General features: G+C 70.1%; 112 protein-coding genes, 1 tRNA gene and 2 pseudogenes (1 of these 115 running past the window's edge). 52 read left to right on the top strand and 63 right to left on the bottom strand.

Going from position 1 to position 112,658, the window contains the following annotated elements:
• The coding region (locus OU415_RS10710; RefSeq protein ID WP_270948487.1) for a DUF2537 domain-containing protein at positions 1-326 on the top strand (326 nt) is incomplete at its 5' end.
• Positions 327-578: 252 nt separating this feature from the next.
• On the opposite strand, the gene sepH is transcribed toward OU415_RS10710, so the two are convergent.
• The 4 genes from sepH to OU415_RS10730 all read right to left on the bottom strand — a co-directional run bounded on the left by sepH (position 579) and on the right by OU415_RS10730 (position 5,294).
• On the bottom strand, positions 579-1,556 hold the full coding sequence (gene sepH, locus OU415_RS10715; RefSeq protein ID WP_270948488.1) for a septation protein SepH: 978 nt from the start codon (positions 1,554-1,556) through the stop codon (positions 579-581).
• A 266-nt stretch (positions 1,557-1,822) separates the two neighbouring features.
• Complete coding sequence (gene serC, locus OU415_RS10720) at positions 1,823-2,965, bottom strand: phosphoserine transaminase (RefSeq protein ID WP_270948489.1); 1,143 nt, start codon at positions 2,963-2,965, stop codon at positions 1,823-1,825.
• Between the two features lie 199 nt (positions 2,966-3,164).
• Positions 3,165-4,073 carry a YecA family protein gene (locus OU415_RS10725; RefSeq protein ID WP_270948490.1) on the bottom strand — a complete coding sequence of 303 codons (909 nt, stop codon included), beginning with the start codon at positions 4,071-4,073 and terminating at the stop codon, positions 3,165-3,167.
• Between the two features lie 93 nt (positions 4,074-4,166).
• On the bottom strand, positions 4,167-5,294 hold the full coding sequence (locus OU415_RS10730; RefSeq protein ID WP_270948491.1) for a citrate synthase 2: 1,128 nt from the start codon (positions 5,292-5,294) through the stop codon (positions 4,167-4,169).
• A 275-nt stretch (positions 5,295-5,569) separates the two neighbouring features.
• Here OU415_RS10730 and OU415_RS10735 point away from each other — a divergent pair, with 275 nt between their 5' ends.
• The 11 genes from OU415_RS10735 (at position 5,570) to OU415_RS10785 (ending at position 16,218) form a co-directional block, all read left to right on the top strand.
• Positions 5,570-5,872, top strand: coding sequence for an urease subunit gamma (locus tag OU415_RS10735; protein ID WP_270948492.1), 303 nt, complete (start codon positions 5,570-5,572; stop codon positions 5,870-5,872).
• 82 nt (positions 5,873-5,954) lie between these two features.
• On the top strand, positions 5,955-6,338 hold the full coding sequence (locus tag OU415_RS10740; protein WP_270948493.1) for an urease subunit beta: 384 nt from the start codon (positions 5,955-5,957) through the stop codon (positions 6,336-6,338).
• Positions 6,319-8,046: an urease subunit alpha gene (locus OU415_RS10745; protein ID WP_270948494.1), complete on the top strand. Its 1,728-nt coding sequence runs from the start codon at positions 6,319-6,321 to the stop codon at positions 8,044-8,046. The genes OU415_RS10740 and OU415_RS10745 overlap by 20 nt, the downstream gene beginning before the upstream one ends.
• Positions 8,047-8,205: 159 nt before the next feature.
• Positions 8,206-8,898, top strand: coding sequence for an urease accessory protein UreF (locus tag OU415_RS10750; RefSeq protein ID WP_270948495.1), 693 nt, complete (start codon positions 8,206-8,208; stop codon positions 8,896-8,898).
• The gene (gene ureG / locus OU415_RS10755) at positions 8,888-9,604 is read left to right on the top strand and encodes an urease accessory protein UreG (protein ID WP_270948496.1); all 717 of its coding nucleotides are present in this window, start codon (positions 8,888-8,890) and stop codon (positions 9,602-9,604) included. Before OU415_RS10750 ends, ureG begins: the two co-directional genes overlap by 11 nt.
• Positions 9,605-9,685: 81 nt before the next feature.
• Positions 9,686-10,453, top strand: coding sequence for an urease accessory protein UreD (locus tag OU415_RS10760; RefSeq protein WP_270948497.1), 768 nt, complete (start codon positions 9,686-9,688; stop codon positions 10,451-10,453).
• On the top strand, positions 10,450-11,349 hold the full coding sequence (locus OU415_RS10765) for an urea transporter (RefSeq protein ID WP_270948498.1): 900 nt from the start codon (positions 10,450-10,452) through the stop codon (positions 11,347-11,349). Before OU415_RS10760 ends, OU415_RS10765 begins: the two co-directional genes overlap by 4 nt.
• Before the next feature lie 274 nt (positions 11,350-11,623).
• Positions 11,624-12,277, top strand: a complete 654-nt coding sequence (pdxH, locus tag OU415_RS10770) for a pyridoxamine 5'-phosphate oxidase (protein ID WP_270948499.1) — start codon at positions 11,624-11,626, stop codon at positions 12,275-12,277.
• 186 nt (positions 12,278-12,463) lie between these two features.
• Entirely contained in the window at positions 12,464-13,708 is a 1,245-nt protein-coding gene (locus OU415_RS10775; protein WP_270948500.1) for an MFS transporter, read from the top strand.
• A 115-nt stretch (positions 13,709-13,823) separates the two neighbouring features.
• Positions 13,824-15,215, top strand: coding sequence for an APC family permease (locus OU415_RS10780; RefSeq protein WP_270948501.1), 1,392 nt, complete (start codon positions 13,824-13,826; stop codon positions 15,213-15,215).
• A gap of 82 nt (positions 15,216-15,297) precedes the next feature.
• Complete coding sequence (locus OU415_RS10785) at positions 15,298-16,218, top strand: aldose 1-epimerase family protein (RefSeq protein ID WP_270948502.1); 921 nt, start codon at positions 15,298-15,300, stop codon at positions 16,216-16,218.
• An 80-nt stretch (positions 16,219-16,298) separates the two neighbouring features.
• Here OU415_RS10785 and OU415_RS10790 read toward each other — a convergent pair whose 3' ends face one another.
• Positions 16,299-17,438 (bottom strand): acyl-CoA dehydrogenase family protein, encoded by a 1,140-nt coding sequence (locus OU415_RS10790; protein WP_270948503.1) that lies wholly within the window; start codon positions 17,436-17,438, stop codon positions 16,299-16,301.
• A 142-nt stretch (positions 17,439-17,580) separates the two neighbouring features.
• Here OU415_RS10790 and OU415_RS10795 point away from each other — a divergent pair, with 142 nt between their 5' ends.
• From OU415_RS10795 to OU415_RS10805, 3 genes are all read left to right on the top strand, one after another.
• Positions 17,581-18,192: a TetR/AcrR family transcriptional regulator gene (locus OU415_RS10795; protein WP_270948504.1), complete on the top strand. Its 612-nt coding sequence runs from the start codon at positions 17,581-17,583 to the stop codon at positions 18,190-18,192.
• Positions 18,189-19,121 carry a carbohydrate kinase family protein gene (locus OU415_RS10800; RefSeq protein WP_270948505.1) on the top strand — a complete coding sequence of 311 codons (933 nt, stop codon included), beginning with the start codon at positions 18,189-18,191 and terminating at the stop codon, positions 19,119-19,121. Before OU415_RS10795 ends, OU415_RS10800 begins: the two co-directional genes overlap by 4 nt.
• Before the next feature lie 377 nt (positions 19,122-19,498).
• Positions 19,499-20,803: a citrate synthase gene (locus tag OU415_RS10805; protein ID WP_270948506.1), complete on the top strand. Its 1,305-nt coding sequence runs from the start codon at positions 19,499-19,501 to the stop codon at positions 20,801-20,803.
• Positions 20,804-21,099: 296 nt separating this feature from the next.
• Here the strand turns inward: OU415_RS10805 and OU415_RS10810 are convergent, their stop codons facing one another.
• From OU415_RS10810 to OU415_RS10825, 4 genes are all read right to left on the bottom strand, one after another.
• Positions 21,100-22,275 carry an ABC transporter permease gene (locus OU415_RS10810; RefSeq protein ID WP_270948507.1) on the bottom strand — a complete coding sequence of 392 codons (1,176 nt, stop codon included), beginning with the start codon at positions 22,273-22,275 and terminating at the stop codon, positions 21,100-21,102.
• Positions 22,272-23,186, bottom strand: a complete 915-nt coding sequence (locus tag OU415_RS10815) for an ABC transporter ATP-binding protein (protein WP_270948508.1) — start codon at positions 23,184-23,186, stop codon at positions 22,272-22,274. The genes OU415_RS10810 and OU415_RS10815 overlap by 4 nt, the downstream gene beginning before the upstream one ends.
• A gap of 34 nt (positions 23,187-23,220) precedes the next feature.
• Complete coding sequence (locus OU415_RS10820; RefSeq protein ID WP_270948509.1) at positions 23,221-24,795, bottom strand: glycerol-3-phosphate dehydrogenase/oxidase; 1,575 nt, start codon at positions 24,793-24,795, stop codon at positions 23,221-23,223.
• A gap of 96 nt (positions 24,796-24,891) precedes the next feature.
• On the bottom strand, positions 24,892-25,515 hold the full coding sequence (locus OU415_RS10825; protein ID WP_270948510.1) for a TetR/AcrR family transcriptional regulator: 624 nt from the start codon (positions 25,513-25,515) through the stop codon (positions 24,892-24,894).
• A 16-nt stretch (positions 25,516-25,531) separates the two neighbouring features.
• Here OU415_RS10825 and OU415_RS10830 point away from each other — a divergent pair, with 16 nt between their 5' ends.
• On the top strand, positions 25,532-27,175 hold the full coding sequence (locus tag OU415_RS10830; protein WP_270948511.1) for an FAD-binding oxidoreductase: 1,644 nt from the start codon (positions 25,532-25,534) through the stop codon (positions 27,173-27,175).
• On the opposite strand, the gene OU415_RS10835 is transcribed toward OU415_RS10830, so the two are convergent.
• The 3 genes from OU415_RS10835 to OU415_RS10845 all read right to left on the bottom strand — a co-directional run bounded on the left by OU415_RS10835 (position 27,156) and on the right by OU415_RS10845 (position 30,445).
• On the bottom strand, positions 27,156-27,893 hold the full coding sequence (locus OU415_RS10835; protein WP_270948512.1) for a GNAT family N-acetyltransferase: 738 nt from the start codon (positions 27,891-27,893) through the stop codon (positions 27,156-27,158). The genes OU415_RS10830 and OU415_RS10835 overlap by 20 nt on opposite strands.
• Positions 27,894-28,115: 222 nt before the next feature.
• Positions 28,116-29,276 (bottom strand): MFS transporter, encoded by a 1,161-nt coding sequence (locus OU415_RS10840; RefSeq protein WP_270948513.1) that lies wholly within the window; start codon positions 29,274-29,276, stop codon positions 28,116-28,118.
• Entirely contained in the window at positions 29,273-30,445 is a 1,173-nt protein-coding gene (locus tag OU415_RS10845) for an MFS transporter (RefSeq protein ID WP_270948514.1), read from the bottom strand. Before OU415_RS10845 ends, OU415_RS10840 begins: the two co-directional genes overlap by 4 nt.
• A gap of 91 nt (positions 30,446-30,536) precedes the next feature.
• Here OU415_RS10845 and OU415_RS10850 point away from each other — a divergent pair, with 91 nt between their 5' ends.
• Both OU415_RS10850 and rox read left to right on the top strand, forming a co-directional pair.
• Positions 30,537-31,079 carry a TetR/AcrR family transcriptional regulator gene (locus OU415_RS10850; RefSeq protein WP_270948515.1) on the top strand — a complete coding sequence of 181 codons (543 nt, stop codon included), beginning with the start codon at positions 30,537-30,539 and terminating at the stop codon, positions 31,077-31,079.
• A gap of 216 nt (positions 31,080-31,295) precedes the next feature.
• Positions 31,296-32,714: a rifampin monooxygenase gene (gene rox, locus OU415_RS10855; RefSeq protein WP_270948516.1), complete on the top strand. Its 1,419-nt coding sequence runs from the start codon at positions 31,296-31,298 to the stop codon at positions 32,712-32,714.
• A gap of 234 nt (positions 32,715-32,948) precedes the next feature.
• Here rox and OU415_RS10860 read toward each other — a convergent pair whose 3' ends face one another.
• The 8 genes from OU415_RS10860 to OU415_RS10895 form a co-directional block, all read right to left on the bottom strand.
• Positions 32,949-33,341: a hypothetical protein gene (locus OU415_RS10860; RefSeq protein ID WP_270948517.1), complete on the bottom strand. Its 393-nt coding sequence runs from the start codon at positions 33,339-33,341 to the stop codon at positions 32,949-32,951.
• Positions 33,334-36,150 (bottom strand): FtsK/SpoIIIE domain-containing protein, encoded by a 2,817-nt coding sequence (locus OU415_RS10865; RefSeq protein ID WP_270948518.1) that lies wholly within the window; start codon positions 36,148-36,150, stop codon positions 33,334-33,336. The genes OU415_RS10860 and OU415_RS10865 overlap by 8 nt, the downstream gene beginning before the upstream one ends.
• 136 nt (positions 36,151-36,286) lie before the next feature.
• Positions 36,287-36,538, bottom strand: a complete 252-nt coding sequence (locus OU415_RS10870) for a hypothetical protein (protein ID WP_270948519.1) — start codon at positions 36,536-36,538, stop codon at positions 36,287-36,289.
• A 4-nt stretch (positions 36,539-36,542) separates the two neighbouring features.
• A complete protein-coding gene (locus OU415_RS10875; protein WP_270948520.1) occupies positions 36,543-36,803 on the bottom strand; it encodes a hypothetical protein in 261 nt (86 codons plus the stop codon).
• A gap of 338 nt (positions 36,804-37,141) precedes the next feature.
• Complete coding sequence (locus OU415_RS10880) at positions 37,142-37,957, bottom strand: hypothetical protein (protein ID WP_270948521.1); 816 nt, start codon at positions 37,955-37,957, stop codon at positions 37,142-37,144.
• A gap of 53 nt (positions 37,958-38,010) precedes the next feature.
• Entirely contained in the window at positions 38,011-38,358 is a 348-nt protein-coding gene (locus OU415_RS10885; protein WP_270948522.1) for a PRC-barrel domain-containing protein, read from the bottom strand.
• Positions 38,359-38,538: 180 nt separating this feature from the next.
• Positions 38,539-39,342, bottom strand: coding sequence for an alpha/beta hydrolase (locus OU415_RS10890; RefSeq protein ID WP_270948523.1), 804 nt, complete (start codon positions 39,340-39,342; stop codon positions 38,539-38,541).
• Between the two features lie 173 nt (positions 39,343-39,515).
• Positions 39,516-40,223, bottom strand: a complete 708-nt coding sequence (locus OU415_RS10895; protein ID WP_270948524.1) for a DUF4232 domain-containing protein — start codon at positions 40,221-40,223, stop codon at positions 39,516-39,518.
• Between the two features lie 367 nt (positions 40,224-40,590).
• Here OU415_RS10895 and OU415_RS10900 point away from each other — a divergent pair, with 367 nt between their 5' ends.
• Together OU415_RS10900 and OU415_RS10905 are read left to right on the top strand one after the other, a co-directional pair.
• The gene (locus OU415_RS10900; protein ID WP_270948525.1) at positions 40,591-41,379 is read left to right on the top strand and encodes a GH25 family lysozyme; all 789 of its coding nucleotides are present in this window, start codon (positions 40,591-40,593) and stop codon (positions 41,377-41,379) included.
• 119 nt (positions 41,380-41,498) lie between these two features.
• On the top strand, positions 41,499-42,638 hold the full coding sequence (locus OU415_RS10905) for a hypothetical protein (protein WP_270948526.1): 1,140 nt from the start codon (positions 41,499-41,501) through the stop codon (positions 42,636-42,638).
• Here OU415_RS10905 and OU415_RS10910 read toward each other — a convergent pair.
• Entirely contained in the window at positions 42,593-43,675 is a 1,083-nt protein-coding gene (locus OU415_RS10910; RefSeq protein ID WP_270948527.1) for a copper resistance D family protein, read from the bottom strand. The genes OU415_RS10905 and OU415_RS10910 overlap by 46 nt on opposite strands.
• Before the next feature lie 946 nt (positions 43,676-44,621).
• On the opposite strand from OU415_RS10910, the gene OU415_RS10915 reads away from it, so the two are divergent.
• The 4 genes from OU415_RS10915 to OU415_RS10930 are packed head-to-tail and all read left to right on the top strand — an operon-like array spanning position 44,622 to position 48,846.
• Positions 44,622-45,563 carry a DMT family protein gene (locus OU415_RS10915; protein WP_270948528.1) on the top strand — a complete coding sequence of 314 codons (942 nt, stop codon included), beginning with the start codon at positions 44,622-44,624 and terminating at the stop codon, positions 45,561-45,563.
• Complete coding sequence (locus tag OU415_RS10920) at positions 45,560-46,789, top strand: glycosyltransferase (protein WP_270948529.1); 1,230 nt, start codon at positions 45,560-45,562, stop codon at positions 46,787-46,789. The genes OU415_RS10915 and OU415_RS10920 overlap by 4 nt, the downstream gene beginning before the upstream one ends.
• A gap of 6 nt (positions 46,790-46,795) precedes the next feature.
• The gene (locus tag OU415_RS10925) at positions 46,796-47,698 is read left to right on the top strand and encodes an alpha/beta fold hydrolase (RefSeq protein ID WP_270948530.1); all 903 of its coding nucleotides are present in this window, start codon (positions 46,796-46,798) and stop codon (positions 47,696-47,698) included.
• Positions 47,699-47,748: 50 nt separating this feature from the next.
• Positions 47,749-48,846 (top strand): glycosyltransferase family 4 protein, encoded by a 1,098-nt coding sequence (locus OU415_RS10930; RefSeq protein ID WP_270948531.1) that lies wholly within the window; start codon positions 47,749-47,751, stop codon positions 48,844-48,846.
• 262 nt (positions 48,847-49,108) lie between these two features.
• Here the strand turns inward: OU415_RS10930 and OU415_RS10935 are convergent, their stop codons facing one another.
• Positions 49,109-49,531 carry a peptidase inhibitor family I36 protein gene (locus OU415_RS10935; RefSeq protein WP_270948532.1) on the bottom strand — a complete coding sequence of 141 codons (423 nt, stop codon included), beginning with the start codon at positions 49,529-49,531 and terminating at the stop codon, positions 49,109-49,111.
• Positions 49,532-49,788: 257 nt separating this feature from the next.
• Here OU415_RS10935 and OU415_RS10940 point away from each other — a divergent pair, with 257 nt between their 5' ends.
• The gene (locus OU415_RS10940) at positions 49,789-50,022 is read left to right on the top strand and encodes a YrhK family protein (protein ID WP_408641834.1); all 234 of its coding nucleotides are present in this window, start codon (positions 49,789-49,791) and stop codon (positions 50,020-50,022) included.
• 145 nt (positions 50,023-50,167) lie between these two features.
• Here OU415_RS10940 and OU415_RS10945 read toward each other — a convergent pair whose 3' ends face one another.
• From OU415_RS10945 to OU415_RS10955, 3 genes are all read right to left on the bottom strand, one after another.
• The gene (locus OU415_RS10945; protein ID WP_270948533.1) at positions 50,168-50,524 is read right to left on the bottom strand and encodes a hypothetical protein; all 357 of its coding nucleotides are present in this window, start codon (positions 50,522-50,524) and stop codon (positions 50,168-50,170) included.
• Positions 50,525-50,818: 294 nt separating this feature from the next.
• Entirely contained in the window at positions 50,819-52,414 is a 1,596-nt protein-coding gene (locus OU415_RS10950) for a solute symporter family protein (RefSeq protein ID WP_270948534.1), read from the bottom strand.
• Positions 52,411-52,938: a DUF485 domain-containing protein gene (locus OU415_RS10955; RefSeq protein WP_270948535.1), complete on the bottom strand. Its 528-nt coding sequence runs from the start codon at positions 52,936-52,938 to the stop codon at positions 52,411-52,413. The genes OU415_RS10950 and OU415_RS10955 overlap by 4 nt, the downstream gene beginning before the upstream one ends.
• Before the next feature lie 607 nt (positions 52,939-53,545).
• On the opposite strand from OU415_RS10955, the gene OU415_RS10960 reads away from it, so the two are divergent.
• Genes OU415_RS10960 through OU415_RS10975 form a run of 4 tightly spaced genes read left to right on the top strand, consistent with a single transcriptional unit; the run spans position 53,546 to position 58,029 of the window.
• Complete coding sequence (locus OU415_RS10960; RefSeq protein WP_270948536.1) at positions 53,546-56,383, top strand: sensor histidine kinase; 2,838 nt, start codon at positions 53,546-53,548, stop codon at positions 56,381-56,383.
• A gap of 54 nt (positions 56,384-56,437) precedes the next feature.
• Positions 56,438-56,863 (top strand): roadblock/LC7 domain-containing protein, encoded by a 426-nt coding sequence (locus OU415_RS10965; protein ID WP_270948537.1) that lies wholly within the window; start codon positions 56,438-56,440, stop codon positions 56,861-56,863.
• 7 nt (positions 56,864-56,870) lie between these two features.
• On the top strand, positions 56,871-57,422 hold the full coding sequence (locus OU415_RS10970; RefSeq protein WP_270948538.1) for a DUF742 domain-containing protein: 552 nt from the start codon (positions 56,871-56,873) through the stop codon (positions 57,420-57,422).
• Positions 57,403-58,029, top strand: a complete 627-nt coding sequence (locus OU415_RS10975; protein WP_270948539.1) for a GTP-binding protein — start codon at positions 57,403-57,405, stop codon at positions 58,027-58,029. Before OU415_RS10970 ends, OU415_RS10975 begins: the two co-directional genes overlap by 20 nt.
• A 146-nt stretch (positions 58,030-58,175) precedes the next feature.
• Here OU415_RS10975 and OU415_RS10980 read toward each other — a convergent pair whose 3' ends face one another.
• The 3 genes from OU415_RS10980 to OU415_RS10990 form a co-directional block, all read right to left on the bottom strand.
• Complete coding sequence (locus OU415_RS10980; RefSeq protein WP_333777506.1) at positions 58,176-58,427, bottom strand: NADPH-dependent FMN reductase; 252 nt, start codon at positions 58,425-58,427, stop codon at positions 58,176-58,178.
• Positions 58,428-58,452: 25 nt separating this feature from the next.
• Positions 58,453-59,268: an SAM-dependent methyltransferase gene (locus OU415_RS10985; RefSeq protein WP_270948540.1), complete on the bottom strand. Its 816-nt coding sequence runs from the start codon at positions 59,266-59,268 to the stop codon at positions 58,453-58,455.
• A gap of 77 nt (positions 59,269-59,345) precedes the next feature.
• On the bottom strand, positions 59,346-60,449 hold the full coding sequence (locus OU415_RS10990; RefSeq protein ID WP_270948541.1) for a winged helix DNA-binding domain-containing protein: 1,104 nt from the start codon (positions 60,447-60,449) through the stop codon (positions 59,346-59,348).
• Positions 60,450-60,516: 67 nt separating this feature from the next.
• Here OU415_RS10990 and OU415_RS10995 point away from each other — a divergent pair, with 67 nt between their 5' ends.
• A complete protein-coding gene (locus OU415_RS10995; RefSeq protein WP_270948542.1) occupies positions 60,517-61,260 on the top strand; it encodes a decaprenylphospho-beta-D-erythro-pentofuranosid-2-ulose 2-reductase in 744 nt (247 codons plus the stop codon).
• 246 nt (positions 61,261-61,506) lie between these two features.
• Here OU415_RS10995 and OU415_RS11000 read toward each other — a convergent pair whose 3' ends face one another.
• Positions 61,507-62,211, bottom strand: coding sequence for an ArsR/SmtB family transcription factor (locus OU415_RS11000; RefSeq protein ID WP_270948543.1), 705 nt, complete (start codon positions 62,209-62,211; stop codon positions 61,507-61,509).
• Positions 62,212-62,275: 64 nt separating this feature from the next.
• Between OU415_RS11000 and OU415_RS11005 the strand changes: the two genes are divergently transcribed.
• Positions 62,276-63,046 (top strand): isocitrate lyase/PEP mutase family protein, encoded by a 771-nt coding sequence (locus tag OU415_RS11005; RefSeq protein ID WP_270948544.1) that lies wholly within the window; start codon positions 62,276-62,278, stop codon positions 63,044-63,046.
• On the opposite strand, the gene OU415_RS11010 is transcribed toward OU415_RS11005, so the two are convergent.
• The 12 genes from OU415_RS11010 to OU415_RS11065 all read right to left on the bottom strand — a co-directional run bounded on the left by OU415_RS11010 (position 63,001) and on the right by OU415_RS11065 (position 77,841).
• Positions 63,001-63,744 carry a dienelactone hydrolase family protein gene (locus OU415_RS11010; protein ID WP_270948545.1) on the bottom strand — a complete coding sequence of 248 codons (744 nt, stop codon included), beginning with the start codon at positions 63,742-63,744 and terminating at the stop codon, positions 63,001-63,003. The genes OU415_RS11005 and OU415_RS11010 overlap by 46 nt on opposite strands.
• 364 nt (positions 63,745-64,108) lie before the next feature.
• Entirely contained in the window at positions 64,109-65,152 is a 1,044-nt protein-coding gene (locus tag OU415_RS11015; protein ID WP_270948546.1) for a peroxidase-related enzyme, read from the bottom strand.
• Between the two features lie 102 nt (positions 65,153-65,254).
• Positions 65,255-66,760 carry a PucR family transcriptional regulator gene (locus OU415_RS11020; protein WP_270948547.1) on the bottom strand — a complete coding sequence of 502 codons (1,506 nt, stop codon included), beginning with the start codon at positions 66,758-66,760 and terminating at the stop codon, positions 65,255-65,257.
• Positions 66,757-67,806: a DUF917 domain-containing protein gene (locus OU415_RS11025; protein WP_270948548.1), complete on the bottom strand. Its 1,050-nt coding sequence runs from the start codon at positions 67,804-67,806 to the stop codon at positions 66,757-66,759. The genes OU415_RS11020 and OU415_RS11025 overlap by 4 nt, the downstream gene beginning before the upstream one ends.
• 43 nt (positions 67,807-67,849) lie before the next feature.
• Complete coding sequence (locus tag OU415_RS11030; RefSeq protein WP_270948549.1) at positions 67,850-69,088, bottom strand: MFS transporter; 1,239 nt, start codon at positions 69,086-69,088, stop codon at positions 67,850-67,852.
• On the bottom strand, positions 69,085-70,398 hold the full coding sequence (locus OU415_RS11035) for a GH1 family beta-glucosidase (protein ID WP_270948550.1): 1,314 nt from the start codon (positions 70,396-70,398) through the stop codon (positions 69,085-69,087). Before OU415_RS11035 ends, OU415_RS11030 begins: the two co-directional genes overlap by 4 nt.
• Positions 70,399-70,551: 153 nt before the next feature.
• Positions 70,552-71,652, bottom strand: a complete 1,101-nt coding sequence (locus tag OU415_RS11040) for a DUF917 domain-containing protein (protein WP_270948551.1) — start codon at positions 71,650-71,652, stop codon at positions 70,552-70,554.
• Positions 71,649-72,719, bottom strand: a complete 1,071-nt coding sequence (locus OU415_RS11045; RefSeq protein WP_270948552.1) for a DUF917 domain-containing protein — start codon at positions 72,717-72,719, stop codon at positions 71,649-71,651. Before OU415_RS11045 ends, OU415_RS11040 begins: the two co-directional genes overlap by 4 nt.
• Before the next feature lie 2 nt (positions 72,720-72,721).
• A complete protein-coding gene (locus OU415_RS11050) occupies positions 72,722-74,266 on the bottom strand; it encodes a hydantoinase/oxoprolinase family protein (RefSeq protein WP_270948553.1) in 1,545 nt (514 codons plus the stop codon).
• A gap of 50 nt (positions 74,267-74,316) precedes the next feature.
• On the bottom strand, positions 74,317-75,645 hold the full coding sequence (locus OU415_RS11055) for a purine-cytosine permease family protein (RefSeq protein WP_270948554.1): 1,329 nt from the start codon (positions 75,643-75,645) through the stop codon (positions 74,317-74,319).
• A gap of 172 nt (positions 75,646-75,817) precedes the next feature.
• The gene (locus OU415_RS11060; protein ID WP_270948555.1) at positions 75,818-77,269 is read right to left on the bottom strand and encodes an MFS transporter; all 1,452 of its coding nucleotides are present in this window, start codon (positions 77,267-77,269) and stop codon (positions 75,818-75,820) included.
• Positions 77,270-77,283: 14 nt separating this feature from the next.
• On the bottom strand, positions 77,284-77,841 hold the full coding sequence (locus OU415_RS11065; protein WP_270948556.1) for an NADPH-dependent FMN reductase: 558 nt from the start codon (positions 77,839-77,841) through the stop codon (positions 77,284-77,286).
• 103 nt (positions 77,842-77,944) lie between these two features.
• Here OU415_RS11065 and OU415_RS11070 point away from each other — a divergent pair, with 103 nt between their 5' ends.
• Both OU415_RS11070 and OU415_RS11075 read left to right on the top strand, forming a co-directional pair.
• On the top strand, positions 77,945-78,580 hold the full coding sequence (locus OU415_RS11070; protein ID WP_270948557.1) for a TetR/AcrR family transcriptional regulator: 636 nt from the start codon (positions 77,945-77,947) through the stop codon (positions 78,578-78,580).
• A gap of 58 nt (positions 78,581-78,638) precedes the next feature.
• Positions 78,639-79,952, top strand: a complete 1,314-nt coding sequence (locus tag OU415_RS11075; protein ID WP_270948558.1) for a hypothetical protein — start codon at positions 78,639-78,641, stop codon at positions 79,950-79,952.
• Between the two features lie 43 nt (positions 79,953-79,995).
• Here the strand turns inward: OU415_RS11075 and OU415_RS11080 are convergent, their stop codons facing one another.
• The 4 genes from OU415_RS11080 to OU415_RS11095 form a co-directional block, all read right to left on the bottom strand.
• Entirely contained in the window at positions 79,996-80,655 is a 660-nt protein-coding gene (locus OU415_RS11080; RefSeq protein WP_270948559.1) for an alpha/beta fold hydrolase, read from the bottom strand.
• Positions 80,656-80,739: 84 nt separating this feature from the next.
• Positions 80,740-81,477 carry a GntR family transcriptional regulator gene (locus tag OU415_RS11085; protein WP_270948560.1) on the bottom strand — a complete coding sequence of 246 codons (738 nt, stop codon included), beginning with the start codon at positions 81,475-81,477 and terminating at the stop codon, positions 80,740-80,742.
• An 82-nt stretch (positions 81,478-81,559) separates the two neighbouring features.
• Complete coding sequence (gene deoC / locus OU415_RS11090; RefSeq protein ID WP_270948561.1) at positions 81,560-82,249, bottom strand: deoxyribose-phosphate aldolase; 690 nt, start codon at positions 82,247-82,249, stop codon at positions 81,560-81,562.
• Between the two features lie 5 nt (positions 82,250-82,254).
• A complete protein-coding gene (locus OU415_RS11095) occupies positions 82,255-83,148 on the bottom strand; it encodes a ribokinase (protein WP_270948562.1) in 894 nt (297 codons plus the stop codon).
• A 164-nt stretch (positions 83,149-83,312) separates the two neighbouring features.
• On the opposite strand from OU415_RS11095, the gene OU415_RS11100 reads away from it, so the two are divergent.
• From OU415_RS11100 to OU415_RS38335, 4 genes and pseudogenes are all read left to right on the top strand, one after another.
• Positions 83,313-84,278, top strand: a complete 966-nt coding sequence (locus tag OU415_RS11100; RefSeq protein WP_270948563.1) for a nucleoside hydrolase — start codon at positions 83,313-83,315, stop codon at positions 84,276-84,278.
• Positions 84,275-85,675, top strand: coding sequence for an MFS transporter (locus OU415_RS11105; protein WP_270948564.1), 1,401 nt, complete (start codon positions 84,275-84,277; stop codon positions 85,673-85,675). Before OU415_RS11100 ends, OU415_RS11105 begins: the two co-directional genes overlap by 4 nt.
• Before the next feature lie 56 nt (positions 85,676-85,731).
• Positions 85,732-87,405, top strand: coding sequence for an HNH endonuclease (locus OU415_RS11110; RefSeq protein WP_270948641.1), 1,674 nt, complete (start codon positions 85,732-85,734; stop codon positions 87,403-87,405).
• 85 nt (positions 87,406-87,490) lie between these two features.
• Positions 87,491-87,589: pseudogene (locus tag OU415_RS38335) on the top strand (DUF397 domain-containing protein); the annotation flags it as partial.
• Between the two features lie 15 nt (positions 87,590-87,604).
• On the opposite strand, the gene OU415_RS11115 reads toward OU415_RS38335, so the two are convergent.
• Positions 87,605-87,730 (bottom strand): LuxR C-terminal-related transcriptional regulator, encoded by a 126-nt coding sequence (locus OU415_RS11115; protein ID WP_333777543.1) that lies wholly within the window; start codon positions 87,728-87,730, stop codon positions 87,605-87,607.
• A gap of 55 nt (positions 87,731-87,785) precedes the next feature.
• Positions 87,786-88,358 carry a TIGR03086 family metal-binding protein gene (locus OU415_RS11120; protein ID WP_270948565.1) on the bottom strand — a complete coding sequence of 191 codons (573 nt, stop codon included), beginning with the start codon at positions 88,356-88,358 and terminating at the stop codon, positions 87,786-87,788.
• Positions 88,359-88,420: 62 nt separating this feature from the next.
• Between OU415_RS11120 and OU415_RS11125 the strand changes: the two genes are divergently transcribed.
• Positions 88,421-89,161: a helix-turn-helix domain-containing protein gene (locus OU415_RS11125; protein WP_270948566.1), complete on the top strand. Its 741-nt coding sequence runs from the start codon at positions 88,421-88,423 to the stop codon at positions 89,159-89,161.
• Here the strand turns inward: OU415_RS11125 and OU415_RS11130 are convergent.
• Positions 89,155-89,580, bottom strand: a complete 426-nt coding sequence (locus OU415_RS11130) for a MerR family transcriptional regulator (RefSeq protein ID WP_270948567.1) — start codon at positions 89,578-89,580, stop codon at positions 89,155-89,157. The two genes, OU415_RS11125 and OU415_RS11130, sit on opposite strands and share 7 nt — an antisense overlap.
• Before the next feature lie 45 nt (positions 89,581-89,625).
• Between OU415_RS11130 and OU415_RS11135 the strand changes: the two genes are divergently transcribed.
• Positions 89,626-90,219, top strand: coding sequence for a class I SAM-dependent methyltransferase (locus OU415_RS11135; protein ID WP_270948568.1), 594 nt, complete (start codon positions 89,626-89,628; stop codon positions 90,217-90,219).
• Between the two features lie 52 nt (positions 90,220-90,271).
• Here the strand turns inward: OU415_RS11135 and OU415_RS11140 are convergent, their stop codons facing one another.
• From OU415_RS11140 to OU415_RS11165, 6 genes are all read right to left on the bottom strand, one after another.
• Positions 90,272-90,766 carry a Pycsar system effector family protein gene (locus OU415_RS11140; RefSeq protein WP_270948569.1) on the bottom strand — a complete coding sequence of 165 codons (495 nt, stop codon included), beginning with the start codon at positions 90,764-90,766 and terminating at the stop codon, positions 90,272-90,274.
• A gap of 58 nt (positions 90,767-90,824) precedes the next feature.
• Positions 90,825-91,661 carry an SAM-dependent methyltransferase gene (locus OU415_RS11145; RefSeq protein ID WP_270948570.1) on the bottom strand — a complete coding sequence of 279 codons (837 nt, stop codon included), beginning with the start codon at positions 91,659-91,661 and terminating at the stop codon, positions 90,825-90,827.
• Between the two features lie 73 nt (positions 91,662-91,734).
• On the bottom strand, positions 91,735-92,157 hold the full coding sequence (locus OU415_RS11150) for an SRPBCC family protein (RefSeq protein WP_270948571.1): 423 nt from the start codon (positions 92,155-92,157) through the stop codon (positions 91,735-91,737).
• Positions 92,158-92,272: 115 nt separating this feature from the next.
• The gene (locus OU415_RS11155; protein WP_270948572.1) at positions 92,273-92,689 is read right to left on the bottom strand and encodes a YeeE/YedE thiosulfate transporter family protein; all 417 of its coding nucleotides are present in this window, start codon (positions 92,687-92,689) and stop codon (positions 92,273-92,275) included.
• Positions 92,689-93,345 (bottom strand): YeeE/YedE thiosulfate transporter family protein, encoded by a 657-nt coding sequence (locus OU415_RS11160; RefSeq protein ID WP_270948573.1) that lies wholly within the window; start codon positions 93,343-93,345, stop codon positions 92,689-92,691. Before OU415_RS11160 ends, OU415_RS11155 begins: the two co-directional genes overlap by 1 nt.
• Positions 93,346-94,842: 1,497 nt before the next feature.
• Positions 94,843-94,915 (bottom strand) — tRNA-Arg (locus OU415_RS11165).
• 127 nt (positions 94,916-95,042) lie between these two features.
• Here OU415_RS11165 and OU415_RS11170 point away from each other — a divergent pair.
• Complete coding sequence (locus OU415_RS11170; protein ID WP_270948575.1) at positions 95,043-97,085, top strand: tetratricopeptide repeat protein; 2,043 nt, start codon at positions 95,043-95,045, stop codon at positions 97,083-97,085.
• On the opposite strand, the gene OU415_RS11175 is transcribed toward OU415_RS11170, so the two are convergent.
• From OU415_RS11175 to rpmB, 7 genes are all read right to left on the bottom strand, one after another.
• Positions 97,072-98,220, bottom strand: coding sequence for a hypothetical protein (locus tag OU415_RS11175; RefSeq protein WP_270948576.1), 1,149 nt, complete (start codon positions 98,218-98,220; stop codon positions 97,072-97,074). The genes OU415_RS11170 and OU415_RS11175 overlap by 14 nt on opposite strands.
• A 212-nt stretch (positions 98,221-98,432) precedes the next feature.
• Positions 98,433-99,938, bottom strand: coding sequence for a GGDEF domain-containing protein (locus tag OU415_RS11180; protein WP_333777519.1), 1,506 nt, complete (start codon positions 99,936-99,938; stop codon positions 98,433-98,435).
• A 66-nt stretch (positions 99,939-100,004) separates the two neighbouring features.
• Positions 100,005-100,682, bottom strand: a complete 678-nt coding sequence (gene bluB / locus OU415_RS11185) for a 5,6-dimethylbenzimidazole synthase (RefSeq protein WP_270948577.1) — start codon at positions 100,680-100,682, stop codon at positions 100,005-100,007.
• Between the two features lie 78 nt (positions 100,683-100,760).
• Positions 100,761-100,997 carry a 30S ribosomal protein S18 gene (gene rpsR / locus OU415_RS11190; protein ID WP_270948578.1) on the bottom strand — a complete coding sequence of 79 codons (237 nt, stop codon included), beginning with the start codon at positions 100,995-100,997 and terminating at the stop codon, positions 100,761-100,763.
• A 3-nt stretch (positions 100,998-101,000) separates the two neighbouring features.
• Entirely contained in the window at positions 101,001-101,306 is a 306-nt protein-coding gene (gene rpsN / locus OU415_RS11195; RefSeq protein WP_270948579.1) for a 30S ribosomal protein S14, read from the bottom strand.
• A gap of 83 nt (positions 101,307-101,389) precedes the next feature.
• Complete coding sequence (gene rpmG, locus OU415_RS11200; RefSeq protein ID WP_270948580.1) at positions 101,390-101,557, bottom strand: 50S ribosomal protein L33; 168 nt, start codon at positions 101,555-101,557, stop codon at positions 101,390-101,392.
• Entirely contained in the window at positions 101,557-101,793 is a 237-nt protein-coding gene (gene rpmB / locus OU415_RS11205) for a 50S ribosomal protein L28 (RefSeq protein WP_270948581.1), read from the bottom strand. Before rpmB ends, rpmG begins: the two co-directional genes overlap by 1 nt.
• Before the next feature lie 97 nt (positions 101,794-101,890).
• On the opposite strand from rpmB, the pseudogene mrf reads away from it, so the two are divergent.
• The 10 genes and pseudogenes from mrf to OU415_RS11255 all read left to right on the top strand — a co-directional run.
• Positions 101,891-103,120 (top strand): annotated as a pseudogene (gene mrf, locus OU415_RS11210) (ribosome hibernation factor-recruiting GTPase MRF); the annotation flags it as partial.
• 103 nt (positions 103,121-103,223) lie between these two features.
• Entirely contained in the window at positions 103,224-103,475 is a 252-nt protein-coding gene (locus OU415_RS11215; RefSeq protein ID WP_270948644.1) for a type B 50S ribosomal protein L31, read from the top strand.
• A 219-nt stretch (positions 103,476-103,694) separates the two neighbouring features.
• Entirely contained in the window at positions 103,695-103,847 is a 153-nt protein-coding gene (gene rpmF / locus OU415_RS11220; protein ID WP_270948582.1) for a 50S ribosomal protein L32, read from the top strand.
• Positions 103,848-103,975: 128 nt separating this feature from the next.
• A complete protein-coding gene (locus tag OU415_RS11225; RefSeq protein ID WP_270948583.1) occupies positions 103,976-104,671 on the top strand; it encodes a response regulator transcription factor in 696 nt (231 codons plus the stop codon).
• Positions 104,668-106,098 (top strand): HAMP domain-containing sensor histidine kinase, encoded by a 1,431-nt coding sequence (locus tag OU415_RS11230; RefSeq protein ID WP_270948584.1) that lies wholly within the window; start codon positions 104,668-104,670, stop codon positions 106,096-106,098. Before OU415_RS11225 ends, OU415_RS11230 begins: the two co-directional genes overlap by 4 nt.
• Before the next feature lie 101 nt (positions 106,099-106,199).
• The gene (locus tag OU415_RS11235) at positions 106,200-107,018 is read left to right on the top strand and encodes a DeoR/GlpR family DNA-binding transcription regulator (protein ID WP_270948585.1); all 819 of its coding nucleotides are present in this window, start codon (positions 106,200-106,202) and stop codon (positions 107,016-107,018) included.
• The gene (galT, locus tag OU415_RS11240; RefSeq protein ID WP_270948586.1) at positions 107,015-108,091 is read left to right on the top strand and encodes a galactose-1-phosphate uridylyltransferase; all 1,077 of its coding nucleotides are present in this window, start codon (positions 107,015-107,017) and stop codon (positions 108,089-108,091) included. Before OU415_RS11235 ends, galT begins: the two co-directional genes overlap by 4 nt.
• A gap of 66 nt (positions 108,092-108,157) precedes the next feature.
• A complete protein-coding gene (locus tag OU415_RS11245; RefSeq protein WP_270948587.1) occupies positions 108,158-108,505 on the top strand; it encodes a VOC family protein in 348 nt (115 codons plus the stop codon).
• 125 nt (positions 108,506-108,630) lie between these two features.
• On the top strand, positions 108,631-110,100 hold the full coding sequence (locus OU415_RS11250; RefSeq protein ID WP_270948588.1) for a S1C family serine protease: 1,470 nt from the start codon (positions 108,631-108,633) through the stop codon (positions 110,098-110,100).
• Between the two features lie 549 nt (positions 110,101-110,649).
• A complete protein-coding gene (locus OU415_RS11255; protein WP_270948589.1) occupies positions 110,650-111,150 on the top strand; it encodes a MogA/MoaB family molybdenum cofactor biosynthesis protein in 501 nt (166 codons plus the stop codon).
• A gap of 117 nt (positions 111,151-111,267) precedes the next feature.
• Here OU415_RS11255 and OU415_RS11260 read toward each other — a convergent pair whose 3' ends face one another.
• Positions 111,268-111,600 carry a hypothetical protein gene (locus OU415_RS11260; protein ID WP_270948590.1) on the bottom strand — a complete coding sequence of 111 codons (333 nt, stop codon included), beginning with the start codon at positions 111,598-111,600 and terminating at the stop codon, positions 111,268-111,270.
• A 48-nt stretch (positions 111,601-111,648) separates the two neighbouring features.
• Between OU415_RS11260 and OU415_RS38340 the strand changes: the two genes are divergently transcribed.
• Both OU415_RS38340 and OU415_RS11270 read left to right on the top strand, forming a co-directional pair.
• Positions 111,649-112,050: a DddA-like double-stranded DNA deaminase toxin gene (locus OU415_RS38340; protein ID WP_408641835.1), complete on the top strand. Its 402-nt coding sequence runs from the start codon at positions 111,649-111,651 to the stop codon at positions 112,048-112,050.
• On the top strand, positions 112,047-112,553 hold the full coding sequence (locus OU415_RS11270; RefSeq protein ID WP_270948592.1) for an Imm1 family immunity protein: 507 nt from the start codon (positions 112,047-112,049) through the stop codon (positions 112,551-112,553). Before OU415_RS38340 ends, OU415_RS11270 begins: the two co-directional genes overlap by 4 nt.
• Positions 112,554-112,614: 61 nt before the next feature.
• Here OU415_RS11270 and OU415_RS11275 read toward each other — a convergent pair whose 3' ends face one another.
• Positions 112,615-112,658: the end of an antitoxin gene (locus OU415_RS11275; protein WP_270948593.1), read on the bottom strand. The gene runs 232 nt beyond the window's last position; only the last 44 of its 276 coding nucleotides appear in the window; the start codon falls outside the window, past its right edge — the gene reads right to left on this strand; the stop codon is at positions 112,615-112,617.

Here is a 112,658-nt window from a genome sequence, read left to right on the forward strand (position 1 = left end):
CGGCCCGCCCGACCCCGCACCGCCACCCGGTCCCGGCTCCCGCCGACGAACCAGCGCCGTGGGGCCCGGGCCTGTTCGTCAGCGCGATCATCGCGGCGATCACCACGGTCATCCTGGTGGTGGTGACCCGAGGCCTGGCGGACGTCAGCGCAATCCTGGCGACGGTGGTCAACCTGGCGGTAGCGGCGGGCTTCGCCCCCTCGATCTGGCTGGGTCGCCGAATCGCGGTATGGCGCTGGGTCGCCTACGGCACAGCAGCAGGAATCGTCCTCGCCTGGCTAGCCCTCCTCCTCAGTCTCCTCGGAGACCCACCCCCACCCCTCTGACCGAGGTTGTCCATCCTCGTCTTGCGTGGCGGTGCAGGCGGCGGAACCACAGACGCTGCGCGTGGTGTTCGGGCATCGCGGCTGCGGTCCCGGCCGGAATCAAAATTCCATTGAAATGGGATGTCCAATTTCAATGGAATTTGCGGAAGTCGTCCCCGGGCTGGGGTAGGTGTCGCCAGTTGTCGGGGTGTGAACAGGAGAAGGCCGGGGTGAGCTGGTGCTCGCCCCGGCCTTCTGCCGTCTTCGTTCGGTTTAGCGGTGGGAGCGGACTCCGAGGAGGACGTCTTCCCAGGACGGGACGATCGGGTGGCTCTTCCGCCCCCTCCGCGGCTCCGCCGCGTCCGGTGCCTCAGTCCCCTCGGCGGTCGCGCCTTCGGCGCTCTCCGCCGCGGGCTCCGCTTCCGGGGCTCCCGGCTCCGCCGGTCGCTCCGGCGCTCCGGTGTCCAGGTCCAGCGTCGGCGCCTCCGCCAGCGGCGCTGCCGCCGGCTTCGGCGCCTCCGTCAGCACCGATGCTTCCGTCAGCAGCGGGGCCGGCGCCTCCGGCACCGGTGGTGCCGTCGGCTCCTCGGGGCGTTCCTGGCTCTGCTGGTCGAGCTGGAGCGCTTCGCGGGCCAGCTCGGTGACCGGGCGGACCGTGCGCAGCGGACGGTTGGGCGACGGGTCGAGCAGGTCGGCCGCGTGGTCGTCGAGGGGTGCCACGGTGCCGCCGTGCGCGCCGGGGTGGAACACCCAGTGCGCGAGGTTCTCGGAGCGGCCTGCCTGCCAGGTCAGCTGGATGACCCACTTGCCGTCCTCGCCGCGCCAGGAGCCCCAGTCGGCCTCGGCGTACTCGTGGCCGCGCATGCCGAAGGTGTGCGCGACGACCTCGCCGAGGGTCTGCACGTCCGGGCCGTCCTCGCGGACCGGGTGCGCGCGCTGGGCCATCTCGGCGATCTGGCGGCGTTCCAGCAGGACCGGGTAGGCGTAGCGCTCGATGCGGTGCTCGGGGATGCCGGAGGCCTCGGCGATCTGCTCGACGGACGCGCCGGAGCGGATGCGGGCCTGGATCTCGCGCGGCCGCATCTGGGCTTCCATCTCGATCTGGACCTGGCCGAGCCTGGTGAGGTCACCGCGGGCCGCGGCGCGCAGTCGCTCGTCGGCGGGCACGGTGAAACGCTCGCCGTTCTCCGGGTCCTCGCAGATGACGGATTCACCGTCCTCGTCGAGCCCGACCACTCGCAGCGCTCGCATACGCGTGCCTCCCACCGACCTACATGTCACCAAGCTGTGACGGTAACCCGGCGCGCCGCCTTGACGCGGGAGGCACGCCGGGCACGTCGTGTCGCTGTTGGTCGCTCTCCCGGCATCGATCTTGCCGGAAAGGTGCCGCCTCGGCGAACGAGTAAAACCACTCAGGTTTGCTGAGCAATACCCGGAGTGGTTGATTTTTCACTCGGTGTAGTGAGGATTGGGGCAAAACTGCCGGGGCCCGAGCGGACCCCGGCAGCGCTGCGTCGTCAGGAGAGCTGCGAAACCACCCAGTCGATGGACTTCGTCAGCGAGGTGACGTCATCCGGCTCGATCGCCGGGAACATGCCGATGCGCAGCTGGTTGCGGCCCAGCTTGCGGTACGGCTCGGTGTCCACGATGCCGTTGGCGCGCAACGCCTTCGCGACCGCGGCGGCGTCCACCGAGTCGGCGAAGTCGATGGTGCCGACCACCTGCGAGCGCTTCGCCGGGTCGGTGACGAACGGCGTGGCGTACTCCGAGGCCTCGGCCCACTGGTACAGGCGCTGCGAGGACTCGCGGGTGCGCTGCGAGCACCAGTCCAGGCCGCCCTGGCCGTTCATCCACTCGATCTGGTCGGCCAGCAGGAACAGGGTGGCCAGCGCCGGGGTGTTGTAGGTCTGGTCCTTGCGCGAGTTGTCCAGCGCGGTCGGCAGCGACAGGAACTCCGGCACCCAGCGGCCCGAGGCGCCGATCTCGCCGATCCGCTCGATCGCGGCCGGGCTCATCGCGGCCAGCCACAGCCCGCCGTCGGCGGCGAAGCACTTCTGCGGCGCGAAGTAGTAGACGTCGACGTCGGCGGCGTCGAAGGGCAGGCCGCCCGCGCCGGAGGTCGCGTCCACCGCGATCAGCGCGTTCTCGGAGCCCTCGGGGCGGGTCGGCGCGAGCATCACGCCGGTCGAGGTCTCGTTGTGCGCCCAGCCGATCAGGTCGACGCCCGGGTCCGACACCGGCTCCGGGGCGTCACCCGGCTCGGCCGAGACGACCACCGGGTCGCCCAGGAACGGGGCGGTCTTGGCGGCCTTGGCGAACTTCGAGGAGAACTCGCCGTAGGTCAGGTGCAGCGAGCGCTCGCGGATCAGGCCGAAGGTCGCCGCGTCCCAGAACGCCGTGGTACCACCGACGCCGAGCACGATCTCGTAGCCGTCCGGCAGCGAGAACAGCTCCCGCAGTCCCTCGCGCACCTGGCCCACCAAGGACTTCACCGGCTTCTGGCGGTGCGAGGTGCCCATCACGGCAGCGCCCTCGCTGGCCAGCCGGGACAGCTGCTCGCTGCGCACCTTGGACGGTCCGCAGCCGAACCGGCCGTCGGCGGGCTTGAACTCTTCGGGCAGCTTCAAGGTCGTCGGGTCGATGGTCTCGGCCTGCGTCATGCCGGCGCCTCCGGGCGTTGTCGTGGTGATCGAGCAGGGGGCGGGACCGCGCCTCCCCGCGCGCCAGTGGCCTGCTGACCGGCGCCGTTGCCGGTTCGGCTCAAGTGTTGCAGCAGGGTTGACGGCAGGTGAAGCCGAGTCCGCTGCGAACAGCCGCACCGCAACTTACTGCGACCCGAGCTAGATGGCCAGCACTGCATCAGGCGAAGCCAGGGGCGCCGCAGCACTTCTTGTACTTGCGTTCTGAACCGCACCAGCAGGGATCGTTGCGGCCGGGCGGCCACGGGGTGGGTCGGGCTGCCTCGGCGATGAACTCCGCGCGGGTCGACAGCTCCTCCGGCGGGAGATCGAGAGACTCGGCGAAGGCGACCAGCGCGTCGAGGGATCCGGTGGCCAGCAGCGAGTTCGGCTGCTCCGCCAGCGTTCGCTGGACTTCGCGGCGGTGCTGGAGGTGGGTGCGGTCCGGGTGCCAGTCCGGGTACCTGCGCTGGACCTCGGCGAACTCCGCTTCCGGCCAGTAGAGGACCGCGGTCGGGGCCTGCCGGTGGCTGATCTCCTCGATCTGCTCGAAGAACTGGTGGGCGCGCTCCTCGAGGCGGGCGTGCAGCTCGTCGTACTGGTCCGCGGGCAGCCCCAGCTCGCGGCGCAGCACGGCGCGCTGCCGCAGCACCCCGGATCCGGGATCGCCCTGCTCCAGCTCGGCGTCGAGGTCCGGGACGAAGCGGGTGACGCCGACGTTGAGCCACCGCAGCGCCTCCTGCTGCGCGCCGATCGCTTCGTAGCCCGCGGCGGCTTCGGCGTAGGCCCACTCGCAGTCCGAGCCGTCGCGCAGCAGCTGCGCCAAGAGCTGCTCGCCTTCCTCGTGGCGCCCGTGGGTCAGCAGGAAGGTGGCGTAGGAGGCGTGGCCGCTGAGCACGTTGCCGCCGTCGTCGACCTCGGCCGCGGCTGCCAGTGCGCGCTCCTCGCGCTCGTGGTCGCCGGCCATGTGCCAGTAGCCGCCCGCTTCGACGAGGTCGTCGCAGCGCTGGTCGCTGTCCTCGGCGTCCTCTTCCAGCGCTTCGGCGTACTGGACGTAGAGCTCGCGCTGCTCGTCGGTAGGTAATGCCACTTCCCCACGCTACCGCTGTTCCCGGCACACCCGGACATGTCGGGCACTGCCCGGGGTGGGGTGCCGGCCGCAGGCACCCCACCCCGGTGCGCATCAGATCGGGGCGACGAGCTGGCCGAGGTCGTGCCAGCCCTCGACGTCCTGCGGGGAGCGGGGGTCGGGGCCGATGTACTGGGCCGACGGGCGGATCAGCCGGCCGGTGCGCTTCTCCTCCAGGATGTGCGCCGACCAGCCCGCGAGGCGGGCGCAGGTGAACATCGCGGGCATCATCGCGGTGGGCACCGCCGCGAAGTCGAGCACGACGGCGGCCCAGAACTCGACGTTCGTCTCGATCTGCCGGTCCGGACGCCGCTCCCGCAGCACCGCCAGCGCCGCCTGCTCCAGCTCGCGGGCCACCTCGAAGCGCGGCGCGCCGAGCTGGTCGCAGGTGTTGCGCAGGACCCGGGCGCGCGGGTCCTCGGCGCGGTAGACGCGGTGGCCGAAGCCCATCAGCCGATCGCCGCGGTCCAGGATCGACTCCACCACGCGGCGCGCGTCGCCGGTGCGCTCGGCCTCCTCGATCATCGGCAGCACGCGGGCCGGGGCACCGCCGTGCAGCGGCCCGGACATCGCGCCCACCGCTCCGGACAGGCAGGCCGAGACGTCAGCGCCGGTGGAAGCGATCACCCGGGCGGTGAAGGTGGAGGCGTTCAAGCCGTGCTCGGCGGCCGACACCCAGTACGCGTCGAGGGCCCGGACGTGCACGGGGTCGGGTTCGCCGCGCCAGCGGGTGAGGAACTGCTCGGTGGCCGTGGTGGCCTCCTCGACCCGGGACTGCGGGACCGCGGGCAGGTCGCCGCGCGCGGACTGCGCGACGAAGGACAGCCCGAGCGCGCAGGCGCGTGCGAGCTGATCCCGGGCCTGCGCCTCGTCGACGTCGAGCAGCGGGGCGAAACCGTAAGCGGGCGCGAGCATCGCCAGGGACGCCTGCGCGTCGGCGCGCACGTCGCCGGTGCGGACCGGCAGTGGGGTGCCGTCGGCGACCGGGAGGCCGTTGCCGAACTCGCCGTCCACCAGCAGCGCCCACACGTCGCCGAAGGAGGCGGTGCCCACGAGGTCTTCGATGTCGACGCCGCGGTAGCGCAGCGCACCGCCATCGCGGTCGGGCTCGGCGATCTCGGTGCGGAAGGCGACAACGCCCTCCAGGCCGGGGCGGAACTCGGGCTGACCTGCACTGCTCATGGCTACCTCGCCTCCTCGCTGGTCGCGTGCGCGCGGATGCGCGGACGCGGGGAGTGGCGGGGTGAAGGCGTCTGGACCACAGTGCACCCGCCGGGCTCGGCGCACAATCCCGGTGCGCGGAAAAAAATCACATGGTGACCCAAGTCACCCGATGTGCCGAAAATTCCGTTAGCGATGTAAAAGTCCGGAAAAATGGTTGGGAAGGGGCAATTATGCGGTATTAAACCCGCAGGACGCGGCGGGCATGGCTTTTTTCCGCGTGTTAAACAAGTTTCATGCATCTTGCTCCTCATGAGCGCGACAAGTTGCTCGTCTACGTGGCGGCTCGATTGGCGCGCGAACGGCTGGATCGCGGGCTGAAGCTGAACTACCCGGAAGCGGTCGCGCTGATCACCGACCACGTCGTCGAAGGAGCTCGGGACGGCCGGACCGTCGCCGAACTCATGCAGAGCGGTCGTCAGGTCCTGCGCGCCGACCAGGTCCTGGACGGCATCCCCGAGATGATCCACGACGTGCAGGTCGAGGCGACCTTCCCGGACGGCACCAAGTTGGTCACCGTCCACGACCCCATCACCTGAGCGCGAATCTCCGCCCGGGGCCCGGTTTCGGCTGCGGGCCCGATTCGTCCACGTCTCGACACACATCGCTAGGGAGTTGCCCATGCGGCCCGGGGAGATCATCACCGCGGAGAACCACATCCCGCTGAATCCGGGGCGGGACCGGATCCGCCTCACCGTCGTCAACCGCGCCGACCGCGCCGTGCAGGTCGGCTCGCACTACCACTTCGCCGCGGTCAACCCCGGTCTCGAGTTCGACCGGGCCCAGGCCTGGGGCCACCGGCTGGACGTGCCCTCGGGTACCGCCGTGCGGTTCGAGCCGGGCGTGGCGCGCGAGGTCGACCTGGTGCCGGTCGGCGGCAGCCGGCTGGTGCGCGGCCTGCGCCTGGAGTACGCGGGCGAGCTCGACGCCCGCGACCACGAACCCACCCCGTTCACCTACGGCGAGAAAGGCGAGGGACACCACGGTGAGCACATCGTCCATTGACCGGTCCCAGTACGTCGAGCTGTTCGGCCCGACCACCGGCGACCGCATCCGGTTGGCCGACACCGACCTGCTGATCGAGGTCACCGAGGACCGCAGCCAGGGCCCCACCGGCTCCGGCGACGAGGTCGTCTTCGGCGGCGGCAAGGTCATCCGCGAGTCGATGGGCCAGTCCGCCGCCATCCGCGCCGAGGGCACGCCCGACGTGGTCATCACCGGTGCGGTGATCCTGGACCACTGGGGCGTCATCAAGGCCGACGTCGGCATCCGCGACGGCCGCATCGTGGGCATCGGCAAGGCCGGCAACCCCAGCGCCAACAACGACGTGGACCACTCGCTGGTGATCGGTCCGTCGACCGAGGTCATCGCCGGCAACGGCAAGATCCTCACGGCCGGCGGCATCGACTCGCACGTGCACTTCATCTGCCCGCAGGAGGTCGACACCGCGCTCGCCTCCGGGCTGACCACGCTGATCGGCGGCGGCACCGGACCGGGCGAGGGCAGCAAGGCCACCACGGTCACGCCCGGCGCCTGGAACCTGCGGATGATCATGCAGTCCGTGGACACCATGCCGGTCAACGTGCTGCTGCTCGGCAAGGGCAGCACCATGCGCGGCGAAGCGCTGTGGGAGCAGCTGCGCGCCGGTGCGGGCGGGTTCAAGATCCACGAGGACTGGGGCGCGACCCCGGCGGTGCTGGACAGCGCGCTGCGCGTCGCCGAGGAGTCCGGCGTCCAGGTCGCCCTGCACGCCGACACCCTCAACGAGGCCGGGTTCTACGAGTCCACGCTGGAAGCGATCAACGGCCGCTCGATCAGCGCGTTCCACGTCGAAGGCGCCGGTGGCGGGCACGCCCCGGACATCATCCGGCTCGCCTCGCACGGCAACGTGCTGCCCTCGTCGACCAACCCGACGCGGCCGCACACGGTGAACACCATCGACGAGCACCTCGACATGGTGATGGTTTGCCACCACCTGAACCCGTCGGTGCCCGAGGACCTGGCGTTCGCCGAGAGCCGCATCCGGCCGTCGACCATCGCCGCCGAGGACTTCCTGCACGACCTCGGGGCCATCTCGATGATGAGCTCGGACGCGCAGGCGATGGGCCGCATCGGCGAGGTCATCATGCGCACCTGGCAGACCGCGCACGTGATGAAGCGCCGCCGCGGCTCGCTGCCCGGCGACGGGCGCGCGGACAACAACCGGGCGCAGCGCTACGTCGCGAAGTACACGATCAACCCGGCGGTCGCGCACGGCATCTCGCACCACGTCGGATCGGTGGAGGTCGGCAAGATGGCCGACCTGGTGCTGTGGGACCCGAAGTTCTTCGGCGTCCGCCCGCACATCGTGCTCAAGGGCGGGTTCGCGGCGTGGGCGGCGATGGGCGACGCGAACGCGTCGATCCCGACCCCGCAGCCCTACATCGCGCGGCCGAGCTTCGGTGCGCAGCCGCGCGCGGCGGCGGCGAGCAGCGTGTTCTTCGTCGCGCCGGTGGCACTGGACGCGAACCTGCCCGAGCAGCTGCAATTGAGCTCGCGGATGGTTGCCGTGGACAGCACGCGGGACGTCGGCAAGGCGGACATGCGGCACAACGACGCGACGCCGGACATCCAGGTCGACCCGGACAGCTTCGCCGTCCACATCGACGGCGAGCTCGTCGAGCCGGCGCCGGTCTCCGAGGTCCCGATGGCTCAGCGGTACTTCCTGTTCTGAGCCGGTCGTGCGCGGCGGTGGTGGTCCCCACCACCATCGCCGCTCACGGCACCTGATCAGTGCGATTTCAATGGAAATCGGCCCTCTGATTTCCATTGAAATTGCGGACATGTCGCTGGAACGGGTGAGGATTTTCGCTCGTTCGGAAAGGGGAGAGCGGTGCGAGCCGGTCTCGCGGTGCTTGCACTCGCCGATTCCCGGTTCCCCGGCGGGGGACACGTGCACTCCGGCGGCGTCGAGGAGGCGGCCGCCCGGGGACTGATCACGGGAATCGCCGATCTGCGCGAATTCCTGCACGGGCGCCTGCGCGCCGCAGGTGCCCTGCAAGCGGTGTTCGCCGCCGCCGCGGCGCACGCCGCCACCCGCCGGGTCCGAAGTGGACACTGGCGGGAGCTGGACGTCGAACTCGACGCCCGAACCCCGTCCCCGGCGCAGCGGGAGGCCTCGCGCGCCCAGGGGAAGGGGATGATCCGCGCCGGCAAGGCGGCTTGGCCGTCGCCGGTGCGAGCCGAACTGGGGGCCGCGAGCCCGCGGCCACACCACCCGATCGTGCTCGGCGTGCTGGCTGCGACAGCCGGTGCCGGGCCGCAGGAAGCGGCGCTGATCGCCGGGTACCTGTCCGTCAGCGGGCCGTCCTCCGCGGTGGTCCGGCTGCTCGGGATGGATCCCTTCGCGGCCAACGCCGTGGTCGCCGAGATGTCCGACGAGCTGGACCGGATCGTCGCCGAAGCAGCGGCCACCGCCGGGCTGGACCCGGCCGACCTGCCCGCGCCCGGCGCTCCGGTGCTGGACCTGCTCGCCGAATCGCACGATCGACATCACCGGGAAGAGGTGCGTCTCTTTGCTTCCTGAACACGGCCACGGACACGGTCACGGGCACACGCATCCGGTCAACTTCGACCCGACGGCGACCGAACCCGACCCGTTCTCCGCCGAACCCCAGCACGGGCGGCCGTTCCGCCTCGGCATCGGCGGGCCGGTCGGCAGCGGGAAGACGGCGCTGACCGCCGCGCTGTGCCGGGCGCTGGGCCAGGAGATCAACCTCGCCGTCGTGACCAACGACATCTACACCACCGAGGACGCCGACTTCCTGCGCAGGGCCGGGGTGCTCGACACCGACCGGATCGAGGCGGTGCAGACCGGCGCGTGCCCGCACACCGCGATCCGCGACGACATCACCGCCAACCTCGACGCGGTCGACCGGCTCACCGAGCGCCACCCCGGCCTCGAGCTGGTCATCGTGGAGAGCGGCGGGGACAACCTGACCGCGGTGTTCAGCCGCGGCCTGGCCGACAGCCAGATCTTCGTGGTCGACGTCGCCGGTGGCGACAAGGTGCCGCGCAAGGGCGGGCCGGGCGTGACCACCGCGGACCTGCTGGTGATCAACAAGATCGACCTGGCCGAGCTGGTCGGGGCCGACATGGAGGTCATGGTGTCCGACGCGCACCGGATGCGCGGCGAGCTGCCGGTGATCACCCAGTCCCTGACCCGGACCCCCAACGCGCCCGACGTGTCGGCGTGGGTCCGCGAGCAGCTCAAGGTCGGCATCAGTGCGTGAGCGATCCGGTCGTGAGTGCGTAACAGTGTTCGAACACTGTTACGCACTCACGACCCCCGCGCAGGCGGAAGGTGGTGCGGCGTGCGCGCTAGTGCGCTGCTGAGGGTCGAGCTCGGGCACGGCGGGCGGAGCGTCGTCCGGGAGCTGCGGTCACAGTCCCCGATGACGATGGTGCCCCGCCGGGCCGCCACCACCAGCGCCGACGGCACCGCCGTCGTGCACCTCGTCGGTTCGGCGGCCACCCCGGTCGGCGGCGACGTCGTCGACCTGCACGTCCACGTCGGCCCCGGTGCCCGGCTGCTGCTGCGCGGCACCGCCGCGACCGTGGCGCTGCCTGGGCAGCACAGCGGGCACAGCCGGTCCACCGTGCACATCGAGGTCGCCGACGGCGGGACGGTCGAGTACCTGCCCGAGGCGACCGTGATCAGCTCGCGGGCCGACCACCAGGCGGAGATGACCATCGCGCTCGGCGAGGGCGCGCGGGCGCGCTGCCGGGAGACGCTGGTGCTCGGCCGGTACGGCGAGCGGTCCGGTCGGTTGGCCACCACGACGCACGTGCTGCGCGGCGGCACTCCGCTGCTGCGGCAGCGGCTGGACATCGGTGACGAGCGGTTGACCGCGAGCGTCGGCTACCTGGCGGGCGCGCGGGTGCTGGCCACCGAAACCGTCGTGTGGGAGCACGATCCGGTCGTGCCGAGCAGCGGCGACTGGTGGTCGTTGGCGCCGCTGGCCGCGGGCGGGGCGATGGCCACCGCCGTCGGCGACGACGCCGTGATCGCCGAGCGGCGGCTCGCCGAAGCCGTTTCGCACCACCCGGATGCGAAGGAACTAGAGGTGCGGAGCTGGTGAACGACACCGCTGCGGAGAAGTCGCCCCCGGTGCGGCACGGCGCGCTGGACCTGCTGCGCGCCGTGCCCACGGGCGTCTCGCAGGTGTACTTGCAGGAGAGCGTGCCGGCCGGGATCGTCTTCCTGGTCGCGCTCGCGCTGGCCGGGCCGGAATTCGCGCTCGCCGGTCTGGTCGGCAGCGCGGTCGGGATGCTCACCGCGACCGCGCTGCGGGTGCCGCGGGAGCGGATATCCCAAGGCCTGTTCGGCTTCAACTCCACGCTGGTGGTGCTGGGGACGGTGGCGTCCTTCCAGCCGTTCGGCGCGGCGTTGCTGGTCGGAATCGCGGGGGCGGTCGTCGCGACGCTGCTGGCGCGCGTCGCGGACCTCCTCCTCGCGGTTCCTGCCCGCACCGCCCCGTTCGTGTTCACCTACTGGCTGATCGTCCACACCGGACACCACTTCGGCTGGGCCGAGGCCGCGTCCAGCTCGCCGTCGCCGGTGCTCGGGCTCGACGGCGACTACCTGAGCCTGTTCAGCTCGGAGGCCGAGGTCTTCCTGTCGAACGGCTGGCTGCCGGGCCTGGTCATGCTGATCGGCCTGGCGATCGTGCAGTTCCGGCTGGCCGTCGGCGCGTTCTGCGGTGCGGCGGTGGCACTGGTGGCGGTCGAGCTGCTGCCGGACACGCCGCTGGACGTCAGCGACGGGGTGTACGGCTTCAACGCCGCGCTGGTCGTCGTGGGGCTGCTGACCACCGGGCGCACCTGGCGGTCCTGCCTGATCGCCGTCCCCGCGGTGGTGCTGCTGCAGGGCGGGATCGAGTTCCTGGGGCTGGTGCCGACGACGTTCCCGTTCGTCCTGGCGATGTGGACCGCGGACCTGGTCCGGGTGCACCGCACCGGCTCCGCGCAGCCGTAGCCCGCGGTGCCGGAACTTTTGTCCCGTTCAGGCGTTTTCACTGCAAAGAGTGGTTCTCGCCGGTCCGATCGGGTGTAAGAACGATCACTGCATCGGTTGCGGAATCGATCGTGAAGCACCGCCGATTCGGCGTCCGTTCGGATCGCGTTTACCGTCGTACGTGGTTGGCGCCACCTGGTCCTGTCGCGCCAGCCGGTCCAACCCGTACCGTCCGGCTGCGCAGCCGGAGAAGTTCGAGTCGTGCCGCTGTCGGGCGAGTCAGGGAGGAATAGGGATGTCGGAGGCCAACGTCGCATTGCCGTCGATGCGGGTGTCGTACGAGGCCGGAGCGCTGGACGAGTCCTCGCTCGCCGCGACCTGGCACGAGCAGCTCCAGCTCTGGTTCGACGAGGCGGTGCAGGCCGAGCTGGTCGAGCCGAACGCGATGGTGCTGGCCACCGCCAACGCCGAGGGCATCCCGTCCTCGCGCACGGTGCTGTGCAAGGGCTTCGACGAGCGGGGCGTGGTGTTCTTCACCAACTACACCTCGGCCAAGAGCCACGACCTGAAGTCCACGCGAGTAGCCGCCGCGACCTTCCCGTGGCTGGGCCTGCAGCGCCAGGTCAACGTGCGCGGCACGGTGGAGAAGGTGGACGCCGCCGAGACCGCCGAGTACTGGGGCGTGCGCCCGCGCGGCTCGCAGCTCGGCGCTTGGGCGTCGCCGCAGTCGCGGGTCGTCGCCAACCGCGAGGCGCTGAAGTCGTCGCTGAACGGCATCGAGCGCCGCTTCGCCGACGCGGAGAAGGTCCCGGTGCCGCCGCACTGGGGTGGCTGGCGGATCCGCCCGGACGTGGTGGAGTTCTGGCAGGGCCGCCCGGACCGGCTCCACGACCGGCTCCGCTTCCGCCGCACGGACACCACCTGGACGGTCGAGCGCCTCGCTCCGTGACCACCAGCCGAAACCGAACGCCCAGCCCCCGCCGGGGCTGGGCGTTTTCGCTGTTCGGCACGGGTCGTTTCGGTCACACGGCGTGGAAATTCGAGTGCTGTTAGACCCGCTAACGGCTAGGCTTCGGCTCTCGTGCAGCCCAGCAGCGGAACCGAGACAGCGAACCGTCGATCCCTCAAGTCCCTGGTGGGGAAGGTCCTCCTCGACACCAGGCCGCTGAAGTACCCGGCCTACCGCCGGTTGTGGCTGTCCAACATCGTCACCGCCGTCGGCGCGCAGTTCGCCGCCGTGGCGGTTCCCAAGCAGCTTTACGACATCACCGGTTCTTCCGCCTACGTCGGCATCGCCGGGCTCTTCGGCCTGGTTCCGCTGCTGGTGTTCGGCCTGTGGGGCGGTGCGATCGCCGACACCGTCGACCGCAGGCGGCTGCTGCTGGTCACCAACACCGGCCTGGCGGTCACCTCGGTCCTGCTGTGGTTGGTCGCCGCCTCCGACATCCGCTCGGTGTGGCTGGTGCTGGTGCTCTTCGCCGGGCAGCAGACGTTCTTCGCGATCAACATGCCCGCCCGCGGCGCCGCCATCGCCCGGCTGATCCCCGTGCATCTGCTGCCGTCCGCGCAGGCGCTGGGCGCCACCGTGTTCCAGCTCGGGTCGATCGCCGGTCCGCTGCTGGCGGGCGTGCTGCTGCCGGTGGCCGGGCTCCAGACGCTGTACCTGGTCGACGCGGTGGCGCTGTGCGCGGCGCTCTGGGCGGTGTTCCGGTTGCCGCCGCTGCCGCCGCAGGAAGGCGCGCCGAAGAAGGCCGGGCTGCGCGCTGTGCTGGACGGCTTCCGGTACCTGGCGCTGCACTCGGTGCTGCTGGCGTCGTTCCTGCTGGACATCATCGCGATGGTGTTCGGCATGCCGCGCGCGCTGTTCCCGGAGATGGCCGAGCGGACCTTCGGCGATCCGCCCGGCGGCGGGGCCGCGCTGGGCTGGCTGTTCGCCGCGATCCCGCTGGGCGCGTTCCTCTGCGGCGTGCTCTCCGGATGGCTGCACCGATTCAGCCGCCACGGCGTGGGCGTCACCATCGGCGTGGTCGCCTGGGGCTTCGCGGTGATCGGCTTCGGACTGGCGGACTCGCTCTGGCTGGCGGTGGTCTTCCTGGCGATCGGCGGTGGGGCCGACCTGGTGAGCATGGTCTACCGCGGTTCGATCATGCAGGCGGCGGCGACCGACGAGATGCGCGGGCGCATCCAGGGCGTGTTCACCGTCGTGGTCGCCGGCGGGCCGAGGCTGGCCGACACCGTGCACGGTTTGTCCGGTGCCGCGGTGGGGACGTCGACCGCGATCGCCGTCGGCGGGGTGCTCGTGATCGTCGGCGCGGTGATCTCCGCAGCCCTGCTGCCCGCCTTCTGGCGCTACCGGGCACCCGTCTCTGACGAGGGATGATTCCTCCCGGCGACGCGTGGTTGTGCAGTTCGCCACGTCTGATGCATTCGTCGCAGTGCAATTCGACCAGGGGTGGGCATCGAGGCCGATAGGGGAGGTTGCACACTTTCCAGCTATGGCCAACGAGACGACCGTGAACGACGCTGCGCCCGGCGGTGCGCAAGGCCCAGGCCTCAAGAAGGCGATGGGGCCCAAACTGCTGCTCTTCTTCGTGGTCGGCGACATCATCGGCACCACGATCTACGCCCTGACCGGGAAGATCGCCGGCAAGGTGGGTGGGGCGCTGTGGGTCCCGTTCGTGGTCGCCTTCGTGGTCGCCTTCCTGACCGCGTTCAGCTATCTGGAGCTGGTGGGCAAGTACCCGAAGGCCGGTGGCGCGCCGCTGTACATCCACAAGGCGTTCGGCGTGAACTTCCTGACCTTCATGGTCGCCTTCGCCGTCATGTGCTCCGGGATCACCTCGGCCTCTTCCGGAGCGCAGGCCTTCAGCGGTGAGTACCTCCAGGAGATCGTCCCGGGCGCTCCGTCGTGGCTGGTGGCGATCGCCTTCATCGTGCTCATCGCGGCGGTCAACTTCCGCGGCGTGGGCGAGTCGGCCAAGCTGAACCTGCTGCTGACGATCGCGGTGATGGCGGGTCTGGCGATCGTGATCGTCTTCGGCGGCTACGCGGTCTTCGCGGGCGTCAGCGACCCGACGTTCACCCCGGACCCGAGCCGGCTGCTGCAGTTCAACACCGACACCACGCCGCTGATCGCGGTCACCTCGGCGACGGCGCTCGCGTTCTTCGCGATGATCGGCTTCGAGGACACCGTGAACATGGCCGAGGAGACCGAGGACCCGGCCAAGACCTTCCCCCGCGCGGTGCTGATGGGCATGGCGATCACCGCAGGCATCTACCTGGTCATCGCGCTGATCACCACGGTCCTGATCCCCACCGACATCCTCAGCGACTCCACCGGCCCGCTGCTGCTGGTCGTCCAGGTCGCCGCGCCGTGGTTCCCGCCGATCGTGTTCGCCTTCATCGCGCTGTTCGCGCTGAGCAACACCGCGTTGATCAACATGATGATGGCCAGCCGCCTGCTCTACGGCATGTCGAACGAGGGCATCATCCCGAAGCAGTTCGGCTTGGTGCACCAGGCGCGGCAGACGCCGTGGGTGTCGATCCTGTTCACCAGCGTCCTCGCGATCGTGCTGGTGAGCTCGCTGAAGATCGAGAACCTCGGCGGCACCACCTCGCTGCTGCTGCTGATCGTGTTCGCCATCGTCAACGTGGCCTGCTTGGTCCTGCGCAAGGACAAGGTCGAGCACAAGCACTTCAAGGCGCCCACCTGGGTTCCGGTCGCCGGTGCGATCACCTGCGCGTTCTTCGCCAGCCCGCTGACCGGCCGCCCGCTGCTCGAGTACGGGATCGTCGGGATCCTGCTCGGCCTCGGCGTGATCTTCTGGGGCATCAACTACCTGGTCCACGGCCGCCGGGAGTTCGACGCCGAGAAGCTGGGCAAGTGATCACCTAGTCGGCACCGCATTCCGGTGGGCCTCCCGGACCGTTCGAGCGGTCCGGGAGGCCCGCTTTTATTAGGGTGGCCAGGTGAATGAACCCGTTCCTGCGACCGGGCGGCAGTTCGAGATCGCGTCCGGTCCGATGCGCGCCGTGGTCACCGAAGTCGGTGCCGGGTTGCGCGCTTTCGACGTCGACGGAGTGCCCCACGTCGAGACCTACGGGGCGGACCAGCTGCCGCCGGGCGGTGCCGGTGCGGTGCTGGTGCCCTGGCCGAACCGGGTGGCCGACGGCCGGTGGGTGCTCGACGGGGAACCGCAGCAGCTCGCGCTGAGCGAACCCGCGCGGCACAACGCGATCCACGGCCTGCTGCGGCACACCGCGTGGAGCGTCGTCGAGCACGCCGAGTCCACTGTGGTCCTGCAGGCGATGGTGGCGGCGCAGCCGGGATGGCCGGTGCCGCTGCTGACCTCGGTCGGCTACTCCGTCGGCCCGGACGGGCTGACCGTCACGCACACGATGGAGAACCTGGGATCGCGCGCGACGCCCTTCGGCGTCGGCGTGCACCCGTACCCGCGCGCGGGCAACGCCGCGACGGACGACTGCGCGCTGCGGCTGTCCGCGTCGAGCCTGCTGCCGGTGGACGCCGAGCGGATGGTTCCGGTGCGCCCGCCCCGCGAGCTGCAGGGCGACGAGCTCGACTTCCGCACCGGGCGTCCGCTGGCCGGGTTGCTGCTGGACACCGCCTTCGGCGGGGCGGCACCGGCGCCGGGCGACGAGTTCGTCCGGCACTCGCTGACCGGTCCGGACGGGCGCGGCGTGCAGCTGTGGGCGGATCCGGTGTTCAAGTGGGTGCAGGTCTACACGCCGGACGACTTCCCCGGACGCGGCCGGGCGGTCGCGATCGAACCGATGACCTGCCCGCCGAACGCCCTCAACACCGGCACCGACCTGCTGACCCTCCAACCCGGCGAGACCTGGATCGCCCACTGGGGCCTGACCCCGTTCTGACCAGGTCGTTCCGCGCCCGTGAGCACTTTGGGCTGCTATAGCGACCCAAAGTGCTCACGGGACCACCGCGGGAGGTGCGCTCACTTCAGGCCGCGGGCGATGAGCATGCGCTGGATCTGGTTGGTGCCCTCGAAGATCTGCAGGACCTTGGCCTCGCGCATGTAGCGCTCCGCCGGGAAGTCGCGGGTGTAGCCCGCGCCGCCGAGGACCTGGACCGCGTCGGTGGTCACCTTCATCGCCGCGTCCGTGGCCACCAGCTTCGCCACCGAGGCCTGCTGCCCGAAGGGCATCCCGGCATCGCGGCGGCGCGCTCCGTCGAGGTAGCTCGCGCGCGCCGACTGCACCGCGGCGGCCATGTCGGCCAGCAGGAACTCCAGCCCCTGGAACTCGATGATCGGCCGCCCGAACTGGGTGCGCTGCTTGGCGTAGTCCACCGCCAGGTCCAGGGCGGCCTGCGCCAGCCCGACCGCGCAGGCGGCGATGCCCAGCCGGCCGGAGTCCAGCGCGGCCAGCGCGATCTTCAGCCCGTCGCCCTCCTCGCCGACGAGCCGCTCCGCGGGCACCCGCGCGTCCTCGAAGTACAGCGGAGTCGTGGGCGATCCGGTCAGGCCCATCTTGTGCTCGGGCGGTCCCGCCGAGAGACCGGCGGTCGACCCGTCGACCAGGAAGCAGCTGATGCCGCGCGGCCCGTCGTCGGAGGTGCGGGCCATGAGCGTGTAGAAGTCCGCGACGCCGCCGTGCGTGATCCACGCCTTGGCGCCGGTGATCCCGTACTCGTCGTCCTGGCGCACGGCCCGCGTGCTCAGCGACGCCGCGTCGGAGCCCGCGTGCGGTTCGGACAGCGCGTACCCGCCGAGCAGGTCGCCGCCGAGCATGTCCGGCAGCCAGCGGGAACGCTGCTCGTCGGTGCCGAAGTGGGCCAGCGGGAAGCAGCTCATGGTGTGCACCGACAGGCCGACGCCGACGGTCATCCACGCGCTGCTGAGCTCCTCCAGCACCTGGAGGTAGACCTCGTACGGCTGGGCCCCGCCACCGTGCTCCTCGGCGTAGGGCAGCCCGAGGAATCCGGACTCGCCGAGCAGGCGGAAGGCGTCGCGCGGGAACTTCTCGGCCACCTCGTCGCCGGCGGCCCGCCCGGCGAGCTCATCGCGGGCGATCTCCCTGGTCAGCGCGAGCAGATCGGTGGCTTCGGAGGTGGGAAGCAGGCGTTGGACGGGCATGGCGGTTCGCGCTCCTGGTGCCGGTGTGACAACTGCCGGTAGTACTGATGCCAGTACTGTAGGGCGAACTCCAGTACTGTGGAAGTGCTCGCGGGGGAGAACCCGCGAAGTCCTCCGACAGTGCTGTGGCAGGCTTCCAGCGATGACCACCTCCCAAAGCCGCCGACCGGCGAACGCCCGCCGGGCCGAGCTGCTGGACCAGCTGCGCGACCTCTTCCTCGCGGAAGGGTTCGCGCACTTCACGCTGGACGACCTGGTGGCCCGGCTGCACTGCTCGAAATCGACGCTGTACACGCTGGCGGGCAGCAAGGAGCAGCTCGCGGTCCGCGTGGTCGCGCACTACTTCAAGTGCGCCACGCAGAGCGTCGAGCGGCGAGTCGAGGCGGTCCAGGACGTGCGGGAGAAGGTCCGGGTCTACCTGGACGCCGCGGCCGAAGCGCTGCGCCCGGCGTCCCGGGAGTTCATCGACGACATGGCCGCGAACCTCTCCACCCGCGCCACCTACGAGGCCAACGCGCGCGCCGCCACCGACCGCATCCGCGCCTTCATCGGCGAGGGCGTGCAGCAAGGGGTGTTCCGCGAGGTGCATGCGGGGTTCGTCGGCGAAATGGTCGGGCACGCCATCGCGGGCATCCAGCGGGGCGAGATCGGCGAGCGCACCGGGCTTTCGGACGCGGCCGCGTTCGACGCGCTCTCGCAGTTCCTGCTCGGCGGGCTGGCCCCGGCCGAAGAAGCACAAGGAGGACAGAAGTGATCGTCATCGGCGGTGAGGCCCTGGTCGACCTCGTCCCGGACCCCGCCACGGGTGAGGGCGAGCTAGGGCCGCTGCACCCGTTGTTGGGCGGCGGGCCGTACAACGTGGCCATCGCCCTCGGACGGCTCGGCGTCCCGGCCGCGTTCTACGCCCGGCTGTCCACCGACCAGTTCGGGGACGAGCTGTTCGAGCGGCTGCGGGCATCCAATGTGGATGTCGAGCTGGTGCAGCGCGGCCCGGAGCCGACGACGCTCGCCGTGGTGGGGCTCGCCGAGGACGGTTCGGCGCGCTACAGCTTCCACACCGAGGGCACCGCGACCCGGTTCGTCACCGACCAGGAGCTGCCAGAGCGCGCCACCGCGCTCTGCCTCGGCACCCTCGGGATGGTGCTGGAACCCGGTGCTTCGGTGTACGAGCGGGTGCTGTTCCGGGAAGCCGAGCGCGGCCGGTTCGTCGCGCTGGACCCGAACATCCGCGCCGGTCTGATCGCCGATGCCGACGCCTACCGCGCCCGGTTCCGCTCCTGGCTGCCGTCGGTGGGACTGCTGAAGGTCTCCGACGACGACGCCGAATGGCTCGCGGACGGCGGGGACGTGCTCGCCGCGGCTCGCGAGTGGCAGCGCCAAGGACCGGCCGCGGTGGTGCTGACCCGAGGTGCGGACGGCCTGACCGCGGTGACCGCCGACGGCGAGTTCACCGTTCCGGGGGAGAAGGTCGACGTCGCCGACACCATCGGCGCCGGCGACACCGTGCAGGCCGCGCTGCTGGCGTGGTTGCACCGCAACGACGCGCTTTCAGCGGAGGGCGTGCGCGCTCTCGACGGGACCGGGTGGGAGCGCGCGCTGCGGTTCGCGGCGGCCGCTGCGGCCGTCACCGTCTCGCGTCCGGGTGCCGAACCGCCGTGGTCCGAGGAGCTGCACACCGACTGAACTGGGCGGACGTGCTCGACGACACCCTGTGAGCTCAACCGCCCGAGATCCGGTTGGCGCAGTCGGCGCTGCGCCGTCCGGATGGCCCGGTTGGTCACTATGACCGGCCCAGATGGTTCCGGAGCGTCGAAAAATCTCCGGCGAAAGCCGCCCGATGTGATGTGATCGTGGTCCCACCTGCCAAAAAGGCGAAACGCGATTGCTGCGCGGGGGGCCCACTGCGGTCTAGCGTGACTACTGACAGGACCCCAACGGGGTGGTGCTGCGGCGGTTCGGACACCCCGGGCCGCGCGCGGGCGACAACGCAGCCCAGGCCGGTCGGCCGGGCACCCGCGGTCGTCACCACACGCACCCCGACGAGCGCGAGAGGTTCCCGAATGCCCGACGACGTGACCGCCAAACGTACCGTCGCGCTGCGCTATGACGCCGGCGAGCACGAGATGCAGGTGACTGAGCCGACCGAGGGTGCGCCTGGCGTGGACCTCGGCAAGTTGTTGGCCAAGACCGGTTTGGTGACGTTGGACCCGGGCTTCGTCAACACGGCGGCCTGCGAGTCCGACATCACCTACATCGACGGTGACGCCGGCATCCTCCGCTACCGCGGCTACCCGATCGAGGAGCTGGCGGCCAAGTCGAACTTCATCGAGGTCAGCTACCTGCTGATCTACGGCGAGCTGCCGACCCAGCAGCAGTACGACGAGTTCGCCTCCCGGATCCAGCGGCACACCCTGCTGCACGAAGACCTCAAGCAGTTCTTCGACGGCTTCCCGCGCGACGCGCACCCGATGCCGGTGCTGTCCTCCGCGGTGTCCGCGCTGTCCACCTTCTACCAGGACAGCCTCAACCCCTTCGACAAGGACCAGGTGGAGCTGTCCACCGTCCGGCTGCTGGCCAAGCTGCCCACCATCGCGGCCTACGCCTACAAGAAGTCGGTCGGCCAGCCCTTCCTGTACCCGGACAACTCGCTGGGCCTGGTGGAGAACTTCCTCCGGATGACCTTCGGCTTCCCCGCCGAGCCCTACGAGGTCGACCCCACGCTGGCCCGCGCCCTGGACCTGCTGTTCATCCTGCACGCCGACCACGAGCAGAACTGCTCCACCTCGACCGTGCGGATGGTGGGCTCGGCCGAGACCAACCTGTTCGCCAGCGTTTCCGCGGGCATCAACGCCCTGTTCGGCCCGCTGCACGGTGGTGCGAACAGCGCGGTGCTGGAGATGCTCGAGGGCATCCACGCCAACGGCGGCGACGTCGACTCGTTCGTCGAGCGCGTGAAGAACAAGGAGCCCGGCGTCCGGCTGATGGGCTTCGGCCACCGGGTCTACAAGAACTACGACCCGCGCGCGGCGATCATCAAGAAGACCGCCGACGAGGTGCTCAGCAAGCTGGGTGCGAACGACCCGCTGCTGGACATCGCGATGAAGCTCGAGGAGAAGGCGCTCGCCGACGACTACTTCATCGAGCGCAAGCTGTACCCGAACGTCGACTTCTACACCGGCCTGATCTACAAGGCCATGGGCTTCCCGACGAAGTACTTCACCGTCCTGTTCGCGCTCGGCCGGCTGCCCGGCTGGATCGCGCACTGGCGGGAGATGCTGGAGGACCCGGCCCGCAAGATCAGCCGTCCGCGCCAGATCTACACCGGCTCGCCGGAGCGCGCGTACAAGTCGATCAACGAGCGCTGAATCGAAACCTGAATCCTGTCGGCTGCCACGGCAACCGGCCCACAAACGGCCCCGGACACCCATGGTGCCCGGGGCCGACCCGTCTCTCGCGGAGGCTCGTTCCGCTCACCGTGACCGCAGTTTCAATTGAAACTGTGATCCGCCGTGCCTGGGTTTTGCAGTTTCAATTGAAACTGCACACCCGGGCGTGTCGGGACCCCGGCGTGTCGGGACCTGCGGACAAGTCGTGCTGGCTGTGGAGAACTTCCGCAAATTCAATGGAAATCGGAGGTCTGATTTCCATTGAATTTGCGGGATCAGGCTGCGCGGAGGGCGTCGCGGAGCTTCACGCGGGAGCCGGTTCGGAGGATCGCGTTGGAGTAGACGCGGCCGCCGAGGCGGAGGAGCAGGGCGAAGGCCAGGGCGCTGAGGACCAGCGAGACCGCGATCTCCCACGGGGCTGCGACGCCGAGGGCGATGCGCATCGGCATCAGCGTCGGGGAGAAGCCCGGGACCAGCGACAGGACCGCCGCCATGCTGTTGTCCGGCGAGCTGGGGAGCACCGAGACACCGATGATGAACGGCACCACCAGCAGCATGATCACCGGGCTGATCACGTTCTGCAGCTCCTCCTGGCGGGACACCAGCGAGGACGCCGCGGCGAGGACCGTCGCGTAGGTGAAGAAGCCGAGCAGGAACCACACCAGCGCCCAGACCAGCGTGCTCGCCAGCGCCGCGGACGGCAGCGTCAGCATGCCGCTGGCTCCGGTCGCGAGCAGCGCGGTCCCGGCGATCAGCACCAGCTGGAGCAGGCTCGTCAGGCCGATGCCGACCACCTTCCCGGCGAGCAGCTGGTGCGGCTTGATGGTGGACAGCAGCAGCTCGACGACGCGGCTGGACTTCTCCTCCACGACGCCCTGCGCGATCATCTGACCACCCATGATCAGGAACATGTAGAGCGCGATGCCCGCGGCGATGGCCATCCCGATCCGCTCCCCGCGGTGCGGGTCGTTGGTCTCCAGGCTCGTCACGGCGACGTGCGCGTTCTCGGTCGCTGCGCGGACCGCGGCCGGATCCACCTCGTAGCGCCCGAGTTCGACGTCCATCGCCCGCTGCTGCGCGATCGCGTTCAGCGCGGACTCGACCGAGCTGTCCGGCGTCTGCTTGACGACCAGGCGCGGCTCGTCGGCGGTCCCGGTGATCAGCGCGTCCAGGTCGCCGTCGCGCACCTGCTGCTCGCCCGCCGGGCCCGGGACGGTGCTGATCTGGAACGTCTTGCCGTACGCCGCGCCGGAGGCCTGCAACGGCTGGCTGATGGCCGCGGCTTCCGGGACGACACCGACCTTGGTGGTGCCGACCTGGTTCCCGATGAACGCCATCAGCCCGGCGTACCCGCCCATGAGCGCGATGACGGCGAGGGTGCCGATGATGAAGCCGCGGGTGCGCACGCGGGTGCGGATCTCGCGGCGGGCGACCAACCAGACTGGGCTCATTCGGCCGCCTCCTCGGTGACGACGTTGCGGAACAGCTCGGTGAGGCTCGGCCGGTTGCGGGTGAACTCCCGGACCGGACCGGTGACCAGCGCGGCCTTGAGCACCGCCTGGTCGTCGGCGTCGTCGTCCAGCCGAAGCGTGGTGCGGCTGCCGTCGACCGACACGACCTGCGCGCCGGGCACGTCGTCGGCCCAGCCGGGCGCGGCGTCGGGGGCGTCGACGACCAGCGTCACCGGTCCCTGATCACGCAGCTCGGCGACCGGACCGGCGGCCACCATCTGTCCACTGCGGACGATTCCTACGCGGTCGCACAGCCGCTGCACCAGGTCGAGCTGGTGGCTGGAGAACACCACCGGAACCCCGGAATCGCACTTCTCCCGCAGCACCGCGCTCATCACGTCGACCGCCACCGGGTCCAGCCCGGAGAACGGCTCGTCGAGGATGAGCACCTCCGGGTCGTGCACCAGCGCGGCGGCCAGCTGCACGCGCTGCTGGTTGCCGAGGCTGAGCTTCTGCACTTCCTCGTCGCGGCGTTCGGTCAGCCCCAGCCGCTCGGTCCAGCGCGCGGCGGCGGCCTGCGCGTCGGCGCTCGACATGCCGTGCAGCTCACCGAGGTAGGCGAGCTGTTCGGAGACCTTCATCTTCGGGTAGAGGCCGCGCTCTTCGGGCATGTAGCCGATGCGGCGGCGGGTGGTGAGGTCCAGCGGCGCGCCGTTCCAGCGCACCTGACCGGAATCCGCGGCCAGCACGCCGAGCGCGATCCGCATCGTGGTCGTCTTCCCGGCGCCGTTGCTGCCGACGAAGCCGAACATCTCGCCGGCCCGGACGCTGAACGTCATCTCCTTCAGCGCAGTGACATCCCCGTAGCGCTTGCTGATCCGGTCGATCTCCAGCACGCGATCAGTCACCATCGCCCCCTTCTGCGGTGTAGATCCCCCTGGTGGATCAGTCCACCACACCTTCGAGTGCTCGGCTGACGAGTTCGGTGACAACGGGTTCCGCGGCGGCGCGATCGGCGGGGTTCAGGCCGGTGCGGCTGCGCCGGTCGAGGACGTCGTCGGCGTCGAGCGCGCCTTCGTGCCGCACCGCCCACAGCACTTCCGCTGCGGTGAGCGGAACGCTCGGTGCGACCGGTTCCGCCAGCTCCGGGTCGAAGTCGGCGAGGGCGGCGATGCGCCCGGCTTCGGTGCCGTACTTGGCGATCAGCCGGGCCGGGGCTTCGACGTCGGCGAGGTGGCGGCGGGGCGCGGCGCCGACCAGCGCGACGGCGGTGGTCCGGGACGGGCCCGCGGACAGCCCGCCTGCTTTCACCGCGGCGTCGACGGCTTCGGCGGCCATCTTCCGGTAGGTGGTGAGCTTGCCGCCGACCACCGTCACCACGCCTTCCGTCGAGGTCAGCACGGCGTGCTTGCGGGACAGGTCGGACGATTCCTTGCGCTGGGTCTGCTCCAGCAGCGGACGCAGCCCGGCGAAGGAGCCGAGCACGTGCTCGCGTCCCAGCGGTTTCCCGAGGACGTCGCGGATACCGGCCAGCAGGAAGTCCACATCGGACTCCGGGACCTCCGGTACCGAGGGGATGGGCCCGGGGACCGGCTCGTCGGTGAGGCCGAGGTACGCGCGGCCGTCGGGTTGCGGCAGCAGCAGGAGGAACCGGCCGGAGGTGCCCGGCATCGGCGCGACCAGGGCGGTTCCGGCGATGCCCGCGGCGTCGGCGTCGATCACCAGGTGCGAACCGCGCGACGGCCGCAGCTTGACGTCGGGCGAGAGCTCCCCGGCCCAGACCCCGGCCGCGTTGACCACCGAACGCGCGCGGATCCGCAACGCCTCGCCGGTGCGCTGGTCCACGACGTCGGCGCCGTTGCTGTGCAGCTGCTTCGCGCGCACGTGCGTGAGGATGCGCGCGCCGAAACCCGCCGCAGTGCGCGCCAGCGCGACGACGAGCCGTGCGTCGTCGATCAGCTGGCCGTCGTAGCCGAGCAGACCGCCGCGCAGGCCGGAGGCGCGCAGGCCCGGCACCAGGGCGAGCGCTTCGGCGGCGGGGATGCGCCGGGGCGGCGGGAGCACGTCGGACGGCGTGCGAGCGGCGCGGCGGAGCGCGTCGCCTGCGTGCAGGCCCGCGTTGAGCACCAGCTCGGAGCGGCGGGAGATGGTGCGGTGCAACGGGATCACCTGCGGCATCGTGCGCACCAGGTGCGGAGCGGTCCTGGTCATCAGCACGTTTCGCTCGACGGCGCTCTCGTGCGCCAGGGCCACGTCGCCGTGCGCCAGGTAGCGGAGGCCGCCGTGCACGAGCTTGCTGGACCAGCGGGACGTTCCCCAGGCGAGGTCTTCGGCCTCGACCAGTGCGACGGACAGCCCGCGGGCTGCCGCGTCGAGGGCGGCTCCGGCGCCGGTGACCCCGCCGCCGACCACCAGCAGGTCGATCTCGGACTCGGAGACTTCGGACAGGTCGGTTGCGCGGCGCGCGGCGTTCAGCGAGGTCGCACGCAGCGAACCGGCGGGCAACGGCGTGGTGGTCATCGCAACTCCGGGTGAATCGTCGGGTCGCAGTTTCCATTGAAACTGTGGATCCCCGTGGGGGGACGCCGCAGTTTCCATTGAAACTGTGGTCTGGGGTCAGGCTTCCGGGGGAAGTGGGCGTAGTGCTCCGTCGAGGAGTTGGGTGAGTTCTGCGGCGAGGGCGTCGGGGTCGACGTCGGTGGTCGCTGGCCCGGCGGTGACGACGAACGACTGCACGAGCAGCAGCAGCGACCGGGCCTGGACCGACGGGTCGCCGGGGCGGATGGAGCCGTCGGCGTGGCCCGCGACGAGGTACTCGCGGAGGAACCCCTCGGCGGCCAGCTGGGTGCTGCCCAAGCGCTGCACCAGGTAGGGGAGCAGCAGCTCGGCGTCGGCTTCCAGGACGCGCTGGAGCAGCGGCGCGGTCTGCAGCAGCCGCACGCCGTGGACGGTCGCGCTGACGAGCCGCTGGCGGACGTTGCCGGTCCGCTCGGCCTCGCGCGCCAGGTTCAGGATCTCGCCGAACTCGACGGTCATCAGCGCGGTGACCAGGCTGTTGACGTCGGGGAACCGGCGGTAGAGGGTCATCCGGCTGACCCCGGCGCGGCGGGCGATCTCGGTCAGCGTGGTCCGCCGGACGCCGTTGGCGAGCACGCACTCCCGGGCCGCTCGCAGCAGCTCGGCATCGCCCACCCGGTTCGGTGCGGATCGCGATCGAGTGCTGTGACATTGCGACGGCATGTGTAACACTGTACTGGTGAGCGGGCTGATCGAACACACCCTTCGCGGAACCTGGACCCCTTCGGGGGGCTCGGCCGCGCCCTTGACCCCTCGAGCTCTGCGCTGGTTGCGGCAGCGCATCGGGCTCGCCGAGACCACGACCCCGGCCGTTCCGGCATCGCTGCTGGACGTCCCGGAGAGCGCGCTGCCGGAGGCGGCCCGCGAGGAGCTCGTGTCGCTGATCGGTGAGCAGCACGTGCTGACCGATCCGACCGAGCGGCTGGGTCGCGCGGGCGGCATGTCCTACTCCGACCTGATGCGCCGCCGCAGCGCCTCGGAGCTCGCGGTGCCGGACGCCGTGCTGCTCCCGGCGGACCCGGACGCGGTGCAGGCCGTGCTGGAGGTCTGCGTCCGGCACGACGTCGCGGTGGTCCCGTTCGGCGGCGGGACGTCGGTGGTCGGCGGTGTCGATGCGCTGCGCGGATCCAAGTCCGCGGTGGTGGCGCTCGACCTCGCGCGCCTCGACCAGCTGGTCTCGCTCGACCCGACCTCGCGGATCGCCGTGCTGCAGGCCGGGATGCGCGCCGTCGAAGCGGAAGCTCTGCTGGGTGCGCAAGGTTTCACCCTGGGCCACTTCCCGCAGTCCTACGAGCGGGCCACCATCGGCGGCTTCGCCGCGACCCGCTCCGCTGGTCAGGCGTCGTCCGGCTACGGCCGCTTCGAGGACATGGTCGCCGGCGTCCGGCTGGCCACCCCGGCCGGTGAGTGGCGCCTCGGCGTTGCCCCGGCGTCGGCGGCGGGCCCCGACCTGCGCCACCTCGCGGTCGGCAGCGAGGGCGCGCTAGGCGTGATCACCGAGGTCGCCGTGCGGGTCCGGCCGGTCCCGGTGCGCAAGCGCTACGAGGCCTTCGTGGTGGACGGTTGGGCGGGCGGAGTCGACGCCGTGCAGACGCTCGCGCAGAACCGCGTGCTGGCCGACGTCACCCGTCTGTCCGATGTGGACGAGACCGAGGTGCAGTTCGAGCTCGCCGGGGCGCTGAAGGTCAAGGCCCTGCAGTTCCTGCTGCGCAGCAGGGGGATCCGCCAGCCCTGCCTGCTGGTCCTCGGCTGGGAAGCGGGTTCGAAGCAGGAGCTCTCGCGGCGTCGCGAGGCGAGCCTGCAGGCGCTGAAGAAGACGCGGGCGATCCGGCTCGGCCGCGCGGTCGGCGAGTCCTGGCGATCGCACCGGTTCTCCGGTCCGCGCCAGCGCGACGCCCTGCTGGACCGCGGGGTGTGCGTGGAGACGCTGGAAACCGCGACGCACTGGACCGGCATCAGCGAGCTGCGCTCCGCGGTGCGCAACGCGCTGGTGCGCAGCCTGCGGACCGGCGGCAAGAAGCCGATCGTCATGTGCCACATCTCGCACGCCTACGAGACCGGTGCGTCGCTGTACTTCACGGTGCTCGCGACGCGCGACGAGCAGGACCCGCTCGGTCAGTGGCAGCGGGCCAAGCAGGCGGCGGGCGACGCGATCGCCGGGCGCGGCACGATCTCCCACCACCACGCCGTCGGCGCCGACCACCTGCCGTGGCTGGTCGAGGAGATCGGCGAGGTCGGGGAGAAGGTGCTGTCGGCGGCCAAGCAGGCCGTGGACCCGACCGGAATCCTCAACCCCGGCAAGCTCATCCGGCCAGCGCGCTGATCGAGTGGTAGCGGAAGCCGAGCCTGCGGTACACCTTGAGCGCGGGCTCGTTGTCCGCGTCCGCCATCAGCGCCACGGTCCCCTCGCGGGCCAGTTCCCGGGTCAGGAACGTGCAGACCTGCGTGGACAGGCCCGCGCCGCGGTGATCGGGGTGGGTGGCGACGCCGGACAGGTAGCGCACGCCCGGCGCCGGCCAGCAGTCGCCGCCCACCGAGAGCACCGTCCCGTCGGCCCCGCGGACGCCCGCCCAGCGGCGCGCCCCGGGGTCGTCCGGGAAGAGGTACGAGCGCGGATTCGCCTTGCGCAGCAGGCTTTCGACGGCCTGGGTGTCGTCGGCGGTCAGCCACTCGACGTCGGGTGTCGGGGCGGTGGGCGCCTCGGCGGCCAGCTCCATCCAGCCGAACGTCGCCAGGACCTCCAGCTCCAGCCGCTTGGCGACCTGGTGCGCGAGCGCCGTCCGGCCCAGCGGGCGCAGCTTCTCGCCCTCCAACGTCGGCAGCACCTCGGCGAGCAGCTCGACGCAGTCGTCGGCTGAACCGGTGAAGACCACGCGGTCGACCTGGTTCAGCTTCGGCGCGTGCACCACGACAGCGCTCCCGTGCTGCCAAGCGGCACCGGCTTCGTGCGGGTAACCCGGGGTCAGCACCTGTGCGGCCCAACAAACGAGCAGGTCATCGGTGCCCTCAGCGACCTCAGCGGCAGAACGCAGCTCTCGCATGCCCCAATCGTCCCCCGCCGCCCCGCATCGCCGGAAGTGAATTTCCCGTGACATGAACCCCACCCCGGAGCGGCCGACTCAACCTCACCCCGGAGCGGCCGACTCCGCGAGGAACCGGACCAGCCGGGCTCCGGGATCCGCAAATTCAATGGAAATCGGATGTCCGATTTCCATTGAATTTGCGGAACTCCGCAGGGACCCGGGCCACGCGAAGTCGGCAGCTCAGCGGCTCCGGGTGGACAGGAGGAGGGCGACGGCCGCCAGGGCCGCCGCGATCGGGCCGAGGAGTTGCGGCCCGGACCAGGCGATTCCCGCTGCTCCGAGGATTCCCGACAGCGCGATCGCCAGGTACAGGATCGCGGCGTTGAGGGACACCAGGACCGGTGCCGACTCGGGGGACAGCGTGATCAGCCGGTGCTGCTGCGGGGTCGTGATCGCGAACGCCGCGATGCCGTAGAACGCGATCTCGGCCGTCGCCAGCCCGAAGTTCTCCGTGGTCAGCGGCAGCACCAGCAGGCTGACGACCAGCCAGACCAGCGCGGATGCCACCACCCGGCTGCTGCCGAACCGGTCGGCGAGCATCCCGGCGAGGTAGTTGCCGACGGTGCCGATGACCCCCAGCAGGAACATCAGCACCGCCAGCCGAACCCCGCTGCCACCGGTCGCCGGGCCGAACACCGCCCCGATGTAGGTGTAGGGCAGGTAGACCGCGGTGAACGCGATGAGCGTGGTCGCCAGCACCACCAGCACCCGCCGGTCGCCCAGCGGAGCCAGCCGCTGGCGCAGCCCCTCCACCGCCGGCGTCGCCACCTCGGCCGGCACCAGCCGCAGCACGCCGAGCAGCCCCAACACGGCCAACCCGGCGACGAACCACATCGTCACCCGCCAACCGAAGAACGCGCCCAGCGCGGTCCCCAGCGGAGCGCCCATCGCCGTCGCAGCGGTGAAACCCGTTGTCACAGCAGCGATGGCGCGTCCACGACGATCCTCCGGAACCAGTGCGGAAGCGGTGACCGCAGCGGTCGGCACGAACAGCCCGGCGCCTGCTGCGGCGACCACCTGCGCAGCGATCACCAGCGGGAACGACGGCGCGAGCGCGGTCGCGACGTTGCCCACCAGGTAGACGCCCGTCGCGAGCACCAGCACCCGGCGCCGCTGCCAGCTCGCGGTCGCCGTGGCCAGCACCGGCGCGAGCAGGGCGCAGGTGAGCGCAAACGCGGTGACCACCTGGCCCGCGGCGCCGATCGACACACCCAGAGTGCTGCTGAGCTGCGGCAACAGCCCGGCGAGCACGAACTCGCAGGTGCCCACGGCGAAGGTGCCGAACCCGAGCACCGGCACCGCCCACCGGCTCGGCGCTGCGGTGTCCACTGTGGAGGTCATGAGCGTGCTCCGATCCGCTGGGCCAGTTCCGACGCAGCCAGGCCGAGGGCGATGAAAACCGCCGCCGCGAAGGGCAACGAGGTGGGCGAGAACTCCAGGACCGCAGCGCCGAGCGCCCCGGACAACGACACCGCGAGATAAGTGCTGGAGGCGTTCAGGGAGATGACGAACGACGTCGCGGCGGGCGCGGCCTCGATCAGCCGGTGCTGCTGCGGCACCGTCACCGACCAGGCCGTCAGCCCGAAGACCACCACCGCGATCCCGGCGCCGATCAGGGTGCTGGTGGAGAACGGCAGCAGCAGGAAGTTGACCAGTGCGACCACCATCGCGACCGCGATCACCCGCCGGGCGCCGAACTTGTCGGTCCACCCGCCGCTGACCAGGTTGCCGATCGTGCCCGCGGTGCCGGACAGGAACAGCAGCACCGCCAGCAGCGCGCCGCTGCCGCCGGTGGCGGGCTCGACGATCACGCTGATGTAGGTGTTCACGATGTAGATGCCGACGAACAGCGCGACCGTGGTCAGCAGGACCAGCACGATCTTCGCGTTGCGCAGCGGCGCGAGGCGTTCGCGCAGACCCGCGGGTGGTGGTGCCGGGATCGTCGGGAGCAGCACGGCGATACCGAGTCCGGCGGCTGCGCCGAGCGCGGCGACGAACCACATCGTGCCGCGCCAGGTCGTGACCGATCCGAGCAGCGTGCCCAGCGGAACGCCGAGCGCCGTCGAGGTCGTCAGGCCCAGCGTGACCAGCGAAATCGCCCGGGCCCGTTGGGATTCCGGCGCGAGCGCGGCGGCGGCTGCCCCGGAGATCGGGGTGACCATCGCAGCGCCGGCGGCGGCGATGACGCGCGTCGCCAGCACTGCGGCGTAGGTCGGTGCGAGCGCGGTGGCGACGTTGCCGAGCACGAAGACCGCGAGCGCGGTGAGCAGGACCTGGCGGCGCGGCCAGGTGCCGGTGAGCGTCGCGAGGATCGGCGAGAGCACGGCGTAGGCGATGGCGAAGACGGTCACCAGCTGGCCCGCCTGAGCGATCCCGATCCCCAGGTCGGTCGAGATCTCCGGCAGCACACCGGCGACGACGAACGCGTCGGTGCCCACCGCGAAGGTGCCCAGCGCCAGCACCGCCACCCGGAACGGGACGCGCGCGACGGGTTCAGCGGTCGTGGTCAACGGGACTCCCCAAAACGGTACCGATCGTTTCCATGTTGGCAGACGGTACCGATCGTTTCCGTTTTCGCGCAAGGTGGGATATCGTGCGGACATGGCGACACGAGCACGAGAGCGCCTGGTCGAGGCCGCGGAGCAGCTCTTCTACAGCGAGGGGATCCGGGCGGTCGGCGTCGAACGGCTGGTCGCCGTCTCCGGAGTGGGCCGCGCCTCGTTCTACCGGCACTTCGCCGGCAAGGACGACCTCGTGGTGACCATGCTGCGCGGCTACGACGAGCGCTTCCGGGCCTGGCTGGCCGAAGCGGTCGAGGCCCTCGGTGGCGGACCGCTAGCGGTGTTCGACGCCCTGGCCGCCAGCTTCGAAGCCGAGGGCTTCCGAGGCTGCGCCTCGATCAACGCGATGGTCGAGATGGCCGACGCGGACAGCGCGGCCCACCAGGTCGCGGCCGAGCACAAGACCAAGGTCATCGACTACCTGGACTCGCTGCTGATCGCGGCCGGTCAACCTCGCCACCGGGACCTCGCGGAGCAGTTCATGCTCCTGTTCGACGGCGCCATCGTCACGGCGCTGCGCGAACGCACCGCAGAACCCGCCCACCGGGCCAAGGCCATCGCGGAATCCCTGCTGAGGGCCTGACCGGGGAGATCGTCCAACGTGGACGGAAGAAGCGGGGAACGCGTTCTCCCCGCCTGTTTCAAGGTATAGCGCACCAGGGGGCTTGCGGCAAGACCCGGGTCGTGCCGCAGAATCGTCGTCCGAAGCCAGGACCAGCGAAAACCGGTGTCCTCGACAGCGCGAGCGCATTCGAGGACCGGTACCTGCTGGCCACTCTCCTCGGACGGGGCGTTGCGAATGATCGACGTGATCGTGGTCGGTGCTGGACCGACCGGTTTGATGCTGGCCGCCGAACTGCGGCTGCACGACGTGAACGTGGTCGTGCTGGAGCGGGATCTGGAGCCGACCGAGGTCGTCCGCGCGGGCGGCCTGCACGTGCGCAGCATCGAGCTGATGGACCAGCGCGGCCTGCTGGATCGCTTCCTCGCGCTGGGCAGGAAGCACGAGACAGGTGGCTTCTTCGCCGGAATCGACAAGCCGTGGCCAGGCCAGATGGACACGGCGCACGGCTACGTCCTCGGCATCCCGCAGCCGGTCATCGACCGCCTGCTGGCCGAGCACGCCACCGAGCTCGGCGCCGAGATCCGGCGCGGCTGCGAGCTGATCGGGCTGAGCCAGGACGACGACGGCGTGACCGCCGAACTGGCCGACGGCACGCAGCTGCGCTCGCGCTACCTCGTCGGCTGCGACGGAGGCCGCAGCTCGGTGCGCAAGCTGCTCGGCGTCGACTTCCCCGGCGAGCCCAGCAAGATCGAGACATTGCTGGGAGAGGTGGAGCTGACCACACCGCCGGAGGAGCTGATGGCGGTGGTGACCGAGGTCCGCAAGACCCAGAAGAGATTCGGCGCCATTCCCCTGGAAAGCGGCGGATACCGCGTGATCGTGCCCGCTGCGGGGCTGACCGAGGACCGCGCTGTCCCACCGACCCTGGACGAGCTGAAGCAGCAGCTGGTGGCGATCGCGGGCACCGACTTCGGCGCGCATTCACCGCGCTGGCTGTCCCGCTTCGGCGACGCCACCCGGCAGGCCGAGCGCTACCGCGTCGGCCGGGCGCTGCTGGCCGGCGACGCGGCGCACATCCACCCGCCGACGGGCGGCCAGGGCCTCAACCTCGGTGTCCAGGACGCGGCCAACCTGGGCTGGAAGCTGGCCGCCGAGATCCGCGGCTGGGCCCCGGAATGGCTGCTGGACAGCTACCACGCCGAACGACACCCGGTGGCCGCCGACGTGCTGACCAACACCCGCGCGCAGATCGAGCTGATGTCCCTGGACCCGGGCCCGCAGGCCGTGCGCCGCCTGCTGTCCGAGCTGATGGACTTCGAAGAGGTCAACCGCTACCTGATCGAGAAGATCACCGCGATCGGTGTCCGCTACGACTTCGGCGAAGGCCACGACTTGCTCGGCCGCCGCCTGCGAGACGTCGAGCTGAAGCACGGACGCCTCTACGAGCTGATGCACCGAGGCCACGGCCTCCTCCTCGACCAGACCGGCCAGCTCTCGACGGAAGGCTGGGCGGACCGCGTCGACCACGTCGTGGACGTCAGCGAAGAACTCGACGTCCCGGCCGTCCTGCTCCGCCCGGACGGCCACGTGGCATGGGTCGGCGAAGACCAGCAAACCCTGCGCGTACATCTGGAAAAGTGGTTCGGCCGCTGAAGCCCTGATAGTTCCGCGAAGACCCGTGAGTCTTTTGAGCTCCTACAACAGCCCAAAAGACTCACGGACCCGCGACACCACAGCTCGAAGCGACCAGCCTTGATAGCGCTGAGGGAGCTCGACCACTGCTGGCGGTCGGAGACGAAGTAACCGGCAGCGCGGTCCTGCAGAGCTCCGGGCACGGTCGTCCGAGCGGTCGTGAGTACTTCGGGGTGCCATAGCGCCCCGAAGTACTCACGAGGACTTCTTGCGGCGGTTGAGGATTCCGGCGCCGAAGCGGGGTTTTTCCAGGGCGGCGAGGAGCGCTAGGAACGCGTCGTGGACTTCTCGGCGGGAGTCGTCCGGGGTTGCCGGGGGTGCCGTCAGGTCGGGGTCGGGCATGCCCTTGACCTGCATCCAGCGCTCGTCCCACAGCGCTTCCATCGCGGCGTTCCAGCGCTTCCGGACGTCTTCGACGACCTGGTCGCGCTGTTCGGCCGCTGCGTCCTTGCGCTGCTGGCCCTCCGCGACCGCTTCGCCGAGCTCGGTCGCCCGGGCGCGTTCGTGCTTGCGGAGGTCCTGCGCTGCGGTGGACGCCAGCGCGGTGAGCTCCTTGTACCGGATCGACGCCGGAACCAGGTCAGTCACCAGCTTCCTCCCAGACCTCGATCTCCTCGGCCGCTCGCTGCACCGGCACCTGCGGGGTGTCCGGGGTGCCGAGGTCGAACGGCAGGATCACCTCGGGGCGCGAATGCACCGCCCGGTCGAAGAAGAGGCCGCGCCGGGCTCGCGGCGACCAGCTGACCACCTGGCCGGCCGCGAAGGTCGCCAGCTCCTGGCCGTGCACGTCGAAGGCGACCCACGCGCCGATGTCGTCCACCGGGCCCATGCCGAGGGTGTTCTTCACCCGGTTCGCGCTGCGCCACCAGCCGATCACGTGCACCCGGGATTCCGGGCCCTGCTTGAGGATCTTCCGCAGGTGGTCCAGGCCGCTGACCCTGGTGGTCGGGTCCTTGCGCTCCAGGGTCGTCTGCGCCGCGTCCGCCGCGTACAGCACCAGGCAGTGCGGCACGTCCGCGCCGGAGCGGCCGTCGATCGAGTCCGCCGTGGCGGCCATCGCCGCCTCGATGCCGTCGAGGCCGACCAGGTCGACGTCGTGCCCGGCGGCGCGCAGCTCGTCGACGACCCGGTGCACGTCGTCGTCGACGTCGTCCAGCAGACCGGCGATGGTGAACTTGATTCCGCCGGGGAGGTGTTGCCGCGCCAGGGAAAGCGTCGCCGCGCCGAGCACGCTGACCGCGTCCACCCGGACCGAGCCGATCACCGCGATGTTGCGCCCCGGCGAGCGGCTCAGCCGGACCGAGGCAGCGGTGCCGTCCACGTCGATGATCTGGCCGAGCAGCACCTCGGGCGTGCCCACCGGCGCCGACAACTGCCGGTAGTCGTCCAAAGTGGACAGCGCGGGCAGGTTGGAGCCGTCGAACAGCCTCGGCGGCACGGCGGAGTCGTCGAGCTGCTTCCACAGCTCCAGCTGCAGCGCGTCGAAGGTGTTGCGGGCGGTGGCGTCCGGGATCCGGGCGATCTCGTTGCCGTGCTTGACGCCGGACTCGTGGTTGACCACCGCGTGCCAGCGCGGCAGCTCCATCGCGGCGTTGTTCTGCTCGCCCAGCACCCGGCGCGCCTTGGGCAGCGCGATCCGCAGGATGAACTGCTCGAAGATCGCCGGCTTGCCCCAGAACGCCTCGATGCCGGACACGTCCTGGCTGGCCAGCACGAGGTGGATGCCCTGCGAACGGCCGCGCCGCGCAACGTCTTCCAGCAGCGCGGTGGCCTGCGCGGTCACGTTGTCCCGGTCGGCGAACAGGTACTGGAACTCGTCGATCACCGCGACGATCCGCGGCCACCGGCCGTTCGGGTCCTCGGCGCGCAGCTCCTCGAGCTTGGTGACCTCGTGCTCCTTCGCCGCCTCCGCGCGCCGCCGCATCTCGTCGGCCAGGAACCGCAGCAGCGCCAGGCCGAACTCGCGGTCGGTGTTGACGTTCACCCCGACCAGCTGCGCGTGCGGCAGCCAGCTCGGATCCCGCTTGCCCGGGGTGAACTGGGCGAACGACACGCCTTCCTTGAAGTCCAGCAGGTAGAGCTCCAGCTCGTCCGGCGAGTACCGGGCGGCGAGCCCGCCGAGCATGCCGTACAGGAAGTTCGTCTTGCCCGAACCGCTCGGCCCGCCGATCAGGGTGTGCGGGCTGCTGTCGCCGAGCGTGATCCACACCGGCTCGCCCTCGTCGAACCCGACCGGCGCCTGCAGCCCGGACCGCGAGCTGTGCGCCCAGTACTGGTCGGGAACCAGGTCGTCGAAGGTCCGCACCCGCGCGCGGCGGGCCAGGAACGCTTCCGCGATCGACGCGCAGGCCTTCGTGACCTCGTTGCGCGACGGCGATTCGTCCAGGTGCACCACGGCTTCCGGACCGGTGGTGCTGAGCCGCGCGCGGTCCTCGCCGGTCAGCCGGACCGATTCGATCGCGCTGCTCACGGTCAGGGACATGTCCACGACGATCAGCTGGATGCCGCAGGCCGGTCCGCTGCGGGCGATCCGCTGCAACTGCTGCTGCTGTTCCTCGCGCAGCGGCTCGCCGTTGCCGAACAGCACCCCGATGCGCCACGGCTCGGAGCGGTGCCCCTTCTCCTCGGCCAGCGCGCGCAGCGAGGTGTGCCCGCCGAGCAGCGCGCCGGTGTGGATCCGCCGGATGTGGTCGGACAGCGCGTCCAGCATCTCGTCGAGCCGGGTCGGGTCGTGCGCGGTGAGCAGCCCGGCGCGGGTCAGCGGGTAGAGGCCGGGCAGCGTGCCGGTCAGGTGCGCGACGTCCCAGACGTGCAGGCGCACCGAGCCCGGCTGGAAGTGGCTGAGCAGCCGCAGCAGCAGGTTCTGCACCAGGGTTTCGGCGGCTTCCGGGTTGCCGTCGGTGGTGATCCGCAGGTGCGACTCGTCGAGCAGCGGCACGGCGGCGGGGAACGGCTGCGGATCCGGTGAGTCCGGCACGACGGCGGTGCCGAGGCGCCACAGCTCGGGCGGGGGAGCGGAGGATTCCCGCGTGCCCACCTCGCCGAGCCAGTCCGACCAGGGCAGTCCGGCCGACCCCGGTGCGACCTCGGCCATCAGCTGGGTCAGCTGGTCCGGCCCGGTGGCGGTCCACTCCGCGAAGATCTCCGCGCGATCGTCGAGCGCTTCCCGCATCGCGGCCTGGAACGCGCTGCTGCTCGGGTCGCCGATCTCCTCCGGATCGCGTTGCGCGGCGGCCGTCCCGGCCTGCGCGATGCGGAGCGCGTAGTCCTGCTGCGCGCACTCGGCGAGGACCCGGGCGTGCTCGTTGTCAGCGGCACCGAGCGCGGTGGCGATGCTGGAGCGCAGGCGCTCGAAGGCTGCTTCGACGCGGCTCCGCCGCTCGTTGCGTTTACCCACACCCCACCTCGGGAAGCAGAGTTACTGACCGTGATCAAACTACCACTAAGCGGATGACGGGGCAGAACCCCATCTGGCGCATTCACCCGGCGTAATGCCGTTTCACTGCGCGAGATGGGGTATCCACGCCGGTGGCCTAGAGCTGGGTGGCGAAATCGCGCAACGTGTTCGTCAGCTGCTCGATCGCGCCTTGGGCTCGCTCGATCTGGTCATCCGCTCGGTGCAGGCTCGGCGGCACCACGGTCTCCGGGTGCTCCGGATCGAGCTTGATCATGGCCTTCTCGGCCTCGCCCAGCGCCGTGCGGCCGGTGCCCAGGTGCGCGCCGGCGTCCGCCAGGTGCTGCTCCACGACACCCAGCGCCTGCACGAGTTCTTCCAGCGCGGACACGTCGCTACAGCCGACCCGCGTACGCCTCGGCGGAGGACATGGTGGCCTGGATGGAGCCCTGCGCGCCGCTGATCATCTGCATCGTCTCGGCGAGCATGCCGTGCGCGTGCTGCATGTCCTCCTGAGCGCTGCCCTGGGTGGCGGAGACGAGCGCGGCTTGGGCCTCTTCCAGGACGAGGTTCGCTTGTTGCAGGGCGGCGACGCCTTCCTGCATCTTCTGGTTGGCCAGCGAAATGCCTGCGCGAACTTCTTCCACGCCTGCCATTTTGGGTCCGGTCCTCCGAGGGTGGCGGTGCTGTAACGGTGCACAAGTTAACCGCCCGCTCGTCCGGCGGCGCAGGCAGGGCCATGGAGTTGATCACAGTTTGATCGCGGTGGGTGATGACCTGCGCAAGTGATCACTCGACAGGGCGACGAAAGCTGAAGGTGTTCCGCATTTGCCGTGCTTCCAACGGAAATCGGACATGTGGACCTTCGTGCTGGTCGGCACCGCGGGCGCGGCGCGAGGAGCCCCGGGGTCACGAGAATCGGAGGCGCTTTCGGGTGCACCTCCGCGTCCGCGGTCGAAATCCCGCTACCTGAAACGAGGTTGGCGGATCCGGGTCAATTCCGATCGGCGTCTACTGTGGATTTCGCGGTGACCTCGATCGCGGCGACGCCCGACGGAGGCATCGGTGCCGCGGACCACCGCGCGGTCGCGCCGGCGCCGTCGGTCGACACGCGCGACCAGCCGTTGCCGCCGAGGGCCGACACCGCGCCGCGGACGATCTCCGACGGCTCGCCGACCGCTGGACCGAGGTCCAGCGCAACCCGCACCACCGGCGATTCGACCGAGTACTCGACGACGTCGGCGGCGCGCGAAAGGCGACTGGCCACGGCGCGAGCGGGCCACTCCGCGCCCGCACGGCGGTCGGTGACGACGTCCACCACCAGCGCCAGCCGGGGGCGCAGCCGGCCGTGCTCGTCCCGTTCGGACACCACCGGGGCAGTCGGTGCGGGCGGCTCGTCGGGGTCGGCTGCCGCGGTGCGGCCGAACATCAGCGAGTCGCCGGCCCAGACCTCGACCAGCAGGCGCTCCCCGCCGCTGACCAGCGCGTCCACCAGCTCGGGGTGGTCCACCACGGTCCACGCCGTCGGCGGCTCGCAGGCCACCCGGTGGCGGGCGTAGTCCGGGCCGAGCTCGCGCAGGAAGTTGCGCACCGCGCGGGACAGACCGGCCACGTGCTGCCCGGTCTCCGCGCAGTCCCGGCTGATGGTGACCGACCAGCAGCCCGGTTCCTCGTCGGAGCAGTCGCCGGACGCCACGACCCGGCCGCCCACCTTCTGCACCAGCTCGCGGCAGGCCGCGCGCGCCGAACTCTCGTCGTCGGCCCCGACGACCACGGTGATCAGCAGCTCGAGCTCGTTGTTGTTCTTCATCGCGGTCGGATTGTCCCGCACCGGCAAGGGGGCGGATCAATTCGGCCGCGGGATCACTCCGGTGGCTCCTCGAACCGCTCGGAGTCGCTCTGGTCGACGCCGTAGTAGTGGTAGAGGTCGCGGCCCTCCTCCGGGGAGAGGTGGCCGTGCTCGGCCTCGACCGGGGGAGCGTTTTTCACCCGGTCCTTGTCCACGCCGAGGTCGAGCCGGTTCTCCTCGGTGCTCGCGCCGGTGAGCGGCACGAAGGTCTCCTTGACGCCGAGCAGTCCGATCCGGACGGTGACCCATTCCGGCTGCTGCGTCGCGTCGTCGACGTAGACGTTGCCGACCCGGCCGACCCGCGAACCGTTGCGGTCGAAGACCGGTGTGCCGATCAGGTCCTGGGCGCGCTCCACGTCCATGGCTGCCTCACTCGATCCATCTCGCCCGGGCGGGAAGTCCGTCCGCCGGCCGACCCCCGTCGACCTCTTCAAGCTCCCCGCGCCACGCTGGACCTGCAACCGCGCAAGCGACACGCCTCACCCGATCAGGTAATGATCGAGATTATCTCCCGTGGTTAGTAATAGCGAATACTCCTCGCTTCAGGAGTTGAGCTCCCGTCCGATGAAGGTCAGGACGTCGGTGATGACCTCGTCCTTGTTGGTTTCGTTGAACAGTTCGTGGCGGCCGCCCGGGTAGATGTGCTCGTGGAACTCGTGGCCGCGGATGCGGTCGATGCCGGTGCGCGTGTCGGCCTCCGGCACCAGTTCGTCGTCCTCGCCGTGGACCCACAGGGTCGGCTTCTCGATCGTCGGGCCCTCGTTGATCGCCAGCAGGCACTCGTCGATCGCCTGCAGCGTCGGGCGCTTGAACGGGCCGTGCCAGACCAGCGGGTCCGCGACGTAGGACGCGCCGGTGGCGGGGTCGCGGGACAGCGTCGAGGGGTCGATCGGGGTGTCCGGGATCTCGTCGTGCTCCAGCAGGTCCAGCACGTGCCAGGTGCCCAGGACCGGGCCGGAGAGCACCACCGCGGCCAGGTTCTCCTGGTGCTCCTGCGCGTAGCGCGCGGCGAGCATCCCGCCCATCGAATGTCCGATGAGGACGACCGGCAGGCCGGGGTGCTCGGCGGTGACCTGCCGGCGCAGCGTCTCCAGATCGGCCACGAGCTCTTCGGCGTCGGCGAACAGGACCCGCTCGCCCTCCGAGCGGCCGTGCCCGATGTGGTCCGGCGCGTAGACCTGCGCGCGGGCGGAAACCAGCTGCTCGGCGACCCACTGGTAGCGCCCGGAGTGCTCGCCGTACCCGTGCGCGATCAGCGCGATCCAGCCCGGGTTGGTCGCGGCCCACTCGCGCACCACCAGCTTGCCGTGACGTCCGGTGATCTCTCGATCCGTTGGCTCGATCATGCTGCCACCACAGCACATCTGATCGAGCCAAGCCACACCCTGGCGCGTTTCGTCAGCGGCGCGCCGACGAGATCACCGGGGGTTTCCCATCCTCGTCCTGCGCGGCGGTGCGGGTGGCGGAACCTCAGCGCTGGTCGCCCTTCGCGGTCGCAGCCCGGACGAGGTGGAAGGGCTCACTGGTGGTATGCGCTGCCGTCGATGGTTCCGCCGCCGCAGACCGGGCCGGAGTTCCAGGCGACCGGGAGCGCGTCGGTCTCGTCGGGCGGGATGACCTGGAGGCGGGCCGGGGTGGGTTGGCACTGCCCGTCGGTCGGCTCGTCGCCGGTCGGGACGACGGTCCAGTGCAGCGTGGCGCTGGCCGAGGCGCCAGGGGCCAGGGTGATCATGGACGGACCGGGGTTCGGGGTGCGCTCGGCGTTGGTCGGCAGCGCGCGGCCCGAGGAGTCGACCAGCTGCATCCCGCCGTAGCCGTACAGGGTGCAGGTCTCGCCGCTGTTGTTGGTCAGCGTCAGCTCGGCGTAGCGCTGCCCGGCGCCGGCATCGGCGTTCTGCAGCGAGCCGTTGAGCATCGACGTGTGGCAGCGCGTGCTCTTGGCGCCCTGCGGCTCCTGCTTCTTCGGAGGCGCCTGGGCGGTCGTGGGGTCGGAGGCCGTCGGGCTCGGCTGGGGGCTCTCCGCCTGCGGGGCCTGCGGCGTCTCGGCGGGCTGCTGCAAGTTCATGGCCGCGGCGGGTGGCTGGGGCTGGGGGTGTGCGATCGGTGCGGCGACGACCTTGCCGGTCTGGGGTGCCTGGCTGCAGGCCGCCATCAGCCCGGCGGCGAGCAGGGCGCCGGATGCCTGGAGCGTCCGCAAGCCGATGGTGCGCAGTCGATGCGCGGTCATCACGACCACCTCCCGTCCCCGTCCTGCGCGGCGGGGTCCGTCGGTAACTGCTCTGCTGTTGTGTAGACGCCTGGCGGGCGGGAGGGTTGCCCACCAGCTCCCGATTGTCCGCCCTTCACCGGCTGTGCGTGCTACGAGCCGAGCTACTCCGCAGGGTTGAACCGGAGTTCGCCACGGATGGGCTGATCGGGTGCATTCGGTGAGGCGCTAATACTCGATAGGTGGAATTACTGGTTCGCGAATTGAGTGATTCTCGTTTTTCGGTAGCCCGACCGGGTGGTGATCTTCACCTGAACGGCGGGACTGCGGGTTTGTGCGAATTAGATATCTTTGGGCCCGCTAGCAGGCCGAACTCAGGGGGTTTGACATGGCCGAACGCATTCCCGGCGTGGACGTATCGCGATATCAGGGGGAACCGGATTGGGGTGCGGTTCGCGGCGCCGGATACGTCTTCAGCTACATCAAAGCGACTGAAGGCGTCGGATATGTGAGTCCGACGCTGGACGGGCAGTTGGCCGGTGCCCGCGGCGCCGGGATGGTCACCGGGCTCTACCACTTCGCGCGCCCGGACACGAACTCCCCGGAGCAGGACGCGGCCGATTTCGCCGCGCAGCTCGGGCGGCTGAACTCCAGCGCGGCCGGGAACCTGCCGCCGTGCCTGGACATCGAGACCGACGCGGCGAACCTGGGCGCCTGGGTCAAGGGCTTCATCAACGCCATCCGCGGGCACACCGGCCGCAACGAGGTCGTCGTGTACGCCTCGGCGTCGTGGTTCCAGGACAAGCTGGCCACCGACTCCTGGGTGGACCCCGGGGTGTTCCTGTGGGTCGCCCACTACGGCCGCCCGCCGGGCGAGCCGGGCTACCTGACCGACCGCGTGGCGATCCACCAGCACGCCTCCGACGGGCAGGTGCCGGGCATCGGCGGCAACACCGACGTGAACGTCTCGATGGTGCCGCTGGAGGTGCTCACCGGTGCCGGAGCGCCGCCGCCTCCGCCGCCGCCCGCGCCGGAGACCTACGTGGTGCAGCCGGGCGACACGCTGTCCGGGATCGGTCAGAAGCTGGGCGTGGACTGGCGGGAGATCGCCCGGGTCAACGGGATCAACAACCCGGACCTGATCTACGTGGGCCAGGTCCTGAAGATTCCGCGCTGACGATCGAAGTCGGCGGGTTTTTCCAAACCGTTACTGGCGGGTACGCCGAAGGCCCGCTTTCGCGATCAGATCGGACTACCGTCTTCGCTTGAACATCGCGCGGGGCGGAGGTGAACGCGATGGCGGCGACGGCGGAGCTGATCCGCGGCCACTGGACTCGCGGTGAGCCGGGACGGGACGCCCCCGAGCAGCTGGTGGTCGCGCTCTACCGCTGGTGGGTCGTCGCGATGACCCTCAAGACCTTGGGCGCGACCTGGGACATCTGCTGGCACTTCAGGTGGCTGCGCGACGACCTCGCGCCGCCGCACATGATCAACACGGTGGGCACCGCGATCGTGGTGGGACTGGTCGTCTTCCACACCTACACCGGGATCGGTGCCGACCGCGCCACGCTGCGCTGGATGCAGTGGGGGCTCGGCATCTTCCTGGTGGCCGCGCCGCTGGACGTGATCAACCACCGGGTCAACGGCCTGGACATCACCGCGTGGAGCCCCTCGCACGCGCTGCTCTACATCGGCACCGGGCTGATGAGCATCGGGCTGCTCCGCGGCTGGGCGCGCTACGGCGGCGGTGACCGGTACTCGTACGCGATCACCTGCTTCCTGTGGTTCACGGTGCTGGACAACTTCCTGTTCCTGAACCAGCACCAGGAGTACGGCGTGCTGGGGCTGGCCGCGTGGGATCGCGGCACGCCTTACGCCGACGACGAGCTGCTGCAGTTCGCCGCCGACGACCTGGGCCGACCGCTGGACCGGATCGCCGTCGAGCACTTCACGCTGCCGGTGCCGGACTGGGTGTACCCGACGTGGGCGGTGCTCACCGGGCTCGGCACGCTGCTGCTGGCGCGACGGCTGGTCGGGCGGAAGTGGACCGCGACCACCATCGCCGCCGGTTACCTGGCGTTCCGCTGCGTCGCCTGGGGATTGCTGGCCGCGGCCGACTTCCCGATCTCGGCCGTGCCGTTCTTCGTGCTCGCCGGGGCCGTCGCGATCGACCTGTCGTTCCAGCTGGCGGCCCGGATCCGACCGGTGGTCGGTGCGGCGGCTGTGACCTCGGTGTCGTACGCGGCGCTGTCGTTGCAGGAGACCTACCTGGCCGCGCCGCCCGCCGACTACTCGACCGCGCTGTACGTGGTCGTGCTGTTCGCCGGGCTGTGGTGGTTGTTCCAGTTCCTGCTCGACACCGAGCAGGGGCAGCAGCTGGTGCTGCGGGCTCAGACGATGACCGGAGCGCGGGAGAGCACCACACCCAGCCCGTAGGCCACACCCATCACCGCGACCTCGGCGGCGGCCCAGCCGAGGAGCGCGGTGCGCTGGTGGCGGGCGATGCGGGGCAGCAGGCGGAAGCGCATCTGCGAGGCGATCGCACCCAGCGCCACCAGGCAGAGCACCTTCGCCACGATGATCTGGCCGTAGCTGGTGGTGACCAGGCCGGGCAGGCCGACGTTCGGCGTGATGACCAGCGTCATCAGGCCGTTGAACAGGCCCGATGCGCCGACCACGACGAAGGCGGTGGTGGCCAGTTTGGAGAAGCGCGGCAGCGCCTCCGCCAGCAGGCCGCGCCGGGGTGCGACGAACAGCGCGACGGCGGCCAGACCACCGGTCCACATGGCCGCACCGATCACGTGCAGCTCCATCGAGATCATGCTGAAGTCGTGGTAGCGCCAGTCCGTGGCGTGGCCGGTCAGCGGCATCGGCAGCAGGCCGAGCAGGGCGATGATGGTGCGCAGCTCGGCGGGCACCGACTCGCCGAACCGGATGGCCAGGAATCCGAGCGCCGCGCACACCAGACCGGCGCCGGCGCTGGCGAGCAGGCCCGGGCCGGCCGGGACGTTCGCGACGTAGTCCACCAGCAGCTGGACGGTGACCTCGCGGTCCGGGCTCAGCTCGGAGGCCTGCAGCACCAGGGACACCAGGGCGGCGAGCATCCAGATCAACGCCGTCATCACGGTCGCCCGGCGGGCCAGGGCCATGATCGGTTCGGTCTGCTTCGGGCGGTCGAAGCCGAGCAGCTTCGGCAGCAGGCTCAGGCCGACCGTGGCCAGCGCGGCCAGGTCCAGCACGACCCGTGCGGTGGGCAGGCCGAAGCGCACCAGCGACGGCGGGTCGGGCAGTCCGGGGATCGTGCCGACTGCGGTGTAGGTGGTGGTGATCAGAGCAGCGAGCAGCGCGCCGCCGACCAGGGCGACCACCACCGCGGTCTTCTGCCGGGGTGCGGTGCGATCTTCGGGGTTGCCGGGGCGGTCCGGTTCGGCGGTTCGCTTCGAACGGGCAACGGCATCGGAATCGGCAGCCACGGCAGCCATCATCTCACCCGGTCGAGCAGCCATTCCGGGTCGCACGGCGAACTCGATCACTGGTCGTGACCGAATTGTTTCGGTGCGCATTTCCGGGATCGGTGGGGTGACGTTGTCGAAGTGTCGTCTCGGTCACCGTGTTCGTCGCCATCAGTTGATCTTCCAATTGGATGATTTCCCAGTTCGGGACGGCTTTTCGGGGCCCGGTTCGATTCGTCTGGTTTGCCTGTTCGGCGGTTCGCGCGGACACCGGGCCGGACGGGCTTGTGTTGCTGGCAATGTCCTCAGCATCGTTGTTCTAGAGTCGACCACGTGTATCCGGCGGCCAGCGCAACAGCGCACGCGGGGGGCGCGCCCGGCGCACCTCGACCGTGCGCGGGCGAAGCGATTCCGGAACCTGCGCGGTTCTTCCCGCTCGATTCGCCGAGTCGTCGGCTTTCGTTCACCGGCTCGGCGCAGGCTTATTCGTCCGGTGTTTCACGGGGCGCTGCAATTTCGTTCCGCACCGCATCGGCCGGTGTTCGGGTCGGGGTTCCCACGGGGTTTTCCGGAGGCGTCCCCGAGTTCCGGGAGGAATCGCATTTCGCCTGGTCGGATGCGATTTCTGCGAGGTTCGTCGGAAGCCTTGGCCCAGTGGCACCCGAGGTGCCGCGAAGTGCGAGCCTGGGGGGTCTCAGGGAAATTGGGGGTCCGACCCCGGATGTGAGTCGGTCCCGCGAAACGCGAGATTGAGCGGTGTGGACGGACAGCGAAGGCGGGAACCGCCGGCGGCGGGTCCCGGCGCGGGCAGCAAGCCGGCGCGGCGGACGCCGCGAGGCTCGACAGCAGGACGTGACATGGGTCGCCGACTAGGGTGTTCGATAGTCGAACGTCCCCGCATCCTGCTCAAGAGGGCTGACCCGGTCGTGCCGCACCACCCCGATCCCGCGACTGGGCGTGGTTCGAGATGACTGCGCTCGCGGTGTTGCTCGCTGCTCTGGGAGCCCTCGGCAACGCGGTCGGGGCGCGGATGCAGCACGCTGCGGTCCACGACACGATGGACGGCAGCGGGCTGGGCCTGCGGACCCAGTCCAGGCTCGTCCGCAACCCGCGCTGGCTCACCGGCCTCGGATGCCTCGGCGCCGGTGCCGTGCTCCACGCCTGCGCGCTGGGTCTCGCTCCGCTCAGCGTCGTGCAGCCGATCGGCGTGCTGGCCCTTCCGACCACCGTGCTGCTCAACAGCCGTCAGCAGGGCATCCGGGTCCGCGACCTGAGCCCCAACGTCCTGCTCGCGGTGCTCGCGGCCACCGGTGGTGTCGCCGCGTTCGTCTTCCTCGCCGCCGGTAGCGCGACCGCCACCCCGGTGGCCGGTGGCGTGCAGCTGGCGGCGACCCAGCTGGTCGCCGCCGGTGTCCTGGCGGTGGGCGTGCTGGCCGTGCTGACCCGGTCGAAGGTGCGCTGCATCTTCTTCGCGGCCGGGTGCGCGATCGCCTACGGGTACGTGTCGCTGCTGATGCGCGCCGTCGCGCAGCAGCTGGGCACGAACGAACTGCTGGACATCAACCCCCTTCCACTGCTCGGCATCGCCGTGGCGATGGTCGTGGGCGGCTGGCTGCTGCAGCACGGCTACGCCAGCGGCCCGCCCGACCTGGTGGTGGCCTGCCTGACCGTGATCGACCCGCTCGTCGCGGTCGGCCTGGGCATCGGGCTGCTCGGCGAAGCCGACGACGTCAGCGCCACGACCGCCACCGGCCAAGTCCTCTGCGCGGTGGTGGCCTGCATCGGGGTGTTCGCGCTCGCGCGCTACCACCCAGAAACCGAGGAGCGGCGCGTGCCCGCTCCGGTGACCGGCAGCAGTGATCTTGCCGGACCGAGTTCGACAGATCGTCCTGACGGGAGTTCTCCTTGACTTCGCAACCGCACAGCCGACCGCTGCGGATCGTGGTCGGCGCGACCACCTACCCGCCCCACGTGAACGGTGCGGCGATCTTCGGGCACCGGTTGGCGACCGGGCTGTCCGCTCGCGGCCACGACGTGCACGTCATCTGCCACTCGGACGACCGCACCGAGCACCTCGAGGTCGAGGACGGCGTGACGGTGCACCGCGTGCCCTCCTACGGCTCTCCCTTCCACCCCTCGATCCGCGGCATCATGCCGTGGCAGGCCCGCCAGGCCGATCGGCTGCTGGCCGAGATCCAGCCCGACGTCGTGCACGTCCAGTCGCACTTCTTCATCTGCCGCGGGCTGATCAACTCGGCCCGGCAGCGGAACCTGCCGCTGGTGGCGACCAACCACTTCATGCCGGAGAACATCTTCGGCTACATCAAGGTCCCGCAGTTCCTGCAGGACGCGGCCGGCCGGCTGCTGTGGCACAACCTGATCAAGCACTACGGCAAGGCGCAGCTGGTCACCGCACCGACGCCCCGCGCCGTCCAGCTGCTGCAGGACAACGGGTTCACCGACGCGGCCTTCCCGGTCTCCTGCGGCATCGACGTCGAGCGGTACCGGCAGCCCGCCGAGCGCTACCGCGCCGAGAACCCCGACCCGGACACCCGGACCGTGCTCTTCGTCGGGCGCCTCGACGAGGAGAAGCACATCGACGACTTGCTGCGCGCGATGTCGCTGCTGCGCACCGAGGTCCCGACCCGGTTGGAGATCGTCGGCAACGGCAGCCGGCGCGCCACCTTCGAGCAGCTCGCCGCCGAGCTCGGCATCGCCGACCGGGTCCAGTTCCACGGCTACCTCGACGAGGAGGAGCTGCTGGAGGCCTACGCGCGCGCCGACCTGTTCTGCATGCCCAGCATCGCCGAGCTGCAGAGCCTCGCCACCATGGAAGCCATGTCGGCCGGAACCCCGGTCGTGCTGGCCAACGCCATGGCGCTGCCGCACCTCGTGCAGCCCGGGCAGAACGGTTGGCTGTACCCGCCGCGCGATGTGCACGCGCTGGCCCGCGCCATCGAGGACGTGCTGGTCGACCGCGCCACGATCGACCGGATGGGCAAGGCCAGCGAGCACCTGGTCTCCCGGCACGACATCGACGAGATCCTCGGCCGGTTCGAGACGATCTACCACCACGTGATCGACCCGGAGGGTGCCGTCGAGCTCGACGAGATCCGCACCGAGCTGGCGAGCTGAGCCGCCGTGGTGACCCCGGAACTCCAGCCCGTGGAGCAGGTGGCGCGCATCAGCGGCGCTGACGTGCACTACTGGACCTACCGCGACGACCTCGCCGACAGCGCCGGTGCCGACCGCGCTGAAGCGGCCGACACCGTGCTGATGGTGCACGGGTTGCGGGGCACCCACCACGGCTTGGAGCTCATCACCGCGGGGTTGCCCGACCACCGCGTGGTGATTCCCGACCTGCCCGGATTCGGGGACTCCGGGCCGATGACCGGGAAGCGCCACGACGTCGCCGGCTACGCGCACGTGATCACCGAGCTGATCGAGCGGATCGACGGCCGCGACCGTCCCATCGTGCTGCTCGGGCACTCGTTCGGCTCGATCGTCGCGTCCGAGGTGGCCGCCACCAGGCCCGAGCTCATCAGCAAGCTGGTGCTGATCAACCCGATCGCCACTCCGGCGCTGCGCGGGCCGCGGGTGCTGCTGTCCGGGTTGACCTCCGCCTACTACACGCTGGGCAGGCGGCTGCCGATCCGCGCTGGGCACTCGCTGCTGAGCAACCGCTGGGTGGTGCTGGCGGCCAGCCGGGCGATGACGCGGACCAAGGACAAGCAGCTGCGCGAGTTCATCGACAGCAACCACTTGCGCTACTTCAGCCGCTTCCACAGCCCGGCCCTGGTCAGCGAGACCTTCGTGGCCTCGACGACGCACACCGTCATCGACCACGCCGACGACATCCACCTGCCCACCCTGCTGATCGCCGGGGAATCCGACGAGATCGCACCGCTGCCGGGCCAGCGAGCGCTGGCCGCCCGGATGTCCGATGCCGAGCTCGTGGTGATCCCGAACGTCGGACACCTGGTGCACTACGAAACGCCGGGTCCGGCGGCAGCAGCGATCCAGCGCTTCCTCGGAGCCGCATGAACAGCCCTGCGATGAACACTGCTGAGCGGCCTGCGGGTCGGAGCGGGACGATGAACGTCGTCGTCGACGCGCGCTGGACGCGCACTGATCAGCACGACGGGATCAGCCGCTACGGGGCGAGCCTGATCGAAGCACTGCACCACCTCCATCCGGTGACGATGTTGATCCACGACGAGCGGCAGCTGCGGTTGCTGCCGGAAGGTGTTCCGCACCTGAAGGTCAACAGCCCGTTCTCGCCGCGCGAGCTGTGGTTGTCGCGCACGCTGAACCGGCTCGGCGCCGACGTGGTGTTCAGCCCGTTGCAGGTGATCGGGGGATTCCGCCGCGAGTACCGGCTGGTCCTCACGCTGCACGACCTGATCTACTACCGGCACCCGGAGCCGCCGGGCTTCCTGCCGTTGCCGGTTCGCGTCGCGTGGCGGCTGTACCACAAGGCCTTCTGGCCGCAGCGCGTCATGCTGAACCGGGCCGACGCAGTGGTCACGGTCAGCGAGACGACGCGCAAGCTCATCGCCGAGCACCGGCTCACCCGGCGTCCGGTCACGGTCGTCCACAATGCACCGTCGCCGATGCCCGAAGACATCGCAGCGGACGAGCCGGATGCGGCCGCGGAATCCGCGGGCGGACCTCGCGAACTCGTGTACATGGGTTCGTTCATGCCGTACAAGAACGTGGAAACCCTGGTCGCGGGCATGGCGCTCCTTCCTGGGTATCGGCTGCACCTGGTCAGCCGGATCGCGCCGCAGCGGGAAGCCGAGCTCCGGGCGCAGCTGCCGCCGGACGCGGACGTGGTTTTCTGGCGGGGTATCGGGGAGAGCGACTACCAGCGGCTGCTCGGTCGGGCCAGCGCGCTGGTCACCGCTTCTCGGGACGAGGGGTTCGGACTGCCGGTCATCGAGGCGATGAACGCGGGGACGCCGGTGGTCTGCAGCGATCTGGAGATCTTCCACGAGGTCACCGGTGGCCACGCGGAGTTCTTCGACCCGGGGTCGTCGAAGGACTTCGCCGCTGCGGTGCGCCGAGTGGAGGATCCTCAGGCTCGTGCTGACCTGGTGGCCGCTGCTCGCAGCCAGGCGGCGGAGTTCACCTGGGCCAACTCCGCCGAACGACTGCTGGAGCTGATGCAGGACCTGGCCTTGGCGCGCTGAGCTGTCGGGGGCTCGCTCAGCGAGATTTTCCATCCTCGTTCTGCGTAGCGGTGCGGGTAGCGGAACCTCAGCGTCCGCCTGGCTGCGGGATCCCGTTTTATGTATGTCCAATACACGGCGAACGGGCTGTCCTCGCCAGGCGAACGCTGAGAACCCGCGGCGGTGCCGGTTGCGGGGGTGGGTTATGCGCCTTCGGCGCATGCGACCTCGCCGCGCGGTGCTGGTCGTGCTTCGCGTCGCAGCCCGGGCAGGATGAAAAGGCTCAGTGCGACCAGACCTTGATGGCGCGGGGCACGTAGGTGGACTTCGGTGCCTGCGCGCCGGGTGGGTAGGTCGCGAAGTCACCCTCGGTGTCGCAGTGCTGGTCCTGGTACACGGTCACGTGGTGCCCCGTGTTGTTCACAAAGGACAGTGCTTCGCCCTCCTGCGCCAGCGGGACGCATTGCTCCATCGCGAAGGCTGAGTTGTTGACGCTGATGTCGTGCCGCTGACCGGCGTGGTTCTCCTCGTTCCACACGCAGAAACTGCCTTCGGGACAAGGGTTTTCCGGTGCTTCGGCGGCATGCGCTCGGTTCGCGCCGAGCAGGCCGGCGGTGATGGCCAGCAGTGTCGCGAGAACTGCTCGCACGGCCCAGGATGAGCGCGCTGCGGTACGGTTCGGGGCGGACGAGATGGACGCAGACATGCGAAAGTCCTTCCATGTTGGGAAAATCAGGAGATCGCGGCCGGATCGGGCCGACTGGGACCAAGATTCCCGAAGTCCGGATCGCAGCGCCAGCAATTAAGCTGGATACACCCCGACCGGGTGGTTTTCGCGGTCTGTCCGGTTCTGCTGACCGGCACCGGCGCGGGAACCGGCGAGCCCCGCCGCCCGGACCGACAATCGGGCGATGAGCGATTCCGCCGAGACGAACCAGTGGGTGGATCGGGCGCGAGGAGCTGGTGATCCGGCGGCGCTACGAGGTGGCCGGCATCGTCAACGACTTCCTCATCGCGCTCTGGTTCATCGTCGGCAGCCTGCTGTTCTTCCACGAATCCACCACGAACGCCGAGACCTGGATGTTCCTGCTGGGCAGCTGCGAGCTGGCGATCCGCCCGGTGATCCGGCTGACCCGCTTCGTGCACCTGCGCCGGCTGCGGCCGGCCGGGGTGCGGGGCTCGGACCAGGAATTCTGAAAACCCCGCACCCGGACGGAAGGCCGGCGCGTGAATTCGACCGGAATGAGCCTTTTTCATCCTGTCCGGCCTTCGACCAGACCAGGCGGGCGCTGAGGTTCCGCTACCCGCACCGCCACGCAGGACGAGAACGGAAAAACCTCAATCAGAGGTAGCAGCCGCTGACGAAACCGCTGACCGAGGTGCGCCGATTCGTGATTTCGAACCATTCCGAATTGTTCGAACCGTCGGCGCAGCGAACGTTTTCCCCGGGCACCGAACCGCGGATCGCAGCGCGGTCGCCGGGGCCTCCCGAACCCCGCGCGTCGGCGGCCGTGCTGGGCTCCGACCGGATCAGCACGCCGGGCTCCCTGAAGTCCCGAAGCTGGCTCTGATCAGCGGTCTTGGCCAGCGCGTCCTTGATCCCGACGGCGATCGTGCCCAGGTGTCCGCCCAGTCCCGACACCGGCAGCGCGGCGGCGACCACCGCGCTGAGCAGCGCATTGCGAATGGCGGTGCGCATCGTGTCCCCCCACTTCGCCCGCCGGATCGCCCACGATTTCCCCCTGCTAATGCGGAAGCGATCTCTTTACGGACGGGCTGAGTTCCATTTTATGGAGAATTCCGGGGTTTCGGCAGTATCCGATTGGGTAGAGCGAATTCGTGCGCGGCGGCCGAACGGCCGGTGACGGTCCGCGATGGGCTCGGTCCACCGGGCACCACCTGTGGGGGAGCGGTCCGGGATCCCGACGCGCTGAGTGCTGGAACGGCGGAGGCCCCCGGGACGGTTGGTCCTGGGGGCCTCCGGTGGGACGCGTCAGCCGACTCGCGAGCCGATGCCGGTCAGCGACCGGACCTCCATCTCGGCCTTGCGCTCGTCGTCCACCTCGTCGCTGCTGCCCAGGAAGGTGCCGATGATGCCGCAGATGAACGAGATCGGGATGGACACGATGCCCGGGTTCTTCAGCGGGAAGAACGCGAAGTCCACGCTCGGCAGGATCGACTCGGGGGAGCCGGAGACCACCGGCGAGAAGATCACCAGCAGCAGGCAGGACGCCAGACCGCTGTAGATGCCCCACAGCGTGCCGCGGGTGTTGAAGCGCTTCCAGAACAGCGAGTACAGCAGCGTGGACAGGTTCGCCGAAGCGGCGAAGGCGAACGCCAGACCGACCAGGAACGCGATGTTCTGACCGTTGACCAGGATGCCGCCCAGGATCGACGCCCCGCCGATCACCAGCGCGGTCATGCGGGCCACCTTCACCACGTCGTCGGAATCGACGTCGCCGCGGCGGATCACGTTGGCGTAGATGTCGTGCGCGAACGACGCCGACGCGGTCAGCGTCAGACCCGCGACCACGGCCAGGATGGTGGCGAAGGCGACCGCGGCGACGATGCCCAGCAGCACCGTGCCGCCGATGCGGTAGGCCAGCAGCGGCGCCGCGGAGTTCTCCGCACCGGGCGCGGACTGGATGGCCTCGGTGCCCACCAGCGCGGCCGCGCCGTAGCCGATGATCAGCGTGCAGATGTAGAAGGCCGCGACCACCCAGATCGCCCACGCCACCGAACGGCGCGCCTCGCGGGCGTCGGGCACGGTGTAGAAGCGCATCAGCACGTGGGGCAGACCGCCGACGCCCAGCACCAGCGCCAGCGACAGCGACACGAAGTCGAGCTGGGTCAGCTCGGACTTCCCGTACTGCACGCCCGGCGCGAAGATGGCCTTGCCGTGCGGGTTGTTGTCCGCGGCGCGGAGCAGCAGGTCGGTCATGCTGTAGCCGAACTTGCCGAGCAGGAAGATCGTGATCAGGGCGACGCACAGCAGCAGCATCGCGGCCTTGATGATCTGCACCCAGGTGGTGCCCTTCATGCCGCCGACCAGCACGTACACCATCATCACCAGGCCGACCACGGCGATCACGAGCGCCTGGCCGAACGTGCTGTGCACGTCGAGCAGCAGGGCGACCAGACCGCCGGCACCGGCCATCTGGGCGATCATGTAGATGATCGTGATGGCCAGCGTTGAGGCGGCCGCCGCCGCGCGCACCGGGCGCTGCCGCATCCGGAAGCTGAGCACGTCGCCCATGGTGAAGCGGCCGGTGTTGCGCATCCGCTCGGCCACCAGCAGCAGGTTGATCAGCCAGGCGACCAGGAAGCCGATGGAGTACAGGAAGCCGTCGTAGCCGTAGACCGCGATGGCGCCGGCGATGCCCAGGAACGATGCTGCCGACAGGTAGTCACCGGACAGCGCGATGCCGTTCTGCGCACCGCTGAACGAACTGCCCGCGACGAAGTAGTCGCTGGAACTGCCGCGGCTGCTCACCCGGTACACGATGAACAGCGTGATCAGCACGAACGCTGCGAAGACGGTGGTGTTGATGATTGCGCTGTCGCCCAGGAACAGCTGCTGGTCCTTCATCGTTCGAGCTCTCCCGCGTCCTGTCGGATCTCGTCGACCTTCGGGTCGATGTGGCGGCGCGCGAACCGCAGGTAGAGGGTGGTCAGCCCGACCGTGGTGACGAACTGGGCGACGCCCAGCACCAGCCCCACGTTGATCTCGCCGACGAGCGGCTGGGCCATGAATTCCCGGGCGTAGGCGGCGACCGCGACGTAGGCGATGTACCAGATCAGGAAAAACGCCGTTGCGGGAAAAACGAACCATTTCAGTCGGCGGCGCAGCGAGCGGAATTCCTCGCTCTGCTCGATAGTGCGGAAATCGAGCTGTTCCGGGGTGTTCCGAACCGAGCTCTTGTCGATTCCGCCGAAGGCCGACCGCGGATTTCCGGGCTGGTCACCTGGGCCGCCGCGCAGCGCGGATTGCGTTGCGTTGCTCATGGGTCCTTCCTGGTACTTCGCGGTGGGCCCGCCGGGCGCGCGCGGGCCGGCGGAGGCGGGGAATTCTAACCACTTCCCGCGCGAGATCGAAAGTGTGGTGATCAACACGTGGGACGCCGTTTTCCAGGATCTCAGATGCTGCGACTCGGCCTTCGCCGGGTTCCCGCGCGAATCGTGGTTACCGTCTGGTACTGCCAGGTCAGCAGCTGTGGAGAGGTCGGTTGATCTGATCGACCAGGCATTTCATCGCGGCGCGGGCGGCTAAGTCGCCCCGGCACTGGGCTGAACGAGTGAAAACGATGGCGACTCTTCGCCGACTTCGACCACTCGGTGTGACATCCCCTGTTTGTCGTAGTCGAATGGTAAAAAGCCCCCGGTGCTATCACTTCACCAGGGGCTTATAGTGCTTGGGCAGTGAAAGGCAGCCGCCCCACGGGAAAGGTAACGGTTCGGTACCGGTGTCGCTATTGCGCCGGCCGGAGATGCTAATGGTGACGCTGAGTGCCGCCGGAGCCCCATCGGTACAGCGCAGTGCCGCATGGCGATTCCATGCGCCCGGAGCCTCCCGTCCGCAGCTGGATTTCACCCCCGACCACCCAGACGACGATTGCGGGACCGCACGCATGCGCCGTTCTCCCCACCATTGTTCGCCCGAGAGGCCCCGAACCGCGACCGACCAGCGCGGAGCCCCGAGCTCGACGCCAGGAGGGCGCCCGTGAGCGAGGGGAAGTTCGGGCGACTTCGCGACGCCGCGGTCCAGTGGCGCAACTGGTCCCTGCCGGTCAAGCTCGGCGCCGTCGTCCTGGTTCCAGTCATCTTCGCGGTCGCGCTCGGCATCGGGCAGATCCGCTGGCAGGTCGATCGCGCCGCTGAGTTCGGCCGCGTCGCTGAAGTGCTCGACGCGGTGGACCAGATCGAACCGCTCATCGACGGGTTGCAGCGGGAGCGCAACAGCGCGGTCGAGGTCCTGGTCGACAACGGCGACGTCCGCGCTGTCGATCGGGACGCGGCCGCGGTGGACGGCGCGGTCGGCGAGCTCGGCGAGCTCGCCTCGGCCGACGTCTTCGGCCCGGTCGTCGCGGACCGCTACCGCGAACTCCGGCCGCAGCTCGACGGGCTCGCCGCGCTGCGCCAGCAGGTGCAGGGCCACCAGCTGCGCGCGGACCAGGCCATCGGCGCCTACAGCGGTGTGATCAACTCGGCGATGTCGTTGAACCGCGCGCTGACCGGCAGCGTCGCCGACCAGCGCCTGTCCAGCACGGCATTCGCGATGCAGGACATGCTGGCCCTGATCGAAGAGGTCCGGCTGCAGCAGGTGTGGGTGCTGACCGGTCTGGGCGAGGGCAGCCTCTCGCCGCAGGCGCTGGACAACCTCCAGGGGTCGCGCGCCCGGCTCCTGGGCAAGATCACCGATGCCCGCGCCACGGTCGCCGCGCACTGGCAGCGCCGGTTGGACGAAACGCTGCTCACCCCGCCGATCGTGGAACGCAACCGGATGCTGGCCGCGTTGCTGAAGGAGAGCACCGACAACGTCTACAGCGGCGAGTACTCGGTTGCGCGGGAAGACTGGAACCGGGGCAGCGACGCATCGGTCAGGACGATCAACGACGGTCGTGACGAGCTCGCGAACGAGGTGCGGGCAACCGCGGCGGACCTGGAGGACGAGGCCAGCGACACCGCCGGTTGGGACTCCGTGCTGCTGCTGTCGGCGCTGATCATGGCCGCCGCGATCATCATCCTGATCACCCGCCAGCTGCTCGGTTCGCTGCGCGAGCTGCGCACACGCGCGGTGGACGCGGCCGACTACGAGCTGCCGGCCGCGGTCGACGCGATCCGGCAGGGCAAGCGCGCCGACGCCGCGGTGAGCCCGGTTCCGGTCGACACCACCGACGAGGTCGGCCAGGTGGCCCGCGCCTTCGACGAGGTGAACGAGCAGGCGCTGCGCCTGGCGGTCGAGCAGGCAGACCTGCGGCGCGGCTACAGCGACGTGTTCGTCAGCGTGTCCCGGCGGAGCCAGAGCCTCCTGGAACGGCAGCTGCGGCTGTTCGAAGAGCTGGAGCAGGACGAGGAAGACCCCGACCAGCTCGCCCGGTTGTTCCAGCTGGACCACCTGGCGACCCGGATGCGCCGCAACAACGAGAACCTGATGGTGCTCTCGGGCCAGGACCTGGCCCGGCGGTTCAACCAGCCGACCGATCTGGCCGACGTGCTGCGAGCCGCGGTCTCCGAGATCGAGCAGTACCCGCGGGTCGTCGTGCAGCCGCCGCCCGCGGTGAAGCTGCGCGGCCACACCGCCAGCGACCTGGTGCGCCTGGTGGCCGAACTGCTGGACAACGCGGCGAACTTCTCCGCCCCGGACACCACGGTGACCGTGTCCAGCTACCAGGCCGGCGACGGCACGGTGGTGCTCGACGTGCTCGACGCGGGCATCGGCATGGGCGACGCGGAGCTGGCTCGCGCCAACCAGCGGCTGGCCGAGGTCGACGAGGACGACCTCGGCTCCTCCCGGCGGATGGGCCTGTTCGTGGCCGGTCGTCTCGCGGTGCGGCACGGCGTCGGCGTCGAGCTGCACGGCGGCCCGGACGTCGAGGGCGTCCGCGCGACCGTGATGATCCCGGCCGAGCACGTGGTTCCGGCCGGCACCGGGTCGGTGCTGCCCACCCCCGGTGCGGCCGCGGCTTCCGCGCTGCCGACCCGCCGCAACGGCCACTCGCACACCGAGCTGCCGACCTCCGGCGAGCTGCCGCGCCGGGTCCCGGCGGAGACTTCGCCGTGGCAGGAGCCGGGGTCGTCGAGCTTGTTCGAGCCGCGCTCCCCGGAACCGGAGGACTCGCCGACGGCGCACCTGTTCGACGCGCCGCTGGACATCCCGCAGCAACCGCGGTCGATCCCCGGGGACTTCGACTGGCCCGGCGTCGAACCGCCCGTCGCCCGGCCGGTGGAAGAGCCGCCGGCCAGCGAGGACGTCTCCACCCAGTGGTTCCAGCCGGCGAGCGAGAACCCGCAGCTGAAGGCGCTGACCGAGACCGGTGAGTTCAGCTGGCCCGGTGCGGAGGACGAGTTCCCCGCCGAGCCGGAGCCCGCCGAGCCGGAAGTGCCGCCGCTGACCGAGTCCGGGCTGCCGCGCCGCACGCCGCGCGGCGAGACCGAACCGGCCAAGCAGACCCGGAGCGCGGAGGACATCAGCCGGCGGCTGGCCCAGAACGGGGTGCAGTTCGGCGGTTCCACGGATTCCCGGCCCAGCCCGGTCGACCCGGCGGAGTCTGAGCCGTGGATCCCGAACGACGTGGGTGCGGACGACGCGTGGAACTTCGCCGCCGACAAGGCGCGCGAGGCGGCGGAGGCCGCCGCGAACCCGGAACCCGGCTCGTTCACCAACGCCGGACTGCCGCGCCGCACCCCGAAGGCGCACCTGGTCCCGGGTAGCGTCTCGAATTCCGAGCCGACCAGCACTGGGATGTTCCAGCGCGATGCGGACAAGCTCCGCGGTCGGCTGGCCGACTTCCAGAGCGGCGCGAGCCGCGGTCGGCACCGAGCAACCGACGAGGATTGACATGGGGTCCGCAGCGCGAAGGCGTGATCACCTCGGCGACGAACAGGAGGTTGCATGACTGCTCAGATGATTTCCCGCAGGTTCGGCTGGCTGATCACCGACTTCACCGAACGCGTGGCCGGTGTGGCGCACGCGATCGTGGTCTCCGCCGATGGACTGGTGCTGACCGCTTCGGCGACCCTGCCCAGGGACCGCGCGGATCAGCTGGCGGCCGTGGCCTCGGGGCTGCTGAGCCTCACCCAGGGCTCGGCGAAGTGCTTCGAGGCCGGGCAGGTCGTGCAGACCATCGTGGAGATGGAGCGCGGCACGCTGCTGCAGATGGGCATCAGCGACGGCTCCTGCCTGACCGTGCTCGCCGCCCCGCAGTGCGACATGGGGCTGATCGCCTACGAGATGACCATGCTCGTGGAGCGCGTCGGTCAGATGCTGACGCCGGAGATCCGCTCGCAGTTGCAGGGCTCGACCGGCGCACTCGTGTGAGGTTGCGATGAGCAGAAGATCGGAGCACCCACGCGGGCGAAGACGCGACAGCAGCGGGGACAACGGCTTCGCCGACGTCGTCAACGGGTTCAGCTTCGGCAGCGCGAAGCGCAAGCGCAAGGGGCGCTCCGAAGCCGACCGGTACGATGAGCAGCACCATGATCAACACGACGCGCCGGAGCCGTCCTACCTGGACGAACCGGCGGAGGAGCCCGCTGCCCCGGCCGCGTCGAGCATCCGCTCGTACACCTGGACGGGTGGGCGCACCAGGTCCACGCACAAGTTGGAGCTGGAGACCCTCGTCTCGATCGGCGAGGGGTACCAACCTGGCACCGCGGTTCGGCTGGAACACCAGTCGATCGCAGAGCTGTGCCAACACCCGAGGTCGGTGGCAGAAGTGGGGGCGCTGTTGTCAGTGCCGATCGGGGTGGCCCGCGTTCTGCTGGCGGACATGGCCGAGCTCGGGTTGATCACCGTGCACCAGACGGTGAGCGAAAGCGGTAGCGCACCACACATGGTGTTGATGGAAAGGGTTTTGAGTGGACTCCGTCGGCTATAGCGCCCCCCGGCTCGGCACCCCGCCGCAGGCCGCGAGTCGCGCCGGAACCACGTCTACCTCGGCGAAGATCGTGGTGGCCGGTGGTTTCGGCGTCGGCAAGACGACCTTCGTCGGTTCGGTGTCGGAGATCGTGCCGCTGACCACCGAGGCGGTGATGACCGAGGCGAGTCGCGGTGTCGACGACCTGGGCGCGACGCCGAACAAGGCCACCACCACCGTGGCGATGGACTTCGGTCGCATCACGCTGGCCTCGGACCTGATCCTGTACCTGTTCGGCACCCCGGGCCAGCAGCGGTTCTGGTTCATGTGGGACGACCTGGTCAAGGGTGCGATCGGCGCGGTCGTGCTGGTGGACACCCGCCGGCTGGCCGACTCGTTCTCGGCGATCGACTTCTTCGAGGACCGCGGTCTGCCTTACACGGTCGGGGTGAACTGCTTCGACGGGCAGATGCTGCACTCCATCGAGCAGGTCCGCGAGGCGATGGCGATCGGGCCGGACGTGCCGATGGCCCCGTGCGACGCCCGCGACCGCGAGTCCACCAAGCGCACGCTGATCGGTCTGGTGGAGCACGCGATGCGCCACTGGGCTTCGCGCCAGATGGGTTGAGGCACCGGGGTGCGCGCGGTCGCACCCCGGTTCACCCGGGAACTCGCCGTGCTGCCCGCCTGCCGGGGTGGCGGGTCAGCGGGCGGTTCTGCCCACAGGGGACGTTGAACCGGGTTTTGCTCAGCGCTGGGCGAACGGCGTCGCCATCATGGCGAGGCACCTGCCACGGCGATCGCCTTTCCGCTCAACCCGGCCCCGGCGGGCATGCGGCTCATCCAGTCGATCACGTTCTTCAGCGCCGCCGGGATCGCGGCGTTGTGCTCCGGCGCCGCGATCAGCAGCCCGTCGGCCTGCAGGATCTGCTGGTGCAGGTCGTGCACGGCGGTTGGCGGGTTCTGCTCCAAGTCCTGGTTGTACAGCGGCAGATCGCCCAGCCCGGGGTGGACGTGCACGGACATCGAGCTCGACGCGAGGTCGCGCCGGTCAGCGCTTGCGGGCGACTCCGCCCAGGAGGTTGTGGGATGCGGCGCTGGGCTCGGTCAGGAGCGGGCCGTCGGGCCACCAGTCGAAGAGGTAGGCCAGGCCCGGTTCGATCATCTCCAGGCCGCGGAACAGCTCGGCGATCTCCTCGCGGCGCCGGTAGAAGCAGCTGCCCATCATCTCGTTGAAGCGCGCCTCGGACTCGACCGCCAGCTCGGCGCTGTAGCTGCCGTCCGCCGGGTTGTGCAGGTGCGAGATCGCGATGTAGGAGCCCGGCGCCAGCGCATCCACGTAGGACTGCATGATCTGGCCCGGGTTCTCCTCGTCGGTCACGTGGTGCAGCGTGTTGCACTGGATCAGCCCGACCGGACGGCTCAGGTCCAGGTGCTTGGTGACCGCCGGGTCGCTCAGGATAGCCGCCGGATCGCGCAGGTCGCCCATCACGAAGTGGGTGTAGTCGTTCTCCTCCAGCAGCGCGCGGCCGTGCGCCGCCACCGACGGGTCGTTGTCGACGTAGACGACCTTCGCCTCGGAGTTGAGGCGCTGCGCCGCCTGGTGGGTGTTCTCCGCAGTGGGCAAGCCGGAGCCGAGGTCCAGGAACTGGTCGATCCCGGCACCACCGGCCATGAAGCGGACCACCCGGATCAGCCAGGCCCGGCACAACCTGCCGACCTCGATGGCCTCCGGGGCGATCTCCTGGATCTGCCGCAGGACCTGCCGGTCCACCTCGAAGTTGTCCTTGCCGCCGACGAACGCGTCGTAGACCCGCGCGATGCTGGGCTTGGAGGTGTCGATCTGCGGCCGGTCAACTTCTGCCATGTCGTGGATCCGCTCGGTCCGAGGTGGGAAACGATCTAGCCCAGGGTAAGCGCCCCGGACTGCCTGGTAAACACCTATCACCTGCTGGCTTCGGTGATGTGCACGGCCTTTTCGGTGCTGTCCGGCTCGGCGAAGGCCAGCAGCCGGTGGCCTTCCTCGATCAAGGCGTCCGCGGCCTCTTCGGGCATCTCCTGGTAGGGGGAGATGGTCAGCGTCGCGGTGCCGTTCTGCCGCTCGACCTGCCAGGTGCCGTGCAGGAACCCGTCCACCAGGATCGTGCCGGGAAGCACCGCGTTCTTCACGCTGAACAGGCGCTTCCTGGCTTCCGGGGACATGACGCGGGTGCGGTCCTGGTGGGAGAGCAGCAGGTTGTCGAACGGCGCGAGGAACCGCGGCGGGCTCGGCAGGTCCGGGTCGGGGAGCGGGGCGTCGGGCAGGTCGAGCAGCTCGCGGCCGTTCTCGTCGCGGAAGCTGCGCAGGTCCAGGCCCGCCACCACTTCCTTCAGGCGGGTCAGACCGGACCAGGTCTGCATGTCCGCGACGGAGGCCGGGCCGAACGCGGCGAGGTAGCGGAGCAGCACCTCCCCGGTCGAAGGCTCGGCGAGCGGGCGGCCGAGCCACGTTTCGGCCGTCGCGTAGACCGGCTGGCCGCTGCGGCCCCAGATCGCCCGCGGCGGGATCTGCACCAGCGGCAACAGGTTCCGCACCGCGAAAGCCAGCGCCGCCGGGGAGCGGTCGGGCCAGCGCTCGGCGAGCAGCGGGCGCAACTGGGCTGCGCTGCGGGGCTGCTCGTCCAGCAGCTCCCGGCCGGCAGCGGCGACCTCGGCCAGGTCCAGCCCGGCGAACTCACCGCGGTGCTGGGTGTTGGCGTGCACGTTGCGGTCCAGGAACGGCTGCACCATCGGCCGCAGGTGCAAGCAGTCCTCGGCGGAGACCAGGTGCACCGTGCCGCGCATCAGCACGATGCGGACCACGCTCCGGTCCAGCAGTCGCTGCGCCAGGTCATCGGGCCGGAAGTCGATCAGGCGGCTCCACAGGCCGAAGTACGGCGGGAACGGCGCCTGCGCCTGCATCCCGACCAAGTGCTCCACCGCCTCGATCGGCGACTTCTCCGATCGGTGCAGCAGGAGCTGCCGCTGCAGCGTCGCGCGGTTGAGCTGGCGCTGGGTGAGGACGGGCATCGGTCTCCTTCCGCCGACGGGACAGTACGTGGGCGCACCGACATCCGGCGGTGGCAGACTGACCGCGATGAGCGGAGCGGTTTTGGTCCTCGGGGGCCGCAGTGAGATCGGCGTGGCGGTCGCGGAGCGCCTGGTCAAGCAGGGACGCACCAAGGTGGTGCTGGCGGCGCGGCGGTCCGCGGACCTCGACGCCGAGGAAGCGCTGCTCCGCGAGGTGGGCGCGACCGAGGTGGCGCGGGCGGAGTTCGACGCGGACGACGTGAGCAGCCACGAGCAGCTGCTGCGCGGCATCGTCGACGAGCACGGCCCGATCGACGTCGCGGTGACGGCCTTCGGACTGCTCGGCGACCAGGAACGAGCGGAACGCGAAGCGGCGCACGCGATCGAGATCGTGCACACCGACTACGTCGCGCACATCAGCGTCCTGACCCACCTGGCGAACCTGCTGCGCCAGCAGGGCAGCGGCCGGATCGTGGTGTTCTCGTCCGTGGCCGGGGTGCGGGTGCGCCGCGCGAACTACGTGTACGGCTCGGCGAAGGCCGGGCTCGACGGCTTCGCCAACGGACTGTCCGACGCCCTGGTCGGCAGCGGGGTGGAACTGCTGATCGTGCGGCCGGGATTCGTCATCGGCCGGATGACCCAAGGCATGAGCCCGGCGCCGTGGTCGAGCACGCCCGACCAGGTCGCCGACGCGACCGTCTCGGCGCTCCGCCGGGGGCGCCGAGTGGTGTGGGTCCCGGGAATCCTGCGCTGGGTGTTCGCCGCGATGCGCCTGGTCCCGCAGGCCATCTGGCGCCGCATGCCCCGCTGACGCCCGCAGCTCCGGGCTCTGCGGCTGCGGTCGGCGGCCGGGCTCCTCGAAATTCAATGGAAATCGGGCCTCCGATTTCCATTGAAATTGCGGAAGTTCTCCACAGGACCCGGAACCTGTCCCCAGGTCTCGGTGTGTCGGGATCTGACACGCCGGTGCTGTGTCCGGGTGGGTCTGCAGTTTCAATTGAAACTGCGATCCGTCGTGGGTGGGGTTTGCAGTTTCAATTGAAACTGTGGTTCCGGGTCACTCGAAGGTGGTTGTGTCGAGTGCGAGGTGGTTGCGGAGGGCCGTGGTTCCGGTGGGGGTGAGGCGGACCGCCCGGCTGGTGCCGATCCGCTTGATCCAGCCGCGGGCGAGGAAGCTGCGCAGCAGGTGCGCGCCCGCGCTGCCCGCCAGGTGGGAGCGGCGTTCGGTCCAGTCCAGGCACGGGCGGGCCAGCGGGCGGCGGGTGCCGCGGAGGTCCGCTTCGGCGATGCCCAGTGTGCCGGTCAGCCAGGTGAAACCGCTGTCGGTGAGGGCGAATCCGTCGGTCTGGTCGAGGAGTCCGGCCGTGGTCATGGCGTCGGTGATCGCCACGCCGAGGCGACCGGCGAGGTGGTCGTAGCAGGTGCGGCCGTTGGCCAGCGCCGCCGAGGCGCTGACCGCGCGCAGCCCGGTCGGTGGTTGCCGAGTCGGGCCCAGGTGGCTGATGAACGACTCGAGGAGATCGGCGACCTGCGCGTCCGCCAGCTGCACGTAGCGGTGCCTGCCTTGCCGGCGTTCGGCGAGCAGACCGCCCTCGACCAGCCGGTTCAGGTGCTCGCTGGCTGAAGACGCCGCGACTCCCGCGTGCCCGGCCAGCTCGGTCGCGGTCCACGCGCGCCCGTCCAGCAACGCCAGGCAGAAGGCCGCCCGCGTCGGGTCGGCGAGCAGTCCGGCGAGCCGGGCCACGTCGCGTTCGATGGTCATGCGGCCATTCTGCGTCGACGACGCTTCGGCCGTCACCGAAGCGTTGCGGTCCTACCGTGGCGGCATGTCGGGAGAATTCCACGCACTCCACCAGGACGGGCTGCTGTTGCTGCCGAACGCCTGGGACTTCGCCTCCGCCGCAGCGCTCGTCGACGAAGGCTTCGCCGCGATCGGCACGACCAGCCTCGGGGTGGCCGCCGCGCACGGCGAACCGGACGGGGAGGGGCGCACCCGTGCGCAGACGGTCGAGCTCGCCCGGCGACTGGTCGACCTGCCCCGCCCGATCAGCGTCGACGTCGAGACCGGGTTCGGCGATCCGGCCGGGATCGCCGAGGAGCTCGCCGAGCTGGGCGTTGCCGGGATCAACCTGGAGGACGGTCTCGGCGACCCCGGCCACCAGCAGGAACTCATCGCCGAGGTGAAGCGGCGCGCGCCAGGCCTCTTCCTCAACGCGCGCACCGACACCTACTGGCTCGGGCAACCGTCGCTCAGCGACACGATCGACCGCGCGCAGCGCTACGCGGCGGCTGGGGCGGACGGTGTCTTCGTGCCGGGTATGAGCGCTGCTGACGACATCCGCGCGCTGGTGGACGCGGTCGGCGTGCCGGTCAACATCCTCTTCCAGCCGGGGCACCGCATCGAGGAGCTCGCCGCGCTCGGCGTTCGGCGGGTGAGCATGGGCTCGCTGCTGTACCGCGCGGCACTGCACAGCGCCGTCACGACTGCGCGTGCCGTTCGCGATGGTTCCCCCGTGCCGTCGGGCGTTCCGGGTTATTCAGCTGTGCAGGACTACGTCGTCGGTGGTCGGCGACGCGGTTCCGGCGGTTTCCAGTGACCGCCGTCCGGGCCGGTCGGGTGCGACACCCCGGCGCCGAGGTAGCTGCGGAACCAGTCGGCGGCGAGCTCCGCGACCCGTTCCAGCGCACCGGGTTCCTCGAACAGGTGACCGGCGTGCGGCACGATCTCGATCTTGACGTCGGTCAGCGGTAGCGAGGTGAGCAGCTCGACCGCCTGGCGGTTGAGGTTGAGCACCTCGCGGTCGTCGCCGCCGACGATCAGCAGCGTCGGGGCCTGCACCGAATCCAGCCCTTCACCGGCGAGATCGGGACGACCGCCGCGCGACACCACAGCGGCCACGCGGTCCGGCCGTCGTCCGGCGGCCTTCAGCGCGGCGGCCGCGCCGGTGCTGGCGCCGAACAGCCCGACCGGCATGCGCTTGGTCGACTCCCAGGCGCTGAGCTGGTCGATCGCGGGTACCAGGCGTTCGGCGAGCAGGTCGATGTCGAAGCGCAGTTCGTGGGTGTGTTGGTCGAACTTGGCCTCCTCGGGGGTGAGCAGGTCGAGCAGCATGGTGCCGAATCCGGCGCCCTGCAGCGATTCCGCGACGGCGCGGTTGCGGGGGCTGTGCCGGGAACTCCCGGAACCGTGCGCGAACAGGACCACCGCCCGAGCAGGCGGTGGCACGACGAGATCCCCTTCGAGGTCGCCCCCGGGGGTCTTGACGATCACCGGCTCGGTCGCGAGTTGAACCATGTGAGCCTCCTCCAGTTCCGCAGGCTCCGACTACCCACCAGCCACAACCCCGACACGCGAGAAGATTGAGGTTTTCCATCCTCGTTTTGCGTGGCGGTGCGGGTGGCGGAACCTCAGCGCCTGCCTGGACTCCGGGTGCCCGACTTTATGTATGCCAATACACGGCGGCTGGGCCGTCCTCGCCAGGCGAACGCTGAGGACCCGCGGCGGTGCAAGCTGCGAGGGTGGGCTATGCGCCTGCGGCGCATGCGACCCTCGCCGCGCGGTGCCGGTCGTGCTTCGCGGTCGCAGGCCGGACAGGACGCAAATTCCATTGAAATCGCACGTGCGATTTCAATGGAAATTGCGTGACGCGGGAGGTGCGTTACCAGTCGGTGTCGCGGGTGGTGGCGTTGCCGAGGGTCATCGCGAGGCGGTTGGTCCAGGCGCTCATGGCCGCTACCGCGATCAGGTCGCGGATGCCTTCGGTGGTCAGGCCGACCTCGCGGAGGCGGGCGATGTGCTCCGGCTTCAGGGCCGCCGGGGTGGGGGACAGGGCGCCTGCCGCGTCGACGATCGCGCGTTGGCGCTGGTCGGGGACCGATGCCGGGCCCGCCTCCGCCAGGGCCACCGAGGTGATCCGGTCGTCGGACAGCTCGACCTGGCGGCGGCCGTGGACGCCGGAGGACAGCTCGCAGCCGGTGCGCAGGGAAGCGGCGAGCGCGGCCAGCTCGCGATCGGCGACGGCCAGCTCGGCCGGGTCGCTCATGATCGCGTTGTAGATCGCGCTGCACGCTTCCAGGGCTTCCGGGTCGTGGCGCAGCGCCACGTCGAACGAGTCCGCCTCCACCCACGGGACCCAGCGCATCTGCGGGAACGCTTCGTCGGGGGTCGGCAGCTCGCAGCCGTCCGCGGTCGACCCGACCTCGATGCTGTTCGCCGGCTGCGCGACGGATCCGCCGTCGGCCTCCTCGACCAGCCGCAGCCCGCGCAGCAACCGGATCCGGAAGCTGGTCGCCGCCACCACCTGCGCGGCCGCCACGACCTGCGCCGTGCCGAAGCCCTGCTCCCGCAGCTCGCCGATCTCGGCGACGCTCACGTCCGCCGGGTCCAGCGCGACCTGCTCGCAGTGCGCGAGCAGCGCCTGCTGCGGCTCGGACAGCTCCGCCCAGCGCTCGACGTCCCGGACGACGTCGGCAGCACCGTCGCCGGCCACCGAGTCGAGTTCCGCCGCGAGCTCGTCGGCGTGGTCCTGCTCGTCGTTGACCAGCGCGACGCGGAGCGCGATCCGGGCTCGGTCGGCCCGGTCGAGCGCGGTCTGGTCGGCCGGGCGGAGCACCGCGGCGTCGACGTTCGCGGTCAGCTCGCGCACGTCCGGTCGAAGCACGGCCAGCACCGCATCGGCGCGGACACTGCTTGCGGTCGTCATAAGCATCCTTGTCCGGTTGATCGGCTTTCCGCGCGTAGTTTTCCACCGCGCGTGACCCGCCCCACGAGTGCCCGGTCGGTGAGCCCGAACGCTGTTGCGCACTCACGCCTCTTCGGTGCGGCCGACGGCGCGGCAGGCGAGGTGCAGGGCCAGGCGTTCGTCGCGGTGGTGCAGGTCGACGGCGAGGAGCCGCTCGATGCGTTCGATGCGGGCTGCCACCGTGTTGCGGTGCACGCCGAGCACCGCTGCCGTCTCCGCGATCGACGACTCCGCGTCCAGGTAGGCGGCCAGCGTGCGGACCAGGTCGCCGGGTTGGCCGCGCAGCGGGGCGATGAGGGCGCGGGCCGCGGGTTCGAAGGTGTCCGTGCGGGTCCACTCCAGCAGCAGCTGGGCCATGCCGAGCTGGTCGACGTGCAGGAAGCGGCCGGATTCGGGGCGGGTCCGGGCCAGCCGCGCGGCGTCGGTGGCCTCGGCGATCGTGGTCGCCAGTCCGTCGGCCTGCGGGTGCGGTCGGCCGACGCCCATGTGCGCGTCGAGGGTTCGCTGGAGCTCGCGGGCGACGGCGCGCAGCTGCGCGGCCAGCGACCGCACGCGGTCGGCCGTCGGCTCCTGCTCGAAGGTCACCCAGCCGGTCCAGCCGTCGCCGTGCTCGACCACCACCGCGTCGACGCCTTCGGCGTGCAGGACCCGTTCGACCTCCCGCGCCCGCGCGACGGTGTCCACTGTGGATTCGATGCCGATGCGGATGCCGATGTGCCAGCCGCCGAGGCTCCAGCCCGCGTCGGCCGCGCGGCGGCGCAGGTCGGCGGTCGGCTCGTCGTCCAGGCGCAGGAGATCGCCCAGCAGCGCGGTTTTGGACCTGGCGTCGCGTTCGAGTTCGAGCCGGTTGGCGAGCAGCCAGCGCTGCACCGCGGCAGCGGCGACCGACAGCGCCGGTGGCGCGGCGTCGGCGCGTGCGGCACTGCGCTCGGGCAGTTCGGCGGCCAGCCAGAGCGCCGGGCGTGCGGTGTCCAGGAGCAGCACCGGGTGTGCGAGCAACACGCCTTCGTCGAGCTGGGCGTTCTGCGGGACCGGTTCGTGCACGCGGACTTCATCGGCGTGGGGGAGTTCGCCGGTGATCAGCGCGCCGCTGTCGTCGAGCAGGGCGACCGATGCGTCGAGCAGCTCTCGCAGGGTCGCGACGACTTCTTCCGGCGGGCGGATGCGCGGGCCGAGCGCTTCGTGGGTGGCCAGCACCAGGTCCGCGCGGTCGAGCGTCGGCGCGGCCAGCAGCAGCCGGGCCGAGATCAGCAGGTCCAGCGGCGATGCGGTCGCGGTCAGCAACGGGACGCCGAGCCGTTCGGCGAGCAGGCGGGTGGTTTCCAGCAGGCCGTCGGCCGGCAGCAGCACCCCGGCGCCGCCGCTGTCGGCGACCCGGCGCAGCAGCGCGTCGATGCGCCAGTCGGTGGCCGGGATCGACTGCACCACCACGAGTTCACCGGGTTCGACGGAGCGGTCGGGTGCCATCGGCCGGACCAGCTGCACGACGCGGTCGACGTCGCCCGCCAGCACCCGCACCGACTCGCGCCACTCCGGCACCGCGAGCAGGCGGCGCACGCTGATGCTCACCGCACCTCCAGCAGGATCGGGTCGCTGTCGATGCCGAAGGCGCGCGGCGCCAGCACCGGCAGGCGACGGGGATCGGTCCAGAACGCGGCGGCGGGCAGCTGCAGGACGGCGACCTCGACGCCTTGGCGGATGACGTCGCACTGGACCGGCACACCGGTGCGGTGGTCGAGGACCGCGAGAACGTCCGGTGTGGACGCGACCGGCTCGCCGTCGCGCATCGCGAACAGGTACTCGTTCTCCATCTCCACCCGGAGCAGCGACCGGGTCCGGTGGTCCAGGACGGTCGCGCTGCCCTGGGCGAACCCGGTGGGGCCCGGCCGCCGCGACACCTCGACCACCCGGCCCTGCCCGAGCACGAGTCCGCCGGTGGCTTCCGCGAGGTCTTCGGGATCCGTCGAAAGCGCTTGCCCGCCCAGGGAAATCGCGGAGCTCACGGTGCCCGGGATCGCGCACTCAGCGAGCTCGGACGCCGGGATCGGGGCGAGCGCGAGGACCGCCCAGCCGCCGGAACCGGCGAGGAAGGCGCGCGCGGTCCGCTCCACCTCGGTCGAGGTCGCTTCGGCGAGGAGCAGCACCTGCCCACCGGGTTCGGCCAGCACCACGGGCGTCAATCCCCTGCCCGCGGCGGCGAGGGAGAGCTGGTCGAGCCGCGGCACTCCGCGCCCCGACAGGTCCGCGTCCACCACCGGCAGGCCCAGCTGGCCGCCCACGACCAGCGGCACGACCCCGTTGAGCCCGCCGACCTCGATCGACACCAGCGCGTCGGTGCTCCGGCCGGTCCACCGCTCGATCGCGGCGATCGCGGCCCGGAACTCCGCCCCGCTGGGCAACTTCTCGGCGAACACGGCGGTCGCCCCGATCACGCCGATCGGCACGACCTGAGCATCGACGGCGACCTCGTCGACCGGCGTGAGCGCGGCCTGATGACCAGCGCCGAGCCGCGCGCGCAGCAGAGCGGCGGCGGTGACGGTGTCGCCGCCACCACCGGACCCGAGCAGCGAAACGCCCCGCTCCAGCGCGGGCACGTCCGCAAGGCCGATGCGCACGCCAACAGCCTCCCCCATCAGCGCGAACCGAGCGCGGACGGCCTCAGCGAACGCTCTTGACCCGGTAGACCAGCACCCCGCCTAGGAGCGCGATGACGGAGGCGGCGGTGTACAGCACGGGGTAGCCGCCGAGATGCGCGACGACCGGCGCGGCGACGACCGGTGCCAGCACCTGGGGGAGCGCGTTGGCGATGTTGATGACGCCGAGGTCCTTGCCGCGATCCAGCGCCTCCGGGAGCACCTGGGTGATCAGCGCGAAGTCGACGGACGTGTACGCGCCGAACCCGATGCCGAGGACCAGCGCCGCGACGACCGCGCCCGTCCAGGTCTGCCAGCCCGCGAGCAGGAACCCGGCGACGGCCATGATCACGCCGGACCAGGCAACGAAGGCGCGTCGGTTGGCGATCCGGTCCGACCAGATCCCGGCGACCATCACCGAGATCAGCACGGTCACCGCGTCGATCACCGTCAGGACCAGCACACCGCCGCCCGGATCGGGCAGTCCCACCGCGTCCTGGAGGTAGAACAGCAGGTACAGCAACGTGATCGAGTTGCTCAGGTTGATCAGGAACCGGGTCAGCCACGCCCACGCGAAGTCGCGGTGGTGGGTCGGGTCGAGCCAGAACCCGGCGAAGAACGCGCGCCAGCTCCACGGCGGGCGCAGTTCCGCCGGCAGCACCCGGTCCCGCCGCAGCAGCACGTACGGAACCGGTGCGAGCAGGACGAACACCGCGCACGCGAGATAGCCGCCGACGATCCCGCCGCCCGCGACCGCGAGCCCGGTACCGGCCATGATCCCGATCGTCTGCGCGACGCCGAAGTACCCGCCCGCGGTCCCGCGCTGCTGCTGCGGCACCTGGTCCGGGATGGCGGCGGACAGCGCGGCGAACGGTGCGTTCAGCGCGGTCTGCACCAGGCACCACCCGGCGATCATGCCCACCACGTCCTGCGCCGCGGCCATCAGCAGCAACCCCACGACTCCGCCGAGCGTGCCCACGGCGACCCACGGAATCCTCCTGCCGAAGCGGGAAGCGGTGCGGTCCGATAGCGCGCCCCAGATCGGGTTGGCCAGCATCGAGAACAGCGCGCCGATCCCGGCCGCCACCGCGAGCACGGCTTCCTTGCTGCCGGGGGAGAACGCGTCGGCCTGCTTCGCGAGCAGGATCTGCAGCGGTCCGTACCAGCCGACGAACGTGCCGACCGTGGCCAGCGAGAACGCCAGCACCCAGCGGATCGGTACCCGTTCGGTCGGTTCGCCGAGCCCGCCCGGGCCCGTGGTCATCGCGATGCTGCGATCTGGTCGCGGTACCAGCCGAACGACGTCTTCGGGGTGCGCCGCTGGGTCTCGTAGTCGACGTGCACCAGCCCGAACCGCTTGGTGCAGCCCTCCGCCCACTCGAAGTTGTCCAGCAACGACCACACGTAGTACCCGCGCACGTCCACCCCGACGTCCATCGCCGCGCGCACCGCGGCCAGGTGCTCGGAGAGGTACACGACGCGTTCCAGGTCGTCGCACTTGCCTTCGGCGTCGACGGTGTCGTCGTAGGCGCAACCGTTCTCGGTGATCACCAGCGGGGGGAGGTGTTCGGCGTAGCGCTGGTGCAGCATCGTCAAGGTCTCGGTGAGCCCCTCCGGTGCGACTGCCCAACCGAACGCCGTGCGCGGGTACCCCTGCGGCGCGAGGACTTCGAGGGGAACCTCGCCCTCGGTGGACCGGACGGAGTTGATCGAGTAGTAGTTGACGCCCCACAGGTCCGGTGGGGTGTGGATGACCGCCATGTCGCCGTCCTCGACGAACGGCTCGATGAGCGGTTCGATCTCCGCGGGGTACCGGCCGAGCAGCACCGGGTCGGTGAACAGCCGGTTCTGCAGGACGTCGTAGAGCGCGGTCGCGTCGCGGTCGGCGCCCGAGTCCGTGTGCGGGCGTGCCGGGGCGTAGCTGGTGATCCCCATCAGCCGACCGCGTTCCCGGAGCACCCTCGCGCCGTGGCCGCTGGCCAGCAGCAGGTGGTGCACGACCCCGGCGGCCTCGTCCAGCGGTAGGGACAGCCCCGGCGCGTGCTCGCCGGTCACGTGCCCGAGCGCGAAGTGCTCGAACATCTCGTTGATCGTGGACCAGGTGCCGACCCGGTCGCCCAGCCGCCCGGCGACGATCTCCGCGTACTCGGCGAACCGCGCGACGGTGTCCCGGTCCTGCCAGCCGCCCGCGTCCTGCAACCACTGCGGCAGGTCCCAGTGGAAGAGGTTCACCGCCGGGCTGATCCCCTTGTCCGCCAAGGAATCCAGCAGTCGGTCGTAGAAGTCCAGCCCGGCCGGGTTCGGCTTGCCGGAGGCGTCGGGCACGACCCGCGACCAGGACACCGACAGCCGGTAGGAGTCGATTCCGAGGTCGGCCATCAGCGCCACGTCCTCGGCGAACCGGTGGTAGTGGTCGCACGCGACGTCGCCGGTGGAACCGTCCGCCGTGGTGCCCTCGGTGTGGGCGAAGGAGTCCCAGATCGACGGGGTGCGCCCGTCCTCGCTCGCAGCGCCCTCGACCTGGTAGGCCGCCGCGGCCACACCCCAGGTGAAGTCAGGTGGAAATCCCGTCATGAACCGCTCCTCCACGCCGCAAAAAACATGAAGATAATTCGGGTTCAGTCAGGGTGTCCTGGCCGGCGGTCCGAGTCAAGAGGTGAGTGCGTCGAGCTGGCCGGAATGGTGCTCGCGGGTGGTGGTAGCACGCGCCACCACCACCCGCGAGGATCAGGGGCCGACGAGCTCCTCGACGGGACGGAAGTCGTAGGGCAGGCCGAAGGCCTCGGGGCCGAAGACCGCGAGGGCTTCCGGGGTGCGCATCAGGTCCGGGGTGGAGATGCCGATGACCGTGATCCGCTGGCCGTAGCGCAGGGTTTCGGTGGTGATCGGTTCCGCCTGCTCGGAGTCCAGCACGCACACCAGGTCCGGCACCACGCACCGGACCTCGCCGTCGACCAGCGCCACCAGGTTCTCGTTCTGGAACACCAGGTCCAGCGAGTGCTCCCCGTCGAAGGACACCGCCGCCGCGCGGCCGCGCGCGAACCCGGCCTCGGTGCGCCGCTCGACGTCCGAGACCTTGCCCCGGAACAGCACCCGCAGGTGCCCGTACAGGGTTCCCCGCAGCACCTCGGCGAGGTGCGCGACCGGGTCGGCGTTGCGTTCGCGGGCTTCGCGGATCGCCTTGCCGACGGTGTGCGCCAGCGTGAGGGTGCGCGGGATCGCGGTCCGCTTCACGTCCGCGCCGCTCATCGAGTACTCGGCGATGTGCGCGACCCCGCCCAGCCGGATGGTGACGCCGCGCGCCAGCCACTCCATCCGCGCGTTGTCGGCGCCCGCGTCGATCACCGCGGTCTCGCCGCGCTCGCCGGCCACGGCCATCGGCGAACCGGTCACGCCGTAGACCCCGAAGGTCTCCATCTGCAGTTCCGGGAACGCCCTGCCCATGCCGTCGGCGTCCACCACCGGCAGTCCGGTGCGCGCGGCCACGAGCAGCGGGATCATCGAGTTGATCCCGCCGCACTCGATCGGCATCGTCGCGGCCGCCTCGGCACCGAGGTAGGCCTCCAGCGCGCGCAGCGCGGCCACCGGTTCCTCGCCGCTCGGGATCTTCTCGTGCACCACGGTGGGCGCGCCCATCTGCGCCGTCGGGATCACCAGCACGTCATCGTCCACTTCGGACGGATCGAGCACGGTGATCGGCCCCGACTCGCGGATCGCCTGCTGGACGAGCAGCCGGCCCACGTGCGGATCGCCGCCGCCTCCGGTGCCCAGCACGGCCGCGCCGCGGGCCAGGTCGGCCAGGTGCTCCTCGGTCAGCTGCCAGCTCACCGCCCCACTCCCACCGGGTCGATGTCGTAGCCGAAGTAGCGCGGTCCGGCCAGCTCCAGGCCTTCCGGGGTGTGCCAGCGCGGGTCGGCGGGCGCGGCGATGACCGCGACCCGCTGGCCGAAGCGCATCGCCTCGGTGGTGACGGCCTCGCCGGATTCCCGGTCCAGCGCGCAGATCAGGTCCGGCACCGAGGCCAGCACGGTGCCTTCGCGCTCGGCGACGAGGTGCTCGTTCTGGAACCGCAGCACCAGCTCGGTCCCGCTGTCGCCGTCCATGCCGACCAGCCGGGCCTCGCCGCGGGCGAAGCCGGACACGGTGCGCCGCGAGACGTCGACGACCTTGCCGGTGAACAGCCGCCGCCCGCCCAGCCGGCCGACCACGGCGTCCACCGGATCGCGGTGCTCGGCCTGCGCCGTGCGCACCAGCCCGCCCAGCTCCGCGCACAACGTCAGGGTGCCCGGCACCAGGGATTCGCGGGCCTGTTCGCCGGTCATGGCGAAGCTGCTGATCATCGCCGAGCAGCCCATGTCGATGGTGGCGCTGCGGGCCAGCCGCTCCGCCCAGCGGTTGTCCACCGTGTCCAGGACGGCGCGGTTGCCCTTCTCGTCGGCGATGGACATCGGCGTGGCCCGGATGCCGTACAGCGTCGGCAGCACCATCTGGATCTCGGGGAACGCGCGGCCCATGCCGTCGCCGTCGATCAGCGGCAGGCCCAGCTGCGCGGCGGCGGCGACCGGGATCAGCGAGTTGACGCCGCCGGCCTCGGCGCACGCGATGTGGGTGAGCTCGCGGCCGAGGTACTCGGCGAGGGTGCGGGCGGCCAGGCCGATCTGCTCGATCGACGGCAGCTTCTCGACCATCACGGTCGGCGCGCCCATCATCGCCACCGGCAGCACCGCGGCATCCGCGGGCACGTCCGCCAGCGGCGTCAGCGACACCGCGCCGTGCTCGCGGAGGGAGGCGCTGGCCAGCAGCCGGCCGATGTGCGGGTCTCCGCCGCCGCCGGTGCCGAGGATGGCCGCGCCGCGGGCGATGTCGTCCAGGTCGGGCAGTGCGATCTCGTGCATGGTCACGCCTCCAGCTGCAGGTCGCCGACGGCCTTCACCCGGATCCGGGTCGCGTTGCCCGGCAGGTACGGGATGGGCACCTCGTCGAAGTCCACGATGTCCACTGTGGAGGGACTGGCGCCGGCGGCCACCGCCCGGTCGACCGCCTCCTGCTTGGCCTCGTCGACCACCGACTCGCGCTGGCCCGGATCGATCGCGTACACCCGGTCCACCTCACCGCCGATCTGCGCGATCGCGGCCCCGATGGCGTTGGCCACCGCGTAGTTCTCCGGCCGGTGCACCTCGCCGGCGTCGCCCAGCTCGTCGGGCAGCAGCACCGAACCACCGCCGACGGCGACCACCGGCAGCGGCTCGGCGGAGGTCCGCATCCGCTCGACCGCGTCGGCGTTGTCCGCGGCGATGCGCTCCAGCGCGGCGCGCACCATGTCCTTGTCCAGGTGCGCGACCAGCGACGGATCGCCGATCTCGGCGCGCCCGGCGGCCACCGCGATGTCCGTGGCGGTCAACGTGTCCCCGCCGAACACCAGCGCCTTGGAGGTCAGCTGGTAGCCCACCGACTCGGGCCCGACGGTCACCGGCTCACCGCGCACCAGGCTGCCGCCGCCGATGCCGATGGACAGCACGTCCGGCATCCGGAAGTTGGTGCGGATCCCGGCCACGCTGACCGCGGTCGTCGCCTCGCGCGGGAAGCCCTGGTTGAGCACGCCGACATCGCTGGTGGTGCCGCCGACGTCGATCACCGCGCAGGTGTCCAGGCCGGAGAGCACGGCGGCGCCGCGCATCGAGTTGGTCGGGCCGGAGGCGAACGTCGCGACCGGGTAGCGGCGCGCGAAGTCGACGTCCATCAGGGTGCCGTCGTTCTGGCTCAGGTACAGCGGCGCGGTGATGCCCGCACCGGTCACCGACGCGGCCAGCCCGTCCACGATGTTGGCCGCCAGCTCCCGCAGCGCCGCGTTGATGACCGTGGCGTTCTCCCGCTCCAGCAGGCCGATCCGGCCGATCTCGTGGGACAGCGAGATCGCCACGTCCGGCAGCTCGGCGGCGATCAGCTCCGCGGCGCGCTGCTCGAAGTCGTGGTTGACCGGGGAGAACACCGAGGTGATCGCGACGCTGCGCACCCCGTTGCGCCCCATGTCGTCGATGGCCTTGCGCAGTTCGGCCTCGTCCAGTTCGGCGATGTGCCGACCGTCGAACTCGTGCCCGCCGTGGCACAGGTAACTGCGCCCGGACACGGCGTCGACCAGCCGCTGCGGCCAGTCCACCATCGGCGGCAGCGACGCACCGGCGGGCAGGCTGAGCCGCACCGCTGCGGTCGGAGCGAGCCGGCGGGCCTCGATGAGGGCGTTGATGAAGTGCGTGGTGCCGATCATCACCGCGCGCACCGCGGACGGGTCGAACGCGTGCTGCCGCTGGAGACCGTCGATGGCGGAGACGATCCCCGAGGTGACATCGGTGGTGGTGCTCATCTTCACGGCGGCGAGCACCTTGGTGCCGTCGAGCAGGACGGCGTCGGTGTTGGTGCCCCCGACGTCAATGCCGATGCGCAAGTCCGAACTCCTTCGTCTGGATGAGGTGGTCGTGAGTGCGAAAGCCGGTTCTAGCCGGTCTTCGCGCTCACGGCGTCGGATGTCGAGATGGCGGTGCCGACACCGCGGACGAGACCGAGCTTCCCGGCGACGACGTAGAGCGCGAAGGCGAGGACCAGCGAGTTGATGCTCGGCAGCCCGATCTCCACGAATCCGCCGAACAGCGCGGAGACCAGCCAGATCACCAGCGTCGCGGGCACCCAGTCCGGCGACGAGGCCGGGATCTCGCCCCGCGCCCGCGAGGCGTCGAGCTCGCCCCGCCAGCGGCGGACGACGAAGTACTCGGCGACCATGATCCCGCCGATCGGCGGGAACGCCACCCCGAGCACGGTCAGGAAGTCGGTGAACTGGTCGAGGATGCCGACCGCCGCCAGCACGCTGCCGATCACGCCGAACACCGCGGTCGCGACGCCGCGGTTGAGCTTCTTGCCGAAGACCGTGCCGACGAAGTTCACCAGGCCCAGCCCGGAGGAGTACAGGTTCCAGTCGTTGATCTTCAGCGTGCCCGCGACGATGACCAGGATCCCGACCCAGCCGACCGACGAGGTGACGATGGTGGTGATGTCGGCGGAGCGCGCGGCGTGCGCGAGCAGCACCCCGGCCAGGCCGATCACGTACTCGCCGAGGGTGATGCCGACCAGCGTCTGCTTGACGACGTCGCCGACGGTGCGGTTGAAGCGGGTCATGTCGGGCGTGATCACCGAGCCGGTGATGAAACCGCCTGCGACCAGCGTGGTCCCCTCGAGCAGCGACAGCTGCGGGCCGGGCGGCGCGGAGGACATCAGCGCGCCGATGTCGTGCTGGGTGAGCTCCGCGCCGATCGACCAGCCGACCAGGAGCAGGAAGGCGGGCACCGACACGTAGGCGACCCAGGCCATCGAGCGGAAGCCGCGCAGCACGATGGCGGTGACCAGCAGGCCGAACACCAGCGCCCAGGCCCACTCCGGCAGGCCGCCGATCAGCGCGACCAGACCCTTGGCCGACACCGCGGACTGGATGCCGAACCAGCCGATCAGGCTGATCGCGATGGCCAGCCCGATCAGCGCGGATCCGGCGCGGCCGAACCCGGTCCAGCGCGCCAGCATCGAGGTGGACAGGCCTTCGCGGGCGCCCATGATCCCGACGAAGATCGCCACGACCTCCAGGATCACGGCGCCCAGGGTCAGCGCGAGGAAGGCGTCCCAGAAGCTCATGCCGAAGCCGAGCGCGGCGCCGAGCAGGAACTGGGTCAGCGCGGAGATCTGGCCGAACCGCTGCACGGCAACGGACCACCAGGAGTAGCGCGCGTGGTCGGGAACCCTGGTCAGCGCGTAGTCGTCGACCCCGACGGATGAAGCCATGGGAGCTCCTCGGGTGGACTCGGAGGGGCGGTTGGCGGACAACGTAAGCCCTGGTCAACCCGGCGTCACTAGCTCAAGTGCACAGTTGGGGTGCATATTGAGTGCAGGTTGCACATCGAGGGTCGTGAGTGCGTAACAGTGTTCGAACACTGTTACGCACTCACGACCCCGGTCAGGCCGCCGCCGGAACCGACGGCGCGGGCACCGGCTCGGTCTTCCGGCTCGGGGCGAGGAGCGTGGCGACGGCGAGGGCGCCGAGGGCGGTCAGGGCCGCGATCGACCAGAGCAGGACCTGCCAGGACTCCGTGAGGAGAACGGCCTGCTCGGGGCCGGCGAGCTTCCCGGTCGCCACCCGCCCGGCCTGCTCCGCACCGATCTGCCCGGTCAGCAGGCTGATCAGGATCGAGCCGAACAGCGCCAGCACCAGCGTCTGCGATCCGCCGCGCACGGTGTTCAGCAGTCCGGCGGCCATCCCGGCGCGCGACTGGTCGACCTGGTTCATCGCCTGCGCGTCGATCAACCCGCTGGCCAGGCCGACCCCGATGCCGATCGTCAGCAGCGGGCCGAGCAGCTGCCACGCCCCGATCCCAGGGTGCAGCCCGGTCAGCCACGCGTTGCCCGCCGAGATCAGCAGCAGCCCGGTGACGATCAGCAGCCGCGGCGAGGTGCCCCGGTTCACCAGCCGCCCGCCCAGCAGCGGCAGGACCAGCATCGGTGCCGTCGACATCAGCATGATCAGGCCTGAATCCCGCGCCGACAGCCCGTTCGCGCCCTGCAGGTAGGTCGGTAGGAACGAGGTCATTCCGCCGAAGCCCAGCACCATCACGACCCCGGCCAGCACCCAGCCGACGAACGACCGGTTCCGCAGCAGCGACAGGTCGAGCACCGGGTGCGCGCTGCGCCGCTCGACCACCGCGAACGCGGTCAGGAATCCGGCGCCCGCGGCCAGCAGGCCGAGCACGAGCGGGCTCGTCCAGCCGGCCCGGGAGCTCTGGGTGATGGCGAACATCGCCGAGGCGAGCCCGGCGATGAAGGTCGCCGCACCGAGCCAGTCCGCTCGCGGTCGCTGCTCGGCGCGCGATTCGGTGATCGCGAAAGTGCCTGCCAGCAGCAGGATTCCGGCTGCGGCGAAGGCGCCGAAGGTGGCCCGCCAGCCGAGCGTGCCGACCAGCCATCCGGCCAGCGTCGGACCGATCGCGAGTCCGATGCCCGCCGTGGTGCCCATCGCGGCGAACGCCTTGGTCCGCTCAGCACCGCTGAAGGTGGTCGCCAGGATCGCGCCACCGCCGGCCATCACCCCGGCCGCACCCGCACCCGTCGCGGTGCGCGCCACGTCCAGCACGAGGATGTTCGGCGTCAGCGCGGCGACCAGGCTGCCGGCCGCGAACGTCGCCGCGCCGAGCCGGTAGATCCGGCGCCGCCCGAGCAGGTCGCCGGTCGAGCCGGCGACGAGCATGAACGACGACGCGGTGAGGAAGTACCCGGTCACCACCCACTGCAGCGCACCGCCGGAGGTGTTCAGCGCCGTCCCGATCTGCGGCAGCGCGACGGTGGTGCCGGACATCGACATCGGCAGCAGCAGGTATCCGAGCAGCACGAACAGCAGCGTCAGCTTGTTCTTCACGGTCGCTCCTCGGCTTATGCGGTGTAGGGCTCGGCGGTCCGCGCGCTGCGCAGCGCGCGTGCCCACCAGGAGAGCTGGGCCAACATGCCCTTCGCGGCGGCGTTGCTGCCCTCGTCGATCGGCGCGCCGCTCTCGTCGAAGCGGTCCCAGGCGTTGTGGAAGCTGACGGTGTCGCGGACGGTCGTCGCGTGCAGTTCGGCGAACACCAGCCGCAGCTGCTCGACGGCGCGCAGCCCGCCGCCCATTCCGCCGTAGGACACGAAACCGACCGGCTTGGCCTGCCATTCGGCGCGGTAGAGGTCGATCGCGTTCTTCAGCGCGGCGGGGAAGCTGTGGTTGTACTCCGGCGTGACGACGACGTAGGCGTCCGCCGCGGCCAGGCGGCCGGCCAGTTCGGTGACGTGCTGGTCGGCGGGTGTGCCAATGATGGTGGGCAGCGGGATCTCGGCCAGGTCGATGACGTCGACGTCGCCGAACTGCTGCGCCTGCTCGGCGAACCAGTTCGCCACGGTCGGCCCGAAGCGGCCTTCCCGGTTGCTCCCGATGATCACGGCCAGTCGCAGTGCGGACATCTTCGCTCCTCGGTGGATGCGGTGGAGGGGGGACGCGAGGTAAAGTACAACGAGCAATGTACTTAGTGCAATGATTGTTGTACTTATTTTTCGGGAGGGTGCTTTGAGCAGGGAGAACGTCTCGCGGCGAGGGGCGGAGAAGCGGCGCGCCGTCCTCGAAGGGGCGCGGGAGGTGTTCGGCCGGGACGGCTACACCCGGGCCAGCATCGACGCGATCGCCAAGACGTCCGAGGTCTCGACGCGCACCATCTACAACCACTTCGCGGACAAGGCGGAGCTGTTCCGCGAAGTGGTCATGGAGAGCGCGGCGGAGGTCCGCGAAGCCCAGCTGGTCGACCTCGACCGCCACCTCGGCAAGATCGTCGACCTGGAGCAGGACCTGGTCGACCTCGGCCGCGCGTTCGTCCTGATCCCGGGCGAGTTCCGCGCGCACTTCGCGCTGGTGCGGCAGATCAACGCCGAGGTCGGGCACATCCCGGAGGACGTCCTCGAAGCCTGGCAGGAAGCGGGACCGCGCCGCGTGCACGAGGCGCTCGCGCGTCGGATGGCCGAACTCGGCGAGCGAGGACTGCTCGAGGTCGACGTCCCGCATCGCGTGGCCGGGCACTTCGTCGCGCTGGTGGGCATGGAGATCCAGAGCCGCACCTACTACGGCGCGCTGCCCCTCGCCGAGGCGGAGCTCGACGAGATCGTCACGGCCGGTGTGCGGGCGTTCCTCCGCGCCTACGGTCCGAAGTAGACACCGGGGTGGGAGGGAGCCGGTCGTCCGGCGCTAGCCTCACCGCGTGGGGATTGACATGAGCGGGAACGAGCCGGAGTCCGCGATGGACGAGTACGACGCCGAGGCACCGATGGGGCTCAAGGAACTCCTCGGGCTGCCGGACCGGCTCCCGCCGCTGCGGCTGCCGTCGGACGAGGAGCTGGCGGTCGCCGCCCGGCAGAGCACGCTGCTCGACCGCCTCCGGCAGTTGGCGCTGCGGGCCGTCGAGCGACCGGGTGCGGAATGGGCGGCTGCCGACGTGATCGCAGCCGCCGAGGCGCTCGGCGTGCGTGTGCCGGACTCGGTCGAAGAGCTGGACGACATCCCGGACTTGGCCTGCCTGTGGGCGCTGGCGGTCGATGCGGGGTTCTTCGACCCCGCCCACCCGGACGTGCCGGGGCCGGCCCTCGAGGAATGGCCGGACGGCGGCGTCGAAGAGGTGCTGGACACCTGGTCCGACGTGCTGGGGCTGATCGTCGAGGGCGGCTTCCACGGCGAGTCCGGCGACCTCGACCTGGAGGACGTCGGCGTTTTCGCCATGACGATGCTGTTCATGGCCCGCAACGACGGCATGCCCATCGCGGAGCTGCGGAGCATGATCGCGGACCTCGCCGATGCCGAACCGGACGAGTGGGACGCCTGGGTCGGGACCAGCGGTGACCCCGCCGACCGGCTGCTCGCGATGCTGACCGACCTGGGCGCGGCGCTGGTCGACGGGGGAATCGCGCGGCTGACCCCGCTCGGCCAGTACGCGTTCGCCGGCGCGCTGACCGCGAGCGGTGTCGAGGTGCCGCTGCTCCCGCCGGTCGAGGAGACGACCGCCGAGGAACTGGTGGAGTTCGCCAAGGGCGTCGGGGACGCCGAGCTGGAAGCCGAACTGGCGGCGTGGATCGCGTCCCGGACCCCGGAGGAAGCGCTCGACGCACTGCTCACCGCGGCTGCGGCGGGTGCCGTGGAAGACCGGATGATCGCGGTGACCATCGCGAAGACCATCGAAGGCGAGCAGCGGTGGCGCCAGGCGCTGGACGAACCCGTGCTTCGGCCGTACGCGAAGATGGTGTTCCAGGAGCTCAGCGGCGACGAACCCGAGTACGAGCTGACTGCGGCGGAAGCGGCGTGGCTGCTCACCGATCTGCTGTCGACCGCTTCGGACGCCGCCGACCCCGACGAAATCCCCGCTCTGCTGGCGGAATCCGTTCCCGCCGGACAAGAGGTGGAGATCTTCGAGCAGATCTGGCGCCTGGACCACCCGCACGCGCGCGAGGTGCTCGAGCTGATCGGCAGGACCCACCCGGAGAAGCGGATCGCCAAGGCTGCCCGCAAGGCCGCGCTCAAGGTCCAGTCGCGCTGAGGATCGTGGGCGTTGAAGCCGGTTTCAACGCCCACGATCCCGATCAGGCGGCGTCGAGGAGGATCTCGCGGAAGTCGTCGAAGGCTTCGCGCACGATGTTGTGGCTGATCGGCAAGGTGCGGACGTGCCACGACGGGTCGTCCTTCAGCCGCTCGTAGGTCTGCGTGAACGGGGAGTTCTCGAACTCGGCGCAGTAGACGTACTCGCGGCGCGGAACCCGGCGGTGCGCGCCGGTGAGGCGGATCTGCTGGGTCATCGTGGCGAGCGGGTGCGGCACTGTGCGCTCGTCCAGGATCGGCAGCGGCGCGAACGCGAACCCGTCGGCACCGGCGCCGCCCGCGTACCAGTCGTGCCAGAACCCGCTGGTCAACGACCAGGCCGAATCCCCGTCCTCGGGCGCGAAAGCGTCGACGTGCAGCAGGGTCTTGATCCGCTCCGGAACCCGGTCGGCGACGCCGGCGATCACCATCCCGGCGTAGCTGTGCCCGCACAGCACGACATCGCGCAGGTCCTCGGACTCCAGCAACCGGACGACGTCGTCGATGTGGGTGTCCAGGTTGATCCCGGCCGCAGACTCCTGCGGCCCCAACCCGGTCAAGGTCATCGCGTGCACCGTGTGCCCCGCGCTGCGCAGTTCAGCCGCGATGTCGTCGTACCACCAACCGCCGTGGCAAGCCCCCGGAACCAGCACGTACGTCGCCATATCTCCTCCTCGAATCGCTCTGAAACCGACCCTAGGAGCCCATGAGGACAGGATCTGTCCACAAGATCTTTTTTTGCGACGAACTCAGCGGGTCAGCAGCGAGGTGACCTTCACGGCAGTGCTGTTGATCCAGACGTCGGAGTACTCCACGGCCTGCCCGTCGCGGGTGTACGTCACCTGCTCCAGGTAGAGCACCGGCGTTCCGGTCGGGATCTCCAGGGCCTCCGCGACGTCCTCGCGGGCCGGCTCGGCGCTGAACGTGCGGCGTCCTTCGGCCACCGGGAGCTGGTAGGACTTCTCCAGCACGTCGAACAGCGAATTCCGTTCGAAGTCAACGTCTTCGACGCCCGGGCACAGGTCGGCGCGCACCCAGTTCACCAGGTACGCCAGCGGCCCCTGCGCGCCCCGGAACACGCGCACCAGCCGGAGTCCGGGGGTGCCGGGCGGGGCGCCGAGGAGGGCCTGCACCGTCATCTGCATCCCTTCCAGGCGGGCGCTGACCACCTGGACGTCCAGCGCGTACCCCTGCGCGCGGAAGTCCTCGGACAGCGAGTGCAGGCGCTGCGCGATCTGCGGCTCCAGCACGCCCGCGGTCACGAACGTGCCGCGACCGCGGGTCTGCACCAGCAGCCCTTCGTCGATGAGCAGGGCCAGCGCCTTGCGCAACGTCCCGCGGCTGACGCCGAGCTGCTCGGCCAGTTCCGGTTCAGGCGGAAGCTTGTAGTGCGCCGGCCAGCGCCCACCCAGGATGTCCTCCCGGAAGGACGCCGCGATCTGCACGTGCAGCGGTTCCGGAGCATCCCGCGAGATCCGCGTTGCCACCTGGCCCCCTTCAGTCCTGTTCGGCAGTCGTGAGTGCGTAACAGTGTTCGAACACTGTTACGCACTCACGACCCCGCTGCGGTCAGTACGACGAAGCGGCCGCACCACCGGTCACGATCGCGATGCCCGCGCTGGTGCCCAGCAGCGATGCCCCCGCGTCGAGCAGCGCCACGGCCTGCTCAGCGGTCTTGATCCCACCAGACGCCTTGACCTGCACCCCCGGCCGGACGCGTTCGGCCAGGTAGGCGATGCTGTCCGGGTTGGCGATCTCGACCGCGCCGCTGCTGGCGTTCTTCAGGTACGCCGCGCCGGCGTCCATCGCCAGCTGCACCGCGCGCTCCCGCTCGGCCGGGGTGAACTTCGGCAGCTCCAGCATGACCTTGACCGGGATCCCGGCGGCCTCCACCACGGCGGCGATGTCGTCGCGGAACTCCTGCTCCATGCCGCTGCGCAGCCACCCCACCTGCACGCCCATGTCGAGCTGGTCGGCGCCGGCCTCCGCGATCGCCCGCGCCTCGGCGGCCTTGCCCGCGGTGGTCATCGAGCCGACGGTGGGGAAGTCCAGCGCGCTGGCGACCTTCACGCCGCTGCCGCGCAGCCGCTCGGCGACCAGCGGAACCCAGGAGGCGGGGACCATCGCGGCGTTGAAGCCGTACTGCACCGACTCCTCGCAGTGCCGGACCAGGTCCTCGCGGGTCAGGCCGATCTCGATGGCGGTGTGCTGGATGAACGGGGCGAGCGAGGCCGGTTCGGCGGCCGAGTATGCGGACACGTCGATCACCTTTCTTCGAGGTCTTCGGGGTGGGGGAGGCCGGGGACCACTTCGTGGTGGGCCACGGCGAAAGCTCCGGCAGCGGCCGCGTACCGGGCCGCGCGGCGCAGGTCCCAGCCGCGGCACCAGGCCACGGCGAACGCGGCGTTGAACGCGTCGCCGGCGCCGGTGGTGTCCACGACCTGCGTGGCCGGAACCGGTGCGATGTGCGCGCGTTCGACGCCGTCGTCGACGTGCGCGCCGTCGGTGCCGCAGGTCAGCACGATCTTCGCGGTGAACCGCTGGCGCAGCGCGTCCAGCAGGACGTCGGGGTCGGTGGTGTCCAGCCCGGTCAGCACCTGAGCTTCGGTCAGGTTCGGGGTGAGGACGTCGACCAGCGCCGCGACGTCCTGCGGCAGGTCGCGGGCGGGAGCCGGGTTGAACAGGGTCGGCGTGCCGCGCTCGGCAGCGGTGCGCAGCGCGGCGGCGACGGTGTCGGCGGGGATCTCGTTGCAGACCATCAGCAGGTCCGCGGCCGCGATGACCTCGGCGAATCCGGCGACGTGCGCCGGGGTCAGCAGGTCGAGCGCGCCGGGCGCGACGATGATCCGGTTCTCCCCGTCCTGCTCGACCAGGATCACGCCGGTCATGGTCGGAGCGTCCACAGTGGCCACTGCGCCGGCGTCCACGCCTTCGCGTCGCCAGAGCTCGCGGCCCTGCGCGCCGAGCACGTCGTCGCCGACCGCGGTCAGCAGCGAGACCTCGGCGCCGAGCCGGGCCGCGCCGATGGCCTGGTTGGAGCCCTTGCCGCCAGGCCCGAGCGAGAAAGCGGCGTCGCCCAGCGTCTCGCCGCGGTCCGGGATCCGGTCGGCCCGCATCGTCATGCCCGTGCCGTAGCTGCCCACAACAGCGATCCGCATGGCACCTCCCTGAATGTACAACAGTGTACATATATGTCATATGCGACGGTTCAAACAACCGCGCAGGAGTCCCCGATTGACGTGCTATCTGGGTAGACCTACAGTACGTGCGGTTCCGTCGAGTGAACAAATCAATGAACATAGGCCTTCGCGCAGGAGACGTCATGCCCGAATCCACCCCGCTGGTGATCGACACCGACACGGCGCAGGACGATTGCATCGCCCTGCTCGCGGGCCTGCTCGACCCGCTCGCCGACCTGCGCGCCGTGACGATGGTGGCGGGCAACGTCGACTTCGACCACCAGGTCCGCAACGCCCACCTGACCTGCAACGTCGCCGGCCGGTTGGGCGAGGTGCCGATCCACCTGGGCTGCCGCCGCCCGATGGTGCGCCCGTGGGAGAGCGCGGAGAACGTGCACGGCGACGGCGCGGGCGGCCTGACGATGGACCTGACCGGCTGCGCCCCGGAAGCCGAGCACGCGGTGGACGCGCTGATCCGGCTGGCCGCGGAGAACCCCGGCGAGCTGTCGATCGTCGCGATCGGCCCGCTGACCAACATCGCGACCGCGGTGGTCAAGGACCCGGACTTCGTCCGCAACGTCAAGACCCTCTACGTGATGGGCGGTTCCAACAACGCCCGCGGCAACATCACCGCGGCGGCGGAGTTCAACTTCTACGTGGACCCCGAGGCTGCCAAGACGGTGTTCGCGGCGGGCTTCGAGATCGTCGTGGTCCCGTGGGCCCCGCTGACCCTCGACCAGGCGGTGTTCGACCAGCCGAAGCTGGACGAGATCGCGGCCCTGGGCACCCCGCTGGGCGACTTCTTCACCAAGGTCTGCGCGGCGACCCTGGAATTCGACCGCAGCGTCGGCATCGACGGCACCACCCACCCCGACTCGCTGACCGCCGCGGTCCTGCTGCACCCGGAGCTGGTCACCCGCAGCGCCCGCTACCACGTGGACGTCGAAACGGCAGGTGAGCTGACCCGCGGCTATGCGGCGATGTCCTGGGGCGTGCACGGCCTGGAGCCGAACGCGACGGTGATCGAGGAGATCGACGCCCCGGCGTTCTACGCCTACATCAAGAACCTCCTGGCCACCCAGACCACCGTGTCCCGGGAGATGGCGTGACCACGACTGCCCCACGGCGCACCGACGTGCGCCCGCCCCTGGTGCTGACGGCCCTGCTGGTGGCGGTGGCCAGCTTCCAGATGAACGCGACGATGCTGTCGCCGGCCATCGACGACATGGCCAAGTCGCTGAACACGGACGTGGGCACCATCGGCCTGAGCGCCACGGTGTTCCTGTTCGTGGCGGGCTTGGCGGGTGTGGTCCTGCCCCGCTACAGCGACATCATCGGCCGCCGCCGGGTCCTGTTCGGCTCGATCGCGGTGATGGCGACCGGCAGCCTGATCGCAACCCTGGCCCCGAACGTCGAGGTCCTGATGGTCGGCCGAGCCCTCCAAGGAGCCTGCGGCGCAACGATCTCCCTCGGCATCCTGACCCTCCGCGACATCCTCCAGACCAAGCAGTTCGGCCGCTACCTGGGAATCCTGACGGCGGTGAACAGCGGGGTGGCCGGCGTGGACACCCTCCTCGGCGGAGTCATCACGGACACGATCGGCTTCCGCGGCATCTTCGGCCTCACCTTCGTCCTGGAGGTGATCGCGGTGGCGATGATCGCGACCTGGGTCCCGGACTCGACCCCCACGGGCACCCGCATGGACTGGCGCGGAGCAGCGGTGATCTGCCTGGCCCTGTTGGGCATCAACGCCTGGCTGACCCTCGGCCCGACGATGGGCTGGTTCGCGACCTGGCCGCTGGTGTGCCTGGTGGTGGGTGTGGCTCTGCTCCCGCTGTTCTGGCTGGTGGAGCGAAACCAGGTGGACCCATTGCTCCCGCTCCGAGCCCTGCGGAGCAGGGGAGTCTGGGGCCTCCTCCTGACGACGTTCTGCACGATGGCGTCGATCTTCGCGGTCCTGACCTTCGTCTACCCAACCCTGGCCCAAAACGCCACGGCAGGCTTCGCCTACGACGGAACAATGACAGCCCTGATGTTCCTGATGCCGTACGCGTTGGCGGGCTGGATCCTGGCGCCCCTAGCCGGCACCCTGGCGCCGCGCATCGGCTACCGAAACATGCTCCGAATCGGCCTGGTGGGCAACCTAGCGCTGATCGCGGCGACGATCTTCGCGGTCGGTTCTCCCTGGCTCCTCTTCGTCCTGGTAGCCCTGATGGGAGTGTCGTACGCGGCCTGCGCAGCAACGGCGTTGAACGGCATGGGAGTCATCTACGCGCCCGCGGAGTCCCCAGGAATCCTCCCAGGCCTAAACGCAACAATGTTCAACCTCGGAGCTTCGGTGGGCATCGGAGTCCTGTCCGGCCTGGTAGCCAAAGGCACCCCCGACGGAGCCACCGACCCAGCAGGCTTCACAACAGCATTGATCGCAGCCACCATCATCTCCGCAGCAGCCCTCCTCGCCTCCTTCGTCCTCCCCGGCAAGGCCGGTTCGGCAGAGAAGGTCTGATTGCGTTACACCAGACGTCTTGCCGCAGCCGCTGACGTTGCAGTCGCAGCTTGGCGGTGGCTGACGAAGGAGAGATGCGCTTTGCGAGGCGGCGCGTCAGGGTGATCCTTATCCTCGATCGTGTGACAGTTGAGGACATCACCGCTGACCAGGTGAGGCGCGCCGTCTCGGAGCACGACGAGCTCGGTCTACCGGAGTTCTGCCGTCGGTACAACTTCGACCTGGGCCGTGACTACGTCATCACGGAGGACGGCCGGGAGTACGGCACGAAGGTCATCCTCGCGGCTGCTCACGGGCTGCTGCCGGGGCGAGAGCCTCTGCTTCCGCACCAGGTGGGCGATGACGAGACCGTCAACGGGGTGCTCCAGCGTGAGGGGTTCGAGGTAAAGAAGCTCGGGCCGCCGAGTTGGACCCGGGAGGAGTTGGTCCTCGCCTGCTCGTTGCTGTTCAAGAACGGCAGGAAGGCCTTGCGCGCAACGGACCAGCAGTCGATTGAGCTCTCGGCGTTGCTCCAGAGGATGCCTTTCCACGCGAAGGAGAAGCGCGGGCACAAGTTCCGATCGCCCAGCAGCGTGCAGCGGAAGCTGAACGATCTGATGACCTCGTTGCCGAGCTACAAGAAGGCCAAGACGAGGGCCGGGAAGTTGGACAGGGTTGTGCTGCAGGAGTTCCTCGACGACGAGGACGCGATGCACGCCGAGGCAGCTGAGATTGCTGAACGAGCCCTGCCCGAGGAACAGGCTGAGGCACACGCTGCGCTCGAGTCTTCTGATGAGCCCGAAGTGCCTGCTGGGTCCAAGGCATGGGCGATGTTCTCGGCAGAACAACGCAAGTACAGCGGGAACACCGGCTACGACGATGTCCTCGGCGTCCAGTACGTCTACGACAGCAAGGTGCCCAACTACCGCCGCATCAAGGTCGGCGATTTGGCGGTGATCCGGGACGATGCGGAGGTGCACGGCGTCGGCCGTATCCACCGGATCGAACAGCGGGACGGTGTGACGAAATCACAGCTCGTCTGCCCGGACTGCGAGTCGGGCAAGTTTGATGTGCGGGCCAAGCGACGTCCCAAGTACCGCTGCCGAACTGAGACGTGCAAGAGGGAATTCGACGAGCCGAAGGAGCGGCTCGTTGAGGTCACCCAGTTCGCCGCGTTCTACGGTGGCTTCTGGCGACCGCTTGACGGGGCCATCGCGTCAGACGAGCTCAAAGCCACGTTCCTCGACGGGGCCGATCAGAATGCGATCCGGTCAGTCGACCCGGGCAAACTGCAAGCGATGCTGTCTGACCTGTCCGTCAAGCTCCCGCCGGTACCGCCCAGGAATGGCACCTCTAGGCGGAATCCCCCTCGCGGTGGGCATCGGCCGGCGACGACCAAAGCCCGCAACGGGCAGGGGACGTTCCGGAAAGAACTCCTGAAGACGTACGGAGCTTCCTGCGCGGTAACTGGCCCGTGCCCCGTCGAAGTCCTGCAGGCTGCGCACATCAAGAGGTTCGCCGAGCACGAGACACACGAGCTAGACGAGGGTGTCCTGCTGCGTGCGGATGTTCACCTGCTGTTCGACAACGGCCTGCTGGCCGTCGACCCGGAGTCGTGGCGAGTGGTGCTTGCCCCGTCGTTGAAGGACTTCCCGGCATACGCGGAGCTCGCCGATGCCGAGTTCGTAAGAGGACCAAGCCCAGAAGTGGTTGGGGATCATTTTGCCGTGGTGACGGAATCCTGGTTCTGACCTGACGAAAGTGGAAGCGGACCGGCGACAAGTGCCGGGTGTAGAGACTCTCGGTCGTGGCAACCGATAAAGCGGTACGTGCGTCGAGGTCGCCGGGGTTCGGGATATGCGGGACCGGGATAGGGCTGTGCTGACGTTCCCAACCCGGCCGTGGACGGCGTTCGGAGTGGGTTTAGGGGTGTAGCCGCGTAGCTCCTGGTTAGACCAGGCCTGCTTCGTGCGCCAGTAGGGCGATCTGGGTTCTGTTCGTTAGGTCCAGCTTTGTTAGGGCGTGGGAGACGTGGGCTTTTACCGTTGGGACGCTCATTAGGAGGTCTTTCGCTATCTCTGCGTCGGTCGATGCGCGGTAGCCGACGTGCGGAGGTGCTGGAGACCGATGTCTAGGCGGGGTTTCGGCCGGTGAGGGCGAGGAGCCGGTCCAGGGCGGGCGCCGACTCCGGGACCGCCACTTCCGCGCCGAACACGCCCATCTGACGGCCCTGCTCCGCCGTCTCCGTGGCTACCCCGCGGGCGTAGTCGAGGAGGGCTTCGTCGAGCGCCAGGTCTTGGCCGGTCGCCTTCGCCAGGTCCCAGGCGTGCACGGCGAACTCGAGCACGACCATCCCGCCGACCAGCGAAGCCGGGAGTTCGGTCGGACCGCCCATGTGCGTCGTCCCGGTCCACGCGCCGGGTGCGCTCCAGGCCCGCGCTGTGCGGTCCAGCTGCTGGGCGACGGCCTGCTGCCAGTCGCCTTCGGTGAGGTCCACGTCCGCCTCGGCGGCAGCGGGCGGCGGGACGGCTTCCTTGCGGGCACCGGCTTCCAGGGATGGACCCCAGAACAGCAGGTGGTTCAGCAGGTCGCGCACGGTGTACTCGGTGCACGGCGTGGGCGCGGTGAGCTGGCCGGGCTCGATGCCTGCGACGACCCCGGCCAGGGCCGATGCTGCGCTGCTCAGGTGTTGTGCTTCGGACATGGCTCGCAGCCAACCACCGCTGGACGGCGGTGTCTTGAAGGAACGCGACATACACTCCGTCCGTGGCCAGGGACGTGCGGGAACTCGGTGGCGCGTGGCGGGATTTCCAGCGGCACTCCTTCCCCGAGCCGTCGCCGGACCTGGCTCGGTACGTGGCGCGCTACTGGGTCGTGTCCTGGGACTACCCCGAGCCGTACCGGCAGCTGATCGTGCCTTACCCGAACGTGCACCTGACGTTCCAGGACGGCCGCGCGACGATCACCGGCGTCTCCAGCGGGCACCAGGTCAGGGTGTTGTCGGGGCGCAGCAGCGTGCTCGGCGTGGCGTTCCGGCCCGGCTGCTTCCGCCCGTTCCTGCGCGCACCGGTTTCGACGATCACCGACCGCACGATCGATGCCCGCGAGGTCTTCGGCCCGGCATTGACGGCACCTGACGTCCCAGCTGTCGAGCAGCTCCTGCGAGCCCACGCACCCGAACCGGATCCGAGAGCGGAACAGGCCGCGGACATCGTTGCGATGATCGCCGCGAAACCCGAGATCACCAGGGTCGATGCGCTGGCGCGGGAGTTCGGCACGAGCATCCGGCAGCTGCAGCGCTTGTTCGCGGAGCACGTGGGCATCGGCCCGAAGTGGGTGATCCGCCGCTACCGCCTGCACGAGGTGACCGAGCGGATGGCGAGAGGTGCGGAGCTGGACTGGGCGTCGGTGGCGGCCGAACTCGGCTACGCCGACCAAGCCCACCTCACCAGGGACTTCAAATCCCTCTTCGGCGAACCCCCGACCCACCACGCCCAGCGCTACTGACGCATCTCCGCTGCCAGCTGGTCGAAGGGCATCCCGTCGGCCAGTCGATCGAGAGTGCCCGTCATGTGCGGACATTCGCGCGCTGGGTGCTCCGCCGGGCACTTGAGCGCATGGGCGAGGAAGTCCTTGGCGCCCTGAGCCCGCTCGATCAGCTCCTCCAGCTCGGTGATCTGCTCGCCGACGACGGCGCGCCACTCGCTGCTCGACTCGTCCAGCACCGCCGCGGCCGTGTCGAGCCGGATCCCCAGCTTCAGCGCGATCTGGAGGAACGCCAGCCGGCGCATCTCCGGCCTGCCGTAGACCCGAGTTCCCCGCACCCGCCCCGCCGGCCGCACGAGACCGCGCTCCTCGTAGTAGCGCAGCGTCGACGTCCGCACGCCGAGGCGCTCAGCGGCTTCGCCGATCGGGATCAGGTCCATGCCCCCATTTGACTTCAACCCGACTTGAAGCGGAAGGCTGGACGCATGGGAACCGTGAAGCCCTGGTCCAGGAGCGAGCCGACCCGGTCGCCGTTCGCGTTGCCGAGCGGTCTGGGCGGGTGGTTCGCCGGTCGCATCATGTTGTGGTTGAACGAGCAGCAGGACGTGGTGGACCTGCTCGACGTCCGGCCCGGCGAGGTGGTGCTGGAGGTCGGCTACGGACCCGGCGGGCTGATCCGCAGGCTCCGGCGGACGTCGGCGAAGCGGATCTGCGGTGTCGATCCCTCGCAGCAGATGTGCGACCTCGTCCGGCGCCGGGCAGATGAGCGGATCGAGGTGCGAACGGGAACAGTCGAGCGGACGGGTTTCCGCGACGCGGAGTTCGACTGCGCGGTCTCGGTGAACAACGTGGCCATCTGGCCGAACCTGGAACGGGGCCTGGACGAACTCCGCCGCGTGACCCGACCGGGCGGCCGACTCCTGATCGCCTGGCACGGCGGAACGCACCCGAACCGCATCGCCCGCAGCCAAGCCCTCCGGGAAGACCAGCTCACCCGGATCGAACAGGAACTCGGCAAGCGATTCACGACCACCGCCCGCCACGAACTGACCAGCCTCACCGCCTGGCTGGCTCGTTGAGACGCTCGTGAGCACTTTCTGGTGCTATAGCCCCACAAACCACTCACGGGTGTCAGGTCAAGGTTGCGGAGGCGATGGCTGCGGCGATCGCGAGGAGGAGCGCGCTGATGATGAGCAGGCTCGCCGTGCGCAGCAGCTTGAACTTCTTCGCTCCGACCTGCGCGACGACGAGCAGGCGCTCGCGATGCCAACGCTGCGGATCGTCCGCGATGCGCGTGAAGTGGCGCAGCAGTTCGGCGTCGGTCATCGATTCGTAGGTGGTGAAACCGCTTCGCCGCAGCCGAGGCCGCACGCTCGACAGCAGGAGCAGCAAGGCGAGCGCGAGCAGCGTCAACGCGGCCCAGAACAGCAGAACTGCCGCGAGCGGTGCGGCGGCACGGGGCAGCACTGCGATCCCGACGGCGAGGATGGGGCTGAACACCGCGAGCAGGGTGCTGGTCTTGGTCTCGGTACGAGCCAGCGCCGCGTCGCCACGGCTCAGCTCGTCCTGGAGGAGTCTTTCCACCGTTTCCGAATCGACCGTCGCATCGACCTCGGGTTCGCTCATACCGGAATCATGGCGCACCGAAGCCCGTTCTCGACGGGCTTTCGCACCGGCCGCTGCTTCACCCGGGCAGGATTCCGACGGCGGCGTAGCTGTTGGTCCGGGCTGCCGCGTCGGGGGCGACGGGGGTGTCCGGGCGCCATTCGGGGAGCAGGACCAGGCCCGGGTCGACGAGTTCGTAGCCGGTGAGCAGCTCGGCGATCTGCTCCGGGGTGCGCAGGGTGCCGGGGGTGGAGGTGCGGTTGTAGACCGCGTGGCCGCCGGAGAGCTGGTCGTCGGTGAAGGTCACCGGGGACAAGTGGGACAGCGCCAGGTAGCTACCCGGTGCGCAGGCCGCGCGGTAGCGGCTCACGATGTCCGCCGGGCGGTCGTCGTCGCTCACGAAGTGCAGGATCGCGATGGCCAGCAGGCCGACCGGCTTGGTGAAGTCCAGCAGTTCGGCGACGCCCGGAGCGCTCAGCACGGCTTCGGGGTCGCGGATGTCGGCCTGGGTGACGGTGACCTGCGGAGTGCTGCCGAGCAGTGCTCGGGCGTGCGCGACCGCGACCGGCTCGCGATCCACGTAGGCCACTTTCGCGGCGGGGTTCGCGGCGTGGGCGATCTCGTGCACGTTGCCGACGGTCGGGATGCCCGACCCGAGGTCGAGGAACTGGTCGATGCCCTGCTCGACCATGAACCGCACCGCGCGCCCGAGGAACCCGCGGTTGGCGGCGGCCCACTCCCGGCCGGTGGGCACGATCGCGAGGAACTTCTCGGCGGCCTCCCGATCGGCCGCGAAGTTCGCGTCGCCACCGAGGTAGTAGTCGTACATCCGCGCCGCGTTGGGCGATTCGATGTCCACCGCGCCGTGGATGTCCGCCATTGCCGCCAACCGGGGATCGCCCTTGTCACCAGTCACAGCGGAATGATTGCCGAGCCCCCGAAGGCGAAGCAACCCCCCGCAGCGCCGGAGTGAGGACGCCAGTGCTCGGTCAGCGGGTTGGTTGTTCGCAGGCCTGTTTCAGGGATGCGGCCTCCGTCTCGACGAACCGCCGGATGCGGCCGGACACCAGGGGCGTCAGCAGTCGGGCGAGACCGCCGGTGAAGTCGATCCGCAGCTCCACCGAGCTGCCCCCGTCGGTGGCCCGGATCCAGTGCGAGGCGACCATCCGCCCGCCAGCGAAGCGAGTGGCCCAGCAGAACGACGAGCCCGGCTCGACTTCGACCACGTCCCACACGGCGGCGGCAACCCCCGGCTGCTTGACCCGGAACCGGTGCCCGACCCGAAGCTCCCCGTCCAACGCCTCGACCGAGCTGACGGTCGGTGTCCACCCGGGCCAGCCGGGCACGTCGGCCAGCACGGTCCACACCTCGGTCGGCGGCGCGGAGATCGTCACGGTGGTCTCATGTCGCATGTCCACCCTCCTCGCGCACACCGTACTGCCGATCACCGCGCCCGATCCGGAAAACGACAGGATGCGGGGGCCCGGTCCAGGACCGGGCCCCCGCATCGGGCTCGTGGAGGTCCCGCTACAGCCCGCAGGAACCGCGGTCGAGGCGGAAGAACCTGGCGTTGACCCAGCGGCACAGCCAGATCCCGACCATGACGCCCGCGATCGTGACCAGCGCGGGCAGGTATCCGCTGGCGACCTGGATGATCGGGATCGCCGGGCAGCCACCCGAGATCGCCCAGCCGGTGCCGAACAGCACCGCCCCGGGGATCACGCCACCGTGGATGCGCCCCGGCGTGCGGCGGACACCCACCACGGCGAAGACCACCACGATGATCGCCACGGCCCCGGCGAAGGCGTACAGCATGCGCGGGTCCTGGAAGGTGAACATGCGGTTCAGCTCGGCGTAGTCGCCGAATCCGATGTTGGTGACGACGTAACCGAGGGCCAACCCGGTGATGATGTTGGCGACGAGCACTGCGCCCCTAGTGCGCATCAGATCACCTTCCACAGCAGGAACGACACGGCAACGGCGGTGCCGAAGAAGACAGCGGTCGCGACGAGGCTGACCGGGCGCAGCCGGCCGCAGCCGCTGAGCCCGTGCCCGGAGCTGCAGCCTCCGGCCAGGCGAGTGCCGAAGCCGACGAGGATGCCTCCGACGAACAGCACGCCGACCATGACGTACGGATCGTTGGTGACGAGCTGGCGGAAACCTGCGCCCATGTCGTAGCGGACCTGGAACCGGCCCGCGTTGACCGCCGCGACGTATCCGCCGATGAAGATCGACAGGAGCAGGGCGGCCTGGGTGACCAGCGGTGCCGAGCGCACGCGCGTGGTCGTGCCCGTCTCGTCCGCCGTCGGCTCGACGGCCGCGGCGTGCGGCTGCGTGTCGCCGAGCATCGCATCCGGCCGAGCGGGTGCTCCGGGGCTGGTTCCGAACTCCGCGGCGGTCGCCGCGGCGAAAGCCTCCTCGAGTGCGCGGTCGTCGGCGAACTGCGCTTCCTGCCGTTCGATGCGGCGTTCTGCGCGCCAGTGCAGGACGCGATCCCACGCCGAGGACACCCCGAAGGACCGATCCGTGATCAGCGTGTAGTTGATGGTGACCAGGGCGAGCCCGATCGCGCCGGCCCACCAGGGCCAATAGGTGCTCATGAGGGGCCTCTCATCCATTCGGCAATTCGGGTCCACCAGCGGCGTTTCGAGCCCTGCGGTCGCCTCGGGGGTGTTCCCCGGTCCCGGGCTGGTGGAGTGTTCGGGGTTGGTGGGGTTCTCGGGACTTGCGGGGCCGGCGCGGGTTCGCGCGGCTGAGCCGGCGTGTCGCGAGGCCTGGCCGGTTCCGGTTTCGGGGCGGGTTCGAACCACGCCGCAGTTCCGTTCGCCCCTGAGATGAGAGGCGACGGCGGTGTTGGTTCGGCAGCCGCGGACCGTTCGGCGGCCTTCCGGATGTGCCCGACGTCGGCGCCGTTCGGCAGCAGGGAGATCGGCACGAGCTGGCCTCTGGACGCCAACTTGTGCCGCGCGCATTCGCGCCAGCGCTCATCGCTGTCGCAGTAGGACTCGCGCCAGCCGCGCAAGCTTGCTTTCAACAGCGGGAAGAGGGGGCATGTCCGGGCGTGGGAGCAGCCCATATCGCTCCGATCTGACCGGCGCACACCGCCAGGACGGGGAGGCGGCGCGGCGCGGTCTTGTCGTCTTTGTTCGTTGCAGTACCCGATCAGTGACCGCATAGCGTCGCGTTGTGCGAACACACCGTGACGCCATCCTCCCTCCGCGCGTTAATCCCGCAGGTGGGCCAGTTCGTTACTCCCGTAACGCCGCCCGAAAAAAGGTGAATTTTAATCAGAAAAATATCGTGACCAGCGGAGTTCTCGGGACCCTGCGGAAAGCAATCAAAATGCCGACCGATTTTAGTTATCCAACCTTGATGAGAGCGTTCTCGAATCGATGTCGAGAAATGGGGTTTTGGTCCTATTTCGCAGCGCTTGGTTGTGCCGCTGGTCTCCGCCTCGGTGGGCATATTTGCTGGTCAGATGGTGTTCCGCTGGCGAAGTGGTCGGTTGCTGGCATGGCGGGGGCAATGCGCGATGCCGGGCTTGAACGGTCATCCGTAACGCCTCATCCGGCAGTCCGATAGACCTGGTGGATCTCACGCGTGATGTTGCAGAAAGTAACGCCGCAGGTTCCTCAGTGTGGCCACGCGGGTGGTCGTTTTCATCGAAGCAAGGGAGTTTCAATGGCCAGCCACGATGACACGGCCTTGGCCTACCTCTACGAACGGTTTTCCTTCGCGAGAAATATGATGACCAGCCCGGAGTGCAGTCGTGAAAGTCGTCGAGACTGGGCGATGCGCGCAGAAGAGCTGCGGCAATGCCTTCGACGGCTGGAATCGTGGCGTTCGGAGAAAGTCGGCACTCGTTACGAGAACGACGACGTAACCGCCTCCGAGATCTTGCCGCCCCGGGAATCCGCGAATGCGTAGAACCCCGGGAACCTTCGAGGCACGACGACCCGGGACGTGTGCATGAACCAGGGGGATCGCCAGCAGCTCGGCCGCCGAGGCGTTGGCGGACATGCAGCCGGAGGCCCGGCGCAAAGGCGGGGGGCGATCTAGAACTGGATCAGCCCCCGCTGCGTCTACCAGCGGTTTTGCGCCCCCGGCAGGATTCGAACCTGCGACACCCGCTTTAGGAGAGCGGTGCTCTATCCCCTGAGCTACGAGGGCCTGACTGGAGCGTACCTGGAGCGGCTTCGGGGCCGACACGTGGTGGGGTTGTCGATCGCACCTGCGGGCCGGGGGCCGTCGCGTATCGTCAGGTGATCGTTACCGTTCGACGCCTCTGGGGTGGGGTATGGGCAACGTGAACCACGGGTCGGTCGACAACCTGGTGCAGGCCGGCACGATCCACGGGGACGTGCACATGCACGCCAAAGGACCAGCCGAGCATCGTGATCAATGGCTTGCCGCGCCGGTCCACTTCGTCGATCGGGAAGATCCGGTGGCTGTTCTGGACAGCTTGCTCGACCAGCCGCGGCCTGGTCGGGCCGGGTGCGCAGTGATCAGCGGCGTTCACGGTGTCGGGAAGAGCGCGTTGGGGGCGCACTGGTCGCACCGGAAGATCGACGTGTTCGACGGGCAGGTGGCGTTCGACTTCGAGCTCGGGCGGTGGGGGTTGGACGATGCCGCCGACCACTGCTTGCGTTCGCTGGGCGTCGAGGGCGAAGTGATTCCGCGCGCCACGAGCGGCAAGTTGGCGCTGCTGCGGAGCCGGACCCGGCAGCAGAAGGTGCTGTTCTTCTTCGACAACGTGGCCGAGCTGGACGACGTCGTGAAGCTGCTGCCCGCGTCGGAGGAGAGCTTCGTGCTGTGCACGAGCCACCAGGACGGGGCTGAACTCGTCGCGGACGGCGTTGAGCCGATTCGGCTGGAGCCGCTCAAACGGGAGCACGCGCTCGATTACCTGCGGCGGAACAACTTGCGGGAACGCGTCGACGCCGAGCCCGACGCGGCGGCGGAACTGGTGGAGCAGTGCGGTGGTTTGCCCATCGCGCTGCACGTGATGGTTGGCCTGCTGAATCGGCGGACCTCCTGGCGCATTGCGCGCGCGGTCCAGGAGCTGTCCGAGCAGACCCGACGGCGCAAGCACTTCCGGGAGGCGTTCTCCGAGCTGGACCTCCTGGTCTCGCAGCTCTCGCGCGCCGAAGCCGGGCTGTACGCGCTGCTGGGGCGTTGGCGCGGGTTCGCACTGCCGGTGGGGGCGGTGGCGGCGTTAGCCGCTCTCAACGAGATCGACGCCGAAACCCATCTCGCCGAGCTGCACAGGATTTGTCTGGTGGAAGAGAACGATCAGGAGCAGTTCCTGCTCCACGCCCTGGTGGGCCAGCACGCCGTGGAGACCCTCGAGGTGGACGGCGGCCAGTCCGACGACGCCGTCGAGCGCCTCTTCGCCTGGTACCGGCGGCAGGGCGGCTACGCGGATCGGGCGGTGACGCCGCCCAACCGGCTCCGCGTCGTCGAGGAAGGCCTGGACGGGGAGAACCCGTTCACCGCGGAGACCGGGCTGGAGTGGCTGCGGAGCGAGCGCATCAACCTGCTCGGCATCGTCCGGTTGGCGGCCGAGAGCGCGCGCCACGTCGACGTGATCGCGCTCTGCGACGGACCGCTGTGGGCGCTGCACAACCAGGACAAGCACTACTCGGACACGCTCGCGGCCTTGGGGCTGGCGGTCACGTCGGCGACGGAGCTGGGCGATCTGGTCGCCGAAGCGCGGATGCGGAGCCTGCGCGGCCAGCTGCTGGTGGAGTGCGAAGAGCTGGACGAGGCGGATGCGGAGTGCGCGCAAGCTGTTTCGGCAGCTGAACGTGCTGGACATCGGCGCATCTTGGCTTCTGCGCTGGAGTTCCAGGGCAAGGTCCTGCACGCCCGCGAGGAATTCGCCACAGCCGTAGCGAACTTCGAGCGCGCGCGTGAGCTCAACGAGCAGCTGGGACGGCAGCGTGGCATGGCGCTGCAGGAGTACCTGATCGGCAAGTCTCTCTGCGGGCTCGAGCGCTACGACGAAGCTCTGCAGGTGCTGGCGACGGCTTTGGACCGGACCGCCGAATTCCCCGAGGACAAGCGAACTCCCGCCCGGATCCGCGTCGCCGCCGCCCGCGCGCACCAGGCCCTCGGCCAGCACAAACAGGCGATTTCCCTGCTGCAAGAGGCGATTTCGGCGATCCGGGAGCGCGGAGCGTCCTTCGACCTCGCCGAGCCGCTGGAGCTGCTGGCCGACTCGCTCAACGCGACCGGACGCCCCGGAGCGCGGGAACTCCTCGCCGAAGCACTGGCGATCTACACGGATGCGCAGAGCCCTCGGGCTGAGAGGGTTCGGGCGAAGCTCAGCGCGGGGTGAACAGGTCGACGGGTTCCGGTCGGGCCGGCCAGGCCGGTTCGGGGAGTTCCAGGCGGCGGTAGATCAGTTCGCGCAGGTGCTGGACGAGTTCTTCCCGGAAGGACATCTCGGCGAGCTGCTGGTGGTCCGGGACCGGGGTGGCCGCGGTGAGCTGGGGGAGCAGGTCCGCGGTCGGGTCGAGGCGCTTCGCGCGCTGACCGAGCAGCTCCACCGGGGAGCCCGGTACCACCTCGCGGTCGCCGAATGCCGCCAGCAGCAGCGGTTTTCCGAGGCACGCCGCGTACAGCGCGAGGGATCCGTGGTCGGTCACCACCACGTCCGCGGCGATGAGCGCGGCCTGCCACTTGCGGATCCGGGGCACCAGGACCAGGTCGTTGCGGAGCGCGGTGCGGAGCCAGGTCTCGAGCTGGAGCTGCTCGTACTTGGTCCAGACGTTGGGGTGCAGCACGAGCGCCGTCCGGTGATCCGGCGGCAGTTCTGCGGTCAGCAGTTTCGCCAGGTCCCCGCATTCGCCGAACGCGGACTGAGGTCCCCACGTCGAGGCGACGACCACGAGCTCGCGGTCGCCGACCCCGAGGGCGCTGCGGTACTGCTCCCGCATCGGGAGGCTGGCGCGCAGGCGGGCGTAGCAGGGGTCGCCGATGACTTCGGCGCGCGGCACCGCTTCCGGGCACTGCCGCCGGAGCTGGGGGAGTTGGTTCTCGTGCGATAGCCCGATGACCGCCGGGACCACGCGGCCCTCGTGCACGAGCTGCGTTCGGGAGAGGCCCGAAACCTCTTCTGCAACACCGGTTTCGGTGGCGCGGAGCTTGTTGTGGCCGGCGCCGTGCGGGAGCGTCAGGACCGGCACTTCGAGTTCGTGCAGCGGGCCGTTGCCGCTGGGGGAGATGGCGAGGTCGAAGTCCTTGCCGACGTCCTCCCAGGCCACGACCTGGGCGCCGGAGCGGTGCAGCTGCTCGGTCAGGTTGGTCGCGAACTCAGATCCCGCCGCGACAGTGAACCGCGTTTCCACCCGCATGTCGTCGGCCAGCAGCGGCAGCACGTCGAGCAGGCGGTCCAGGGCGGTCAGGGTGCGGACGACGCCGAGCACCCGCCGCTCGATCGGGGCGGAGTCCCACCGGCCGGCCCGATTCATGGCTCCCGGCTCCCGGCTCCCGGCTCCCGGCTCCCGGCTCCCGGCTCCCGGCTCCCGGCTCCCGGCTCCCGGCGTTGATCTTACCTGGTGGGGAGGGGTGCGTCGACGTCCGGAAGTGTTCTCGCGCGGTGCGCATGACGGTCGATCCTAGTACTGCGGCGGGTGCTGCTGATCGCGTGAGCGGCGATGGCCGCAAGAGCCACCGACGCCGCTCACGAGGCAGTGCTCGAGGGGTCGGACGCCGGGCGCGTGTCGATCTCCACGCGGTTGCGGCCCGCTCGTTTCGCCCGGTACAGAGCGATGTCCGCGGCCGCGAACAGGCTGTCCAGGCTCGCCGGGCCCGCCGCGACGCCGATGCTCACCGTCGGCGCCTTGGTGATCCGGCCGAGCACCAGCCTCCAGTCGTGGTTGTGCACCGCTGCGCGGATGCGCTCGGCGACCACCGGCCCGGCTTCGCGGGATTCCTCGCTGGAGCCGATCACCAGCACCACGAACTCGTCCCCGGCCCAGCGGCAGATCAGGTCGTCGGCGCGGCATTCCCGGCGCAGCAGGTGTGCAACCTCTTGCAGCACGACGTCGCCTGCGGTGTGCCCGGCGAGGTCGTTGACGTCTTTGAACCAGTCGACGTCCAGCAGCACCAGCCACGGCACCCGCCCGTCCGCGGCAGTGGCGTCCAGCAGCGCGGGCGCGCGCCGCTCCAGTCCCAGGCGGTTGGCGAGGCCGGTCAGCGGGTCGCGCAGCGCGGCCTCCTGCGCTGCTGCGGCCATGCGCTGCGCCTGCACCGCGACGCGGCGCTGCTCGAGGGCTTGCCCGAGGCCTGCCTGCAGGACGCGGATCGCCGTGTTGCTCGCGGAGACCGTTCGCTGCAGCGCGGCGGCTTCGCCGACCGGGTCGCCGAGCTCTTCGCAGATCGACGCGAGGTCGAGGGAGAACTGCCTGATCAGGTTGGTGTACCGGATCTGCTCCGCCCTCTCGAGCGCCCGGCTGGCCAGCGTGCGCGCCTCTTCCAGCCGGTTCTGCTCGCGGCGCACCGTGGAGAGCGTCCAATTGGCCAACGATCCGCTGAACCAGTCGTCGGCGGCCGCGCCGAGCTCGAGCGCTTCCTGGGCGATCCGCTCCGCGGCCTCCAGCTCGCCGACCCCGGCCAGCGCCCGTCCGAGAACGGCCGATGCCGAGCGCTTCACCAGCCCCGGTCGCGCGATCGACCGCGCCTCGCTGCAGAGATCGCGGGCCCGTGCGAAGTGCACTGCGGCGCGCTCCGGCGTGCAGTTCACGGCGCGGAACACCCGCGAGTGCCCCTCGCGGTTCAGGCAGTGGGCCAACGCCGCGCTGTCGTCGCTGCCCCGGGCGATCTGCACGGCCAGGGTCATCATGTCCATCGCGTTGCCGCGCTGGTCGATGGTCTCCAGCAGGTAGCCGAGGATGCTGAGGGTGTGCGCGGTGCCCGGACCTGACGGGTGGTTCGTGTCGAGCGCGGTCCAGCCCTCGGCGAGCAGCTCCAGCGCGAGCGGGATGCGCCCCAGCCGCCACGCCAGGTGCGCGCGCGAGACCAGCACGGCCGCCCGGTCCCACTGCTCGTCGACCCGGTTGGCGCCGACCGCGATCAGCTCGTCGAAGGCCGCGTCGGCTTCGGCGAAGCGGCCAGCGTCCAGCAAGGACCGCGCCTGGCGGTCCTGGGCCGGGATGTAGCCGACCATCAGTGGGTCATCGTGCTGCACCGCTTCCTCGCAAAGGAGCGCACCGTCCTGGATTCGCGTGCCGGTGCCGTCGTGCCGGATTACACGTTACCGGCTGCGCCCGTGCCCGTACTTCTCGTAGTGGACGACCTGCTCCAGCGGGAGCCGCTGCCGCCACCCGTGTCGCTCCAGATCGGGCACGTCGGCGAGGGAACGCACCGGACCCACGCACAACCACGCGACCGGGCGCACACCGGTCGGAATACCCAGCAACCTGCGCAGGAACTCCTCGCGGTAGAAGCTGACCCAGCCGACGCCCAGGCCCTCGGCGGTGGCGGCCAGCCACAGGTTCTGGATGGCCAGGCACACCGAGTACAGGCCGGCGTCGGCGATCGCGTGGCGGCCGAGCACCTGGGGCGCGCCGCGGTCGGGGTCGTAGGTGACCGCGATGCCCAGCGAGGACTCCGCGATGCCCTCGACCTTGATCTTGGAGAACGTTCCGGCGCGCTCCTCGTCGAGCTGCGAGGCGAACACGCTGCGCTCGGCGAGCACGTGCTCGCGGAAGGCGCGGCGGGTGGACTGGTCGCGGACCAGCACGAAGTCCCAGGGCTGGGACAGCCCGACGCTGGGTGCGCTGTGCGCGGCGGTGAGCACGCGGCGCAGGACCGGCTCGGGGATCTCGGCGCCGGTGAACTCGCGGCGCACGTCGCGGCGGCGGTTGATGACCTCGTAGAGGTCGGCGGCGGGGACGGTGTCGGTCAACTGGGGGCTTCCGGTGATCGTCATCGCGATCATGGTGCACGGCGGGTCGCCGCGAGCGGACGGGGGTGGCGGCATCGGGCCGAACCGCCACCCCCGGTCGGACTACTTGCGGCCGCTCGGATAGGGGAGCAGCGCCATCTCGCGGGCGTTCTTGATCGCCTTGGCGACCTCCCGCTGCTCCTGCACGGTCAAGCCGGTGACCCGGCGGGAGCGGATCTTGCCCCGGTCGGACACGAACTTGCGCAGCAGCGCGGTGTCCTTCCAGTCGACCTCGACGACCCCTTCGCGCTGGAGCAGGTTGGGCTTGCGGCGGACATTGCGGCGGTCTGGTTGGGGCACGGCTCACCAGCTCGACTTCGTCACGCCGGGCAGTTCACCGGAGTGCGCGAGCTCGCGCAGGCGCACCCGGGACACCCCGAACTTGCGGAAGTAGCCGCGGGGCCGCCCGTCGACGGCGTCCCGGTTCCGCACCCGGACCGGACTCGCGTTCCGCGGCTGCCGCTGCAGCTCCTGCTGGGCCGCGCTGCGCTCCTCGGGGCTGCTGCCCGGCGCGGCGATGATCTTCTTCAGCTCGGCCCGCCGCTCGGCGAACCGCGCCACGACCGCCCGCCGCTGCTCGTTGCGGGCGATCTTCGACTTCTTGGCCACTGGCCCTCCCTCTCGTGTTCTGCCTGGTAGGTGGTCGTGAGTACTTCGGGGCGCTATGGCACCCCAAAGTGCTCACGAGCCCGCTACCGCTCTTCGCGGAACTCCACGTGCTTGCGCGCGACCGGGTCGAACTTGCGCAGGACCATCCGGTCCGGGTCGTTGCGGCGGTTCTTGGTCGTCACGTAGGTGAAACCGGTGCCCGCGGTGGACCGCAGCTTGATCACCGGGCGGGTGTCGGTGCTCTTGGCCATCAGAATCGTTCTCCTCGGGCGCGCATCTCGGCGACGACCGCTTCGATGCCGCGCTTCTCGATCGTCTTCATCCCCTTGGTCGACACCCGCAACCGGATCCAGCGGCCCTCGGTGGGCAGCCAGTAGCGCTTGCGCTGGACGTTGGGCAGCCAGCGCCGGCGGGTGCGGTGGTGGGAGTGGGAGACCTGGTTGCCGTAACCGGGGCGCATCCCGGTCACCTGGCAGCGGACGGACATGACCTTCCTCTCGATAATGACATCCGTTTTCATTATGGCTCGGACGAGGGTACCGTGTGGTCGACGTAGATGAAAACCGTTGTCGATTGAGGTGGGGATGGAAACCCAGTCCGACCGCCGGACACCGCTGATCGCGGTCGCCGGGATCCGCGCGGACCAGGTCGCGTCGACCGCCGAGGCGGTGCGCCGCGACGAGCCGGCCGGCACCGCGCTCGTGCACCACGACCTGCGCGAAGTCGCCCAAGGCGTGGTCCGGCGCCTGATCCGCCACGGAGGTTCCGAGCAGGTCGAGGTGCTGGAGCTGGCGCACGGCTGCGTGTCCTGCACCTTGCGGGAAGACCTGCTGCCGCTGCTGCGCAGGCTCACCGCCGCACCGGACGTGAGCAGGATCGTCGTGCAGCTCGACTCGGCCCTCGAACCGGACATGATCTGCTGGGCGCTCCAGCACGTCGAGGTGGACGGTCGCCCGCTGATCACCGACGTCCGCGTCGAAGCAGTGATCACCGCGGTCGACGCGGTGACCTGGCTGGCCGATGCGACCGGCGAGGACGAGCTGGTCGAGCGCGGTATCGGCGGCAGTCCCGACGACGAGCGCACGGTGGCCCAGGTCGCGGTCGGCCAGGTCGAGTTCGCCGACGCCGTCGTGATGCTCGGCGAAGCCGACGACCGCTGGACCCAGGTGCGCACCGAAGCCGTGATCGCCCGGCTCACCCCGACGGCTCCGGTCACGCAAATTCAATGGAAATCGGACGTCCGATTTCCATTGAATTTGCGCGAGGACCTGGACGTCACCGCGCTGCTGGGGTGGATCCCGGCTGGCGCGCGGCGAGGTGAGATCGACGGGCCGCACGGGCAGTTGCTGCGCGGCCAACCGTCGCTGGAGACCGATGCCGGGGTGTCGACGGTGCTGTTCGAGGAGCGCAGGCCGTTCCACCCGGAGCGCCTGCACGAGGCGATCGACGTGCTGCTCGACGGTGTCGTGCGCACCCGCGGCCGGGTCTGGGTGGCCAGCCAGCCGGACGTGGCGCTGTGGATCGAGTCCGCCGGCGGCGGGCTCGGCATCGCGCACGGCGGTCCGTGGCTGGCCTCGCTGGAATCCGCGCAGTGGGCCGAGGTTTCCGCCGAGCGTCAGGTCAGGGCCTCGCTGAACTGGGACGACTACTACGGCGACCGGATGCAGGAGCTGGTCGTGATCGCCCACGAAGCCAACCCGCAGGACATCGCCCACGCCCTCCGCCACGCCCTGCTGACCGACGACGAGCTGGCTGCGGGCGAGCAGGCCTGGGCGGCCTACGCCGACCCGTTCGGCGAGTGGCACACCGACCCGTGCGGCGACGACCCGGCGGAGCGCTCCGCCGCCGCCGCCGGCGACCGGCACAACCGGGCGGGGGGGGGGGGCGCCCACGACCCCCGAACCACGAGGAGACATGGTGAAACCCGGAATCCACCCCGAGTACCGGCCGGTCGTGTTCCAGGACCGAGCCACCGGTCAGAGCTTCCTGACCCGGTCCACCGCGACGTCCGACACGCGCATCGACTGGGAGGACGGCAACTCCTACCCGCTGATCGTGATCGACGTGACCGCGTACTCCCACCCGTTCTGGACCGGCGACCAACGAGTTCTCGACACCCAGGGCCGAGTCGAGAAGTTCCGCCGCCGCTACGGCGGCCGGACCCGCTGACTCAAGAGCCTTTCTGAAGCCCTCGTTTTGCGTGGCGGTGCGGGTGGCGGAACCTCAGCGCCCGCCTGGACTCCGGGTGCCAACCCTTATGTATGCCAAATACACGGCGGGTTGGCCGTCCTCGCCAGGCGAACGCTGAGAACCCGCGGCGGTGCCAGCGCCGGGGTGGGCTATGCGCCTGCGGCGCATCAAAGACAGGAATTGTGGAAGGAGCGAGGAATGGCAGTTCCGAAGCGGAAGATGTCGCGGAGCAACACGCGGCACCGCAGGTCGCAGTGGAAGGCGGCGGCGCCGGATCTGGTGCCCATCGTGGTCGACGGCAAGCGCCGGCTGGTGCCGCGCGCGCTCATCCGGCACTTCCACCAGGGGTGACCCGCCCGGCCCGTTCCGATCACCGCGGGTGATCGGAACGGGCCGGGGATGAGATGGTCATCACGGCGTTTCGCGTCGTCAGGTGAGGCTCTCAGCTCGTTCTCAGGGCCAGGGGTAAGACTGTCCCCATGCGCATCCTCGTCGTCGATGACGATCGTGCCGTGCGCGAGTCCCTCCGCCGGTCCTTGCAGTTCAACGGGTACCAGGTGGAGCTCGCCGCGGACGGTCAGCAGGCCCTGGACCAGTTGGCCGCCAGCCGGCCCGACGCCATGGTGCTCGACGTGATGATGCCCCGGCTCGACGGGCTGGAGGTCGCCCGGCGCCTCCGCAGCACCGGCGATGACCTGCCGATACTCGTGCTCACGGCCCGGGATGCGGTCTCCGACCGGGTCGCCGGGCTCGACGCGGGCGCCGACGACTACCTGCCCAAGCCCTTCGCGCTCGAGGAGCTGCTCGCCCGGCTCCGCGCGCTGCTGCGCCGCGCCAGCCCGCCGGAAGCCGGCCTCGACGACCACCCGGCGGCGCTGCGCTTCGCCGACCTGGAGCTGGACCCCGGCACCCGCGAGGTCCGCCGCGGCGAGCGCCCGATCAGCCTCACCCGCACCGAGTTCGCCCTGCTCGAGCTGCTGATGGCGCACCCCAAGCAGGTGCTGACCCGCAGCCGCCTGCTGGAGGACGTGTGGGGCTACGACTTCCCGACCTCGGGCAACGCCCTCGAGGTCTACATCGGATACCTGCGCCGCAAGACCGAGGCCGAGGGCGAGCCCCGGCTGATCCACACGGTCCGCGGCGTCGGCTACGTCCTCCGAGAGACACCGCCGTGACCGTTCCCGCCCCACCCCCGCCGGACCTCGGCCCGCACCAGCCCAGGGGCCGCTTCCAGCGCGTTTCGCTGCGCAACCGGGTCACCTGGCTGGCCGCGATGTGCGTGGCGGGAGCGGTCGCACTGGTGTCGGTCGCGGCGTTCGTGACCGTGCGCGACAGCCTCTACCAGCAGCTGGACCAGAGCCTGACCGAACGCGCGGTGGAATCCGCCGAGGGGCCGCTGGTGCGCACCGCGGACCTGCAGCAGGTGCCGGTGGCCTTCTTCACCGCGACGAACTTCAAGATCAGCGTGCTGGGGTCGGACGGCTCCGAGATCGGCCCGAAGGACCAGCGCCCGCCGCTGAGCTTCGCGGAACTCGCGGTCGCGCGCGGCGAAGCGCCGCAGTCCCTGCGCACCGACCAGCGCACCAACAGCCGCGTGGTCGCCGTGCCGACCGGGCAGAACGCCGCGCTGGTGATGTCCACGTCGCTGGACCCCACCCAGCGCACGCTCGCCCAGCTCAGCGTGGTCCTGGTCGTGATGGGCGGCGCCGGGATCCTGCTCGCCGCGGCGGCCGGAACAGCGGTGGCGCGCGCCGGGTTGCGCCCGGTGCAGCGGCTGACCGCCGCGACCGAGCGCGTGGCGCTGACCGGTGACCTGCGCCCGATCCCGGTCGACGGCGACGACGAGCTCTCCCGCCTGACGACCAGCTTCAACGGCATGCTCAGCGCGCTTGCCGAGTCGCAGGAGCGGCAGCGCAGGCTGGTGGCCGACGCCGGGCACGAGCTGCGCACCCCGCTGACCTCGCTGCGCACCAACCTGGAACTGCTGATGGCCTCGGCACGGCCGGACGCGCCGAACCTCGCCGAGGAGGACCGGCAGGAGATGTTCGCCGACGTCCAGGCACAGGTGACCGAGCTGTCCGCGCTGGTCGGCGACCTGGTGGAGCTGGCGAGGGAGGACACCCCGCAGGCGGTGCACGAGCCGGTGGACCTGGTGGACGTGCTGGAGCGCGCGTTGAGCCGGGCCCGGCGGCGCGCGCCGCGCACCGAGTTCGACGTGCGGGTGCAGCCCTGGGTGATGATGGGCGATGCCACCGCGCTGGAGCGAGCGGTGCTGAACCTGCTGGACAACGCCGCGAAGTGGAGTCCGGACGAGGGCCGGGTGCGGGTGGACCTGCTGCCGGACCAGAACACCGGGCAGATCGTCCTGGAGGTCGCCGACAGCGGTCCCGGCATCGCGGAGGTGGATCGGCCGTACGTCTTCGAGCGCTTCTACCGCTCGTCGGACGCGCGGACCCTGCCGGGATCCGGGCTGGGCCTGTCGATCGTCAAGCAGGTCGCGGAGCGCCACGGCGGTTCGGTCTGGGCCGGTGAAGCGCCGGAGGGCGGTGCGCTGCTGCGCATGTCCCTGCCGGGGCGCACCCCGCAGACCGAACAGCAATGAACAGCAATCCCCCAGCAGAGGTAGACCCACGCCACACTTCTGTGTATCACCCGTTCAGGTAGTGTTGGTTCTTGTTCGGTCGTGATCTCAAAGGGGTGGGTGTGCTCGCACGGCAGCGCCAGGAAGTGATCCTCGACGAAGTGCGGCGCACCGGCGCGGTGCAGGTCGGTGACCTGGTGCTGCGGCTCGGCGTGTCGGACATGACGATCCGCCGGGACCTCGACGCGCTGGCCCGCCGCGGCCTGGTGGAGAAGGTCTACGGCGGCGCGACCTCGGTGATCGGCCGCAGCACCGACGAGCCCGGCTTCGAGGCCAAGTCGGTGCGCCAGCTCGCCGAGAAGGAAGCCATCGCCGCGCTCGCCGCCCAGCAGGTCCAGCCGGGCACGGCGATCGGGCTGTCCGCGGGCACCACGACCTGGACGATGGCCCGCCACCTCGACGACGTCGCGGACCTGACCGCGGTGACCAACTCGGTCCGCGTGGCCGATGCCCTGCAGAGACGCGGTCGCACCGACCGCACCGTGGTGCTCACCGGCGGGGTGCGGACCCCGTCGGACGCGCTGGTCGGACCGGTCGCGGTGCAGGCGCTGCGCTCGCTGCACCTGGACATGGTCTTCCTCGGCGTGCACGGCATGGCGCCCCGCGCGGGCTTCACGACGCCGAACCTCAACGAGGGCGAGACGAACCGCGCGCTGGCCGAGGCGGCCGGCCGGCTGGTGGTGGTCGCCGACAGCTCCAAGTGGTCGACCGTCGGGATCTCCACGATCGTCGACTTCGACGAAGTCGATCTGCTGATCAGCGACCAGGGCCTGCCCGCCGAAGCCAGGCAGCTGCTGGGCGAGCACCTGGACCTGGAGCTGGCGGATCCCGAAGGCGCCGAGGAGGAGTCCGTTCGGCGGGGCACTGTGGAGGGGCTTTGAAGCGCACGGTTGGCCGGCTGGCCGACGGCCGGGAGATCATCTACTTCGACACCGACCCGGCGCAGGTCAGGGAGGCCGTCGACACCCGCGAGCTGCCGCCGCAGGCCCCGGCCTCGGAGATGCGGCGGGATCCGCTGACCGGCGAGTGGGTGGCGATCGCCGCGCACCGGCAGTCGCGGATCTACAAGCCGCCGGCCGAGATGTGCCCGCTGTGCCCGAGCGCTCCGGGGCGGCCCAGCGAGATCCCGGAAGCGGACTACGACGTGGTGGTCTTCGAGAACCAGTTCCCGTCGTTCGCGCAGGGGATCCCCGGCGAGGAGTCCACTGTGGAGGGCATGCCGATGGTGCCGTCCGCGCCGGCGACCGGCCGCTGCGAGGTGGTCTGCTTCACCTCCGACCACAACTCCTCGTTCAGCGCGCTCAGTCCTTCGCAGGTGCGCGGTGTCGTGGACGTCTGGGCCGACCGGACCGCGGCGCTGGCCGAAACCCCCGGTGTGGAGCAGGTCTTCTGCTTCGAGAACCGCGGCGAGGAGATCGGCGTGACGCTGCACCACCCGCACGGCCAGATCTACGGGTACCCGTTCGTCACGCCGAAGACCGGCAAGATGCTGCGGGTCGCCGAGGAGTACATGGCGCAGCACGGTCGTCACGTGCAGGCCGACGTCCTGGCCGCGGAACGCGCTTCCAAGCGGCGGGTGGTCGTCGACTCCGAGCACTGGACGGCCTACGTCCCGGCGGCCGCGCGCTGGCCGGTCGAGGTGCACGTGGTGCCGCACCGGAAGGTGCCGGACATCGCGGCCCTCACCGACGCCGAGCGCGACGACTTCGCGACGACCTACCTGGACGTCCTGCGCCGCCTCGACGGCCTCTACGACGGTCCGCTGCCCTACATCGCCGCCTGGCACCAGGCCCCGGTTCGCGTGGGCCGGGACCTGTCCTGGCTGCACCTGGAGCTGTTCTCGGTGCGGCGCAGCGCGGACAAGCTGAAGTACCTGGCCGGTTCCGAATCCGGCATGGCGGTCTGGATCAACGACGTCACCCCCGAACAGATCGCCGACCGGCTCCGGGGGTGACGGCGCGGCCGGCGATTCGTCCGATTGCGGGTGGACGATCGGCTCGCCGACCGTGAGCATGTCCGCATGGAAATCCAGGGCGTGACGGTGGGGCTCCCGGTCGGCGATCTCCCCCGGGCGGTGGAGTGGTACCAGCGCGTTTTCGCGCTCTCCGAACCCGATCTCGAACCGGCGGACGGGGTGGTGGAGTTCCAGCTCGGCTCGATCTGGCTGCAGCTCGGCGAAGAACCGACCGCTCGTTCCGGTGCTGAGGTCGTGACCCGCTTCAGCGTCGCGGACGCCGCGGCCGAGCGGGAGCGCTTGGCCGCGCTCGGCGTCGACGTCGGCCCGCTCGAGCACGTCCCGGATGCGGTGGACTACTTCGACTTCCGCGATCCCTACGGCAACCAGCTCAGCCTGTACACCGAGCTGTAGTCCGGGCCCGACGGGTTCTCGGAGTACCGCGCCCGCCGCAGCGCGGCGAAGATCACAGCGAGCTTTGGGGTTTGTCCACAGCTCGGTCTCAGGCACTTCTCAGCCGCGTGGAGCAAAGTGGAGTCATGACCGATCACACCCCGGGTTCCGGCGGCCAGCCGGAAGAACCGACGCCGCAGACCGAGGGCAGTCCTGCGGGCACCGGCGACACGCCGCCTGCCGGGGTGCCGCAGCAGCAGCCACAACAACCGCAGGCGCAGCAGTCGGATCCCGCCCAGTCGCACGCGACGCCGCAACCGGAGGGCCAGCAGCCCTACGGTGCGCAGCAAACCGAGCCAGCGCGCCCGTACTCGCCCCAGCAGTACGCGGCGCAGCAGGAGGGCCAGCCGTCGTACGGGCCGTCGGAGAACCAGCAGTCGTACGCGGCGCAGGGAGCAACGCCGCACGCGACGCAGCAGTTCCCGCAGCACGCGCCCTGGCCCTCCGCCGGTGGGCACACCGCGGTGCAGCCGGGGCCGCACCAGGCCCACGGCCGCCGCGGTGGGCTCGTCGCCGGCGTGGCCGCGCTCGCGCTGGTGTGCGGTCTGGTCGGCGGTGGCGTCGGCGGGTTCGTGGGCTACCAGTTCGGCGGCGATCGGTCCCCAGGCGTCACGTCGCTGGACCAGCCGCGCCCGGCGCGCAGCGTCAACAACGCGCCGCAGGGCTCGGTGCAGCAGGTCGCGCAGAAGGTGCTGCCCAGCGTCGTCCAGCTGCAGATGGTCACCTCGCGCGGCGCCGGTGAGGGATCCGGCATCGTGCTCAGCCAGGACGGCTACATCCTGACCAACAACCACGTGGTGAGCGGCGACGGCTCCGGCGGTCGGCTCACCGCGCAGTTCCACGACGGGCGCACCGCGCAGGTCCGGGTGATCGGCACCGACCCGAAGTCCGACCTCGCCGTGGTCAAGGCCGACAACATCAGCGGGCTCACCCCGGCCGAGCTGGGGCGCAGCGACGACCTGCCGGTCGGCGCTCCGGTGGTGGCCATCGGCTCGCCGTTCGGCCTGTCCGGAACCGTGACCAGCGGCATCATCAGCGCCAAGGACCGCCCGGTGCGGGCCGGCGGCGAGTCGGGCAGCGAGGACACCGTCCTCAACGCGCTGCAGACCGACGCCGCGATCAACCCGGGCAACTCCGGCGGTCCGCTGGTCGACGTGGACGGCAACGTGGTCGGCATCAACTCGGCGATCTACAGCCCCGGCAACGGCCAGGGCCAGGCCGGATCGGTGGGCCTCGGCTTCGCGATCCCGATCGACCAGGCCAAGCGCATCGCCACCGAGCTGAAGGACCACGGGTCGGCCACCCAGAGCACGCTCGGCGTGCTGATCGGCGCCGGCGACCAGCCGGGAGCACTGGTCCGCAACGTCGTGCCGGGTGGCCCCGCCGAACAGGCCGGGATCCGCAACGGTGACCTGATCACCAAGGTGGACGACCGGCCGATCCAGGACCCCGACTCGTTGGTGGCAGCGGTTCGCTCGCACGCCCCGGGCGACCGCGTCAAGATCACCATCGGCGGGGACCGCACCGTGGACGCCACGCTCGCCGGACAGGGGTGACCGAGCCCGCGGCCCGGCACCGCCGGGCCGCGTCCCAACCGTCGACCGCCCACCGGGCTGGCCCTGCCCCCTCCGTGCCCCCGGAGCGGTCGACGGTTGGTTTAACGGTTTCCAGTGGCTAGTTTGCTTGACGGTGCAAGTAGCGGAACCTCAGCGCCCGCCTGGACTGCGGGTGCCCGACTTTATGTATGCCAATACACGGCAGTCGGGCCGTCCTCGCCAGGTGAACGCTGAGAACCCGCGGCGGTGCCGGTTGCGGGGGTGGGCTATTCGCCTGGCGGCGAATACAAGCAAAAGATCAAGAACAAAGATCAAGAACAAGAACGAGATCGAGGCTTCGGCCGTGAGGTCGAGGCAACTTCGGGGCGCAGCGTTGCGTGTCTGGGGCAGGACCGGGTTCGGTGACTGGGCCGCTGTTGGGTGGTCGGGTTTTTTGGGATGGGGAGGAACATGTCGGACGGGATTCGCTTGGTGGGGCGTCGGGGTTTGACCGAAGTCACGGACTCGCTTGATCTGACCAGCCCGCCCCTTGGCACTACGGTTACCGACATGGAACGCAGCGCGCAGCGTTTGGGACGGGCCCTGGTGGTCGTGGTGGACGACCGTGTCGCACAGGGCGAGCAGGAAGACAACATCGGTCCGCTGGTGACCGAGTTGCTGGAAGAGGCCGGGTTCATCGTCGACGGAACCGTCGCGGTCGCCGGTGAAGCGGTGGACATCCGCAACGCGCTGAACACCGCGGTGATCGGCGGCGTGGACGTGGTGATCACCGTCGGCGGCACCGGTGTGTCGCCGCGGGACGTCACCCCGGACGCCACGGCCGGCGTCCTGGACCGCCCGATCCCGGGCATCGCGGAAGCCCTCCGCGCGTCCGGCCTGGCAGCAGGCGCGGTCGAAGCGGGCGTCTCGCGAGGCCTGGTCGGAGTCTCCGGCAGCACCCTGGTGGTCAACCTCGCAGGCTCCCGAGCCTCGGTCCGGGACGGCATGGCCACCCTGACCCCCCTGGTGACCCACGTCATCGAACAACTCTCAGGCCTCGAAACGGCCTGACCGACGAGAAGAAGCGGTGGCGGCTCAGCACAGAGCCGCCACCGCCTTGTCAGTGACCAACTGCACACTGAGCGTCATGATTTGTCGACGATCAGTGACTGCTTTGGTCCGATGGCCTCAGCCGTAGCGCAAGCCCTGGCGCGCGTGGACGAGGCGCTTGAAAAACTTGAAACAGGGCGGGACGAGGTGGCCCGAGCACAGGCGTGCTTGGACGAAGGTGGTCAACCGAATGGGCTGGGGGTCCTTCTCGGCTCTACCGATGACGAGGCCCAGACGGCTCTCGTTCGTGTCGACCAGGCTGCGAATGATCTCGTCCGCATCCACCAAATACTTGGCCGGATTCGCGAGCTCGTCATTGCGTGGCGGCAGCTGGTTGCGGGGACGAACACCGCTGGTGGTGGAGAAGGGCGGACAGCCTCTCCGCATCCTCTGGAGCGCGCGAAGCCTCATGGACAGCTACGTTCAGGTGCTGTCAATACGGCTTAATGGGCCGACGAGGTGCGTACGAAGATCGAGCACCTCAAGCCGACAGTAGGGCTCGCGTTCGACTTGGAGGGAAACCCCGAGCTCGTCGATCGGGATTTGCGGAGCGAGCAGGGCGCCGAGGCCTCCGAAATCGATCGCTTCCTGCGGAACAGCCCTCGTTTTCCAAGGCAACGTCGGGGGGATGTGCCGATAGCGGCCGCTGCTCATGTGGAAGCGAAGGTTGCGATGGAGATGCGAAAGCGAGGCATTCGACATCTCGTCCTGGTGATCAACAATCCGCGAGGGGTCTGTCGCGGTGACTGGGGATGTGGTCCGGCCGTTCGGGCTATCCTGCCGCGCGGGCACTCGATCACGGTGTGGGTGCCCGGCGCCGCCGTACGATATGAGCTGCACGGAGGGAGCCCGACATCATGACGATGGTCAGTGCTGATCTGCCTGCTCACGGGTGCGACGACTGGCGCCACGCCACCTCCTGGGATGAGGTGGAAGGCATCATCAGCGCAGCTCTCGACCGGGGCGATCGGAATACGCCCGGCTGGCTGCAGTTCGGTCGGGATCTCGAGACCGACGAGCCCGGGGAGTTCCAGCTTCGAGTGGTCGCAGATCCTCACGTGGGCTGCGCTGCGCTGCTGTGGTTCCGCAACGTCGATCCGGAGGAACACGCCGACGACGCTTTGGCTCAGCACTTGTGGGTCACGTTCAACCCCGAGCCACCCCTCGAGGTGCCGCTGTTGGCCAGCGACTACGACACCGAGCACTTCCACGACCGGTTCACGGTCATCGATCTCGAACATGCGCGTGAAGCGCTGCGGGAGTTCTGCCGAAGCGGGGGACAGCGACCGAAGTCGGTCCAATGGGTGGCCGGCGACTATTACGGACGGATCGTCCAACGCCTGGATGTCGCTGGCGCGGCCTGACCGACGAGAAGAAGCGGTGGCGGCTCAGCACGGAGCCGCCACCGCTTCTTCTCGTGTCAGATCAGGAACTCTTGGGGGGTTGACCGGTTTCGCCGGGGCCCTTCT

The sequence above is a fragment of the Saccharopolyspora oryzae genome (assembly GCF_027853915.1).
Taxonomy (GTDB): Bacteria; Actinomycetota; Actinomycetes; order Mycobacteriales; family Pseudonocardiaceae; genus Saccharopolyspora; species Saccharopolyspora oryzae.

What these genes read in the sequence shown, in the direction of transcription:
- sepH (WP_270948488.1), bottom strand. Translation starts at nt 1,556, where the DNA reads ATGCGAGCGCTGCGAGTGGTCGGGCTCGACGAGGACGGTGAATCCGTC.
- serC (WP_270948489.1), bottom strand. Translation starts at nt 2,965, where the DNA reads ATGACGCAGGCCGAGACCATCGACCCGACGACCTTGAAGCTGCCCGAA.
- OU415_RS10730 (WP_270948491.1), bottom strand. Translation starts at nt 5,294, where the DNA reads ATGAGCAGTGCAGGTCAGCCCGAGTTCCGCCCCGGCCTGGAGGGCGTT.
- OU415_RS10735 (WP_270948492.1), top strand. Translation starts at nt 5,570, where the DNA reads ATGCATCTTGCTCCTCATGAGCGCGACAAGTTGCTCGTCTACGTGGCG.
- OU415_RS10740 (WP_270948493.1), top strand. Translation starts at nt 5,955, where the DNA reads ATGCGGCCCGGGGAGATCATCACCGCGGAGAACCACATCCCGCTGAAT.
- pdxH (WP_270948499.1), top strand. Translation starts at nt 11,624, where the DNA reads ATGTCGGAGGCCAACGTCGCATTGCCGTCGATGCGGGTGTCGTACGAG.
- OU415_RS10780 (WP_270948501.1), top strand. Translation starts at nt 13,824, where the DNA reads ATGGCCAACGAGACGACCGTGAACGACGCTGCGCCCGGCGGTGCGCAA.
- OU415_RS10790 (WP_270948503.1), bottom strand. Translation starts at nt 17,438, where the DNA reads ATGCCCGTCCAACGCCTGCTTCCCACCTCCGAAGCCACCGATCTGCTC.
- OU415_RS10795 (WP_270948504.1), top strand. Translation starts at nt 17,581, where the DNA reads ATGACCACCTCCCAAAGCCGCCGACCGGCGAACGCCCGCCGGGCCGAG.
- OU415_RS10805 (WP_270948506.1), top strand. Translation starts at nt 19,499, where the DNA reads ATGCCCGACGACGTGACCGCCAAACGTACCGTCGCGCTGCGCTATGAC.
- OU415_RS10810 (WP_270948507.1), bottom strand. Translation starts at nt 22,275, where the DNA reads ATGAGCCCAGTCTGGTTGGTCGCCCGCCGCGAGATCCGCACCCGCGTG.
- OU415_RS10815 (WP_270948508.1), bottom strand. Translation starts at nt 23,186, where the DNA reads ATGGTGACTGATCGCGTGCTGGAGATCGACCGGATCAGCAAGCGCTAC.
- OU415_RS10820 (WP_270948509.1), bottom strand. Translation starts at nt 24,795, where the DNA reads ATGACCACCACGCCGTTGCCCGCCGGTTCGCTGCGTGCGACCTCGCTG.
- OU415_RS10825 (WP_270948510.1), bottom strand. Translation starts at nt 25,515, where the DNA reads ATGCCGTCGCAATGTCACAGCACTCGATCGCGATCCGCACCGAACCGG.
- OU415_RS10835 (WP_270948512.1), bottom strand. Translation starts at nt 27,893, where the DNA reads ATGCGAGAGCTGCGTTCTGCCGCTGAGGTCGCTGAGGGCACCGATGAC.
- OU415_RS10840 (WP_270948513.1), bottom strand. Translation starts at nt 29,276, where the DNA reads ATGACCTCCACAGTGGACACCGCAGCGCCGAGCCGGTGGGCGGTGCCG.
- OU415_RS10850 (WP_270948515.1), top strand. Translation starts at nt 30,537, where the DNA reads ATGGCGACACGAGCACGAGAGCGCCTGGTCGAGGCCGCGGAGCAGCTC.
- rox (WP_270948516.1), top strand. Translation starts at nt 31,296, where the DNA reads ATGATCGACGTGATCGTGGTCGGTGCTGGACCGACCGGTTTGATGCTG.
- OU415_RS10875 (WP_270948520.1), bottom strand. Translation starts at nt 36,803, where the DNA reads ATGGCAGGCGTGGAAGAAGTTCGCGCAGGCATTTCGCTGGCCAACCAG.
- OU415_RS10880 (WP_270948521.1), bottom strand. Translation starts at nt 37,957, where the DNA reads ATGAAGAACAACAACGAGCTCGAGCTGCTGATCACCGTGGTCGTCGGG.
- OU415_RS10885 (WP_270948522.1), bottom strand. Translation starts at nt 38,358, where the DNA reads ATGGACGTGGAGCGCGCCCAGGACCTGATCGGCACACCGGTCTTCGAC.
- OU415_RS10890 (WP_270948523.1), bottom strand. Translation starts at nt 39,342, where the DNA reads ATGATCGAGCCAACGGATCGAGAGATCACCGGACGTCACGGCAAGCTG.
- OU415_RS10895 (WP_270948524.1), bottom strand. Translation starts at nt 40,223, where the DNA reads ATGACCGCGCATCGACTGCGCACCATCGGCTTGCGGACGCTCCAGGCA.
- OU415_RS10900 (WP_270948525.1), top strand. Translation starts at nt 40,591, where the DNA reads ATGGCCGAACGCATTCCCGGCGTGGACGTATCGCGATATCAGGGGGAA.
- OU415_RS10905 (WP_270948526.1), top strand. Translation starts at nt 41,499, where the DNA reads ATGGCGGCGACGGCGGAGCTGATCCGCGGCCACTGGACTCGCGGTGAG.
- OU415_RS10915 (WP_270948528.1), top strand. Translation starts at nt 44,622, where the DNA reads ATGACTGCGCTCGCGGTGTTGCTCGCTGCTCTGGGAGCCCTCGGCAAC.
- OU415_RS10930 (WP_270948531.1), top strand. Translation starts at nt 47,749, where the DNA reads ATGAACGTCGTCGTCGACGCGCGCTGGACGCGCACTGATCAGCACGAC.
- OU415_RS10935 (WP_270948532.1), bottom strand. Translation starts at nt 49,531, where the DNA reads ATGTCTGCGTCCATCTCGTCCGCCCCGAACCGTACCGCAGCGCGCTCA.
- OU415_RS10945 (WP_270948533.1), bottom strand. Translation starts at nt 50,524, where the DNA reads ATGCGCACCGCCATTCGCAATGCGCTGCTCAGCGCGGTGGTCGCCGCC.
- OU415_RS10950 (WP_270948534.1), bottom strand. Translation starts at nt 52,414, where the DNA reads ATGAAGGACCAGCAGCTGTTCCTGGGCGACAGCGCAATCATCAACACC.
- OU415_RS10965 (WP_270948537.1), top strand. Translation starts at nt 56,438, where the DNA reads ATGACTGCTCAGATGATTTCCCGCAGGTTCGGCTGGCTGATCACCGAC.
- OU415_RS10970 (WP_270948538.1), top strand. Translation starts at nt 56,871, where the DNA reads ATGAGCAGAAGATCGGAGCACCCACGCGGGCGAAGACGCGACAGCAGC.
- OU415_RS10980 (WP_333777506.1), bottom strand. Translation starts at nt 58,427, where the DNA reads ATGTCCGTGCACGTCCACCCCGGGCTGGGCGATCTGCCGCTGTACAAC.
- OU415_RS10985 (WP_270948540.1), bottom strand. Translation starts at nt 59,268, where the DNA reads ATGGCAGAAGTTGACCGGCCGCAGATCGACACCTCCAAGCCCAGCATC.
- OU415_RS10990 (WP_270948541.1), bottom strand. Translation starts at nt 60,449, where the DNA reads ATGCCCGTCCTCACCCAGCGCCAGCTCAACCGCGCGACGCTGCAGCGG.
- OU415_RS10995 (WP_270948542.1), top strand. Translation starts at nt 60,517, where the DNA reads ATGAGCGGAGCGGTTTTGGTCCTCGGGGGCCGCAGTGAGATCGGCGTG.
- OU415_RS11000 (WP_270948543.1), bottom strand. Translation starts at nt 62,211, where the DNA reads ATGACCATCGAACGCGACGTGGCCCGGCTCGCCGGACTGCTCGCCGAC.
- OU415_RS11005 (WP_270948544.1), top strand. Translation starts at nt 62,276, where the DNA reads ATGTCGGGAGAATTCCACGCACTCCACCAGGACGGGCTGCTGTTGCTG.
- OU415_RS11010 (WP_270948545.1), bottom strand. Translation starts at nt 63,744, where the DNA reads ATGGTTCAACTCGCGACCGAGCCGGTGATCGTCAAGACCCCCGGGGGC.
- OU415_RS11015 (WP_270948546.1), bottom strand. Translation starts at nt 65,152, where the DNA reads ATGACGACCGCAAGCAGTGTCCGCGCCGATGCGGTGCTGGCCGTGCTT.
- OU415_RS11030 (WP_270948549.1), bottom strand. Translation starts at nt 69,088, where the DNA reads ATGACCACGGGCCCGGGCGGGCTCGGCGAACCGACCGAACGGGTACCG.
- OU415_RS11035 (WP_270948550.1), bottom strand. Translation starts at nt 70,398, where the DNA reads ATGACGGGATTTCCACCTGACTTCACCTGGGGTGTGGCCGCGGCGGCC.
- OU415_RS11045 (WP_270948552.1), bottom strand. Translation starts at nt 72,719, where the DNA reads ATGCACGAGATCGCACTGCCCGACCTGGACGACATCGCCCGCGGCGCG.
- OU415_RS11055 (WP_270948554.1), bottom strand. Translation starts at nt 75,645, where the DNA reads ATGGCTTCATCCGTCGGGGTCGACGACTACGCGCTGACCAGGGTTCCC.
- OU415_RS11065 (WP_270948556.1), bottom strand. Translation starts at nt 77,841, where the DNA reads ATGTCCGCACTGCGACTGGCCGTGATCATCGGGAGCAACCGGGAAGGC.
- OU415_RS11075 (WP_270948558.1), top strand. Translation starts at nt 78,639, where the DNA reads ATGAGCGGGAACGAGCCGGAGTCCGCGATGGACGAGTACGACGCCGAG.
- OU415_RS11080 (WP_270948559.1), bottom strand. Translation starts at nt 80,655, where the DNA reads ATGGCGACGTACGTGCTGGTTCCGGGGGCTTGCCACGGCGGTTGGTGG.
- OU415_RS11095 (WP_270948562.1), bottom strand. Translation starts at nt 83,148, where the DNA reads ATGCGGATCGCTGTTGTGGGCAGCTACGGCACGGGCATGACGATGCGG.
- OU415_RS11100 (WP_270948563.1), top strand. Translation starts at nt 83,313, where the DNA reads ATGCCCGAATCCACCCCGCTGGTGATCGACACCGACACGGCGCAGGAC.
- OU415_RS11120 (WP_270948565.1), bottom strand. Translation starts at nt 88,358, where the DNA reads ATGTCCGAAGCACAACACCTGAGCAGCGCAGCATCGGCCCTGGCCGGG.
- OU415_RS11130 (WP_270948567.1), bottom strand. Translation starts at nt 89,580, where the DNA reads ATGGACCTGATCCCGATCGGCGAAGCCGCTGAGCGCCTCGGCGTGCGG.
- OU415_RS11135 (WP_270948568.1), top strand. Translation starts at nt 89,626, where the DNA reads ATGGGAACCGTGAAGCCCTGGTCCAGGAGCGAGCCGACCCGGTCGCCG.
- OU415_RS11140 (WP_270948569.1), bottom strand. Translation starts at nt 90,766, where the DNA reads ATGAGCGAACCCGAGGTCGATGCGACGGTCGATTCGGAAACGGTGGAA.
- OU415_RS11150 (WP_270948571.1), bottom strand. Translation starts at nt 92,157, where the DNA reads ATGCGACATGAGACCACCGTGACGATCTCCGCGCCGCCGACCGAGGTG.
- OU415_RS11155 (WP_270948572.1), bottom strand. Translation starts at nt 92,689, where the DNA reads ATGCGCACTAGGGGCGCAGTGCTCGTCGCCAACATCATCACCGGGTTG.
- OU415_RS11160 (WP_270948573.1), bottom strand. Translation starts at nt 93,345, where the DNA reads ATGAGCACCTATTGGCCCTGGTGGGCCGGCGCGATCGGGCTCGCCCTG.
- OU415_RS11170 (WP_270948575.1), top strand. Translation starts at nt 95,043, where the DNA reads ATGGGCAACGTGAACCACGGGTCGGTCGACAACCTGGTGCAGGCCGGC.
- OU415_RS11175 (WP_270948576.1), bottom strand. Translation starts at nt 98,220, where the DNA reads ATGAATCGGGCCGGCCGGTGGGACTCCGCCCCGATCGAGCGGCGGGTG.
- bluB (WP_270948577.1), bottom strand. Translation starts at nt 100,682, where the DNA reads ATGACGATCACCGGAAGCCCCCAGTTGACCGACACCGTCCCCGCCGCC.
- rpmG (WP_270948580.1), bottom strand. Translation starts at nt 101,557, where the DNA reads ATGGCCAAGAGCACCGACACCCGCCCGGTGATCAAGCTGCGGTCCACC.
- rpmB (WP_270948581.1), bottom strand. Translation starts at nt 101,793, where the DNA reads ATGTCCGTCCGCTGCCAGGTGACCGGGATGCGCCCCGGTTACGGCAAC.
- rpmF (WP_270948582.1), top strand. Translation starts at nt 103,695, where the DNA reads ATGGCAGTTCCGAAGCGGAAGATGTCGCGGAGCAACACGCGGCACCGC.
- OU415_RS11225 (WP_270948583.1), top strand. Translation starts at nt 103,976, where the DNA reads ATGCGCATCCTCGTCGTCGATGACGATCGTGCCGTGCGCGAGTCCCTC.
- OU415_RS11245 (WP_270948587.1), top strand. Translation starts at nt 108,158, where the DNA reads ATGGAAATCCAGGGCGTGACGGTGGGGCTCCCGGTCGGCGATCTCCCC.
- OU415_RS11250 (WP_270948588.1), top strand. Translation starts at nt 108,631, where the DNA reads ATGACCGATCACACCCCGGGTTCCGGCGGCCAGCCGGAAGAACCGACG.
- OU415_RS11255 (WP_270948589.1), top strand. Translation starts at nt 110,650, where the DNA reads ATGGAACGCAGCGCGCAGCGTTTGGGACGGGCCCTGGTGGTCGTGGTG.
- OU415_RS11260 (WP_270948590.1), bottom strand. Translation starts at nt 111,600, where the DNA reads ATGAGGCTTCGCGCGCTCCAGAGGATGCGGAGAGGCTGTCCGCCCTTC.
- OU415_RS11270 (WP_270948592.1), top strand. Translation starts at nt 112,047, where the DNA reads ATGACGATGGTCAGTGCTGATCTGCCTGCTCACGGGTGCGACGACTGG.